Below are 102,971 nucleotides of genomic sequence, written 5' to 3'. Positions count from 1 at the left end.
GCGGTGATCTGCACGACGGATGGCTCGACTGCGGCGGCGGCCGCGTCTGCGGGAGCGGCTGTCGCCGGCGATACCGGCGCGACCAGGGCGAAGACTGCGGCGAGAGCGGCCAGCATTGTCGCCAGTGGGCGACCGAGGCGGGGTTTACCCATGAGCCCATAGTGCCCGAACTCAGGATTGTTAACCCTCCACCGGGGCTGTCTAGGCCTTGCGGACGAGCAGCGTGGCCCGGTAGTCCTCGAACGGGATCGGGTCTTCCGGGCTTTGTGGATACGGGTCGAGAGACTGCAGTTCAATGTTGTATCCACCGATTGCGACGACGTTGACGGTCTGACCGGGCGCGGGATTGGTATTGAACGTCACCGTCTCGGGGCCGCCGCCGTTTGGCTGCACGTCAACCGCAATCCGGGCCTGTCCTGTCCAAAAACAGGCAACCCGCGCGGGACAGCGCGAGTCCTCTAGGACCTGGTCGAAACGAAGTCGCAGGTTCTCGTTCGCGTTCACCGCTTCTTGGCCGCCGCCAAGCGTGAATGCCTCATTCAGATTGAATCCGGGCGTATCTGCCCGCGCCTCTCGGCCCGTGTGGCAGCCCATCAACGCGAGGCCGAATAGCGCTACGAAAGCCCACATCCACTGCTTGTTCAAGATTGGCTCTCTTCGCTATCGGCGGCAGGTGATATCGCATGTGATATCAGGTTTTGGAAGAGAGTTGTCCCACTTGGCGATGCTGATGTGGCAGCTGTGGTGGCCAGGCGGGAACTATTTGCCCTCGACGGCGACGCCACCTCGCAAGCGCCTGCGCCGACGGGGGGTTTCCTTGCCGGACGGCCTGCGGTTGCGCAGCTTGCCGTTGGCTGACTCGCCTTCTGCCGTCGTCGTCACCTCTTCGGCGGTCGACTCAGGCTCCTCAGCGGTGACCTCGGCCGGCTTGTCCTCGTCCTCGGATTCCGTCTCCTCGGGTTCCGCCGTCTCTTCGGATTCCGTCTCCTGGCCCGCGGCCTGCTCTTCCTCGTCGGCCTTGCGGCCGCGTCGGCGCTGCCTCTTCTCCTTGGGCTTCAACGGTTTCGGCGGAGGCGGCGGAAGCTCGGCCACGAACGCAAGGTGAAAAGCGAGAATGCCGAGCAGGGCGATCGCCGCGGCTGCGCCGTAAATGGCGAACAACCATTGGCCAGCGTTGTCCAGCGAAAGCCAGATCTCGCTGATCGCGGTGCCGACTATCAGTACTCCGGCGAGTACGTGCAGCCCGATCGACGACGTCCGAAGCGTCAGGGCCAGCTGCGGGGTGCGAAACTCTGGCCGGCGAGTGCGCAGCAGCGTGAACACCACCGGAAGCGCGGCCAGGCCGATCAGAGCACCGGTGACGATGCGCAGAGCCGTGCCCAGCGTGTGGGAGGTGTCTCCGATCAGCTCGGGCCAGCGCGGCAACACGAAGAAGAAGTACAAGACACCGGCGGCGATACAAGACGACGCGTGCCAAACCACCGCAACGGTGCGGCCCATACCCCTCCTATTGCTTTTGGCCGGAGTACGACCAGGCCGTTGGGTCAACTGGTCGCACCCCGGACCGAGTGCGGAGGATGCGGGATTTGAACCCGCGAGGGCTGTTAACCCAACCCGCGTTCCAGGCGAGCGCCATAGGCCACTAGGCGAATCCTCCGCGGGCCATGGTAGCCGACCTTGCTGATGCGCCCGTCGAGATGCTCGCGGGCCGGGTATTAGACTCGCCGTGGACCCCGCGCGGCGTCTATCCTGTGAACTCCCCCAGGGCCGGAAGGCAGCAAGGGTCAATGGGCTCTGGCGGGTGCGCGGGGTCCCCTTCTTTTTCTTATATCCGGTCTGAAGTGAAAGGCGCGCGGTGTCGTTTCAGTCGCTCGGCCGTGACGAGCTCCAAGCCGAACACGAGCAGCAGCGGCGAAATTACGCCGACCTGAAAGCCAAGGGGCTGAACCTCGACCTGACCCGCGGCAAGCCCTCACCCGCCCAGCTGGACCTGTCCAACGAGCTGCTGCGTCTGCCGGGAGATGACTTCCGAGACGGTGAAGGCACCGACACCCGCAACTACGGCGGCCTTCACGGGCTGCCTGAACTGCGCGCGATTTTCGGCGAGCTGCTCGGCATCCCGGTGCCCAACCTGATTGCCGGCAATAACGCCAGCCTGGAACTGATGCACGACGCCGTGGCGTTCTCGATGCTGCATGGCGGGGTGGATTCCACGCGGCCATGGATCCGCGAGCCCGCCGTCAAATTCCTCTGCCCGTCACCCGGCTACGACCGTCACTTCGCGATCACCGAAACCCTGGACATCGAGATGATCACCATCCCGATGCGCGAAGACGGTCCCGACATCGACCTGATCGAAGAACTGGTTGCCGTCGACCCGGCCATCAAGGGCATGTGGTGCGTCCCGGTGTATTCGAACCCGACCGGCATCACCTATTCGTGGGAAATCGCGCGTCGACTGGTCCAAATGGAAACAGCCGCAAAAGATTTCCGGTTGATGTGGGACAACGCCTACGCGGTGCACACGCTGACCCACGATTTCGACCGCCAGATCGACGTGCTCGGGCTGGCCGAGGCGGCGGGCAACCCGAACCGGCCGCTGGTGTTCGCGTCGACATCGAAGATCACCTTCGCCGGTGCCGGCGTCAGCTTCCTCGGCGGCTCGTTGGGCAACATTGCCTGGTATCTGCAATACGCGGGCAAGAAGTCCATCGGCCCGGACAAGGTGAACCAGCTCAGGCATCTGCGATTCTTCGGCGACGCCGACGGGGTGCGTCTGCAGATGCAGCGTCACCAGCAGATCCTGGCGCCAAAGTTCTCGCTGGCCTTGGAGATCCTCGACGATCGGCTCGGCGAATCCAAGATCGCGTCATGGAACGAGCCGAAGGGCGGCTACTTCATCAGCCTCGACGTGTTGTCCGGCACCGCCCGGCGCACCATCGCGCTGGCCAAGGACGCCGGTATCGCTCTCACAGAGGCGGGGTCGGCGTTCCCGTACCGAAATGACCCCGAGGACAAGAACATTCGCATCGCGCCGAGCTTCCCGGCGCTGCCGGAGCTGCGTGAGGCGGTCGACGGGCTGGCCACCTGCGCGCTGCTGTCGGCGACCGAGGCCCTGTTGGGGACCGAATGACCACTCGGCTCCGGCTAGTCGGACCGCGTCGGTAGCCTGCTGAGCGTGGCGCTCTACCGCAAGTACCGGCCGGCAACCTTCGCCGAAGTCATCGGGCAGGAGCACGTCACCGAACCGCTGTCCACGGCGCTCTCGGCGGGCCGCATCAACCACGCCTACCTGTTCTCCGGGCCGCGGGGGTGTGGAAAGACGTCGTCGGCGCGCATCCTGGCGCGCTCGCTGAACTGTGAACAAGGCCCGACGGCCACGCCGTGCGGCGTGTGCGACTCCTGCGTGGCGCTGGCGCCGAACGGACCCGGCAGCGTCGACGTCGTCGAACTCGACGCCGCGAGCCATGGTGGCGTGGATGACACCCGCGAACTGCGTGACCGCGCGTTCTACGCACCCGCCCAGTCCCGATACCGCATCTTCATCATCGACGAAGCACACATGGTCACCACGGCCGGTTTCAACGCGCTGCTGAAGATCGTCGAGGAGCCGCCGGAGCACCTGATCTTCGTGTTCGCGACGACGGAGCCCGAGAAGGTCCTCCCGACGATCCGGTCACGCACCCATCACTATCCGTTCCGGCTGCTGGCACCGCGGACCATGCGGTCGCTGCTGGAGCGCATCTGCACCTCCGAAGACGTGGCCGTCGACGACGCGGTGTATCCGCTGGTCATCCGCGCTGGCGGTGGCTCGCCCCGCGACACGCTGTCGGTCCTCGACCAGCTGCTGGCCGGTGCGCAGAGCAGCCGCGTCGAGTACCGGCGCGCGCTGGCGCTGCTGGGAGCGACCGATCTGGCGTTGATCGACGATGCGGTCGACGCGCTGACGGCCGGGGACGCGTCGGCACTGTTCGGCGCCGTCGAGGCGGTGATCGACGCCGGTCATGACCCGCGGCGGTTCGCCACCGATCTGCTGGAGCGCTTCCGCGATCTGATCGTGCTGCAGTCGGTGCCTGACGCGATCGCGCGTGGTGTGGTCGATGGGCCGGAGGACGTGCTGGAGCGGATGCGGGAGCAGGCGACGCGCATCGGCACCGCGACGTTGACCCGCTACGCCGAAGTCGTGCACGCGGGGCTGGGAGAGATGCGCGGTGCGACCGCGCCGCGGCTGCTGCTGGAGGTGGTGTGCGCGCGGCTGCTGCTGCCATCGGCCAGCGACACCGAGGCGGCACTGCTGCAGCGGGTTGAACGGATCGAGACGCGGCTGGATCTGTCGATTCCGGCGTCCGACGAAGTGCGTTCGGCAGAGCCGGCCGCGCCATCGAAGCAGTACGCCCGCAGGAGCAAGGTGGAGGCACCGGCCTCTGAACCAGCGCCGGAACCCGTCCCCGCGCCGGAGCCCGTCGCCGCGCCCAAGCCGGAGCCCGTCGCCGCGCCCAAGCCGGAACCCATCGCCGCGCCCAAGCCCGAACCCAAGCCCGAACCCGCACCGGAGCCGAAAGTCGTTGAAGTACAACCCGAATCGCAGCCGTGGGCGGAGTCAGCGGCGGGCCAACCTAACGCCGCCGCCGTGCGTAGCATGTGGACGACGGTGCGGGAGAAGGTTCGTCAGCGCAGCCGCACCACCGAGGTGATGCTCGCCGGTGCGATTGTGCGGGCCGTCGAAGGCGACACGCTGGTCCTCAGCCATGAATCTGCCCCGCTGGCGAAACGGCTTGCAGAGCAACGCAATTCCGACGTCATCCGGGAAGCGCTCAAGGACGCACTGGGTGTGGACTGGAAGCTTCGATGCGAGGCGGGCGGTGCGGCACCGGCGGCCGCGCCCAAACCGGAAAGCGTCGCCCCGTCGCGGCCGCCGCGCGACGAGGAAGAGGAGAGCATGCTGGCCGAGGCCGGCAGCGACACCTCCGAGGTGACGCGCCGCGACCCCGAGGAAGCCGCGCTGGAACTACTGCAGAACGAGCTCGGCGCCCGCCGCATCGACGGCTAGGGAAATTCGGCCTCGATTCCGATGGGGGGTCGAGAGTACCGTGCATAAACATGGCAGCGCGTCTGTCAGCGATCGGCGCGGTTTGGTCAGTGATCGTGCTGGTGGCGGCCTGCGGAGGTAACCCCGCCCCTGCGCCGAACCCCGGCGCCTCTTCCGCGCCTTCTAGCAGCGCGCCGATGAAGATCACCGATCCGTATTCGCCGACAATCGACCCTGCGGCATTCTCGACCACGATCGACAATCCTTATCTCCCAATGACTCCGGGTACCCGCACCGTCTATGAGGTGCGTACGCCCGAGGGTCTGCAACGCACGACGACCGAGGTCACCCGCGATACCAAGACGATCATGGGCGTCAAGACCGTCGTTGTTCACGACACGGTCACCGTCGACGACAAGGCGGTGGAAGACACATTTGACTGGTATGCCCAGGATCACGACGGCAATGTCTGGTATTTCGGCGAAGGCACGAAAGCGATTCACGAGGACGGCACCGTAGACACGACCGGGTCGTTCGAGGGCGGCGTCAACGGCGCTTTGCCAGGGATCGCAATGCTGAGCCGTCCTCACGTCGGCGATCAGTATCGACAGGAGTACGCAAAGGGTGTGGCTGAGGATACCGGCGATGTGGTCAGCCTCACCGGTAGCGAAACCACCCCGGCGACGGGACGCGTCAGTGAGCTACTGGTCACGAAGGACGCCGATCGTCTCGACCCCACGGCACCGCCGGAGAACAAGTACTACGCGCGCGGGATCGGGCTCATCCTCACTGTCGAACCCACTGGGCGAGACGAAGCCGTCAAAGTTGAAAAGTCCTGAGCTCGCGTATCCCGTGGTCGCGGATGGGAAACCCGCGGGTACCCCTCCCCGCGGGCGCTGGTTTGGAACCAGTTGGATCGGCGCGGCCGCCGTCGTGGCGTTCGGGGTTATCGCGGTGGCGGTCGTCATATCGGCGATAACCGTCGTGTCCCGCGCGCCGTTCGGCGACACCGGTGTCGTGCTCCCGACGGCCTCGATCACCACCACGACCGTTGCGCCGCCCCCGACCAGCGCGGCCCCCGTTCCTCCTCCCGCCACGCGGGCCCCGTCTGTAGTGACCCCGAGCGGACCGCCATCACTCGCGCCGACGACCATTGCGCCGAGCGCACCGCCTCCACGGCCGAGCACTACGCATTCGTCGAGCATTCGTTCCGAGCCCAGCAGCGTCCGCCCGACGAGCCATCAACCCTTCCCGCAGGAGACGACCGATTTTCTCGGCCCTCCGGGGACGAACAACTGACGCTAGGGCGTCCACCACGGCCGAAGCGGCAGGCCGCCGTCATGGCCATGTGAGTCCAGCTTGACCGCCAGAACCTGGTGCAGCTGAACGACATTGGTCTCGAAGCCCAGCCGCGAGCCCGCCATGTAGAGGCCCACACTTCGATCACTCGATAGGGCGTAACCCTCGAATAAGTTGAACTGGGAAATGAACGGTATCTACGGCCTCGGTGAATTACGGCTTAGTTCTTGAGCTCAGCCAAAGCTCGCTTGCCTTCGTCGCCGAGTCCGTTAAGCAAGCGTTCCGCGTCACCATGGTACCGGCCGCTGCCTTGGTAATACTTGATTATGTCCTTAATAAGCTCAGTTCTTGTGCGGTCATCTTCAATGTAGCGACGAATAAATAGAGCACCCGACTTCCTGAACTCGCTTGATTCACCTCGGGCATTGAATTCCTTCTTCGCGAGATCAGAGAGCTGTAATCTCCTCTGATCCGTGAGTTCCCATTCGCCCACCAATGAAGTTGATGTAAGGGCCCACGCCGCCTGACGGGAGAGATGAGTTTTGCGCGAGCCTGCCCATATTTCGACGATCCTGAGCTGCAACGCATTCTCTTTTGACGGAATAACTTCACGGCCATTCAACGGAAGCCCCCATACCAATGCCCACATCATTGCGTACGTAAGGGCGTTCCGCCGTATCGGATTGGTAAGTAACTGGTCGACAATAGCATCTACTAGCGGCAGCAATGGCGCCGCAGCATCGTTTGACTCCTCGGAATGTTCTTCCGCCGCTGCGTTGTAGGCCAATGCCATCAACGTTAGTGAACCAGTTATCTGTCGCGCTGAATCTCCGCTATGGATGTTCTCTGACACCCAATTCACAGTGTCACTAATCCGCTGACGTGATTCGGAATCAGCCAGCGCTATGTTTGCGATCGCGCTGCCGAATCCGGGTATCTCTTCGTCGTCAAGCGTGAAATATGCATAGCTGATCTTTCTGAGTAGCGAATCGTATCGCCCACCGTGAAGGCTTTTGCATAAGACAGATTCGGCAACGGCGAGGGGTTGAGTCGCTCGAATGCATAACTCGATCGCCTCCTCTGCTAGCTCTGGTGTTATTGCTGCCTCATCTCGCAAGCAGCCGACAAGATTCGCGTGTAGTTGCTCGAATGGCACGCTGTCGCTAGCGGTCCCTCGCTGGCCGCCGTTTCCTGCGACAGCCGGGCGAAGGCGTGAGATCAGCGTCTCGACTACGGTACCGGCGCGGGAACCGCTGAGCACCGTGGTTAGACCCACGACCTCTTGCCACGTCTCAGAACCAAACCTTTCCTCCAGTATGTTCACTATGTCGAGGCCGCGCGATTCAGAGTCAATCCAGCCGTTAGCTATCCCCAACGCAGCCAGGTACTCCTGGAAGGTCAAATGTTTGAACTCGTAGGTGGCCTCCAACTTGCCGTTAACTACCTGATGGCCGCTTAAAGTCATGAGGCTGCTTCGCTCCTCTACGCGGTCCACAAACTCCCGGGTGGACATCTGCGCATAGCTCAGCACTTCGGGGAGATCGCGACGGGCCGCCATTAGCAAGTTGGCAAGCTCCTCGGAAGTGACGCTTGTTACGCCACGAGACATCATCGAGTATGCGGTGTAAGCCAATTGTGGAAGTGCTTCGTCAGGATCCAGAGGTTGATGACCCTCGGCGTTCCAAGTCATGAGAAGGACTTCAATCGCCTTCTGATATAGGACGGTCCGTCGGCGGGGGAGTTGCCCGATCCACCGCTGAACAAGCAGCAGCGTTGTCAATAAGAGCGGATTCGTAGCTAGGCTGCGCAAGCGGTCATTCGCAATGATGTCGTCGGCCAGGCTTTCCGCTTGGCTCTGGATATAATCGGACGGACCGATCACCTCTTTGCGCCATGATGTAACCAAGGACCTTATCGCGTCATCGCTCAGTCCCGAAACCATCGTCCGATGGCATATGGAGTTAACTGCAGCGGCAACCGATCGGAAGCCAGCTTCACGCGAAGTTACGACAAGTCTGCACGTCGGGTATACCCCGATGAACGTACGCAATTGTGATACAAAAGCTAAACGATCGCTTGCCGACGGTATCTCATCTAACCCGTCGATGAGAAGTAAGAGATCGCCGTCTTGGAGCTTCCTGGCCACGATGTTCGCGAAGGATTCTCGGAGCTCTGGCATCTCGGCGCGTTCAACTTGATCGACAATAACTTGAAGAATCGGATCTCGGGACCGGTTGGCCAGATGTCTGCATCGGATTACGACCGGAAACCATGACTCATCGGGAAGGCCGTCATCACTGTCATGTAATCTCTGTTTGTCGGCGTACGCGACTGCGAGTCGTTTCAGTGCTGTCGATTTTCCCGATCCCGGTAGGCCAAGAATTGCAACATGGGCATGCTGACTGATGACCTCGCCTAAAGTCTGACTGGACGTTTCACTAGTGCCTGTGTTCGGTGTGGTGACTTCAGTTTCCAGTTCGCTGGGCAGGACCTCGTCGGCGGTGGCGGTTACATTGCGTGTTTTTGAACTCCCCTCCTTTAACCGCAAAGGCACGTATAGATCCTCCAGCTTAAATTGCCGCGAACCTACCGATTGATCAGCCGGAAGCCCCTCTAGGGTAATGCCGCCGAACTCCTGGAGGATAAAGCTTTGATACCGCCGCGCTACTAGGGCAGCGTCTTTCGGCTTTGTGTTTTTGTTTAGGAGCCTTAACGTGGCGATTGGATCATCACTAGTTCTCGCCGTCGCTATAACTTGATTCGCCGCTGACAGGCTTAGGGGACTGCCGTCGGCGTGTATGAAGCAAATGCGAGTGCGTTCACGCTGCTCGGTAACGTAGACTGCCCATATCCAGCCGATGCTGTGGCCGACGAGGTCGGGATCGGGGTCTACTTCAAATTGGCTATCCGGCGGGATGAGGTCCTTAGCCGCTAAGGCAGCTTCCGCAGCCGTTACAACCAGCTTGCAGTTGATCAATTCTTCTTTCACGCGTTGGCCGTCTAGCAGCGTGACCCGACTGCCCCCTAATTCACGTTCCTGCTCTATCGCGGTCTCACGATAACCGGCAAGTGAAATGTAGTAGCCGTGCACCTCCTTTCCGCTCGATTTCCGTCGATGCCCGTCCAATACGCCCACAAATTTGTTTATGTCTGCACCGCCAATTGGTGCTATGCCGCTCTTCATTTCGGCAATGACTTCGCGAGACTCGTACCTGTGGACGGCCATGAGGTCTATTTCGCGTCCCGTTTTGTGGACGTTGACTCGGCAATTTTCGTAACCCAGTGCCAGGAACAAGTCTCGAGCTAGTCGCGAAAGAAGATCGCCCTGGTCGTTGGTATCGCGGGCAACGATGCGAATTGGCATTTCCACAGTTGTCCCCTGCGTGTCATCTGCGAAGAGCTCCGGCGATTTTGCTCACGTAGGACCCTACAGCCAGATCTCAGCTCGACGTATTGGTTCGCCGGCGCATCGTTGAGTCTCGAAGCCAGTGTTGCCAAACGCACACTGACCTACCCCTTCAATGGCGGAAGAGTCGGGGACGAACAACTGACGCTAGGGCGTCCACCACGGCCGAAGCGGCAGGCCGCCGTCATGGCCGTGTGAGTCCAGCTTGACCGCCAGAACCTGGTGCAGCTGAACGACATTGGTCTCGAAGCCCAACCGCGAGCCCGCCATGTAGAGGCCCCACACCTTCGCGGTGGGCAGCCCGACTTCCTCGACCGCCTCGTCCCAATGCTCGACGAGATTGCGGCACCAATCGCGAAGCGTCAGAGCGTAGTGGTGTCGCAGATTCTCTTCGTGGACCACCTCGAGCCCGATGTCCTGGGCCTCCGTGATGATGCGGCCCGACCCGGTGAGCTCCCCGTCGGGGAACACGTAGCGGTCGATAAAGCCGCCAGCAGCCGCCCCCGTTCTGTTGTCCGGCCGGGTGATGCAGTGGTTGAGAAGCAGAGCGCCCGTGCGCATCTTGGACTTCAGGAAGCGGAAGTACGACGGGTAGTTGTGCACGCCGATGTGTTCTGTGAGCCCGATCGACGACACCGCGTCGAACTGGGTCTCGCGGATGTCGCGGTAGTCGCCGTGGCGGACCTCGGCCAGATCGGACAACCCCTGCTCGGCGATTGCCTTCTGCGCCCAGGTGGCCTGCTCGCGCGAGAGCGTGACACCGACGGCCTTCACACCGTGACGGGCCGCGTAGCGCACCATGCCGCCCCAACCGCAGCCGACGTCGAGCAGTCGATCGCCCGGCTTCAGCCGCAGCTTCTCGAACACCAGCCGGTACTTGTACTCCTGCGCCTCTTCCAGCGTCGCATCCGGATGCGGATAGCAGGCGCACGTATAAGTCATCGACGGGCCAAGCACCCACTCGTAGAACGTGTTTGACACGTCATAGTGGTGATGGATCGCTTCCGCATCACGGATCCGGCTGTGCCGCAGCCCTTCTGCGATACGCCGCCAGCGGGGCAGTACCTCCTGCGGGGGCGGCGCGATCGGCTTGAGATGCTCGAAGCCGATGGAGCGAACGATGTTGGCCAGCACCCGCGCCGGCGGGCGCTTGAAGTCCATCTTGTCGGCGAGCGCCTTGAGCAGCTCGTAAGGATCGCCAGGGTGCACCCCGTGCGGTTCCAGGTCGCCCGACACGTAGGCGCGGGCCAGGCCGAGATCGCCGGGCGCAGTGGCCAAGTATGTCGTGCCACGCGGCGTCAGCAGATCGAGGCCGAGCTCGGCGTCGTCGGGTCCGGCCGTGCTGCCGTCGTATGCAGTGAACTTCAGCGGCAGTTGACCGGCCGCGAAAATCTCCAGAATCTCGGCGAGAGTCAACTTGTGGGTGGGAGCGTGAGCGGGTTGTTCTCGGAATGTCGTCATCGTCGTTGCACCGCCTTCGCATACAGGTCGAGGAGCCGTGAGTCGGGGTCGTAGGTCTTTTTTACGGTCTTGTAGGTTTCCCCGCCATAGAGTTCGTCGAACTCGTCGGGGGAGTAATACGCATCGGAATACAGCGACTTGTGGCCTTCGAGGTCGCTGACCTTACGCTCGATCAACTTGTTGGTATGGCCTTCCTCGGGACCGATCGGCACCGACGACCAAAAGCCGATGTTGACGTAGGTGTGGTTCGGGCGGATCGGGTACAACGGCCAGGCCCCACCTGTCCTTGGGTCATCGCGTAGCCGCAGAGGACACAGCCAGATCGGCTCGATCGGGACGTTGTCGAGGAACCAGGTGAGGAAGTCTGCCGTCCGTCCGATCGGCACTTCGACGTCTTGTACGACGCGCTCGCGGGGTGGGCGGCCGTTGCGCTTCTCGATGCGATCGGCGATGTTGAACCGCTGGTCGTAGGCGATCAGCTTCCAGTAGAAGCTGCTGCGACGGTAGCGCCGCGGCCAGAACCGGCGGATTCGCGGCTCCTGCGCGCCGAACGCCCGCGAGCACCAGAACCAGTCGGTGTCCCAGCGCCACAGATAGTCGTGGATGGTGAGCCGGTCGTGTTTCTCGCCGTCCGGGTGCTGGATCGAGCGGTAGTAGATCTGCTGGCCGGTGTAGTCGCTGACCGGCCCTGGCGTCGTGGTTTGGAAGCCCAGAGTCAGGTAGCTCTCGTCGGCGCTGAACACCACGCCGTCGAGGTAGTCGACCCGGGTGCCGTCATGACCGCCCGTTTCGATGATGCGATCCATCGCGGCGACGAGGTCGTCGAGCGAGTGAAACCTCAGATGCTTGAGCGCGACAAACGGCTTGACGGATTCCAGCTCGATCTTGAGACGGACGGAATAGCCAAGGGTTCCATAGGAATTCGGAAACGCGCGATATAGATCGGCGTGTTCGTCTGGCGATGCGGTCAGCACCTCGCCGGTGCCGGTCAGGATGTCCATCTCCAGGACCGACTCGTGCGGCAACCCGTTGCGGAATGACGTGGACTCGATGCCGAGACCGGTGACCGCGCCGCCGAGGGTGATCGTCTTCAGCTGCGGCACCACCAGCGGCGCCAGCCCGTAGGGCAGGGTGGCGGCGACGAGATCCTCGTACGTGCACATACCGGCGACATCGGCGGTGCGGTGCTCGGGGTCGACGGCGATGACTCCCGTCAGGCCCGAAACGTCCAGACCCTTGCTCTTTGTCTTGGCACGCGCCCGGAACAGGTTGGACGTGGGTTTGGCAAGCCGGACCGTCGCGCTCGGAGGAATCGCCCGGTAGCTGGCGAGAAGCCGCTGCACGCCCACAGCGTGAGCAGCACGTGCGTCGCTCCCCTCAACAGACACAGATATACGCTAGTCCGCGGCCGCAGCCGATGCGACCGCACCAACAGGACAGGAGAGCTATCTCATGGCACAGGTCAGCGCGTCCAGCACCGTCTTGATAGACGCCGCGCCGGAGACCGTGTTGGCGGCGATCACGGATTACGAGACCGTTCGCCCGAAGATCCTGTCCTCGCACTACAGCGGCTACCAGGTGCTCGAAGGCGGTAAGGGCGCCGGTACCGTCGCCACCTGGAAGCTGCAGGCCACCAAGTCGCGTGTGCGCGACGTCAAGGCCAACGTCGACGTCGCCGGCCACACCGTCATCGAAAAGGACGCGAACTCGTCGATGATCACCAACTGGACCGTCGCACCGGCAGGGCCGGGGTCGTCGGTCACGGTGAAGACGTCGTGGCAGGGTGCGGGTGGCATCGGCGGCTTCTTCGAGAAGACGTTCGCGCCGCTGGGTCTGCGCAAGATTCAGGACGAGGTGCTCGCGAACCTGAAGAGCGAAGTCGAGAAGGGCTAGTTGGTCCGCGGCGGTTGGGTGGCCAGGAAGCCCGCGATACCGCGGACGACGGCGTCGGCGTACTTCTGACGGCCTTCGGGCGTCTTCATCAGCCCCGAGTCGACGGGGTTCTTCATGTTGCCGCACTCGACGAGGATCGACGGGAATTGCGCCAGGTTGAGGCCCGCGATGTCTGAACGAGGGTCGAGGCCGTTCGAGCCGGTGTAGGTCGACGGCACGAAGCCTGACGCGGTCAGCTGGTCGCGCATGGTCTGCGCGAATTGCACGGACGGCCCGGCCTGGACGTCGTTGAGCGGCGGTGCGGAGTAGAGGACGTGGAAGCCGCGCCCGGTGGGCGGGCCGCCGTCGCCGTGGATGCTGACGATGGCGTTGGGTTTCAGGGAGTTGGCCATCGCGGCGCGTTCGTCGACGCAGGGGCCGAGGCCCGTGTCGTTGCCACGCGACATCGCTGTTCGCACGCCGAGCGCGGTGAGTTCTTGGCGGATGCGCAGCGTGGTGTCCCAAGTGAAGGTGTGTTCGGGATAGCCGTCGTCGGTCGTGGTGCCGCTGGCCTGGCAGTCCTTGGTGCCGCCGCGGCCGGTTGGCACCTGGCGGCCGATCGACGAGTCATTCGAGCCGTTGTGGCCGGGGTCGAGGAACACGATCATGCCGGCGATGTTGGCCGGCGCGGCCGAGGCCGGGGTTACGGCCGTCGATGCGGCGATGAGCAGTCCGGCGGCTATCGCGGCGCCGACACGCAGGCTGGCAGGCACGGGCGCCACCGTAGCCGTCTTGACGACTAGGCTGAAAGTCCAAACCGCCGCATGTGGATGAGCGCAACCAAGTCGATACCAAGACGCAAGGGGACTGTCATGCAACCCGGAGGCACGCCCGACATGTCGGCACTCCTCGCGCAGGCGCAGCAGGTACAGCAGCAGTTGATGGAAGCGCAGGAAGCGCTGGCCAATTCCGAGGTGCATGGGCAGGCCGGCGGCGGGCTGGTGCAGGTCACCATGAAGGGCAGCGGCGAGGTGGTAGCCGTATCGATCGACCCGAAGGTCGTCGATCCCTCCGATGTGGAGACGCTGCAGGATCTCATCGTCGGTGCCATCGCCGACGCCTCCAAACAGGTCACCATCCTGGCCCACGACCGGCTCGGGCCGCTCGCCGGCGGGATGGGTGGGCTGGGTCTGCCGGGGATGTGACTTGTTCGAAGGCCCCGTCCAGGATCTGATCGACGAGCTCGGCAAGCTGCCCGGCATCGGGCCGAAGAGCGCGCAGCGGATCGCTTTTCATCTGTTGTCAGTCGAGCCTCCGCAGATCGACCGGCTCACTGGTGTGTTGGAACGGATTCGCGACGGGGTGAAGTTCTGCGCGGTGTGCGGCAACGTCTCCGATGAGGATCGCTGCCGCATCTGCTCAGACTCGCGCCGAGATGCTTCGTTGGTATGTGTGGTGGAGGAGCCGAAGGACGTGCAGGCCGTCGAGCGCACGCGCGAATTCCGCGGCCGCTACCACGTATTGGGTGGAGCGTTGGATCCGCTGTCCGGTGTGGGGCCCGAGCAACTGCGAATTCGTGAGCTCCTCAACAGGATTGGCGAGCGGGTCGATGGCGTCGACGTGACCGAGGTGATCATCGCGACGGATCCGAACACCGAGGGCGAGGCGACAGCGACGTATCTCGTGCGGATGCTGCGCGACATCCCGGGGCTGACGGTGACGCGCATCGCGTCGGGTCTGCCGATGGGCGGCGACCTGGAGTTCGCCGATGAGCTGACGCTGGGCCGCGCTCTGGCGGGCCGCCGCGCGATGGTCTAGCCCTTTTACGCGAGACTGCACTTGTTGCGCGCCTCACTCGAACTTGGTCGCGATAACTGCAGTTTCGCGGAGGTGTCGGCCCTCGCTGCGAGCATCCCTACATGCGGAAGGTGTTTCTCGGCAGCGAGGCGGTGGAACAGGGGGCGCTGACTGCGTACGAGTTGCGTCGTTGGCATCAGCGACTCTTCCGCGACGTCTATATGCCGATGCCGCACGACGTATCACTTCGCGATCGGATCGAGGGCGCCTGGTTGCGATCTGGCCGCCAAGGCGTCATCGCGGGCCTGGCGGCCTCGGCACTGCATGGAGCCCAATGGGTTGACGATGACATCCCGATCGAGTTGATCTGGAACTACGGCCGCTCGCCCAGCGGATTGCTGGTTCGCAATGAGACGTTGGCCGACGACGAGATCGCAAGAGTGGCAGGGCTCCCCGTGACAACGCGGGCACGCACGGCGTTCGACCTCGGCCGCTACCTACCGCGCGAAGAAGCCGTCGCACGGCTCGACTCCCTCATGCGGGCGCAGATCTTCTCGGTTGAAGACGTGCTGTTGCTCGCCAAGCGCCACCGCGGGGCCAGGGGGCTGAAGGCACTACGAGCTGCCCTTCCACTTGTCGACGGCGGCGCCGCGTCTCCGATGGAGACCTGGTTGCGATTGCTGTATATCGACGCGGGATTGCCAAGACCCACGATCCAAATCCCGATCTGCGAGGACCGTGGACGACTCGTTCGGATGGCGGACATGGGGTGGGAGGAGTTCATGGTCGTGTCCGAGTACGACGGGAGCCAGCACCAAACCGACCGCAGTCAGTACGTCAAGGACATCAAATCGCTGCGCAAGGCCAGAAGTCTCGGGTGGATCGTCGATCAGGTAGTCAAGGAAGACCGGCGAACCGACATCGTCGAACGTGCGCGGACGGCACTGATAAGTCGAGGCTGGAAGCCCTAAGCGCGCCGCGGCGCCGCCAAGCGTTCCCGCCGCAGCTGCGTGACCTCGTCGATCCCCAGCGGCGCCAAATCGCCGACCACCCGGCTCAGGAGATGATCAGCGAGTTCGGGATTGCGCGCCAAGCATGGGCCGTGCAGATAGGTCGCGATGACGCTGCCCTGCACCGCGCCGTCGACGCCGTCACCCGCGCGGTTCCCCGCCCCACTGACGACTCGCGCCAACGGCTTCGCTGACGGCCCGAGAACTGTTCCGCCGCGATGGTTTTCGAATCCCGTCAATCGCTCGGACAGACCCGGCAGCAATGGCTGGGACACCACCTCCCCGATCGTCCGCTCGGGCTGCGGCGATGTGGTCACGTCCAAGAGCCCGACTCCGTCGACTCGTTCACCCGACGATGTCTCGTACCAGTGCCCCAGCACTTGGATCGCCGCGCAGATCGCCAGCACCGGACCCCCACGCGCGGCCGCCTGCTGTAAACCGGGGTAGCGGATCAAGTGCCTGGTCGCCAGACGTTGCGCGTAGTCCTCGGCCCCACCCAGCGTGTAGAGGTCGAGTTCGGCGGGCACCGGATCCGACAGCGTGATCTCGACGATCTCGGCGTCAAAACCGCGAAGCCGCAACCGTTGCCGCAATACGACCGAATTACCGCCGTCGCCGTACGTGCCCATCACATCGGGCAACACGAGCCCGATCCGCACCGTCGACTCACGCATGTCGTGCCATCGCCCGCTGAAGGTTGAGGAACGCGGTGTAGTTGGCGACCACCTCGACGTGGCCGGGCGGGCACGACGTGATCGCCTCGACGGCGTTGTGCACCAGCGTGTGCTCGACACCCGCGTATCCCAGGCGCACGGCCAGGTCCGTCCCGCGCTCGCCCGCCGCCACGACCGGCTTGTCGACGAAATGCTCGAAGTTGACATCCCACAACCACGACAGGTCTTCGCCGTCGGGCACCTGACCGTTCACCGAGATCACCACCGAGCCGGCGTCGGTGTCCACCATCGACAGCGCTTCCTGCCAGCCGGCGGGATTCTTGGCCAGCAGCATCCGAACGGTATGGGCGCCGAGTTGCACTGTGCTGTACCGGCCCGCCACCTCGTCGACACCGGACACCGCCGCCACGGCCGCAGCCGGATCGGCACCCAGCGTGACCGCCGCTGCCACCGCCTGCGTGGCATTGCCTCGGTTGACGGCCCCCGGTAGCGCCAATGCCATGGGTAGCGAAAGCCCGTCGGGTCCATAGATATTCGTGTCGTCGAACCACCAATTCGGGCTGGGCCGCTTGAAATCCGTTCCAGTCGAATACCAGTCGGATCCCTCCCGGACGATGATCTCGCCGGACCGCGGACAGCTCACGGAGTCGTTCGCCCAGCCGCCGCCCGCCGCGACCCATACGACGTGTGGACTGTCATAGGCCGCCGACGTCATCAGCACGTCGTCGCAATTGGCCACCACCACCGACGACGGATGCCGTGTCAGGCCACCCCTCAAAGTCCGTTCGATGTGGTTGATCTCACCGACCCGGTCGAGCTGATCGCGGGACAGGTTCAACAACACGATCACCGCGGGGTCGAGAGCATCCGCCACATGCGGCACATGCATCTCGTCGACCTCCAGTGCCGCAAGCGACGCGTCACGCGCACCTGCCAGCGCCGCCACCAGACCCGCGTCCATGTTCGCGCCCTCGGCGTTGGTAGCGACGGTCTGATGTCGCCGCCCCTGCGGCTGCGAAGGCCCCAGCGTGCCCAGCGCCGCCGCGGTCATCCGGGTGGTCGTCGACTTGCCGTTCGTCCCGGTGACGACGACCGTGCGACGGCCCTTGCCAAGCTGGCGGAGCACGGACTTGTCCAACGCCAGAGCGACCAGCCCGCCGATCATCGCGCCGGCGCCGCGCCCGGTGACGCGCGACGCCCAGCGCGCGCCGGCTCCGGCCGCGAGAGCCGCACGTCCGCGAGTGGTGACCATCCCCGGCATTTTAGGTAGCCGACACGCTGTCGAGCGATCCGGTGATGTCGGGGCACCGTGCCATCCTCGAATCGTGAGCCAAACCTGGGGCCGGCCGGCAACCGAACCCGGCGCGGGCTGGGCCGTCGTCGACGTCGAGACCTCGGGCTTTCGCCCCGGACAGGCCCGGGTCGTCAGCGTCGCCGCTTTGGCCCTCGGCGACGACGGCAACGTCGAACAAAGCCTCTACACGCTGCTCAACCCCGGCGTGGATCCCGGCCCGACCCATGTTCACGGCCTGACCTCCGACATGCTCGAGGGCCAGCCCTGTTTTGCCGACATCGTCGACGAGCTCGTCAAGGTGCTCAAGGGCCGCACCCTGGTGGCCCACAACGTCGGCTTCGATTACTCCTTCCTGGCTGCAGAGGCCGAGCTCGTGGGCGAGGAGCTGCCCATCGAGACGGTGATGTGCACGGTCGAGCTGACGCGTCGGCTTGACCTGGGCACCGAGAACCTGCAGCTGGGCACGCTGGCGCGGCACTGGGGCATCACGCAGATGAAGCCGCACGACGCGCTCGACGACGCGATGGTGCTTGCGCAGATCCTCAAGCCGGTGCTGGTCCGCGCTCGCGAGCGCAAGGTCTGGCTGCCCACGCGGCCGGTGTCGCGGCGCCGCTGGCCCAGTGGCCAGGTGACGCACGACGAGCTGCGACCGCTGAAGATGCTGGCCTCGCGGATGCCGTGTCCGTATCTCAACCCCGGCCGCTTCGTCGCTGGGCGTCCGCTGGTGCAGGGTATGCGGGCCGCACTATCGGCGGAGGTCAACCGCACTCATGAGGAACTCGTCGAGCGAATCGTGCACGCCGGCCTGGCCTACACCGACGCCGTAGACCCAGAGACGTCGCTCGTCATCTGCAACGAGACCCAACCGGAACACGGCAAGGGGTATCAGGCCAATGAGCTCGGCGTGCCCTTGGTCCGCGATACCGACTTCATGCGTCTGCTTGATTTCGTCGTCGGTGGCACCGGGATCGAAGAGTTCGCGGACAGTGCGCTCGCGGGCGAGCAGTTCGCACTCTTCTGAGGGATCGAACTGCTTCCGGATACCTGGCTAGCCGCTCTGCCGCCTCGTCCGTAGCGCCTATTGCGCTCACTACGAGCGTAGTGGTAGCGTCGGCACCATGACGACCACTACGAACGTAGTGCAAAGCGAGCGGTCCCTGTGGGAGACCTACCGCTGCCACGGCTACTTCTTCCGCGAGGCCGCAATGCTCACCATCGCCATGGGCGTGTGCCTGCACCTCTATCGGGTCATCTTCGGCGACGAGCTCGCCCTCAGGTACGTCGTGACGGTGGCGACGGACAGGGTTCTTCTCATCCCGATGACCTATGCGGCCATCACGGGCATCGTGGTCTGGCACCGTGTGCGGTTCGCGAACAAGCGGCAGCGGGCGTTCTTCACGGCCTCGCTGGTTTACATCGCCGGCAGCGTGCCGCTGCATGTCTACTGCTCCTACGTCATCAAGGACGTATCGCTGGCGATGTGGTTCCCGACGTGGTTCAGCTACGTCCTGCTGCTCCTCGTGTATCCGGCGTTCCTGACGATGTTCTGGCGGCTGCGGTATAAGAGCTGATGCCGCCCAACCCGGAACGACGGACCCAGATCCTCGACGCCGCGATCGACATTCTGTGCGACGACGGCGTCGGGGGTCTGACGCATCGGCAGGTCGACAACCGCACCGGCCTGCCCGCGGGCACGACGTCGAACTACTTCCGCACCCGCCAGGCGCTGATCGAGGCGACCGCCGCACGGACGGTTGATCTGCATTGGCAGCGCGTCGAGGCGCTGCAGAAGGCGATTGGGCCTCTGACACGAGATGCCTTGAAGGCGTTGATGATTCGCATGCTCGAACCCGACGAGCAGTTTCGCCGATGGACGCTGGCACGGTTCGAGCTGTTCATGGAAAGTACCCGGCGCGAAGAGCTCAAGCCGCTGATGAAGGAGCTCCAGGCGGCCGCGGTGAAGTCGGCGACACTCATCATCGAGGCCGCCGGCTTCACCACGACACCGGATCGGATGGACCAACTCAGCAGGCTGCTCAACGGCTTTGTGTTCAGCAACCTCACCATCGCGCCCGAGCCGGGCTCTCAAGATGCCGCCGGTCTTGTGGACCGACTGCTGAGCGCCTTCCTCGATTAGCGGCGCGCGCTGGTCTAACGCACGGCTCGTCGTGCCGAAGCGCGGTTGACCGCCGACACGACTGCCCGCAGCGATGCGGTGGTGATCGATGTCGCGATGCCCACGCCCCAAATCGTCTGGCCGTCGACCGAGGCCTCCACGTACGCCGCCGCCTGCGCCTCTTCGCCCGACGACATCGCGTGCTCGGAGTAGTCCAGGACATGAACCTGAATGCCCACGCTGCACAGCGCGTCGACGAACGCGGCGAGCGGGCCGTTGCCCGAACCGCGGATGTCGGTCTCGACACCATCGATCTTGACGGTCGCCTCGATGCTGTCGGTGCCGCCGTCGGTCTCAGATGCGCTGACCTTCTGGCGGATCCGCTCCAGCGGCCGCACGGGCGCCAGATACTCCTCGAAGAAGACGTCCCACATCTCCTTCGGCGACACCTCGCCACCCTCGCCGTCGGTGATCTTCTGGATCGCCTGGCTGAACTCGATCTGCAGCCGCCGCGGCAGCACCAGGCCGTGGTCGGCCTTCATGATGTAGGCCACGCCGCCCTTGCCGGACTGCGAATTCACCCGGATGACGGCCTCGTACGTGCGGCCGACATCGCGTGGATCGATCGGCAGATACGGCACCTGCCACAGGATGTCGTCGACATCCGCGTCCTGCTCGTCGGCGGACACCTTCATCGCGTCCAGACCCTTGTTGATCGCGTCCTGGTGACTGCCCGAGAACGCGGTGTACACCAGATCGCCGCCGTACGGGTGGCGTTCGTGTACCGGCAGCTGGTTGCAGTACTCGACCGTGCGACGGATCTCGTCGATGTTGGAGAAGTCGATCTGCGGATCGACGCCACGGGAGAACAGGTTCAGGCCCAGCGTCACCAGGCAGACGTTGCCAGTGCGCTCGCCGTTGCCGAACAGGCAGCCCTCGATGCGGTCGGCACCGGCCTGATAGCCCAATTCCGCTGCGGCTACTGCGGTTCCGCGATCGTTGTGTGGGTGCAGGCTGAGGATGATGCTGTCCCGGCGGCTCAGGTTGCGGCTCATCCACTCGATCGAGTCGGCATAGACGTTGGGCGTAGCCATCTCCACCGTTGCGGGCAGGTTGACGATCAGCGGCCACTCGGGTGTGGGCGCAATGACGTCGGAGACGGCGTCGCACACCTGGATGGCGTACTCCAGTTCGGTGCCGGTGTAGGACTCCGGCGAGTACTCGTAGCGCCACCGCGTGCCCGGGTACTTCTTGGCTTCCTCCAAGCACTTTCTCGCGCCCTCGACGGCGATCGCCTTGACCTCTTCACGGCCGGCGCGGAATACCACGCGGCGCTGAAGGATCGACGTCGAGTTGTAGAAGTGCACGATCGCGCGCGGAGCGCCCTGGCACGCCTCGAATGTCCGCTCGATCAACTCGGGGCGGCATTGGGTCAGCACCTGGATCGTGACGTCGTCGGGGACTGCGCCGTTTTCGATGATTTCGCGGACGAAGTCGAAGTCGGTCTGGCTGGCCGACGGGAAACCGACCTCGATCTCCTTGTAGCCCATGCGCACCAGCAGGTCGAACATGCGGCGCTTGCGGGCTGGGCTCATCGGGTCGATCAGTGCCTGGTTGCCGTCGCGAAGGTCGACGGCACACCACATGGGTGCCTTGTCGACGACGCGGTCGGGCCAGCTTCGGTCAAAAGGAACGGGCGCTGGGCTCCCGCCCGGCACCTCCGCGGCGAAGGTGCGATACCGGCTGACCGGCATCGACGTGGTCCGCTGGGTGTTCCAGACGGGCTGGCCGGAGTTCGGCGGGCCTTGGGGCTTGTTGATCGTGCGCGCCGACGTGAAGGCGTCAGACGAATCGGGTTTCGAGAAGGTGGTCATGTGAGGTTGCTCCGGGAGTTAGACGGGACTCGACCGGCGCATCGCGAACACCCGCGACGGGAAGCCGGTCTGGTCAGACCCCGTCGCGGCTGCCGAGAAGGAGCACCCGCTGCACGTCGACCACTGTAGCAAGCGCAGCTGGACGGCCGAAACCCGAGGTCTCGCGTCACTCTGAGCGCACAGCGCAGAGTGAACGGACAATAGAGCGATGAGGCAGCTGGCCAGCCTGGTCGTGATACTGCTGGCCGCCGTGCTGGCGCCCACCGGATGCAGCCGCGAGGTTCAAGGTGCCGCAGCGATGACATCACGCGACGTCGATCCCTCGTACTTCTTCGCCGGCGATGTCCCGACCTACGGACAGTCCCTCAGCGCGGATGACGTCACATCGCTGGTCTACCTGCGCGCGATGCGCCGCATCGATCCCTGCGGGCTGGTGACCCGCGAGTCGCTGGCCAAGATCGGTGAAATCGGTTCAGTCGGGACGCTTTTCGCACTCGACGAGTGCGACATCGACATCAAGGTGCCGGGTGAGGCCGGCCGGCGTTACGCGAGCATCGAGGTGATACTCAACCGGATCGCGGGCCAGCCGGCCGCGTTCCTGCTCGGCGACCTGCCCGTGTATGAGACGTATCGCGGTTCGTGTGATTACCTGTTGCCGCTGAACCTGTCGCAGCTCCCGGGAGCTCGGCCGTTGCGCACGCCTGACCAGCCGTTCGTCAGGGTTGGACTGATCACCGAGGACAACTGCAACTTCGCCCAAGGACTCGTGCGCGCCATAGCGCCGCGGGTGGAATCGCTGCAACTACCCGTCCGTGACGCCGTCGGCACATTTCCGGTGCGACTGGCCGAGCGTGACCCGTGTCAGGTGATGTCGGTCATCGGCGCCGACGTCGAGAACTGGGACGTTGGCCGATCCCGGCCCTACGAATGCGACTTCCGTATTTCCCGCGGCGGCGACACCGTACCGATGCGGGTGGCGCTGAAACCCCAGACGTTCGACATGACCACCGAGACGCGGCTGCACCGTACACAGGATGGCATCGAACTGCTCGTCGATCAGACCTACTGCTCGGCGTTGGGGTTCGTCGGCGACAGGATGCAGCGCAAGCTGTTCGGTGGTGATTTTGTCGACACCGGTGACGTCGTCATCCGGCCCGCGGTGGTCGTCGACAGCGGTGGCGAACATTGCGACGCCGTGACGGATGTGGCGGCGGCCGCCGCGAAGCTCTACACCTGAGAGTCGGGGAAAGCGATCACCGACAGAAACCTGATCGGCAGTTCGACGAGGTCCACTGGCCCATGCGCGCCCTCGCCGTCGATTTGCAGCGAGTCTCCCGGGTGTAGCCGGTACACCGAGCGGCTGTGGCTGTAATCCATGACGCCCTCGAGCATGTAGATGAACTCCGTTCCGGGGTGCTGGAACAGCGGATAGGTCTGGCTCTTCTCCGACAGTGTGACGTGGAGGCACTCCAGCCGCTTGTGCTCGCCTCGCAGCGAGCCGAGCAATTCGTATTCGTGCCCCTCCTTGGTGCCGTTGCGGACGATGTGCGCGCCGGTCCCGGCCTTGACGAATGCCGCGGGCCGTTCGACGTCGGCGCCGCGGAACAGGCTGGTGACGGGGACATCGAAGCCCTTGGCGAGAAGTGCCAGGGTGCTCAGGCTGCACGACGTCTGGGCGTTTTCGATCTTGGACATCATCGCCTTGGAGATACCTACTCGATCCGCCATCTGCGCGACCGTGAGCTGTTGCTGTTGACGTAGTTTGCGCACGTTGCGCCCTATGGCAGCCTCGAATTCGAGCTCCTCGACGGGCTCGTGCGGGTCGCGGTCGCGGGCGGTGCCGGACTTGTTGCGTAGAAGCGGGACGTCACTCATGTTTCCTGACAGGAATCATCGCATCTCCCCGGCGCCGACATAGGGATACGGGCTCTTCAGCAAGTCGCCCTCGGCGAACCGCGACAGCAGGAAGTCGGTGTGCGGTATGCGCGGGTCGCTGCTGCGCCCGTCGACCACGAGGTCGGCGACCAGGCGGCCGACCGCGGGCGCGATCTTGAACCCGTGCCCGCTGAAACCCGCTGCGACGATCAGTCCGTCCAGTCCGGTCGTGGAGATGACGGGGTTCCAGTCCGGCGTGACGTCGTAGCAGCCTGCGTAGCTGCTGCTGATCGCCGCGTCGGTGAAGCCGGGGAATCTCGTGCTGACCTTGTCCACGGTCAGGTCGACGAATGCGTCGCTGGCGCGGTTGAGGTAGTTGTCCGGGTCGGCGTCCTCGGCGTCGGCCAGGTCGCTGTTGCCGAACAAGATCTCGCCGCCGATTTCAGGCCTGACGTATTGCAGCGAGACCAGATCGGAAAACACGGGAACACGGCCGGTTTCGACACCCGGCTTGATCGTGACGATCTGCTCGCGCACAACGCGGATCGGAACGTCGACGCCATATGGCGCCAAGAACGGTCTGGTCCACACGCCGGTGGCAACGACGACGGTGCCTGCCGAGACTTCACTGCCGTCCGCCAGCCTGACCCCGGTGACCCTGTCACCATCGAGCAGGAGCCCGGTTACCGTGGTGCCCTGGCGGATTCGCACGCCCGCGGCGCGCGCCGCGACCGCGAATGCCTGCGCCGTCTGGTACGCGTCGCCGTAGCCACCGCGGGCCTCCCAGCCGAACGCCCCGAATGGCGATAGGTCCGCGAACGGCCACATCCGGGCCACCTCGGAGGCGTCGATCTCCTCGGTCTGCACGCCCACCGCCCGCTGCGCGGCAAGGCTCTTGCGCAGTGATTCGACGTTGGGTTCGCCGACCCCGACGACGTAGCCGGTCTGACGGAAGCCGATGTCGGTGCCGAAGATTTCGTCGGCCTGCTCGAACACCTCCAGCCCGACGGTGGCCATTGCCGCCAGCGAGCTGACGCCATAGTGGCAGCGCACGATGCCGCTCGACTTGCCCGTCATGCCGGACGCGACGGTATTGCGTTCGGCCACAAAGACATCGGTGATGCCACGCTGGCTCAAGGCCCATGCCGCGGCGGCGCCCTCGATGCCGCCGCCGACGATGACGACGTCCGCGGTGGTCATGAGCCGGGAATCCATGACGTGCCGGCCAGTGGCACCCGCGCCATCGCGGCCGCCTCGATGGTGACGGCGACGAGGTCCTCCGGTTCCAGGTGCAGCACATGCGCCTTGCCGCAGGCACGCGCGATGGTCTGTGCTTCCATCGTCAGCACTCTCAAGTAGTTGGCCAGCCTGTGACCGCCCTCAACGGGATCGAAGCGGGCGGCCAGCTCTGGGTCCTGGGTGCTGATGCCGGCCGGGTCGGCCCCGTCCTGGAAATCGTCGAAGAAACCGGCTGCGCTGCCGAGCTTTTCGTAGTCGGCGGCATACCGCGGGTGGTTGTCGCCCAGCGCGATCAATGCGGCCGTGCCGATCGCGACCGCGTCCGCTCCGAGCGCAATCGCCTTGGCAACGTCGGCGCCGGTCCGGATCCCGCCCGACACGATCAGCTGCACCTTGCGGTGCACTCCGAGCTCCGCGAGTGCCTGCACGGCCTGCGGGACAGCGGCCAGCGTCGGGATGCCGACGTGCTCGATGAAGACCTCCTGTGTGGCCGCTGTGCCGCCCTGCATGCCGTCGACCACGACGACGTCGGCGCACGCGTGGACTGCGAGCTTGACGTCGTAGTAGGTGCGGGTGGCGCCGACCTTCACGTAGATCGGTTTTTCCCAGTCGGTGATCTCACGGAGTTCGTTGATTTTGATCGTGAGGTCGTCGGGGCCCGTCCAGTCGGGATGGCGGCAGGCCGAACGCTGGTCGATACCTTCTGGCAGCGTCCGCATTCCGGCGACCCGTTCCGAGATCTTCTGGCCGAGCAGCATGCCGCCGCCACCGGGTTTGGCGCCCTGCCCAAGCACGACCTCGATAGCGTCGGCCTTGCGCAGGTCGTCGGGGTTCATGCCGTACCGGGACGGAAGATATTGGTACACAAGGTACTTACTCTGGCCGCGTTCCTCCGGGGTCATGCCGCCGTCGCCGGTGGTGGTCGACGTGCCGACCTCGCTGGCGCCCCGGCCTAACGCCTCCTTGGCGGGGCCGGACAGGGCGCCGAACGACATGCCCGCGATCGTGACCGGGATATCAAGGTGCAGAGGGTGTTTGGCGGAGCGGCCGCCGAGGACGACGTCGGTGCCACACTTCTCGCGGTAGCCCTCCAGCGGATACCGCGACACGGACGCCCCGAGGAACAGCAGATCGTCGAAATGGGGTAGCGGGCGCTTGGCGCCCCAGCCGCGGATGTCGTAGATGCCCGTGTCGGCGGCGCGTTGGATTGCGGCGATGGTCTGCCGGTCGAAGGTGGCGGATTCGCGTAGGCCCAACCGGGCGCGGTCGTCTTGGTTCATGTCAGTAACTCATCGTGTTGTCGACGTGGAAGTGGTAGAGGTTTCGAGCTGACCCGTAGCGGGTGTAGGCCGATGTATCGTCGCCGTCGAAACCCGCTGCCTTCAAGAGGAGTGCGAGCTCTTGATGGTGCTCGTCGCGCATCTCCTTGGCGATGCAGTCGGCACCCAGCGACGCGACGTCGCCGCGGACGTAGAGGCGCGCTTCGTAGATGGAGTCACCGAGCGCCTCGCCCGCGTCGCCGCGGATCACCAGCCGGCCCGCCTGCGCCATGAACGCACTCATGTGGCCGACGTCGCCGCCCACCACGATATCGACGCCCTTCATCGAAATGCCGCATCGCGCAGCGGCGTTGCCCTCGACAACCAGCAGGCCGCCGTGTGCGGTGGCGCCGGCGGACTGCGAGGCATCGCCCTTCACCCACACGGTGCCGCTCATCATGTTCTCGGCCACGCCGGTGCCTGCATTGCCGTTGATGGTGATCTCGGCCCGCTGGTTCATGCCCGCGGCGTAGTAGCCGACATGGCCCTCGATCGTCAGGTTCACCGGGGAGTTGATGCCGACCGCGACGTTGTGCGCACCCGCGGGGTGTTCGATCACGAATTCGCCCGACAGGTCCTGGGCGTGGAGCGCCGCGTTGACCTCGCGCAGCGCAGTCGACCGGAGATCAAATGAGGACACTGTGGCTGTCACCTTTTCCATGCGTAGATCACCTCCGGCTCGGGCTCCCAGATCTTGGCGGTCTCGACGCCGGGAAGGCCTGCCAACGCGCGGTATTCGCTGCCCATCGCGACCCAGTCGTCGGTTTCGGCGATGACGGCCGGCTTGCACGCGATGGCGTCGCGCACAACGGCGAATGAGTCGCGGTTCGACACAAGCAGCGTGTAGAAGCCGTCAAACGTCGCGCACAGTTCCTTCAGCGCAGCTTCCACGTCGCGCCCCGCGGCCAGTTGCTGGGCGATGAAGCGGGCACCGACCTCGGTGTCGTTTTCACTGTCGAATTCAACGCCGGCGGCGCGCAATTCGCGGCGTATGGTGGCGTGGTTGGCGAACGAGCCGTTGTGCACCATGCACTGCTCAGGCCCGACTGCATAGGGATGGCAGCCTGCGGGCGTCACCGCCGACTCCGTCGCCATCCTGGTGTGCCCGACGCCCTGCCAGCCCTGCGCCTTGGCCAGACCCCAGGCATCGGTCAAGGCACGAGGATGTCCAACGCCCTTGAGCACGGCCATATCCGAGCCGAACCCCGCGATCAGGGCGTTGGGGTAGGCCTCCTTGACCGCGTCGAGAAGTTCTTCCGACGATGCTTCTGCCGTAAGGAGGTAGGTCGCGTCAACCCGAGTGATCGTGACGTCGAGGCCCAGGTCGGCGGCCGTCGGTTCCACTTCGAGCACTGACACGCAGCCCCGACCGGGTGGCGACCATGCTGAATCGCCGTACACCGCAACTCCGGCGGAGTCGCTGCCGCGATCGCCCATTTCGCACAACATCCCCGTCAGCAACTCCCCAAGTCGGGGATAGAGCTCCGGAGTGCGCAGGTGAAGACCCACGATGCCGCACATGTCTTTTCGTTCCTTTCGTCAGAATGCGGTGAGGTAGTGGTCGATCTCCCACGGCGTGACGGCGCTGTGGTAGGCGAAGAACTCCTCGCGCTTGATGTTCGCGAAGTAGCTCGCTACTCCGTCGCCCGCGGCGTCGAGCACACTCGTCACCAGCGGGTCAGCCTCGAGCTCATCGACCGCGTGCAGCAGCGTCGGCGGCAACGGCCGCGCCGTGCCCGTGCCGACGGCTCCCGGATCCGCGCTGCGTTTGACCCCGTCGATACCCGCGCCCAGGGCGGCCGCGATGGCCAGGTACGGGTTGGCCGAGCCGTCGCCGCTCCGCAGCTCGATACGCGCCGAATCGGGCACGCGGATGTAGTGCGTGCGGTCGTTGCCGCCATACGTCGGCGTCTTCGGCGCCCACGATGCACCGGACGACGTCGTCGTCGCGCCAGTTCGCTTGTAGGAGTTGACTGTTGGCGCCACCACCGCCTGCAGCGCGCACGCGTGCTCGAGGATTCCGCCGATGAACGAGTACGCCGTCTCGGACAGGCCCAGGCCACGCGAGTCGTCGTCGGCCGGGAAGACCGGCGTGCCACCGCTGGTCAGCGATAGGTGCAAATGCAGGCCGCTGCCGGTCTTGTCGGCGAACGGCTTGGGCATGAAGGTGGCCACCATGCCGCGTTCTGCCGCGATCATCGACAGCAGGTAGCGCAGCGTCACCACGCGGTCGGCGGTCGTGAGCGCGTCGGCGTATTCGAAGTTCTGCTCGAACTGGCCGTTGCCGTCCTCGTGGTCGTTGGCGTAGTTCGACCACCCCAACGTGTTCATCGCCGACGAGATCGCCGTCAGGTGGTCGTACATCCGGGTGACGCCGCGGGCGTCGTAACAGGGCTGCGCGGCGGTGTCGGCGGCATCGGCGACCGCCAGGCTGCCGTCGGGGTTGCGCTGCAGCAGGAAGTACTCCACCTCCGCCCCAACCCACGGCTCGAAACCGGCGTCGGCCGCGCGCTGGATCAGCGCCTTGAGGATCACGCGCGGGGCGTACGGCCACGGTGCACCGTTGACGCGCGGGTCGCAGTGAACGATCGCCAGGCCGTCCTTGATGAAGGGGATCGGCGTAAACGAGGCCGGGTCCGGGATGGCCATCAGGTCGGGGTCCTTGGGCTCCTGGCCCATGGCGCCGACGGCGTATCCGGCGAAACCGACGCCCTCCGTGGCCAGCTGGTCGACCGCCTCGACCGGCACCAGCTTCGCGCATGGCTTTCCCCGTAGATCGACGAACAGCGCGAGGATGAACTTCGTTCCTGACTGTTCGGCCAGGGTGGCGAGGTCGGTCATGTTCACTAACCTTGTCTCTTGAGATGAATCACCGTATCACGATATGAAACTCGATGCCGACCGGCCGGCCGGCGCGGGTGAGTGGTTCCGCGCCGGCCGGGGTCCGGGATTAGGCGGGCTGTAGTTCGTACGCCGCGTCCCGGTGGAACTTGGCGTCGATGCCCTTTTCTTCTTCGTCGGTCGAGATGCGAATGCCCATCGTCTTCTTGATGACAAAGGCGATGATGTACGCGACCACAAACGAGTACGCCATCACGGCGCCGGCTGCGATCGCCTGCTTCCACAGCTGATCGAGGCCGCCGCCGTAGAACAGGCCGTCGGTCTTGTTCGGCATGCTTGCGCTGGCGAACAGCCCGATCAGCAGGGTGCCGATGACGCCACCGACCAGGTGCACGCCGACCACGTCGAGCGAGTCGTCGTAGCCGAACCGCGACTTGAGGCCCACCGCCAGTGGGCAGATCGCGCCGGCGATCAAGCCGAGGAAGATCGAACCGATCGGGGTGACCGCGCCGCAGGCAGGGGTGATCGCGACGAGTCCGGCCACCGCGCCGGACGCCGCGCCGACACCCGTGACGTGCCCGTCCTTGATCTTCTCGACGCCGAGCCAGGCCAGCGTCGCCGCGCAGGTGGCGGTGAACGTGGTGACCATCACGATGGCTGCAGAGGTACCCGCGGCCAGCGCCGAGCCGCCGTTGAACGCGTACCAACCGGCCCACAGCAGGCCCGCGCCGAGCAGCGTCAGCGGCACATTGTGCGGCTTGCGGAACTTGCCGAAGCCGAGCGACTTGCCCAACACGATCGCGACCGCGAGTGCGGCGGCGCCCGAGTTGATGTGCACCGCGGTGCCGCCTGCGAAGTCGATGGCCTTCAGCTTGTTGGCGATCCAGCCGCCCGTTGAGTCCGGCGTCACCACGCCGTCGAACGCGAACACCCAGTGCGCGACGGGGAAGTAGACCAGGATCGCCCACGCGGTCGCGAACGTCATCCAGGCGCCGAACTTCATTCGATCGGCGGCAGCACCCGATATCAGCGCCACGGTGATGGCCGCGAATAGTGCTTGGAATAAGGAGAATAGGCTCACTGGCAGGCCGTTGATGGTGGTCATCGGTTCGGTGAGGTTCTTCATGCCTGCGAACTCGGTGAAGCTGCCGACGAAGCCGCCGTAGGACGTGCCGAACGTCATCGAGAAGCCGAACAACACCCACAGCACGCCGACGACGGCTACGGCGCCGAACGTCATCATCATCATGTTGGTCGAGCTCTTGACCGACACCATGCCGCCGTAGAAGAGCGCGAGCCCGGGGATCATCATCGTCAGGCCGATGATGCAACACAGCATGAATGCTGTGGTTCCTGTATCCATATACATCTCCTGGAGTGGTGCGGCTCCGGTGAGAGCCGTTCACTGCCAGTAACCGATGTTTCTGTTACGTGGACAGGCTCGCGGTGTTGCGCGCACGTTAAGAGTCGGCCGTCCGTACAGTTCGTGCGGTGAAGCTTGATCGGCGATGGTGGGTCGCCATCGCAGTCGCGGTGGTCGCGGTCGGGGCGCTTGCCTTGCGCTACACCGTCTTTGCCGGTCCGTCAGAGGAATGCCGTCCGGTCAAGGACCTGCTGGACTTCAACCGCGCCCAAGGCGAGCACATCGCCGCGAAGTCCGGCGACGAGCAGGGCATTCCGACTGCCGCCGACGACGTTGTTTATCACGCGTGGGCCGACGGGCTGGCCGAACGGGCCCAGAAGGTGTACTCGCCAGACCTGGCCCGCACGGCTACCACGGTCGCCACGCTCGCCAACGAGTTCGTGGGCAAACTTCCGCAGGTGCGCGCCCAAGCAGAGTCACGGGCTCCCGGAGCGCCGGCACCGCCTGCCGCTTACGAGATGATGGCGCTCAACGCCCGGATCACCCAGAACCTCGACGAATTGGCGAAGGCGTGTTCGTGACAGCGGTCACCAGGGCAGCGGTTGCCCCCACCGGCTGACAAAGGCCACTTCGTCCAGCGGTAGCCGCTGCCGGCCCTTGGCGTCGCGCTCGACGGTCTCCGGAGGCGCGTTGTCGTAGTCGCCCAGCGATCCGACCGCGACCACGGCGATGGGACGCACCCCATTGGGGATGCCGAACGCCTCGCTGGCGGCGTCGGCGTTGAATCCGGCCATCGGATGGGCGATCAAACCGCGCGACACCGCCTCGACGGTCAATTGGGCGATCGCTGCCCCGGCGTCGACCGCGGCATAGCGCGCTGTCCGCTCGTCTTCGCCCTCGTCGACGCAGACCACGACCAACGCCCCGGCGGCCTTGGCGTAGCTGTTGCCACGCTTGAGCAACCCGGCGATCGTGGTGTTGGTCTCGTCACCACGCAGCCCGACCAGGAAGCGCACCGGCTGGCGATGCCCCCAGGTGGCGGCCCAGCGCGCGGCCTCGAGGATGGCCACCAGATCGTCTGCCCCGAGCGCTGCGTCCCCGTCGAACATCCGCGGACTCCAGCGGGCGGCGAGGTCGGAGTGGATCGGTACTCGGGTCTGTGCGGTCGCTGTCTGCTCTCCCCCTGCCCTTCGGGCGGGTGGTACCCCCACGTGCGGGCGCTCGTCGGTCCTCTTGACCACCTCTTGACGCTACCGGCGGAGTAAATGGAGTGCGCAGACCCCTTATTCTTAGGTGAACCCCGCCCAAGAAAGGTTTGACAGTGGCGCTCGTCGTGCAGAAATACGGCGGATCCTCGGTATCTGATGCCGAGCGGATCCGCCGGGTCGCCGAGCGCATCGTCGAAACCAAGAAGAAGGGAAACGACGTGGTCGTCGTGGTGTCGGCGATGGGCGACACCACCGACGACCTGCTCGATCTCGCCAAGCAGGTGTGTCCGGCCCCGCCGGCGCGGGAACTGGACATGCTGCTGACCGCAGGCGAGCGGATCTCCAACGCGCTGGTCGCGATGGCCATCGAATCGCTGGGCGCGAAGGCCCGCTCGTTTACCGGATCGCAGGCCGGGGTCATCACAACGGGCGCCCACGGTAAAGCGAAGATCATCGACGTCACTCCGAGCAGGCTGTGTGAGGCGCTCGACGAAGACGTGATCGTGCTCGTCGCCGGATTCCAGGGCGTAAGCCAGGACAGCAAGGACGTCACCACGCTGGGCCGCGGCGGCTCCGACACCACCGCCGTGGCACTGGCCGCCGCCCTGAACGCCGACGTCTGCGAGATCTACACCGACGTCGACGGCATCTTCACCGCAGACCCGCGCATCGTGCCCAACGCGCGGCGCATGGACACCGTGTCGTTCGAGGAGATGCTCGAGCTCGCCGCGTGCGGCGCCAAGGTGCTGATGCTGCGCTGCGTGGAATATGCCCGCCGATACAACGTTCCGGTTCACGTCCGGTCGTCGTATTCAGATAAGCCCGGCACGATCGTGACCGGATCGATAGAGGACATCCCCATGGAAGACGCCATCATCACCGGAGTCGCCCACGATCGCAGTGAAGCGAAGGTGACGATCGTCGGCATCCCCGACGTACCGGGCTACGCCGCCAAGGTGTTCCGCGCGGTCGCCGACGCCGACGTGAACATCGACATGGTGCTGCAGAACATCTCCAAGATCGAGGACGGCAAGACCGACATCACGTTCACCTGCTCCCGGGAAAGCGGTCCGGGCGCGGTGGAGAAGCTGACGTCGCTTCAGGAGGACATCGGGTTTTCCAAGGTGCTCTACGACGATCACATCGGCAAGGTGTCTCTGGTCGGCGCCGGCATGCGCAGCCATCCCGGCGTCACGGCGAAATTCTGCGAGGCGCTGGCGGGAGTTGGCGTCAACATCGACTTGATCTCCACCTCGGAGATCCGAATCTCGGTGTTGATCAAGGACACTGAACTGGACAAGGCGGTTGTCGCCCTGCACGAGGCGTTCGCGCTCGGCGGCGACGAGGACGCCGTCGTCTACGCGGGAACGGGACGGTAGATGGTAAGCGTTGGTTTGCAAATAGGGATAGTGGGGGCGACCGGGCAGGTCGGCCAGGTGATGCGCACGCTGCTGGAGGAACGCGACTTTCCGGCCACCAGCGTGCGGTTCTTCGCCTCCGCGCGGTCGCAGGGAAAGAAGCTGCCGTTCCGCGGCCAGGAAATCGAGGTCGAGGACGCCGAGACTGCCGACCCGAGTGGCCTTGACATTGCATTGTTTTCGGCAGGCGCCACGATGTCGCGGGTGCAGGCGCCGCGGTTCGCCGCGGCGGGCGCGGTTGTCATCGACAACTCGTCGGCGTGGCGCAAGGACCCCGACGTGCCGTTGGTGGTGAGCGAGGTCAACTTCGCCGACGCGCGGAATAGGTCGAAAGGCATTATCGCCAACCCGAATTGCACGACGATGGCCGCGATGCCGGTACTCAAGGTGCTGCACGACGAGGCCCAGCTGGTCCGGATGATCGCGTCGACGTATCAGGCGGTGTCCGGCAGCGGGTTGGCCGGCGTACAGGAGCTGTTCAGTCAGGCGCGCGCGGTGGTCGACGACAGTGAGCAACTGGTGCACGACGGCTCGGCGCTGGAATTCCCGGCGCCCAACAAGTACGTCGCGCCGATCGCGTTCAATGTGGTGCCGCTTGCCGGTTCGTATGTCGAGGACGATTCGGGCGAGACCGACGAAGATCAGAAGCTGCGCAACGAAAGCCGCAAGATCCTCGGCATTCCCGACCTGTTGGTGAGCGGGACGTGTGTCCGGGTGCCGGTGTACACCGGGCACTCCCTGTCGATCAACGCCGAGTTTGCCCGGCCGTTGTCAGCCGAACGCGCACGCCATCTTCTTGCCGCGGCGCCCGGGGTGAAGGTGGTCGATGTGCCCACCCCGCTGGCCGCAGCCGGTGTTGACGAATCGCTCGTCGGCCGTATCCGGCAGGATCCCGGTGTGCCCGACGGCCGTGGCCTCGCCTTGTTCGTGTCCGGCGACAATCTGCGAAAAGGTGCGGCGCTGAACACAATTCAAATCGCCGAGCTGCTGGCCGCCGAGCTGTAACCCGCGGGTGAGATCAGCCCGGCTGGCCGCCGTCGTGGCCGCGTGGATACTGACCTCCCCGCTGGCGCGTGCCGATCCTCCTGCGCCGATCCCTGAGCCGGTTCTGCCGCCGTTGGCACAGGGCCAGGTGATCCGACTCGGACCCGTAGCCGGAACAGGCACGCCAACAAGGGATTACGGTATCGGCGCCACGGACCTGTGCGAATTCATGGAGTTCCCCAGCGGCATCCTGCAAATCTGCGGAGACAGCTTCGCCGGTCAGGGCGTCGGTTTCGGTGGCTGGTACTCGCCGATCGCGCTGCACGTCGACACCGACTCCATCGACGACCCGGAAGGTGTCCGCTACGACGGCGTGACAGGCACCGACAAGCCGCTGTTGGCCGAACCGACCGCCGCCGGAACGTCGCAGTTGCCTGCGGGTGTGGTCCAGATCAATCGCGAGAACTACATGATGGTCACGACGGTGAAGGACCTAGTGCCGCAGACCTCCCGCCTCGTGAAAGCCAATCCCGCACACGGTAATTGGCCCACGGTGCCCAATTCGCAGCGCGACGCCGGCTACGAGGGTGGCAGGCAGACGCAGATCACCGGCTACTACGACCCGATCCCAACCGCTGAGTCGCCGACTGGCTGGGTCTACATCGCCGCCAACAACTTCGACCGCAGCAGCCCGGTGGTGTTGTACCGCTCCAAGCCGGAAAGCTTCACCGACCGCGCGAGCTGGCAGGGATGGTCGGCAGGACAAGGCTGGAACCATCCGCCGACGCCGTTGTGGTCGGATCGGGTCGGCGAGATGAGTGTGCGCCAGATCGACGGAAAGACCGTGTTGTCGTACTTCAACGCGACGACGGGCAACATGGAGGTGCGCGTCGCCGACAGCCCAACGGGCCTTGGGGCGGCACCGGTGACGACGGTCGCCGTCGCTTCCGAGTGGCCGGATCCGGCTGAGGATCTGCCACCCCCGGAGGACAACCGGCTGGCCCAGCCCTACGGCGGATTCATCTCGCCTGGTTCGACGCTCGACGAAGTGCGGGTGTTCATCAGCCAGTGGAACACCGGCCCACGGGCTCAAGCGCCATACCGCGTCGTCCAATTCGCGGTCAACCCATTCAAACCCGGCTCGCAGGAAAACTAGGATTCACAGCTGTTTCATAGCTAATTCATTCCACACACATGAGCACCGCTCGCATCATCGGATCATGAGCGAAACACCGACGTCTTCCGAACCAGCGACCAGCCCCGTGGCGACCACGCCGCCGCCTATCACCTATGTCGAGCGCGAGCCCAACCGCGAACCGCGTCGCAGCCGGGTCACCATCGCGGCCGCGTGGGTCGGCATCGCGGCGGGTGTGGTCTTCATCGTCGCGGTGATCTTCTTCTCTGGCTTCATTCTCGGTGCGCACTCCGGCGGCCATCGCGGTGGACATCACGGCGACGGCGGAGTCGCGGTCTTCCACAGGGGCGGCCCACCGCCGATGTTCCCGATGGGTCCTGGCGGCGAATTCCAGCGCCCCGCACCACCATTCGGCCCTGGCGGCCCTGGATTCCAGATATCGCCTCCGCAGTCACCCAGCGCACCGGCCACGACGGTGCCGTCTCGTCCGTAGCACGGAGAGATCGCCCCGGTTGCACCCGCACCGGGGCATCTTGCCGTCTGAGGTCAGGCTGGCATGATCAACGCCATGAGCATCGAAGTCGTTTTCACCGCAGAGTCAACGGCAACGGGAGGTGGTCGCGACGGCCACGTGAAATCTTTTGACGGCAGGATCGATCTGGACACCCGCCCGCCGAAGGAAGCCGGTGGAAGCGGCGAGGGCACCAACCCCGAACAGCTGTTCTCCGCGGGCTACGCCGCATGTTTTCTCGGCGCGCTGCGCCTGGTCGCCCGCAACAGCGACGTCAAGCTCGACGATGCGACCGGCATCACCGCGCAGGTCGGTTTCGGTAAGGACCCCGAAGGCGGCTTCGCCATCAACGCTCACCTGATCGGCTACCTGCCCGGTCTGGAGCAGAGCGCCGCCGACGACCTGATGAACAAGGCGCACCAGGTGTGCCCGTACTCCAAGGCCACCCGCGGCAATATCGACGTGTCGCTGTCGGCGAACGTCTAACCGTGATGCGGATCGCCGCCGCACTCGGCGTAGGTCTGGCCGTTGCTCTGTCGTTGGCTGCGCCGGCCGACGCGCGTCCGTCGGACCCTGGCGTGGTGAACTACGCCGTGCTGGGCAAAGGTTCGGTCGGCAACATCATCGGCGCGCCAATGCGATTCGAGTGGACCTTCACCGATCCGGTCCAGTCGTATTACGTCGACGATCCGGTCTGCAACAACTGGGCCGACATCGGCCTGCCCGAGGTGTATGCCGACCCGGACCTGGCGTCGTTCAACGGCGCGGTCACGCAGGAGTCACCGAGCGACATGACTCATCTCGTCAAGCAGGCGGTCGGCGTCTTCGCGACGACCGACGCCGCGGACAGAGCTTTCCACCGCGTCGTCGACCGCAGCGTCGGCTGCAATGGCCAGACCACCGCGATGCATCTGGACAACTTCACCACCGAGGTGTGGACGTTCACCGGCGGCCCGGCTTCAGCGACCGACGCCGACTGGGTCAAGCAGGAAGCTGGCACCGACCGGCGCTGCTTCACCACGACACGCAAGCGGGAGAACGTTCTGCTGCAGGCGAAAGTCTGTCAATCCGGCAACGGCGGTCCCGCGGTGAACGTGCTGGTCGGCGCAATGCAGAACACGCTCGGCCAGTAACCGGCAACCTTTCGGGGTACACGTCACGAACGCGTTAGCCAAAAACCGCGGGACTTTGTCGGTGCGCTCTGGAAGATAGAGAGAAGGCCGCGATCGTTCCCTACCCGGAAGGGGCCGGAAGATATGACCTTCGCCATCCAGTCCGAGGTGGACGCCGCCCATCCAGCGCATGCCGATCCGGCGGTGCTGACCAGCGCATATAGCGCCGCTCAGCACATCGGCGAGAGCTGTCTTGCCGACGGTCCGGTGGGGCGGGTCGGTCTAGAAGTCGAGGCGCATTGCTTCGACCTCGCCGATCCGACGCGCCGCCCTGACTGGGCCGAGCTGACGGAAACCATCGCGGGCGTGCCGCCACTGCCCGGTCGCAGCGCGATCACCGTGGAACCCGGCGGAGCGGTCGAGTTGTCCGGCCCGCCGATGGACGATCCGGTGACGGCCATCGCCGTGATGACCGCCGACCGCACCGTGCTGCGATCCGCGTTCGCACAAGCCGGCCTCGGCCTGGTGCTGCTGGGCGCCGATCCGCTGCGTCCGGCCAAGCGGGTGAACCCGGGCGACCGGTACCGCGCGATGGAGCGATTCTTCATTGCCAGCCAGACCGGCGACGCCGGCGCGGCGATGATGACGTCGACGGCGTCGGTGCAGGTCAACCTGGACGCCGGACCGCTGGACGGCTGGGCAGACAGGGTGCGGCTCGCGCACGCGTTGGGCCCGACGATGATCGCGATCTCCGCCAACTCCCCAATGCTCGGCGGACAGTTCACCGGCTGGCAATCGACACGGCAGCGGGTGTGGAGTCAGTTGGACTCGGCGCGCTGCGGCCCGATCCTGGGCGTCAACGGCGACGACCCGGCCAGCGACTGGGCACGCTACGCAATGAAGGCGCCGGTGATGCTCGTGCACCCGACGCCGGAGATGGATGCGGTTCCGATTACGGATTGGGTGCCGTTCGCGGACTGGGCCGATGGCCGGGCACTGCTGGGGGGCCGCAGGCCGACGCAGGCCGATCTCGACTACCACCTGACCACGCTGTTCCCGCCCGTTCGGCCGCGGCGCTGGCTGGAGATCCGCTACCTCGACAGCCTGCCTGATGCGGTGTGGCCCGCCGTCGTGTTCACCCTCGTCACCCTGCTCGACGATCCGACCGCCGCCGACATCGCCGCCGAGGCCACCGAATCCGTGGCCACCGCGTGGGACCGCGCCGCGCAGGTCGGCCTCGGTGACCGGCGGCTGCGGGCAGCGGCCATCCGGTGTGTACAGACCGCGGCCGAACGGGCGCCGGCCGAACTCGAGGAATCGATGCAGCGGCTGGCGCGTTCGGTCGAACAAGGACGATGTCCGGCCGACGATTTCTCGGACCGGGCCGTGAAATACGGGATCGCCACCGCGGTCACCCGACTGGCGCAAGGGGAGCTGTGACGGCACGCGAAAAGCTTGCGCGTGAGCTGACGACGGCCAGGGACCGCACATTGCGGCTCGTCGATTTCGACGACGCCGAACTGCGCCGCCAATATGACCCGTTGATGAGCCCGCTGGTATGGGACCTGGCGCACATCGGCCAGCAGGAAGAACTGTGGCTGCTTCGCGACGGCAACCCGGCCCGGCCCGGCATGCTGCCACCGGCTGTCGAGCGTCTCTACGACGCGTTCGAGAATTCACGCGCCAGCCGCGGCGACCTGCCCCTGCTGCCGCCGGCTGACGCGCGAACCTACTGCGCCACTGTGCGGAACAATGCGCTCGACACTCTCGACGCCCTACCCGACGACGCCGAGGACGCCGCGTTTCGGTTCGGGCTGGTGATCAGCCACGAGAACCAACACGACGAGACCATGCTGCAGGCATTGAATCTGCGGTCCGGGCCGCCGCTGCTGGACGCTGGGTCGCCGTTGCCGCCGGGCCGGTCCGGCGTGGCGGGGACATCTGTCCTGGTTGCAGGCGGTGAGTTCGTCCTGGGTGTCGACGCGGTCAGTGAACCGCATTCGCTCGACAACGAGCGCCCCGCACATGTCGTCGACGTGCCGGCGTTCCGCATCGGCCGCGTCCCCGTCACCAACGGCGAGTGGCGGCAGTTCATCGACGATGGTGGATACGAACAGCAGCGGTGGTGGTCGGAGCGCGGTTGGGCGCACCGGCAGGAGGCCGGGCTCGCCGCGCCGCAGTTCTGGAATCCGGACGGCACCCGCATCCGCTTCGGGCACGTCGAAGACATCCCCGCTGACGAACCCGTGCAGCACGTGACATTCTTCGAGGCTGAGGCATACGCGAAGTGGGCGGGTGCCAGGCTGCCAACCGAGGTCGAGTGGGAAAAGGCATGTGCGTGGGATCCGGCGGCTGGAAATCGTCGTCGATTCCCTTGGGGCGCAACCGAACCCACGCAGCATCTGGTCAACCTCGGCGGTGACGCGCTGCGACCTGCGCCGGTCGGCGCCTACCCGGCGGGCGCGTCGGCCTACGGTGCCGAACAGATGCTGGGCGACGTGTGGGAGTGGACGACCTCCCCGCTGCGGCCGTGGCCCGGCTTCACCCCGATGATCTACGAGCGATATTCGCAGCCGTTCTTCGAAGGTTCTGGGGCTGGCGACTACAAGGTGCTTCGCGGCGGCTCGTGGGCGGTCGCGCCGAGCATTGTGCGGCCCAGCTTCCGCAACTGGGACCATCCGATCCGGCGGCAGATCTTCTCGGGCATCCGACTGGCGTGGTCCGCGGACGGAGATGAGGCCTGATGTGCCGGCACCTCGGCTGGCTCGGTGAACCGCGGTCAATCGCGTCGCTGGTCCTAGAGCCGCCATCGGGATTGCTCGTGCAGTCGTACGCTCCACGCAGGCAGAAGCACGGCGTGATGAACGCCGACGGTTGGGGCGTCGGCTTTTTCGACAACGGCATTGTGCGGCGGTGGCGCAGCGCGGCGCCGCTATGGGGCGACGCATCGTTCGCGTCGATCTCGCCGGCGTTGAGTAGCGGCTGCATCGTCGCGGCGGTGCGTTCTGCGAGCATCGGCATGCCGATCGAACCGTCGGCGTCGGCTCCCTTCTCCGATGGGCAGTGGTTGTTGTCCCACAACGGCCTGGTCGACCGGGCCGTGCTGCCGTTGTCCGCTGAGGTTTCTCGGCTGGCGGAGTCCACCGTCGACAGCGCACTGCTGGCGGCGCTGATCTTCGACCGTGGGCTCGACAGGCTCGGCGACACGGTCATGGAGGTCGCCGCGGCCGATCCCAACGCGCGGCTGAATATCTTGGCGGCCAACGGATCTCGACTGCTTGCCACCACATGGGGCGACACTCTGTCGGTGCTGCGTCAAGACGATGGCGTTGTGCTGGTCAGCGAACCCTACGATGACAACCCCGACTGGCAGGAAATACCCGACCGGCATCTCGTCGAGGTTGTGGGCTCGGGCGTCGAGCTCACCGCACTGAAAGGATCGTGATGACCCTCTCTCTGTCGAACTTCCTGGCCGCCGACTCGGCAGCGCAGGCGTTGCGCCGCGACGTGCGCGACGGTTTGACCCAGACGCCGAAGTCTTTGCCGCCCAAGTGGTTCTACGATTCCGTCGGCAGCGATCTGTTCGATCAGATCACTCGCCTTCCGGAGTACTACCCCACCCGCGCCGAGGCGCAGATTTTGCGGGCGCGAGCCGTCGAGATCGCCGCGGCGTCGGGCGCTGACACACTCGTCGAGCTCGGCAGCGGCACGTCCGAAAAGACACGGATGCTGCTCGACGCGTTGCGCGACCGCGGATCGCTGCGCCGCTTCATCCCGTTCGACGTGGACGCCAGCGTGCTCAACGCGGCCGGCTCGGCGATCCAGCACGAGTACCCCGGCGTCGAGATCGACGCCGTCTGTGGGGATTTCGAGGAACACCTCGGCAAGATTCCGCGTGTCGGGCGTCGGCTCGTGGCATTCCTGGGCTCCACGATCGGCAACCTGACGCTGGGGCCACGCGCAGATTTTTTGTCGGCGCTCTCGGAGATGCTGCAACCCGGCGACAGCCTGCTTCTGGGCACCGACCTGGTGAAGGACACGGGCCGGCTGGTGCGTGCCTACGACGACGACGCCGGGGTGACGGCGCAGTTCAACCGCAACGTGCTCGCAGTGGTGAACCGCGAACTCGGCGCCGACTTCGACCTCGACGCCTTCGAACACGTCGCGCGATGGAACGCCGACGAAGAGCGCATCGAAATGTGGCTGCGTGCCTCGAATACGCAACGAGTACAGGTCACCGCACTGGACCTGACCGTCGATTTCACGGCGGGCGAGGAGATGCTCACCGAGGTGTCCTGCAAGTTCCGGCCTGATGGCGTCGAAGGCGAGCTCGCCGAGGCCGGCCTGCGTCGCACACATTGGTGGACCGACCCCGCCGGTGACTTCGGTCTGTCGCTGTCGACGAAATGACCGACGCCCTTGCCGAGAGCTGGCGATCCGCGCGTCCGAAGGTCGCCGGCCTGCATCTCGACAGCGCCGCGTGCTCACGGCAGAGCTTTGCGGTCATCGATGCGACGACTCAGCACGCCAGGCATGAAGCCGAAGTGGGTGGATACGTCGCCGCGGACGCCGCCGAGCCCGCGCTCGACGCCGGACGAGCCGCGATCGGCGCCTTGACGGGGATGACGAGCCGAGACGTCGTATTCACCTGTGGCTCCAACGACGCGCTCGACCTGTTGCTCAGCAGCTGGCCCGGTGAGCGCACGCTCGCCTGCCTGCCCGGCGAGTACGGCCCGAACCTGGCGGTGATGGCCGCCAACGGATTCGACGTGCGCGCGTTGCCCGCCGACGGCGATGGCAGGCTCTCCGTTGACGACGCCGCCCGCCAACTGGCCGCCGATCCTCCCGCCCTCGTGCATTTCACCCCACTGGCGAGCCACCGCGGTGTGGCGCAGCCACTGGCGGCGCTCGCCGACGTGTGCCGCAATCTCGGTCTGCCGCTCGTGATCGACGCCGCGCAGGCACTGGGACATCTCGACTGCGCGGTGGGCGCCGCCGCGACCTACAGCTCGTCACGCAAGTGGATGGCCGGACCGCGGGGCGTCGGCGCACTGGCGATTCATCCGGAGCTCGCGCAACGACTGCGGCCGCGGCTGCCGCCGCCGGAATGGGGCCTGCCGTTGACCGTCATGCAGCGGTTAGAACTCGGTGAAGCCAATATCGCTGCGCGCGTGGGCTATTCGGTCGCGCTCGGAGAGCACTTGGCGGCGGGACCTGAGCAGATCCGCGACCGGCTGGCCCAGCTGGGCCGGATGACAAGGACTGCGCTCGCCGACGTCGAGGGCTGGCGGGTGGTCGAACCGCTCGACGAGCCGACCGCGATCACGACCCTGGAGCCCGTCGGTGGTGCGGACCCGGAGAAGGTGCGAGCGTGGCTGATCGCCGAACGCGGGATCGTCACCACCTATGCCGAGGTGCAGCGAGCGCCGTTCGAGATGACGACGCCGGTGCTGCGGGCATCACCGCACGTCGACAGCACCGCCGAGGATCTCGAGCAGTTCGCCGAGGCGCTGGCCGCGGCCGGCCGCTAGCCGGCTTTGTGGGCGGTCAGTAGGTAGGCCGGCATCTTCACCCGGCCCTTCTCATCGCTCGCAAATGGCGGCATTTCGAACGGGGCGTCAGGGATCTCAATGGCGTTGGCGTGTATGAACGCCGGCAGGATCTCGTCGATGTCCCAGTATTTCGACACAGCATCGCGCAGCTCGTCCTCGTCGACTTCGTTGGGTTTGGTTTCCAGCTCGGCGGGAAACGCCCCCTTGGCGAACACCAGGATGTAGAAGCCGGCGCCCGGCGCGGCCGCTCGGTGCACCGACCGCAGATAGCCGTCGCGGCCCTCGACCGGCAACGAGTGAAACAGTGTGCTGTCGATGACGGTGTTGAAGCGGTCGTCGTATCCGGTGAACGCAGTGATGTCGGCCTGAACGAACGATGCGTTCGTCAGACCGCGCTCCAGCGCCGCGCCAGTGGCGGCGGCGATCGCGGTCGGGCTGAGGTCGATGCCGACCACGGTGTAGCCGTCGGCCGCCAGCGCGAGTGACAGCTCGGCGTGCCCGCAGCCGGCGTCGAGCACCTCACTGCGGAACTTCCCGGCGCGCTGCAGTGCAGCCAGCTCGGGCTGCGGCTCACCGATGTTCCACGGTGGCGGACCCCCGAAGAATCCCTCCCCCCGGTACGCCTCGTCCCAATTCGCCACGTCGTCAGATGTCATGGCACCCAACGTACGCAACTCAATCCCAGGTGTGGACGGGCTCGTTGCTGTGCATGCGTTGGCAGTACAACCGCAGCATCTCCGCCAGCGCCCGCGGCCTGGTCATCCCGCTGGACTGCAGCGCCTGGACGGTCGACACCTGCCACGCCGCGCCGTTGCGGCCGGTCTTCGCGCGGCCCTCGATCACGCCGAGGTATCGGTCGCGCACCTCGCCAGCCACTCCCCAGCGGCGAAGGCCTTCGTCAGCCATCGGCAGCAGCTGGCGCAACACCAACTCGTCGGGCGTCACTTCTCCAAGGCCAGGCCAGTACAGCCGCGCGTCCATCCCGCGCTGAGCTGACGCGGTGAAATTATGCTGAGCCGCAGGGAAACTCATCTTCGTCCACAGTGGCCGGTCCTCTTCGGACAGCGTTCGCAGCATGCCGTAGTAGAACGCAGAGTTGGCCAACATGTCGACGACGGTCGGTCCGGCGGGCAGCACCCGGTTCTCCACCCGCAGATGCGGTCGGCCCCCAACCACGTCATAGACCGGGCGGTTCCACCGGTAAATGGTGCCGTTGTGCAACCGTAGTTCGGCGAGCCGAGGGGTGCGGCCCTGCGCCAGTTCCGCGACGGGATCTTCGTCGGACAGTTCGGGAAGCAGCGACGGGAAATAGCGGACGTTCTCCTCGAACAGGTCGAAGATCGAGGTGATCCAGCGTTCGCCGAACCACACCCGCGGTCGCACCCCTTGCGTCTTGAGCTCGTCGGGCCGAGTGTCTGTGGCCTGGGCGAACAGCTCGATGCGAGTTTCGGACCACAGTTGGTGGCCAAAGAAATACGGTGAGTTCGCGCCGAGCGCAAGTTGCGGACCGGCCAGCACCTGCGCAGCGTTCCAGTTGCGCGCGAATTCGGCAGGGGAGACCTGCAGATGAAGCTGCATGCTTGTGCACGCCGACTCCGGCGCAATCGACGCGGCCTGCAGGCTCAGCCGCTCGGGCCCGGCGATATCGATAAGGATGTCCTCGCCGCGAGTGACGAAGATGGCATCGTTGAGCGCCTGATAACGCGTCGACTCACTCATCCAGTGGCCCGAAAGGTGTTCGGGCATCAGCGTCGGCAGGATGCCGATCATCACGATGTGTGCGCCGTCCTCGCTGGCTTTTGCCTCGGCGGCGTTCAGGCTGGCGCGCACGTCGGCCTCGAGCTCAAGCGCCGCCGTTCCGGGCAATGGCCTTGGGGGAACATTGAATTCGATGTTGTAGGCGCCCAGTTCGGTTTGATATGCCGGGTCGGCGATCGAGTCCAATACTTCCCGGTTGCTCATCGCGGGCTGGTAGTCGGCGTCGACGAGATTACATTCGATCTCCATGCCGGTCAGCGGTCGCTCGAACTCGAAACTGGACTGGGCGAGCATGGTTTCGAAGACGTCGAGGCACAGTTGCACCTTGCGCCGGTATTCGCGGCGGTGTTCGCGGGAGAACTCGGTCCGCTTCACTTCTTCGCCCACAACGCCGATGGTTCAGCGTTGCTGCCCGTCGCGCAAGGAAATCGCAGCAATGTCGCCCATACTGTCGGCATGAGGCCGACATCGGGCGATGTCGACCAGGGTGGACTCGAACAGGTATCGACCGTCGACCGCGTCGCATCGCTCACCGGTGTGCGCGCCGTCGCGGCGCTGCTTGTGTTGGGCACCCACGCGGCCTACGGCACCGGCAAGATCACGCATGGCTACGTCGGGCTCCTGTACGCGCGCATGGACATCGGCGTCGCGGTGTTCTTTGTGCTGTCGGGTTTCCTGCTATTCGGCCCGTGGGTGCGGGCCGCCGCCACGGGTGGCCCGGCGCCATCGGTGTGGCGCTATGCCCGCAACCGGGTCCGGCGACTCATGCCCGCCTACATCGTTACGGTGCTGGCGGCCTACGCCATATACGAGTTTCGCGAGCCGGGGCCGAATCCCGGTCACACGTGGGCAGGGTTGATACGCCATTTGACGCTGACCCAGATCTACAGCGGCGACTACCTGAGCACCTATCTGCATCAGGGCCTGACACAGATGTGGAGCCTCGCGGTCGAGATCGCGTTCTATGCGGCGCTGCCGCCGATGGCCTATCTGGTGCTGGTGGTGCTGTGCCGGCGACGCTGGCGGCCCGGGTTGTTGATCGCCGGCCTGGCGGCGTTGGGTGCGCTCACTCCGCTGTGGCTGATCGTGTTGCACACAACTGACTGGCTGCCAAAGGGGGCGGGGTTCTGGTTGCCGCACTATCTGGTGTGGTTTGTCGGCGGGATGATGTTGGCGGTGCTGCGGGCGATCGAATTGCGTTGTTACGCAGCGGCGGTCATCCCGCTCGCGGTGGTGGCTTATCTCGTGGTGTCCACACCGATCGCCGGCGACGCCACGTCACCATCACCCGATCTGGCCCAGGATCTGACACGGTCGATGTTCTACGCGGCGATCGCGACGCTGGTGGTGGCGCCGCCGGCGCTGGGGGATCGCGGTTGGTACACCCGCCTGCTGGGGAGCACCCCGATGGTGTGGCTCGGCGAGATCTCCTACGAGATATTTCTCGTCCACGTCATCGTCATGGAGATCACGATGGCCTCGGTGCTGCGCTGGCGGGTATACACCGGCTCGGTGCTGGGCCTGTTCGTCGTGTCCTTGGCGCTGACTATTCCTGTGGCCTGGGTCTTGCACCGGCTGACGCGACCACGACTTGCGGGCCCATCAGCCCGCCGCGCAGCTCCACATTGATCGCCGGATCGGCGTGCGCGGCCAGGGCTCGCAGCGCCGACGGGCTGTAGGTGCGTAGTGAGCTGATCACGCCGTCGTGCACAAATGGCACCACCGTTGCGAGCGGAAGCATCGCCGCCAGCCGCAGGACGTGCAGCGGTGACGGCGGCCGGGGCAGATCGATGATCAGCAGCTTGGCCGCCGCACGCGTGCCCTCCGCGAACACCTTGGACGCCAGCGCCGGTGGCAGGTGGTGAAACGAAAACGCGAACACGGCGAGATCGAAGTCCCCGTCGGCTGCGTCAATCGCGGTGGCATCCATCTCGCGCACAGCGGCTCGCGGGTGCTCGCCGAGATCGCTTGCCGCCATAGCTTTGACCGACGCCGGTTCGACGTCGGTGACGGTGAGTTCGGCGGTGGGATGCCATTCGAGCAACTTGCGAGACAGCCCGCCGTGGCCCGCGCCGAGCTCGAGGATCTTGGGATCGGGCACGTCGGCCACCTCGTCGAGGGCAATGCGCGCGAACCTCTCGGTGTTGCCGAAGAACTCGCCCGTCCACTCGAGCGCGCGAATCACGCTGCGCTTGACAGACTGGTCGACGTCGTCGCGGTCGAGGTATTCCGGCCGATCGGTCTGCAACAGCCGGTCGAGACACGAAGCGTCCGGTCCACCTCTGGGCATGCGGTCAATGTCGCGGGTCGGCAATGACATGTGATCCATCATGCGCTCGGTGTCATCCGGCGGGGTTATCGGGAACTTGAATCTGTCACCGGGATTCTTGTCGGACTTGATTCGTACGCTAGCGATGATGACTGCAATCATTGGCCCTGTTCAGATGTAAGGCATGTGGGCACACCGCGAACGCTGACGAACAAGCCGCGCGGAACATTCTCCGGGCTGGGCTGGCCCTTCACGCGCGCGCTGCGTGAGAAGAAGCTGACAGGGCGTCTATCAGCGAGTCACGATGGTCGATTGGAACGACGCCGTGAGGAGGGAGCAAGAGTTGGCCGAGTTCGTCGCAGCGATCGACCAGGGCACTACCAGCACCCGGTGCATGATCTTCGACCACGACGGCGCCGAAGTCGGCCGTCACCAGCTCGAACACGAGCAGATCCTGCCGAAGGCCGGCTGGGTGGAGCACAACCCCGTCGAGATCTGGGAGCGCACGGCGTCGGTCGTCATGTCCGCGCTGAACAGGACCAAACTGTCGGCGACGGATCTGGCCGCGCTGGGCATCACCAATCAGCGGGAGACCGCGCTGGTGTGGAACCGCAAGACCGGCAGGCCGTATTACAACGCGATCGTCTGGCAGGACACCCGCACGGATCGCATCGCCTCGGCGCTGGACCGCGACGGTCGCGGCGATGTCATCCGCCGCAAGGCCGGTCTGCCGCCGGCCACATATTTTTCGGCAGGCAAGGTGCAATGGATCCTCGAGAACGTCGACGGTGTGCGCCGTGACGCCGAGAACGGCGATGCGATCTTCGGTACACCGGACAGCTGGGTGCTGTGGAATCTGACCGGCGGCCCGCGCGGCGGTGTGCACGCCATCGACGTCACCAACGCCAGCCGCACGATGCTGATGAATCTGGAGACGCTGGACTGGGACGACGAGCTGTTGTCGTTCTTCGACATTCCGCGTCGGATGCTGCCGCAGATCAAGCCGTCGTCATTCCCGGAGTCTTTTGGCATCACACGTGACGACGGTCCCGTCGGCGGGCAGGTGCCGTTGACCGGGATCCTCGGCGACCAGCAGGCCGCGATGGTCGGGCAGGTGTGCCTGGATGCCGGCGAGGCCAAAAATACCTACGGCACAGGGAATTTCCTGCTGCTCAACACCGGCGAGAAGATAGTGCGATCCGAAAACGGTCTGCTGACCACGGTGTGCTACCAGTTCGCTGACGCCAAACCCGTTTACGCACTGGAGGGTTCGATCGCGGTCACTGGTTCGGCGGTGCAATGGCTGCGCGATCAACTGGGCATCATCAGCGGCGCCGCACAAAGCGAAGCGCTGGCGCGTCAAGTCGACGACAACGGCGGGGTCTACTTCGTGCCGGCGTTCTCCGGGTTGTTCGCACCGTACTGGCGTTCGGATGCCCGCGGCGCGATCGTCGGCCTGTCTCGGTACAACACCAACGCGCACTTGGCCCGCGCGACGCTGGAAGCGATTTGCTATCAGAGCCGCGACGTAGTCGACGCGATGGAGGCCGATTCGGGTGTGCACTTGGAGGTGCTCAAGGTCGACGGGGGCATCACCGCGAATGATCTGTGCATGCAGATCCAGGCGGACGTGCTCGGCGTCGACGTTGTGAAACCCGTTGTCGCAGAGACGACTGCACTGGGTGCGGCCTACGCCGCGGGCCTTGCCGTCGGGTTCTGGGAGGATCCCGACGATCTTCGCGCCAATTGGCAAGAGGGCCAGCGCTGGACGCCTCAGTGGTCAGATGAGCAGCGCGCCGAAGGTTATGCGGGTTGGCAGAAGGCGGTGCAGCGCACGCTGGACTGGGTCGACGTCAGTTAGGCCGCGGCGTCGAGCTGACGCTTGGTGTCCTCGTCGAGTTCGATGTCGGCGACGGCCGTGTTCTCCTCGAGGTGTGCCACCGACGATGTGCCCGGAATCAGCAATACGTTCGGCGCGAGCGACAGCGTCCATGCCAGTGCGATTTGGGCTGGCGTGCGGCCGAGTTTCGACGCCTCGCTCTGAACCGCAGGATGACCGAGCACAGGATTGTCGGCAGTGAATCCCGAGCCGAGCGGGAAGAACGGGACGAACGCGATATCGCGTTCGATGCAGGCGTCGAGCACCGGCTGTGAGATCCGATCGACCAGGTTGTAGGCGTTCTGCACACACACGATTTCGGTGCGGTCCAGCGCGATCTGCAGATGTTCGAGGCTGATACTGCTCAGGCCGATGCCGGCGATCAGACCTTCGTCGCGGGCCTTGATCATCGCGGTCAGCTGCCGGTCGAACAGCTCGAGGTCCACCGGGCCGACAGAACTCGGATCACCGGCATGGATGCGCAGATTGACCGCGGCGAGGCGGTCGATGTCCAGCGTGCGCAGGTTCTCCTCGATGTCGGCCCGCAACTCGTCGGGCTCCTGTGCGGGCAGCCACGTCCCGGCGTCGTCGCGGCGCGCACCCACCTTGCTGACCAGAGCGAGGTCTTTCGGGTAGGGGTGCAGGGCTTCGCGGATCAGCTCGTTGGAGACATTGGGTCCGTAGAACTGCGCGGTGTCGATGTGGTTGATGCCCATCTCAATTGCGCGTCGCAGCACGGCCAGCGCCTGTTCGTGATCGCGTGGTGGTCCGAACACACCCGGACCGGGGAGTTGCATCGCGCCGAATCCGACGCGGCCGACGTGGAATGAGCCCAGCGGGAAGGTTTGCATATAGATTCCGTACACCAGTCCCGCTGGGCTTATTCCGTCTTAGTCGGATTCGCCGAGGATGCCGTAGATCTCGCGGCGGGCGTTGTTGACGATGTCGACGATCCGCTGCTGTTGCTCTTCATCGGTGGCGTATGCCGATTGAGCGACGGCGCCCATCAGCTGGCCCACCGCCGCGCGCAGGTTCACGTGCCCGGGCGCTTCATCTTTCCAACCCTCGGCGATCTCCTCCCACGGCGGGGTCTCGATCTTGTCAGCGGCCGCGCGGCCCTCTTCGGTCAGCTCGAAAAGCTTCTTGCTGCCTTCACTTTCGCGTGCCACCAGCAGACCCTCGTCGACCAGCAGCTGCAGCGTCGGGTAGACCGAGCCGGGGCTGGGCCGCCAGAGGTTCTGGCTGCGCTCAGCGATCTCCTGGATCATCTCGTAGCCGTGCATCGGCCGCTCGGCCAGCAGCTTGAGGATCCCGGCACGCACGTCTCCGCGCTTACCGCGACCGCGTCCGCCGCGTCCACGGCCGCGTGGACCGTGGCCAAAGCCGAAACCGAAACCGCCGCGGGGGTCGAAGCCAAACTCGAAGCCGCCTCGGCCAGGGCCGAAGCCGCGGCCCGGTCCAAATCCGGGGCCAGGGCCGAAGGGACCGTCGTGGGCGGCGTCCTGCTCGCGCAGGTGGTCAAGCAAATGGTCGCGGAACTCGCGGCGGGCCTGCCGACGCTGCTGATGGAAGGCGCGACGGTCGCCGGGTCCGAAGCCGAAACCGAATCCGCCGGGAGGTGGTGTGAATGGGTTGCTCATGTGTGTTGGTTCCTTAACGTTTGGGACGGAACCGCCGTATGCGTTTCCGATACGTTGACGATATATCGGAAACTATCGCGATGCAACGATTATTTCCCGGCACCCTTGTCGACGGACGCGATCACCCAGCGCGCCCAGTCCGCTTCCATCGCATTCACCCGCAGTCCGTACTCCAGCGCGGCACGCCCATAGAACAGGCACTCGTCCTCGCCCCAATCGATGGAGTCGCGAAGCGCTTCGAGTCGTGTGACCTCGGCATCTGCGTGCTCGGCCATCGCGACCATGTGCTTGCGCGCATCCTCCCGGGGAATCTCGCCAAGCAGGAACACCCGCAGCAATGGGGTGCTGCGAAACGGCGGGTCGTCCTGGGGATTGGCCACCCAGCGGCGAAGTTCGGCGCGGCCGGCGTCGGTGATGCGGTACTCCTTGCGACCGCGCGGGCCGATCGCGGACACCTCGATCAGGCCCCCGTCGGCGAGCTTGTTGAGCTCGCCGTAGAGCTGACTCTGGGTCGCCGGCCAGACGTTGGCCATCGAGTTCTCGAACTGTTTGAGCAGGTCATACCCGCTGCCGGGCTGGTGCGCCAGCAGCCCCAGGGCCGCAATCCGAAGACTCACAAAGTGATCATACTTCACTATTGACATGTCACTATGGACATGTCATGTTTGACCTATGACAGAAACCACCTCAACGCTCTTCGGCACCGGCGAGTTCTTCCAGCGAGACAATTTCGCGCCCGTCGCCGATGAACTGACCGAATTCGACCTGCCCGTCGAAGGCGCGATCCCCCCCGAACTCGACGGCTGGTACCTGCGTAACGGACCGAACCCGCGACAGGCCACCGCGCACTGGTTCACCGGCGAAGGCATGATCCACGGCGTGCGCATCGAGGGCGGACGGGCCGCCTGGTACCGCAACCGCTGGGTGCGCACGGATAGCTTCAAGGAGCCTTTCCCGCTGTACAACGCCGACGGCACTCGCAACCTGCGAGCTGCCGCGGCCAATACCCACGTCGTCAACCACGCCGGCAAGACGCTGGCGCTGGTCGAGTCGTCACTGCCGTACGAGATCACCAACGATCTGGAGACGGTGGGCGCATACGACTTCGGCGGCAAGCTTGTCGATTCGATGACCGCGCATCCGAAGATCTGCCCAACGACCGGCGAGCTCCACTTCTTCGGCTACGGCAACATTTTCCAGCCACATGTGACCTACCACCGCGCCGACGCCAATGGCGAGCTGACCATCAACCGGCCGCTGGATGTTCCAGCGTTGACGATGATGCACGACTTCGCCCTGACCGCCGAGCACGTCATCTTCATGGATCTGCCGATCGTGTTCAATCTCGATATCGCTCTGAAGGGCGAATCGGACATGCCCTACCGCTGGAGCGACGAGTACGGTGCGCGGTTGGGTGTGATGCGGCGCGACGACCCGTTCGGCGAAGTTCGGTGGTTCGAGATCGACCCGTGCTACGTCTTCCACGTCGCCAATGCGTACGACCACGACAATTCGATTGTGCTGCAAGCGGTCCGCTATCCGGAATTGTGGCGGCACAGCGGTGGATTCGATGCTGACGGCGTGTTGTGGAGCTGGACCATCGACCTTGACAGGGGAGTCGTCACCGAACGTCAGCTGGACGACCTCGCGGTCGAGTTCCCCCGCATCGACGACCGGCTGGCCACGCTGCCCGCGCGCTACGCGGTCTCGGTCGGCGACCACAGCCTGGTCCGATACGACCTGAACACCGGCGAAGCGGTGGAGCACGCATTCGGCACGGCCGCGGCACCAGGCGTCCCAGGTGAAGCGGTGTTCGTGCCGGGTTCAGGCGCCGCCGACGAGAGCAGTGGCTGGTACATCGGCTACGTCTATGACCCCGCGCGCGACGGCAGTGATCTGGTGATCATCGACGCGTCCGACTTCACCGCACAGCCCGTTGCCAGAATCAAGCTGCCGCAGCGTGTCCCGTTCGGATTCCACGGAAACTGGATCAGCAGCTGAGTAACGTGACCGGCCATGGCGGTTAAGTGGCTGGACCAACCTGAGGCTCACGACTACGACGCGGCGGCGGCCTACCTGAGCATGCTCGCCGAGAAGGACTCGGTGGACAAGACCGTCGCCGCGCTCAAGGCGGCGAAGCCGGTATATCAAAAGGCCAAGGACATCTTGCGTGCTGCCAGTCTGAAGCTGTTGGCCGAGACCAACGCTCACGTGCGATCGGATCTATCCAAGATCAGTGACGGCAAGAAACTCTCGCCGATCCTGCTCGTGCGCGGCAGCGCGACTGGTGGATACGCGCTACAGATCGCCGACGGCTATCACCGCGTTTGTGCCAGCTATCTCACCGACGAAAATACCGATATTCCTTGCCATTTGGCGTCCTGGCAATAGTGCGCTGACATGTTCGGTCTCGACACGCTGGCGCTGCTCGCCGTCATCGGGATGGCGGGACCACTGCTCGCATCGATGCCGCGGTTTGCGATTCCCGTCGTCATCGGCGAGTTGATCGCGGGCCTGGTGGTCGGCAGGACGGGGTTCGGCATCGTCGACCACACCAATCCGACGTTCACGCTGCTGGCGAACATCGGCTTCGCGCTGGTGATGTTCGTGGTCGGCACCCACGTGCCCGTGCGCGACACGACGCTGCGAACGGCGATCCCGAGGGCGTTGGTCCGTGCGGTCGCCGTCGGAGCTGCCGCGGCTGTCCTCGGTGTGGTGCTGGCACAGGCATTCGATACCGGGCACGCAGCGCTGTATGCAGTGCTGATGGCGTCATCCTCGGCGGCCCTTGCGCTTCCGGTGATCGACTCGCTGGGCCTCGGCGGTGCGCCAGTGCTATCGGTGACGGCGCAGATCGCCATCGCCGACGCCACGTCAATCGTGTTGCTGCCGTTGGTGATCAACCCTGGACAAGCGCCCCGCGCGGCCCTCGGGGCGCTGGCCATCGCCGGTTGCGCGGTCGCCCTGTACTTCGGGCTGTGGACGGCCCACCGCCGTGGATGGCGAAGGCGATTACACTACTTCTCGCAGAAGCGCCGCTTCGCGCTCGAACTGCGGCTCAGCATGATCGTGCTGTTCACGTTGTGCGCCTTGGCGATCGGCACGCACGTATCGATCATGTTGGCGGGCTTCGCGTTGGGCCTGGTGGTGTCGGCGGTCGGCGAACCGCGCCGGCTCGCGCGCCAGCTGTTCGGCATCACCGAGGGCTTCTTCGGGCCACTGTTCTTCGTCTGGCTGGGCGCCTCGCTGCAGGTACGCGAGCTTGGGGAACATCCCTGGCTGATCCTGCTCGGCGTCGGCCTGGGGCTGGGCGCGGTGCTCGCGCATTGTGTGGGCCGGTTGTTCGGGCAGCCGCTGACGTTGGCGGTGCTGGCCGCCGCGCAGCTCGGGGTTCCGGTCGCCGCTGCGACGCTGGGCACCGAGCAGCACCTGCTGGGGCCGGGTGAGCCGTCGGCATTGATGCTCGGCGCACTGGTCACCGTTGCGACGACGTCGCTTGCCGGAGTGCTCGCGGCCCGGCATCAGAGCGCTCCCGTCGCATCGGCCGAATAGGCCGAGGTCGCGCGGTGCGTGTTTGGGCTGACGCCGTAAGCGCGTTTGAACGCACTACTCAATGCAAACGGTGTGCTGTAGCCGACCTGGCGCGCCACGGCGGCGATGGTGGCCTGACTGGTCCGCAGCAGGTCGGCCGCTAGTGCCAGCCGCCAACTGGTCAGGAAAGCGATCGGCGGCTCTGTGACCTGTTCGGTGAAGCGGCGGGCGAATACCGCACGCGAACAGCCAACGGCAGCAGCGAGATTGGCGACCGTCCACGGATGGGCAGGATTGTTGTAGATCAGTTTCAGCGCCGGGCCGACAATGGGGTCGTGCTCGGCGTGCCACCATGTCGGCGCGTTTGCGTCGCGGTCGAACCACGTCCGCAGCACCGCGATCAGCAGTAGGTCGAGCAATCGGTCCAGGTATGCCTCCTGGCCTGAGCCGTCGCAACCGGCCTCGGTGGCCAACAGATTCACCAGTGGCGTGTCCCATTCGTCGGCGCGCAGCACCAACACGGTCGGCAACGAGTCGAGAAGTCGCGCACTCACCTCGCTGCGGCCCTCGTAGGCGCAGATGACCGACCGGTTCGCCCCCGACGGGCTGTTGCCCCATGTGCGCACCCCGATCGACATTTCGAACCGCAGATCCTCACCGGACAGCGTCGTGCAGCGCTGCCCCGGATGAATGACGACCATCGGGGTGGTGGCCGGGTCGTCGGCGAAGATGTAGTGCTCGGTGCCGCGGGTCAGCGCGACGTCACCGGGTCGGAGCCAGATCGTTTCGCTGCTCTGGCGGACGATCGCGGCGTTGCCGTGGATCTGGCAGATCAACGTCAGCGGTGCCTCGTCGCGAATGCTCATCGACCACGGCGGATCCATCATCATCCGCAACACGAATGCGCCTCGCGCTCTCACACCGTCGAGCAGGCCGACCACGGCGTCCACGCCGGGAGCCTATCCCGTGCGTGGTTGATAGGCGGCCAGAAAGACGCGTACGCCGGCGCTGACGTAGCCGTCGACGTCCACACTCGAAAGCACCTGCGGCCCTCCGCAAAACAACCCCTGGTCGATGCACCGCCCGACGATGAGAAAAGCGAAATGCTCTGCGGCCAAAGTGGGTTGGGGCACATCTAGCAGTCCGCGGTCGTGTAACGCAGAGAAGCACTCGGCGAGCGCAGCGAGCGTGCGGGCCGGCGCCTGTTCGTAGTACTGCTGGGCCAGTGCCGGCACCCGGTTCGCCTCACCGACGACCAGTCGGCGCAACTGCACGACGGGTTCCTGCAGCACCGCGCGGAGGTAGTCGGCCGCGAGATCCGTCAGATCTGCCTGCAGGTCGGTGGTCTTCGCCAGCGCGGCGATCCGCCCGAGGAACGGTGTCACGGTGGTCTCTAGCGCGCCGTTCACGATCGCCAGCAGAAGTTCCTGTTTGTCGCCGAAGTGTTTGTAGACCGTCTGCTTGGACACCTCGGCCGACGCGGCGATCTGGTCGACGCTGGTGCCCTGATAGCCGTTGCTCAAGAACAGGTCGCGGCCCGCCGACAGGATTGTCTGTCGCTTGAGCGCCGAACGTCCGAGCACCGGTTCGGTCATGCCGCCTCCTCTATGCAGTACTAGACAGTCTAGTTCTCGGTACTGTACCGTCTAGTTCCAGTTTGACATGGAGGACGTCATGACCACCACCGATTGCCCGCCACTACCGGTGCGGATCACCAAGTCCCTGCTCGGCTACGGCGTCATCGTCGGCCCTATCTATGTCGTGGTGGTCGCGGTCCAGGCCGCGACTCGCGATGGGTTCGACCCGACGCGGCACGCGGCCAGTCAGCTCGCCAACGGGGACCTGGGCTGGATCCAGATCGCCAACTTCCTCATCACCGGCGCGATGACGATCGCCGCGGCGGTTGGCGTCCGGCGTGCGCTCGGACCAGGTCGCTTGTCGGCATGGGCGTCGGGTCTGGTCGGGGGATACGGCGCTGCGCTCGTCGTCGCGGGTTTCTTCCGGCCCGACCCGTCGGACGGCTTCCCGCCGGGCACGCCGCCAGGCATAGGCGAAGTCAGCTGGCACGGCATGGTCCATTTCGCAGTGGCGGGCCTAGGTTTCGCCTGCCTGATCGCTGCATGTTTCGTGCTGGCGGCGTGGTTCGGCCGCGCAGGGCAAGCCTCGTGGGCATGGTTCTCACGAATCACGGGCGTCGCGTTCGGCGGCAGCTTCATCGCACTGTCTTCCGGATCCGGAGGCGCCGCAACGATTCTGGTGTTCACGGCTGCCGTCATCCTGGTCTGGGCGTGGCTGACCGCCGTGTCGGTCAAGCTCTATCGCACCGTGGGACAGGCGTAGACGCACGCGTATGCGGTTCGGACGGCAAACGATGGATCATCGCGATACGGCCCGGTTGACTTCAGCCCATGAATACGAGCCCCTTCGTCATCCTGACCTCCATCGCCGCGATCCTGTCTGCTGTCGCAAGCGGAATGATGTATGTGTTCTCCACATTCGTGATGCGCGGCCTTGACCGCACCGGCCCGCTGGACGCCCTCACTGCGATGCGCGGCATCAACACCGAGGCGAACTCCAACGCCGCGTTTCTACTCACCTACTTCGGGGCGACGATTCTGGCCCTGGTGGTCGGTGTCATCGCCGTGATCCAGCTGCGACAGCCCGGCAGCGCCTGGCTTCTGGCGGGTGCCGTCTTCGCCATCCTCGGCGCGATCATCACGATGGCGTTCAACGTGCCGCTCAACAACCACCTAGACACCCTGAACCCCGTCGGCTTGTCGCCCGCCGATGCGGCACGCGAATGGCAGGCGTACTTCTCGACGTGGACGGCATGGAATCACGCCCGCAGCGCCACCGGCGTGATCGGAGCCGCGCTGATGCTGCTCGGCCTGCGCTACCGCTGATGCGGTGGCTAGCGTTGGATCACCGAGATCGAATTGTCCGTTTCGTTGACGACCCAGGCGATGTGCGTGGTCGGATCCACAGCGACGTATTGCGGACCGTTGCCAACCTCGACGGTATCGGTGACAGCCCGTTGGTTGGTATCGATCACCGATACAGAGGCGCTGCCGAAGTTGGTGACGACAACGCTGTGCGCGTCGGAATCTACTGTCGCCGCAACGGGTTGACTCCCGACCTCGATCGTGGCGATGACTGCCAGATTGTCGAGATCGAGGACCGACACCGAATCGTCGTGCGCGTTGGGGACGAACGCGGTATGGGTGGGCGGGTCCACCGCGACGTCGCTCGGACCTCGCCCGACGGGGATTGTCTGGATGACCGCCGATTTCGCGGGATCGACGACCGACACTGTGCCGTCGCCCCGGTTGGACACGTAGAGGAGGTGGCTCAGCGGATCGGCGCCCATCTTGGCCGGCGAGTTGCCGACCTTGATCGTCGCGGTCACCGCCCGGGATACCGCGTCGATCACCGAGACCGTGCCGTCAGCCACATTCGCGACATAGACAGTGTGGGTCGACGGATCCACCTCGACACCTTGCGGATCGTTGCCGACCGCGATCGTCCCCGCAACGGCGCGTGACGCGAGGTCGACGACGGACACAGTGTTTTCGCTCGTGATGTACGCGGTCTGCGTGGTCGGATCCACGGCTGCCCCAGAGGGCGCCTCACCCACCTTGATTGTCGCGGTGCGCGATTGGGCGTCGACGGCGTACAGGGAGCCGTCGCCGCTGCTCGTCACGTATGCGAGGTGAGTGGAAGGGTCTGTCGCCACGTCGAGCATCGGACCGGCGCCGACGGTGAACGTCGCTGTGACGCTTGGCTGTCCAACCGACTCGTCGGCGGAAGCGGTTCCAGACCCTGTGAGGCTCAGGACGAGCGCACCGACCGCAAAGCCGCGCATGTACACGTTCCTGTTCACGACGTCTGTCCCTTAGCTCGGCGGAATGAACCCGCCGCCGTCCGGCGAGGCGGGTGGCGGACTCCATGGCGGAGGTGGTGCGGCGGGCGGGCTCAGGTGCGGCGGTGCTGCCGGAGGTGCTTGCAGCCGCGCCAATTCCCGCCGATGCCGCTCGGCGAGCACAGCAGCGAGGACGAGCTGCGGCGGCGCGCCAGGCGGAGGTGGAGGCGATATCTGCGCGACGACTTCACCCGCGATCCGGTAGGCCATCTGGTCGCGTACGCCGGGATCCAATTGCGATGCGCGCGAAAGGAATTGACGGGCCAGCTCGGCCTGCTCGGGACGAAGGCCGGACAGCTGGAGCGAGGACGCCCACCACGCCAACTGCGGTGGCATCGGTGGCGGCGGTGCGAGCCGGGGCGCTCGCTCGCTGATCACCACCGTGCCGGCGAATATGTCGCCGATCCGCTTTCCCTTGGGCGACAACAGGCTGCAGATCACCGCAGGGCCGCCGGCGAAGGTCCAGATTTCGATCACGCCGGCCAGCGCGCGAAACAAGGCCTGCCGGAACCGTTCCGGGCCACCGTCGTCGGATACCACGCGAAGGCCGAGTGCCATCTTGCCGAGTGACCGCCCGCGCGTTGCGGTCTCGAATGCGATCGGATAGCCTACGAAGGCCAACACGGTGAAGATGATCAGCACCGCGGCCGACAGCGCATCGTCGAGGTCCAGCAGTGTGGCCGCCCACAGCAGCACGCCGATGATGTAGAGGACGAATATCACGGCGATGTCGATCATCGCCGACAGCGCCCGCACCGGTAACTGCGCGATCGCCACGTCCAGCACCACCGCGTCCCCGGTCACCACGGGTTCTTGCTGGCGGACCATAACCGCCCACGCTACTAGGATTTGCCAGGTGGATGTCGACGCGTTCGTACTCGCGCATCGCCCGACGTGGGACCGGCTCGAGGCGCTGGTGAAGCTGCGTCGGCGGTTGACGGGTGCCGAGGTGGACGAACTGGTCGACCTCTACCAGCGGGTATCGACCCACTTGTCGATGGTGCGGTCGGCGTCGTCCGACTCAGTGCTGATCGGCCGGCTGTCCGGCTTGGTGGCGCGGGCACGTTCGGCGGTGACGGGTGCGCATGCGCCGCTGTGGAGCGAGTTCATCAGATTCTGGACGGTGTCGTTCCCGGTCGTCGCGTACCGGGCCTGGCGGTGGTGGCTGGGCACCGCGGTGGTGTTCTTCTTCGTCACCGCGCTGATCGCCATGTGGGTGTCGGGTAATCACGAAGTGCAGTCAGCCATCGGAACGCCAAGCGAGATAGACGAATTGGTGAACAAGGACTTCGCCTCCTACTACAGCGAGAATCCGGCCGGGTCGTTCGCGTTACAGGTGTGGGTGAACAATTCGTGGGTTGCCGCTCAATGCATCGGGTTCGCGGTCCTGCTCGGGCTACCCATCCCGTATGTGCTGTTCCAGAACGCGGCGAATCTCGGAGTGATCGCCGGTTTGATGTTCGACGCCGGGAAGGCCGACATCTTGCTGGGCCTACTGACTCCGCACGGACTGCTCGAGCTGACGGCGGTGTTCTTGGCTGGTGCGGCAGGAATGCGGCTGGGCTGGTCGGTGGTGTCGCCCGGCAACCGGGCGCGCGGGCAGGTGCTGGCCGAACAGGGCAGGGCCGTCGTCGCGGTCGCGGTCGGCCTCGTGGGTGTGCTGCTGGTATCGGGGTTGATCGAGGCGATGGTGACGCCGTCGCCGCTGCCGACGTTTGTCCGCATCGGTATCGGCGTGGCGGCCGAAATCGCGTTCCTGTCTTACATATTCCACTTCGGACGCAAAGCCGCCAGAGCGGGCGAATCAGGCGACGTCGAGGACGCGCCTGACGTGGTGCCCACGGGTTAGAGCCGGCCGCTGGCCTTCATCGCGAGGTAGTGGTCGGCCAGTGCCGGGGCCAATTCTTCCGGCGGGGCGTCAACCACGTCGACGCCGGAGCGACGTAGCCGTGACGCGATGTCTCGCCGATCGTTGCGGGCCCGTTCTGCGGCGGCCGCGTCGTACACCTGGGCCGCGTCCGCGCGGCCTGCGGCGAGTAGCTCGACGCGCGGATCGGAGACCGCAGCCAACAGCACCTGATGCTTGGCGGATAGCTGCGGCAGCACGCCCATCAAGCCTTCGTCAAGCGCCGACGCGTTCAGGTCCGTCAGGAGCACCACCAGGGCGCGTCGCCGGATACGGCGCTGCACCGCGGCCACCATGGCGCGCGAATCGGATTCGACCAAGGCCGGCTGCAGCGGGGCCATCGCCTCGACGAGCTGTGCCAGCAGCTCCGTACGCGAGGCGTTGTACACGCCGGCCCGGGGTAGGCGGTCGTGGGCGATGAAGTCGACGTGGTCTCCCGCGCGCGCGGCGAGCGCGGCCAGCAGCAGCGCGGCGTCCATCGACCAGTCCAGCCGGGGCCAGCCGCCGGGATCGCTGGCGGTCGGGTCGACGCCGACGCGGCCTGCCGACGTGCGGCCGGTGTCGAGCACGATGACCACACGGCGGTCACGTTCGGGCCGCCACGTGCGCACCACGACGTCGGCGCGCCGTGCGGTGGCACGCCAGTCGATGGAGCGGACGTCGTCGCCGATGACATATTCACGCAGAGAATCGAATTCGGTGCCCTGGCCGCGGATCAACACCGGCGTCATGCCTTCGAGCTCTCGTAATTTGGCCAGTCGCGACGGGAGATGCTTGCGCGACAGGAACGGCGGCAGAATCCGGATCTGCCAGGGCGCTCGGTGCGAGCTCTGCCGTCCAGCCAACCCCAGTGGCCCGATTGATCGGGCGGTGACCAGCGCGGAGCGCTGATCGCCGCGGCGAACGGGACGCAGTTGCGTGACCAGTCGAACGCGCTGGCCCGGCCCGAGATCGACCGGGTGCGTGCGCGGTTCGGCGCGTGCACTCGGCGCCCACGCGTCGCGGATCTGCCCCCGAAAGCGACGGCCGCCGGGATTTTCGACGACAAGCACGGCATCGACGGGTTGCCCCAGCCGCGCCGCGGTTTCCCCGTGCCTGCTGCACACCAATCGGCGGGTGCTCGCCGCGAGCGCAACATCGACGATCACCGCCACCGTCAAGACTGCCAGCAGAACGACGAAAGTCGTTGCAGGCCAGGGTGAGAAAGCGATCGGCAGAACGCAGATCAGCGCGACCAGGCCGGTGCGGCCGGTGAGAACCACTAGCGTGGTACCGGCACGGCCGCGAGGATGCCCTCGAGCACGCCGTCGGGATTGGCGCCTTCCAGTTCGGCCTCGGGGCGCAGCTGGATGCGGTGCCGCAGAGTGGGACGGGCCATTGCCTTGATGTCGTCGGGTGTCACGTAGTTGCGGCCGGACAGCCACGCCCACGACCGTGCGGTCGCCAGCAGAGCCGTCGCTCCACGCGGCGACACACCGAGCTGCAGCGACGGCGAATGCCGTGTTGCGCCAACGATGTCTACGATGTAACCGAGCACCTCGTCGGCGACAAGCACCTGGCGCACGGCTTCACGTCCGGCGCTCAGTTCGGCGGCCCCCGCGACGGGCTGCACCGAGGACAGGTCGCGAGGGTCGAAGCCGCGGGCGTGCCGGTCCAGGATCGCGATCTCCTGTTCCCGCGGCGGCAGTGGCACATTGAGCTTCAGCAGAAACCGGTCCAGTTGTGCCTCGGGGAGCTGGTAGGTGCCCTCGTATTCGATCGGGTTCTGCGTCGCGGCGACGATGAACGGATCGGGCAGTGGCCGCGCCTCGCCTTCGACGCTGACCTGGCGTTCCTCCATCGCTTCCAGCAGCGCGGCCTGGGTCTTGGGTGGGGTGCGGTTGATCTCGTCGGCCAGCAACAGGTTCGTGAACACCGGTCCGGTGCGGAACTCGAATTCGGCCGTGCGGGCGTCATATACCAGCGAACCGGTGACGTCGCCGGGCATCAGGTCGGGGGTGAACTGCACCCGCTTGAACTCGAGCTGCAGCGCAGCCGCGAGTGTGCGTACGAGCAGTGTCTTCGCCACGCCGGGAACACCTTCGAGCAGGACGTGACCGCGGCACAACAGTGCGATCACCAGACCGCTCACCACCGCTTCTTGTCCGACGACGGCTTTGGCGATCTCAGCACGCAACGCCAGCAAGGCGTTTCGCGCGGATTCTGATGTCGCAGCGTCCTGTGTTGTTGGCTGAGTCACGACTGTGCGACCTGCCTTTCGATGGTGTCGAGTTCGTGAGCGAGGTTGACCAAGACGGGGTCGCTTGGTGGCGGCGGGCCGAATAGTGTGTGCGCCACCGCATGTGGGTTCAGCCCGCTCCGCTCGGCGACGGCCTGCACGACCGCCGGCGGCTGCGCTCCGTGCCCGAGCCCGAGGCGGGGCAGTAGCCGCTGAAGGGTTGCCGTGCGCAACGCTTCTGCGGCCCGGTCACGTGCTCGCCGCGACCGATACAGCCGGCCGCGCCCCTCGACGGTCTCCGATGCACGCACGACCACAGGCAACTGCTCGGCAACCAGCGGACCGACGCGCCGGCCCTTCCACACCGCCAGCAGCGCGACGGCCAGGCACAGCTGCCAGACAATCCAGGTGACCTGATCGGGGATGAAATCGGAAATGGATGCGCCGCCGCCTGATTCACCGCCACCTTCACTGTGCTGCGGGGCGTACCAGATCACCCTGGGACGCGTCCCCGCGAGGTTCATCGCGAGGGCGGCGTTGCCTTCCTTCAGCAGTCCCTCGTTGGTCATGAAGTCGGCGGTGCCGACGACAGTCACGTCGCGTCCGCCGTGGGAGTACCGGACCAGCGCGCCGTCGTAGCAGCGCGTCACGGGCACCTCGCCGGAAGCCTTGTAGGCGTCGCTCAGTCCGAATTGGACCCCACCGGCGCGCTTGGCCTCCCGCAGGTCGCAGTCCGGCTTTGCGCCGCCGAACGTAGTTGCGCCGTCGAGCCGGATCTCCGACGCGAGCGCCTCGCGGGTGCGCGAGACCGGTTCGACCACTAACCGGTCGCCGGGCAGGTCGGCCAACCGCCGCAGCAGGTCGTCATCGATCAAATGGAAGGTCTGCACAACCACCAGCAGCGTGCCGGGACGCGCGGCGCTCTCCACCGCGCCGATGTCGTCGGCTGCGATCACGTCTACTCCGTGGTCACGCAGCAACGTGACCAGCGCGTGTGCCCCTTCTGGCGACGTCGAGGCGGGATCCATCCGGCCGCCCGGCCGCGGGGCGGTCAGATAGGTGCTCAACGCGGCGACGCCGACGATGACGGCCACTGCCAGCAACACCCAACGCGCACTGCGCCACCGCTGGACGACGGTGGGGCCGACGGCGGTATCGACGTCGGTCATCGCACTTCGGCCCAGCTATCGGGCGGTGCAGTAGTTGCGGGAGTGGTGGCTGCCTGGGTGTGGAGCCGCAGATGGTCGTCGAGGTCGGCGATCATCCGGTAGGCCGATTCGGTCCCGGGTCGTTCGCCGTAGGTGACGTCGTTGAAAGCCTCTGCCGCGCGGAGCAATTCGGTGGCAAGATTCGGCAGCGCGCGCCCGGCGTCGCGCGCGAGTTCGGTTGCCGTTCGGCCGGGGACGGGGTCGAGCACCGCGGTCTCTTCCAATTGCCGCGCCACCGCTCTGAGCCGATGACGGATGGCCGCAGCCCAATTACCCGATGCGGCGAACTGTTCGGCCGTCGCCCGGTGCTCGGCGGCGCTGAGTTCGTGTTCGCCGAACAAACCGTAGCCGCCACCGCGATTCGTGCGCATCGTGCGCCGCGCAATCTGCACAGCGACGACGACGGCGATCACGACCAGGATCAGCAGAACAGTGAGCGTGAACCAGCCACCCGGCAGGGAGGAGCCCTTCACTAACAGCTTGTAGAGCAGTTCGCCGATCCAGTCGTAGATGCGGTCGATCAGTGATGCCTTGGGGTAGATCGGTTTTCCGAGCTCATGTCGCGCGGCTTCGTGAGCGGCATCACGGTCGATGTCGATGGTCGGCACGTCAGCCCTGGCGGGTCAGCCACAGATGGTCTGTGGAATCAGGCGGAGCACCGGACCCCCACGCGGCGCCAGTCTGCAGCACGAGGTCGAACGCTTCCGCGCGAATGCGGCGGTCGGTGTAGAGCAGGACGACGACACCTGCGGTAAACGGCGCGGTGATGATCTGGGCGATCGCGCCGCCGATCGCGAGCAAGACAAGCGCAATGAGTGCTGCGACCGTGGAAGATGCGGAGATCAAGAGGATTTGACCGCCGAAGCTGAAGGGCACCGCGACGGCGGTGGCGACAACCTCGGCGACGATAACGGCGAGTAGCCGGATGCCGAACACCCGCCAGAAGTCTCCCCTGACCAACTTGAAGGACCGCGCAATCGCAGGAAAGATCTCAAGGCGTTCCAACACGATCAGCGACGGCGTGAATGCCAGCATCGTGGCGAGATAGATCAGCGCCGCAAGCAATCCCAATACCAACGGCACCCCCACGACGGCGGCCGCGGCGCCGTTGGCGGCCAGCGCGACCCCGACGATGATGCCCACCACGACTGCGCACAAGACAACCGCGCCGATCGCTTCGAGCGCTGTGAAGCCGATGAGCGCCCACAGCCGCGGCCGAAGTCGTTGCCACGCTTCGCCGATGGTGATATTCGCCCCGAAGACGGCCCGGCCGACCACGACAGTGAGCATGCCGCTCAACAGGATCGACGACAGCCCGGTCGCGAGCGCGCCGGCGAGGCTCGATGCCGACGAGCCGAGCAGCATGCCCGTTGACACCTCGCCGCCGGCCAGTGTCGGCTCGAGCTGGCCGGTAAAGGCGAAGGGGCCCACCGACAACAGCAGCGCCGCGAGTTGGGCGATGACCACCACGATGGTGGTCAGTCCCAGCGTCGCCTTGGGATTGGCCCGGATGTACGCGACGGCGCCGTTGAAGATGTCGGACAGGCTCAACGGCCGCAGCGGAATGACGCCGGGCTTGAGCGCCAGCGGCATCACCGGAGGTCCATAGCGCGGCGCATACCCGGGCGGCGGATAACCCGGTGGCGGGTAACCGGGCGGCGGATAGCCAGGCGGCGGATAACCGGGCGGCGGGTAACCCGGAGGCGGATAGCCGGGCTGGGGTGCATAACCCGGCGGCGGGCCGTAACCGGGCGGCGGGTATCCGGGCGGCGGCGCATACCCGGGAGGTGGGTATCCGGGAGGCGAATGGGCACCGGGTGGCGGATAGCTCTGGTACGCCGGATCGCCCTGGTAGGCCGGCGGCGGATAGCCCGGCGGCGGCGGGCCGGCCGTAGATGACCCGTCGGCGTCGTTGCTCATGGCCACCATCCTGTCGATCACCGTCCAAATTGACAACGTGATGCGTGTGGGGCGTGGCGTAGCGTTTGCCTCATGGCGGAACTTAAGGATCGCTTGCGCTCAGACCTGACGACCGCAATGAAGTCGCAGGACAAGTTGCGCACCGCGACGCTGCGGATGCTGTTGGCCGCGATCCAGACAGAGGAGGTCGCGGGGAAGGAGTCGTGGGAGCTGACCGACGCCGAGGTGCTCAAGGTGCTGGCCAAGGAGGCAAAGAAGCGCTCCGAATCGGCTGAGATATACACCCAGAACGGACGCGGGGAGCTCGCCGCCAACGAACACGCCGAGGCCCGCGTCATCGACGAGTACCTGCCAACGCCGCTCACCGAGGCGGAGCTGGCCGACGTCGCCGACACCGCGATCGCGCAAGTCGCCGAAGACATCGGCGAGCGGCCCAGCATGCGGCAGATGGGGCAGGTGATGAAGGCCGCGACGGCGATCGCCGCGGGCAAGGCCGATGGCGCCCGGCTGTCAGCGGCGGTCAAGGCCCGGCTGTAGTCGTTTTCAGGGCTGAGCGTCCGGGTATCCGGGACGCATGACGCGTTTTGGCTACACCCTGATGACAGAACAGAGTGGACCTAAAGAGCTTGTCCACTATGCCGTTTCGGCGGAGCGCGCGGGATTCGACTTCGAAGTGTCTTCCGACCATTACTTCCCGTGGCTCTCATCGCAAGGCCACGCGCCCTACGCGTGGTCTGTGCTCGGCGCGGTGGCTCACGCCACCGACCACGTCGAGCTGTTTACCTACGTGACATGCCCGACGATGCGCTATCACCCCGCCGTCGTCGCGCAAAAAGCCGCCACCTTGCAGATACTCGCCGACGGACGGTTCACCCTCGGTCTGGGCAGCGGCGAAAACCTCAACGAGCACGTGGTCGGTGGCCGCTGGCCGACGGTGTCGCGGCGCCAGCAGATGCTCAAGGAGGCCATTCAGATCATCCGTGAGCTGTTCACCGGCGAGCTCGTCGACTGGAAAGGCGAGTACTTCGAAGTCGATTCGGCGCGACTCTGGGACGTCCCCGAGACGCCGGTCGCCATCGCCACCGCGGTGTCGGGAGAGCGGTCCGTGGAGATGTTCGCGCCGCTGTCGGACCATCTGATCGCCGTCGAGCCGAACAAGATGATCGTCGATGCGTGGCACGATGCGCGACGCGCTACGGGGCTGCCTCACGATGTCCGGGTGATCGGGCAGATACCGATCTGCTGGGATCCGGACCGCGATGCCGCTGTGCGACGTGCCCACGACCAGTTCCGCTGGTTCGCCGGCGGCTGGCATGTCAACTCCGATTTGCCGACGACGGCCGGTTTCCACGGTGCTACGCAGTTCGTGCGGCCGGAGGATGTGGCCGAATCCATCCCGTGCGGACCGGATCTCGACGCGATCGTCGACGCGGTCCGCAAGTACTGGGAGGCCGGCTTCACCGACATCGCACTGGTTCAGGTCGGCGACGACTCCCAAGAACTGTTCCTCAAGGAGGCGGCCGGCTCACTGCTGGAGAAGCTACACACCGAATCTCACTGAAACGAACGGCCGGGCCCGACCAGGAGCTCACCGCGTAGGTCAGGCGGCGGTGCGGCCTTCGCGGCTGCGCCGATAAGCCGCGCGACGGAAATGGCTGAGCCAGCGGGGTTCCAGACTTACTTCCGAATCGCTGTGCAATATCGGATCGACGCCGATGTCGTCGCAGCTGGGATCGAGGTTCCGAAGCGTCAATCGGGCCATCGGCGAGAAGGCGCCGCGAATTCCTGCAGCCTGTTCGATGTCGAAATCGATTCCGCTGGAACTGATTAGCTCGCGGATTGGGTCGAGCGACAAACCCGCTGCGTCGACATCGGACGCAAGCCGGGCACGCACCCACCACAGTCGGCCTTCATAGCGCAACGGCATCAGGCTTGAAAACGTCGCGCCCGACCATGACGTCATCGGAGCGAGCATCAGCCTGCTGTTGGCGACGGTCGAGGCCAGCAGCACATCCCATGGTGAGCACGACCGCAGATCCTGCGGCGGATGGCTGCGCCCAGCCGAACTGGCAACGCGGCGATCTCGGATGCGTGCACGGATCCGGTGTGCCCGCCAGGCACCGAATCAAAACCTGTAGCAGCGGTTTAACAACCGCGATACGGGGCATTAATCACGGCAGTGCTGTGACACGCAGCGAAGAACTGTCGAAAGGCCGATGTTGACAACCGCATACACCGACCTGGATATCCCAGCCATCGCAGAAGACGTCTATACCCCGCGAGAAGACTCGCAATTGCTCATCGACGTGATGGAGAAGACGGGACTGGCACGTCGAAACCGGGTTGCCGACCTGTGTACCGGCACCGGGGTGGTGGCAGTCGCCGCGTACGCGCAGGGCGCTGCAGAGGTCACCGCCTTCGACATCTGTCCCCGGGCCGTGCATTGCGCGAGGCGAAACGCTGTGGCCGCCGGCGTCGACGTCGCGGTGCACCTCGGATCATGGGCGCGTGCCGTCGAATTCGGCCCCTACGACCTCGTCGTCTGCAATCCGCCGTACGTACCGCATGATCCAAGCGTCGAGGGCGCGCAGCCTCCACCGCATATCGGGCCCGCGCGGGCGTGGGATGCGGGATACGACGGGCGGCTCGTCCTCGACCCGCTCTGCGCGGCCGCACCTCACTTGCTCGCAGACGGCGGAAGCCTGCTGCTGGTGCAGTCCGAGTTCGCGGCCCCGCGTCAAACGCTTGCGACGCTGGCGAGCGCCGGATTGGATGCCGAAGTCATTGCATGGCAGTGGATTCCGTTCGGCCCGGTGCTGTCGTCGCGCGCGCAGTGGCTGGAAGACACGGGTCGCCTCGAGCCCGGCCGCCGAGAGGAAGAACTGTTGGTCATCCGAGCGGACAAGCCATGAGTGACAACGAATCCCGCATCGTGCGAGTCGTTCCGTCCGGACCGGTGATGGTCGAGGGACCGGTGCGCATCGAGATGCCCGACGGCAGCGTCGTGGAATCCGACCGGTTCATGGTTGCGATCTGCACATGCCGCCGCAGCAAGAGCTATCCGCTGTGCGACACCAGCCACCGCTGCCGCGGGCGAGCCGAGCAGTCAGCCAAGCGGTCGGCGTAGCGACGAGCGGCCCGCGGTCCAGCAGTCCATCAGATGTGCCGCGAGGCGGTCCTCGACGACGTCACGGGCCCTGATGCCGAAGACGACGTCACGCTCCAGCCGCGGTTCCCGTGCGATCAGATCGCCGACGACGTCGGTGCGGACCACTTGTTCGTGAACCGCATCGGCTTCGACGTGTTCGAGGTAGAAGCCAACGCACGGCTGCGGTGCGCCCATCCGTTCGAGCGCTTCGGCCAGTCGCCGCGCCCCGGGCGACGAGGTGATCTCCGTCGACGCGAAATGCCCGATCGCGGCGCCGCGCAGGTCGCGATGCAGTCCGAACAGTGACATCAGATTGACTGACGCCAGCGCATCGGCGGGTACTTCGCCGATGAATGCGAGATACGTCGAGTCGAGCCCGGCGGCGTCCATCAGGTCGGCGAAGAGCTGCTGGTGAATCTGGGCTCCGCGGCCACCGCCGTACTCGTCGAATTCCACCGCCACGAACGACGCCTTGGCCTGCCCGATCAACCGCGGGATGGTGAACGCGTGGGGGTCGGCCTCCTTGAGGTGATACAGCGAGCGGTGCACGAAGTACTCCCGCATCTGCTCCCAGGAGCCCTTGTCCCTCAAGTAGTACGACGGGCCCTCGCCGTCGATCGGCTCGACCGACAGCCGGTCCATCTCGTCGGCGGCGGTTTGGCCCGAGCCGATCTCGTCGACGTCCTGACGAACCGCGCTCAGGAACGCCTCTTCGAGCCGTCCGCGCGCATGCAGCAGACCCGGATTCCACTCCCACTTCGGGTTGACCCCGGCGAATCCGCGGTAGTGCAATTCGTAGCAAACGTAAAGCGCCAGCTGTAGATCCAGGCCGTACGGGTCGGCCTCACACACCGGAACGTCGATCGGCCAGGCGTGCAAGGCGGGCCGGCCGCGTTGAAGCGTGTCGATGACTGCCGATGAAAGAGGCCCGACAGCCCGCGGGAGTTTGGGTTCGACAGACGTGGATGGCAAAGTCACGGGCCATGTAATTCCCCACTTCGGCGTGGGTCAAACTACTTTCGAGCGCACATCTCGACGGCCGCATCAGGATTGGTGATGCTGGCGTAGAACGCAATTCCGCTGCGGAATCCCCAACCGGATCCCATACGGAGGCTGTCTTTTTTCGGCTCGATACGGCAATGTTTGGGTCCGAGGCCGAAAAGTACTGGAGAAGGGCGGGAACCACCGCTTGTAGCGCAAGTCCACCTGCAAGGTCGCGAGCCTAGCGTCGTGCGGGTTGGTTTCGTTCTACAGTTGGTGGGGAAGTCGGCTCCCAGCGTTGTCGGGTCGAGGGGGTTTTACGCGTGGTCGACACATTGGTGTTGATCTACCTGTGTGGCTGGTTGCCTGTCACTTTCGTGGCGTATGCCGCGAGCAAGCGGCTGGCTGACAAGCGCTCACCCGCACCACGTCCGCTTTTCATCAGCTTGATCGCCGGTGGCCTGTGGCCGGTGCTGGTGGTCGGCATGGTTGAGCTGAGTTCGGTGATGGTCTACATGAAGCTGCAGCCCAAGCCCGGTCCTGGCGTCGGTATCTTCGCCTAACCAGTTGTTGAGCTGACGCCGAGCTCGTCCAAAAGGCCCCGAACGCGCCGTTCGATCTCGTCGCGTATCGGTCGCACCGCATCCAGCGACTGTCCCGCCGGATCAGGCAGAGTCCATTCCTCGTAACGGCGTCCCGGGATCACCGGGCAGGTGTCTCCGCATCCCATCGACACCACCACGTCGGCCGCTTCGACCATTTCGTTGGTCCAGCGGTTGGGTTGTTTGTGAGCGATGTCGATGCCCTTTTCGGCCATCGCGGCGATGGCGGCCGGGTTGACGTGGTCGGCCGGTTCGGAACCCCCGGAGTAGACCGCGGCTTGGTCTGAGGCGAACCGCTCGAAGAACCCCATCGCCATCTGCGACCGGCCTGCGTTGTGCGTGCAGAGGAATAGGACTGTCGGTTTGGACACGGTCACTCCAAAGGTTCGATGTGGGGCACGACGACGTCGTCGGCGGTTTGGCCGACGTCGGGATACAGCGCGAGAACCAAAGCGGCGCCGGCGAATCCGCCGACGAGCTGGGCGGCAATGAACGCAGGAACCGAACTGGGCGCGATGCCAGCGAATGTATCTGAGAAGATACGGCCAACGGTCACAGCGGGATTGGCGAACGAGGTCGAACTGGTGAACCAATAGGCGGCCCCGATATAGGCGCCGACGGCGGCGGCTGACAATGCCGCCCGTTCTGTTCGCGCCAACGTGAAGATCAGCGCGATCAGGCCTGCCGTTGCGACTACTTCGCCGACGAGATGGCCAGCGCTGACGCGGTCCTTCGTGGCCAGCTCGAACACGCGGCGGTCGAACATCACGTTGGCCAGCACTGCGCCGGCGATGCCACCGACGACTTGAACAACGCTGTAGGCCAACAGATCTGCGCCGCCGATTCCTGAACCCGAACGGCGGCCCAACAACCAGTCGACGAGCGATACGACCGGATTGAAGTGAGCACCGGACACCGGACCGAATAGCAGGATCAGCACCGCGAGGCCCATCGCGGTCGCCGTCGAGTTCTCGAGCAGCTGCAAACCAATGTCGTTGGGCGACAACTGCGCAGCGGCGATACCCGATCCGACGACGACGGTGACGAGCAGAGCCGTGCCGGCGAATTCGGCTAGCAGTCGCCGGCGCAACACGCGGTCTGTCGTGCGTCGGCTGGCTCCGGGGTGGCGCCGAACGTCTCGGAGTCGGCGAGCACCGTGTAGACCTCCCACTTCTCGCCGGCGGGTCCGGTGACCCAGACCTTGTCCTGGGTGGCGAAGCAACACGTGGTGTCCATCTCTTCCTCGGTGAACAGTCCTTCGCCGGCGAGGCGGGCAATCTCGGTGTGAACCGTGTCGCTGGATTCGACCTCGACCCCGAGGTGGTTGAGCGTGCCGCCCGTGCCTGGGTTCTCGAACAGAACCAGCTTGAGAGGCGGTTCGGCTACGGCGAAGTTGGCGTAGCCGTCCTTGAGTTTGGCTGGCGCAGTGTTGAACAGCTTGGAGTAGAACTGGACGGCTTCATCGAGGTTGTCGACGTTGAGAGCGAGCTGGACCCGTGACATGGTGACCTCCGCACCTGTGTGACTTATATCGAACTAGTGCCGATAATGCACACCTCTTCGATATATGTCAAGAGCCTATGGCATCCTGTTTACATGCCCAAGACGCTGCCGATGGTCGACATCTCTGCCCCGGTGTGTTGCTCGCCGGTCGCCGCCGGCCCACTCGAGGACGATGCGGCTCTGGAGATCGCGCTGCGACTGAAGGCGCTGGCCGACCCGGTGCGAGTCAAGCTGGTCTCGTTGCTGTTCAGCAGTGAAGCCGGCGAAGAGTGCAGCTCGGATCTCGCTGCAACGGTGGGGCTGACGGAATCGACGGTCAGCCACCACCTGACTCAGCTGCGGCGGGCGGGACTTGTCGAATCGGAACGGCGCGGCATGAACGTCTACCACCGACCGCGACGTGAGTCGCTGGTGGCGCTGTGCACGGTGCTGGATCCAAACTGCTGCCGCTGAGCATCTCGGCGAGACGCAAAGTCGCGGTTTCGCGCTGAAATATGCGCTTCGCGCCTTGGCTACGGAAGCCGTTGCGCTCACTGGTCGTCCTTCTGGCCGCCGTCCTTCTGGCCGTCGTGTTCCTCGCGGTCCTGCTGCCGCGTCTGTTGTCGCTCGGTACGGCTGTCATCGCGCTCAGATAGACGGTCCGCGCGGCGCTTGTCGTTGAGCGTCGCGGTAGTCCGCTGCGCTGGTTCGGGTTGAGGTTTGGAAGCGCCGCGTTGGGGTTCCTGTGTCTTGTCGGCTGGCGCCTCCGGTTCAGGATCGGGCGTCGTAGCCACTGACTGGATGGCTGGGTCTGCCGCTGGTTTGTTGATACGGATCTCGCCGTGAGACACATACGGCCGTTGCGCGACGGCAGCGTCGTCGTTGCGGGAGTACCCGGCATTCACGATGGGCCGAAGGAATTTGTCGACGTTGTCCACGATCCGCTCATTCACACCGAGATTGCGCAGCGGTTGAGTCAACGGCAGATGCTCTGTCGGTACCAGGTAGGTGGTTGTTGTCGCCCCCTTTGAATTCGTTGTGACAGTGACGTTCTCAGGGGGCACGGTCGTGGGGTCAACCAGCGCTACTGTGCCATGAACGGTGGCCGCCCCCATCAGCGCGTTGGCGACAGAGACGAGATTCCATGGTCGATCAGGGAAATCAGCCCAACCGTCGTACTCCGCGACCACCAAGATCGTGTCGTACTGGCTCTCCAGCGGCGCACGGGTCTGAAAGTCCACGATGGGGATGTAGGTGCCTTCCGGAAGCAGTGTCGAGAAGACGCCGCGTTGCGGATCGCTGAACACGATGAACTTCAACTGATCCGGTGGTGGCGCATCGGGATCATTTGCCAGGCGGTCCTGTTCGCGGTTGATCACCATCGCGCCCTGTGATGCGCCGGTCACGAGGACCGGCCCGTCTGCGGCTTTGATGGCGGTGTCGAGGTTGGCTGCGCCGGTCACGACGGAGGCGCCGACGGTTGGCGTGTTCAACCCAGACAATGGCCAACTGGATGCGGGGTAGTCGATGACGGTGACATCGGCGTCAGGGTAGAACCCGCTGCCGACGCTGGCCGGGTATCCGGGGATGGCGACACCTGGGAGTGGGAACACCCCGAATAGCTCGGAACGCGTGCCTGGCACGATGAGCATCGTCTCGGCGCGCACGGTTGGGCAGATAGCGAGAGCTATCGCGGTGGATGTCGCTAGCGACGCGAGGTATCGGTTCATGTCGTTTGTCCAAATCTCTGAATTGAGATTGAATTCCGTTGGACAGCAATGTGTCTCGGGATCTGTCGTCGAATGAGACGCCGGAATGGTTGCCAAGTCAGATGCAGAAAATTCATTCGACGACTCGAAGCCAGCTGCCTGTGGTCCACGGCAGGCAGCTGTCGTCGATACCGAGATCTCTGACGTACTTGCCTGTGCCGCCGACGGGGAACTCAGCAAGCCGACCGTGCGCGCGCGGAGTGCAGCGATACCTGCGCGCCACAGCGAAGATGTCGAGGCGGGTGGAGTCGCGGTCGCGGCCTGCAGTGACGTCAATGGTGTCGACACAGGTACCCCCTGCCACCTCGATGTGGTGTGAGCAGCTACAGGATCACTACGGCTATGCTTGTCGAGATAGCTCTATCGCACATCGTCGTAGCTTTCCCACCGCGATGCGGGTGACGTTAACAAGTAGCTGGCAGTAGAACAAGCAAACCCAATAATGTCATTGAACAGGCAACAGAAGCTCGCCGCTGACCAACACCGAAGCAAACAAAAATGCCACACATCTGCGAGGTCGACGCCGTATTCATCAGCGGTCAGGTTGTCGTACGTTCGGAGCGCAGCTCGCGTCGACGCGGCCCGCTGTTAGTAGTCCTAGCAATGGTCTGTGACTTGCCCAGCGACGTACCAATCACCCTCGGCGGCTGCGTTACGCCGAACGTGAACCTGCGACAATTCGTGTTGGCTATCGCGGATTACAGCAAACATAGGAACTATTTACGGACCAGACAAATTCGACTTACTCGCCGCGGCTTGTGTTGATCGATCCAGCGGTTCTACTGCGTGCCAGAACGCAAGAAAGCCGCGACCGGATCGACCGGCCACGGCCTGAAATCAGTACATACGCAGTCGGGGTGGCGGGATTCGAACCCACGACCTCTTCGTCCCGAACGAAGCGCGCTACCAAGCTGCGCCACACCCCGCGTGAAGCCACGACAGCGTATCGCACCGGCGGCCGGTGAAGCCAAACGCATATCGTCGCGCTCGTCCACGCGGGGTGAGCGCATCAACTAGCGGCGGGTTTCCTTCAGCACAGCCAGGCGCTCGCGGTACTCGGCCTCGTTGACCTCGCCCTTGGCGTAGGCGTCGCGCAGCGTACGGATGCCGTGGAGGCCACGTCGGGCTCGCACGATCAGCCAGATGGCGGTGATCACCAGCGCCAGGAACACCAGGCGCGCGACGAAGAACCAGGGGTGCCAGCCGTAGTGGCCCCATCGCTCGTTCTCGTCGGCCAGGAACATAGTTGCGGATGGGGAGATTTCGTAGATGCTCATGCCATCGAGCTTGCGCCTCGGGCGCCGTCATGGCATCCGTCTGCAGTCGCCAATCTCGATACGCCCGCACGCGTATCAGCTCCGCCAGCCCGGCCGGACAAGTCCGCTCTCGTACGCCATCACCACCAACTGTGTGCGGTCCCGTGCGCGCAGTTTGGTCAAGATCCGGCTCACATGGGTGCGAGCCGTCGCCGGGCTCATGAACAGACGCTCGCCGATCTCCGCGTTCGTCAAACCCTCCGCCACCAGCGCCATCACCTCACGCTCCCGCGCGGTCAGTTCTGCCAGCGCGGTCTGCGGACCGCCCGATTGTTTAGCGCGCGCCGCGAACTCTGAGACCAACCTGCGCGTCACCGAAGGGGACAGCAGCGCGTCGCCGTCCGCGACCACCCGGACCGCCCGCACCAGCTCCGTCGGCTCGGTGTGCTTGACCAGAAACCCGCTCGCCCCGGCCCGCATCGCTTCGAAGACGTACTCGTCGAGTTCGAACGTCGTCAGCACCACCACGCGGACACCCGACAGCGCCGGATCGGCGGCGATCTCCCGCGTCGCAGCCAGGCCGTCCATGTCCGGCATCCGGATATCCATCAGCACCACATCGGGCCGCAGGTCACGCGCGGCCGCCAATGCGGCTGACCCCGTCTCGGCCTGTGCGATCACCTCGATGCCGTCCTGGGCGTCGAGCAGCGCGACGAAACCTGCCCGTACAAGCGCCTGATCGTCGGCGACGAGAACGCGAATTGTCATGAGCCGCTAATGCTTTCGATGGGCAATGTGGCACGCACGCTGAATCCGCCGCCGGGTTGCCGACGCACCGACAAGTCGCCACCCAGTGCGCGGGCACGCTCCGTCATCCCCGTGATCCCGCTGCCGCCCGACGACGGGCTCGCGTTCAGTGGCCGCCCGTCGTTGTCGACCGCGACGTCCAGCTGGTCAGTCCCGTAAGTCACTGTCACGTCGGCATTTTCGGCGGTCGAATGACGCACCACATTGGTCAGCGACTCTTGCACGATACGGGCTGCCGCGACGTCGATCACCGCCGGCAGCGGCCGCGGCTCACCACGCACGGCCGTCGTCACGGTCAGTCCGGTCGTGCGTGCCGTACCCACCAGCCCGTCCAGGTCCGCGATCCCCGGCGTCGGCGCAGTGGGCTGGCCGTTCTCCGCCCGCAGTGCCGTAACCAACGAGTGCACATCCGAAATCGCTTGTCTGCTCGCCTCTTTGATCGCTGCCAGCGCCGGGCCCGCCCGCTCGGGATGCTCGCCGAGCAGTTCCAGCGCCACCGAGGATTGCACGTTGATCATCGACAGGCTGTGGGCGAGCACATCGTGCAGCTCCCGCGCGATCGACAACCGCGCCTGGCTGGCCCGTCGCTCCTGCTCTGCTCGGGCCTCCCGTGCCATCGCCGCCTTGCGTTGCCGGCGCGCGTCGAGCACGGCGCGGCGCTGCCGGATGCCTTCGGCGGCGGCCAGCAGCACCAACAGCCACGCCGCGATGCCGGTGCTGACCACCGCAGGCGGCATAGCCTCGCCACGAAGAAGCGGGATCAGCCACACCACGGCCACCCAGCCCACGAGCGGCAGCGGATACGTGCGCCATCGCGGCCCGACCGCGGCCGCGGTCAGGAACGCCACGATCAACGACACGAAGATCGGTCCGTAGCCGAACCCGGCCGACTTGTACACCACGGTGATCGCCAAGACGGCGAGCAGCACCGCATACGGGTACAGGGTGCGCAGCAGAAGCGTCAGCGGACCGGCGATCAGCAGCAGGTAGCCGAACCAGTTCAGCGGCAGCCAGTGCGGGTCGACGAATCGACGATGACGAGGTCCGGCGGTGCCCGCAAGCTGGATGCCCGCGACCACCAGCGGGACCAGCCAGACCGCCGGGCGGCGCAACTCGTCACGCACCCGCTCCATACCCGCACCGTAGTAGGGCAGCGGTCACTGCCGCGTCCGCGTAGAGGCGTACGTCACGACACGCCGCGGGATGGATGTGACTTGTCGGTGGCGTTATGCACACTGACGGTATTAACCGATGAATTGAGGCACGAGATGACCGGGCTGGGAGCTTCGATCTATCTGGGATTCTTCGCCCTTGCCGCGTTGTGGCTGTTCTTGACCTCCGACGGGCCCCTTACCGGTGATTCCGACGATCAGGGCCAGCGCCCCGATCGCTCGAATTCGACCAGCACCTCTGAGAATGCCGAGGGGTCGAGCCCGTGGCTGGTCAGCCACTCGTCGCTGAAGTAGGTGTCCGCATAGCGGTCGCCACTGTCGGCAAGCAGGGTCACAACTGATCCGCTGCGCCGTTCGGCGACCATTTCGGCCAGCAGTTCGAACGCACCCCACAGATTCGTTCCTGTCGAAGGCCCGACCCGCCTGCCGAGTACAGCGCTGACGTGCCGCGCGGCGGCAATTGACGCCGCGTCGGGCACCGCGATCATCCGGTCCACCACATCCGGCAGGAACGACGGCTCGACCCGGGGTCTGCCGATGCCTTCGATCCGAGACGACGTCCCCGTCACCACGTCGCGACGACCCTGCGCGTAGGCCGGGAAGAAGGCCGAGTTCTCCGGATCGACGACACAGAGCCGGGTGGCGTAGCGGCGGTAGCGGATGTAGCGGCCGATCGTCGCACTTGTGCCGCCCGTGCCCGCCCCGACGATGATCCATTCCGGAATCGGATGAGCTTCTTCGCCCAACTGCTCGAAGATCGACTCGGCGATGTTGTTGTTGCCACGCCAGTCGGTGGCCCGCTCGGCATTCGTGAACTGATCCAGATAATGCCCGCCCGTTTCGGCGGCCAGCCGCTCCGCCTCGGCGTACACCTGTGACGCCTCGGCCACGAAATGGCAACGGCCACCTTGGGATTCGATCAACGCGATCTTGGCTGCGCTGGTCGATGACGGCATCACCGCGATGAACGGCACACCCAGCAGCGCCGCGAAATACGCCTCGGACACGGCCGTCGACCCCGACGACGCCTCGATGACGGTGGTGTTCTCACTGATCCAGCCGTTGCACAGTCCATAGAGGAACAACGACCGCGCCAGTCGGTGCTTGAGGCTACCCGTTATGTGGGTGGACTCGTCCTTGAGATAGAGCTGCACGTCGACGCCGTCGCACCAGGCTGCAGGCAGGGGATACCGCAGCAGATGTGTGTCGGCGCTACGCCGGGCGTCGGCCTCAATCAACCGGACCGCGTTGTCCACCCACGAACGTGGCTGGGCGCGACTGGCTATTGAGGCCTTCTCAGTCACCGAACGGAAACGCTCGGGTGGGACTGGCCCGCCCGCGTGCTGGCGTCGTGGCCGCCGATCGGCGCAGCCACCAGGGTCAGCAGCGTGGCTTCGGGCCGGCAGCAGAACCGCAGCGGCGCGAACGGCGAGGTACCGATACCCGCCGAGACGTGCAGCTGTGTATGCGCGCCCCACCGCGACGCACCCTTGGCACGTGAGCGGTCCAGATCGCAGTTGGTGACGATCGCGCCATAGAACGGCAGGCACAGCTGCCCGCCATGGGTGTGACCGGCCATCACCAGCTGGTAGCCGTCGGCTGCGAACCGATCCAGCACTCGCGGCTCAGGCGAGTGGGTCAGGCCCAGCGTGAGGTCCGCGGCCGGGCTGGCCGGGCCCGCGATGGTGTCGTAGCGGTCGCGGGACAGGTGCGGGTCGTCCACGCCGGCCACGGCAAGCCGCAGTCCACCGACCTCGAGCTCGCGCTTCGTGTGCGTCATGTCCAACCAGCCGCGCTCGGTGAACGCCGCCCGCAGGTCCTGCCACGGCAGCGGCTCGCCGTGAATGCGATGCCCAGGATTGGTCAGATAGTTCGCCGGGTTCTTCATCCGCGGCCCGAAGTAGTCGTTGCTGCCGAACACGAATACACCGGGCACCGAGAGCAGGTCACCCAGGGACTGCACCACGGCGGGCACCGCTTTCGGGTGGGCCAGGTTATCGCCGGTGTTGACCACCAAGTCCGGCTCCAGGCGGGCCAGCTCCCGCAGCCACGCCTGCTTGCGCCGCTGCTTGGGCCGCATATGGATGTCGCTGATATGCAGCACCTTCAGCGGCGACGACCCCGGCGCCAGCACCGGCATGGTGACCTCGCGCAGCACGAACGCATTGCGTTCGATCATCGACGCATAACCGATCCCGGCGACGACTGAGCCAACGGTCACGGCGGCAGTGTTCTTCAGCACCGTAGAAGGGGCAGGCATGGAAAGAGCGTACTGCCAGTCACTCGGTCACACCGACTCTCACCGGCCTGCGTGGTCAACTCCACAGCTCACCCACAGCCTCGATCACGGCGGCGGTGCAGGCGCCGGCGGACCGAGCACCGGCACGGTGATCGGCGGCAGGCCGGGAATCTCCACGACGGTCTGGCCGATCTCAGGTGGCATCCCAGGTATCGGCGGTAAACCAGCGGGCGGCGGAGGCGGTGGCGGCGGGATGCCGTTGGAGATCTGGATCGTGATGATCGAGCCCGGCACCGTCTGTCCGCTCGGGGAGGTCCCGACCACGGTGCCGTACGGCGCGGTGCTGTTTACCGGGTTGGCCTGATCGGCGACCTGGAAACCGGCCTCCTTCAGCCGCTGACGCGCGGTGTCCTGGTTCAGGCCTGCAATGCTGGGCACCTTCGAACCGGGGGCACCGTCGACGTAGCGCGGATCCGTCGGTGGCAGCTTGACATCGCCGTAGCTGGTGGCGATCGGCTTCATCGCGGTGAACCACGTGCGGGCGGGCTCGTTGCCGCCGAACAGATTTCCCGACCCGCACTGTCGCAGCGGGAACGAGCACAGGTCCGACGGCGTCGTCGAGTCGTCGTAGATGTAGTTGGCCGCGGCGTAGTAGGGCGTGAACCCGACGAAGGCCGATGAGCGGTGCGCTTCGGTCGTGCCCGTCTTACCCGACATCGGCAGGTCCCAGCCAACCGAGCCGGCCGAGCCGGCAGCGGTGCCAGGGCTTTGGTCGTCCTTGCTCATCGCGTTTGCGAGGGTGTTGGCCAAACCCTCGGGAACCACCTGCTCACACGTTTCGGTGGTGACGGAGACGTCCTTGCCGTTGCGATCGATCACTTTGTCGATCGGGTTGGGCGGGCACCACACGCCGCCCGACGCCAGCGTCGCCGCGACGTTGGACAACTCGAGGGCGTTGACCTCGATCGGCCCCAAGGTGAACGAGCCGAGGTTCTGCCGCTTGACGAAGTCGGCCAGGCTTTCGTTGCTTTGCGGGTCATAGTCGCGTGCTGTCCCCGGCAGGGCGTAGGACCGCAGGCCGAGTTTGACCGCCATGTCGACGGTCCGCTGCACACCCACCTGCGAGATCAGCTTGGCGAACGCGGTATTCGGCGAAGTGGCCAGCGCGTCGGTGACGCTCATCTGGCCGCGGTAGTTGCCGGCGTTCAGCACACACCAGGTGGCGGGCGGACAGCCCTTGGCGCCGCCGCTGCCCAGCCCTTTGGCCTCGAACCGGGCCGGCGCATCCAGCTGCGCGTTGATCCCCATGCCCATGTCGAGCGCGGCGGCCGTGGTGAAGATCTTGAATACCGAACCTGCACCGTCGCCGACCAGTGAGAACGGCTGCGGCTGCATGGTTTCGCCGGCCTCGGTGTTAAGGCCGTAGGTGCGGTTACTGGCCATCGCCAGAACCCGATGGCCGTCCTTGCCCGGCTTGATCACGCTCATCACGCTGGCGACGCCGGTCAGACCGGGGCTTGCGATGCCGTCGATCGCCGACTTCACCGGGATCTGCACGTCGGGGTCCAGCGTGGTCTTGATCATGTAGCCGCCCTTGGCGACCTGTTCCTTGCTGATCCCTGCGCGGGCCAGATAGTCGAGCGCGTAATCGCAGAAGAACGCGCGGTCGCCCGCGGCGATGCAACCTCGGGGCAGCTCGTTGGGCTGCGGCAAGATGCCGAGCGGCTGTTGTTTGGCTGCGCCCAGTTCCTGCGCGTGCTCCGGCAGATTGTCGATCATGGTGTCTAGCACCAGGTTTCGCCGTGCCAGCGCGCCGTCGGGGTTGGTGTACGGGTTCAGCGTGCTCGTCGACTGCACCATGCCCGCCAGCAGAGCCGCCTGCTGCCAGTTCAGATCGGAGGCGTTGACACCGAAATACGTCTGGGCGGCATCCTGAATGCCATACGCACCGTTGCCGAACGAAACCAGGTTGAGGTAGCGGGTCAGGATCTCCGGCTTGGTGAATGTCTTGTCCAGCGTCAGCGCCATGCGGATCTCACGCAGCTTGCGCGCCGGAGTCGTTTCGATGGCCGCGCGCTTCTCGGCATCGGTCTGCGCGATAACCAGCAGCTGGTAGTTCTTCACGTACTGCTGCTCGATGGTGGAGCCGCCGCGGGTGTCGAGGTTGCCCGACACGTAACCCGACAAGCCCGTCAGGGTGCCCTGCCAGTCGACGCCGTTGTGCTCGGCAAACCGTTTGTCCTCGATCGAGACGATGGCCAGCTTCATCGTGTTGGCGATCTGATCGCTCGGCACCTCGAACCGGCGCTGTGAATACAGCCATGCGATGACATTGCCCTTGGCGTCGACCATCGTCGACACCTGCGGCACCTCACCCTCGACCAGTTGGGCCGATCCGTTTGCGACAACGTCGGAGGCCCGGTTCGACATCAGGCCGAAGCCGCCGACCACGGGAAACATCAGCCCGGCGACGACCACACTGGCCAACAGGCAGCACCATGCGAGCTTGATGACCGTGACTGTCGTCGGCGGTCGGGTCGGCGGCTGCTCCGGCATGGTGTACAGAGTAACGACGTCGCAAAATGGCAGATTCTGTCGGCCGATTGCCGGGCTGCGAAGATACAGCGACCTGCGCGAGCGTCAATTTCGCTGGCTGACGGCACGGTCGTCCCAAAAAAGTAGGGTTTTCCCTGTTGCCAAGAACGCCCCTGACCACCTAAGTTGAGCACACAGTGCGATGCAGGTCACACTCGGCCCGCATACTGTGGCGTAGATCGCATCAGCGTTCTACACCGGAGGACTACGCCGTCGCCGTCTTACTCGGCGGGCGGCTTGGAACGAAGGGATCGCTGGTGTCAGGTATCAAGCCCGCCCCGCGTAGGACCACGGCGAACGCAACGGCTCACAGCATTGTCCAAGGCGCGGAGGCCGAGGCTCGTATCGCTTGGGTATCCCAAGCCCGATGCCGCCAAGCAGACCCTGACGAGTTGTTCGTGCGCGGCGCGGCCCAGCGCAAGGCCGCAGTGATCTGTAGGCACTGTCCGGTGATCCTGGAGTGCGGCGCCGATGCGCTGGACAACCGTGTCGAGTTCGGTGTGTGGGGCGGAATGACCGAACGCCAGCGCCGCGCTCTGCTCAAGCAGCACCCCGAAGTAATTTCCTGGGCCGAGTTCTTCAGCGCCCAGCGCAAACATCGCAGCGCGGTCTGATCCGCTTCTAGGCCGCCTCGCCGGTGATTTGATCGGCGATTGCCCGCAGCGCCTCCAGGTCCGACACGTCGAATGGCAGCGACGGCACACCCACGATGGCGACATGCGGGTTGGCGCCGGTGAACCGCGACAGCAACCGCACCTCACGTTTGGCCGTCATTGCCCGATCAGCATGTATCCGTAGCACCGCGGCCGCCAACGAGTCCGGATCGGACTTTTCGAGGTCCTCGGCGGCCTCTTCGGCCTTCTCGGCGTGCAGATCGCACAACGTCGGATGGGTGCGGTTGAGGATCAGCCCGGCCAGGGGCATGTGCTCCTCAGAGAGTCGGTCGACAAAGAACGACGCTTCCCGCAATGCGTCCGGCTCGGCGGCCGACACCACCACGAACTGGGTGCCGCGCCGCTTGAGCAACTCATAGGTGCGATCCGCCTTTTCGCGGAACCCGCCGAACGTCGCATCGAGCATCTGAACGAAAGCAGCTGCATCGGAAAGCATTTGCGAACCAAGCACGGTGGATAGCGCTTTCATCGCCAATCCCACAGCACCGGTCACCAGTCGGCCGATGCCGCGACCCGGCGCCAGCAGCAGCCGCCAGAGGCGGCTGTCCATGAAGCTGCCCAGCCGTTGTGGCGCGTCCAGGAAGTCCAGTGCGTTGCGTGACGGCGGGGTGTCGACGACGATCAGGTCCCATTTGTCTTGTGCGAGAAGCTGTCCCAGCTTCTCCATCGCCATGTACTCCTGTGTGCCGGCCAGCGAGGTAGCCACCGTCTGATAGAACTGGTTGTCCAGAATCGCTTCGCCCCGTTCGGGGCCGGAGTATTGGAGCACCATTTCGTCGAACGTCCGGCGCATGTCGAGCATCATCGCGTGCAACTCGCCGGGCACCTCGGGTGCAAGCGGAACTCGTTGCGGTGTGTTGCCGAGGTCCTTGATGCCGAGCGCTTGGGCCAGCCGCTTGGCCGGGTCGATGGTGAGAACCACGACGGTGCGGCCGTATTCGGCTGCGCGCAACGCCATCGCCGCCGCGGTGGTGGTCTTGCCGACGCCGCCGGCGCCGCAGCAGACGACCACGCGGTTGGAGGTGTCGGTGAGGATCGAGCCCATGTCGAGGGCCGGCGGGGTGGTACTCATCGACTTCCTTTCAATGTCCGCTCAGCGGACGCCTTGGTGGGCAAGTGCTTCGGCGAGTTCGTAGAGGCTGCCAAGATCGACGCCGTCGGGAATCTGCGGAAGCTCCAGGCGCGCCACGTCGAGTTCATCGAGCTGTTCGGCACTCTCGGCGCGCGCCTTGATGCGCGTCGCATGCTGGATCGTCTCGGTAAGTAGCCCGGCAAAGTCGCTGTCGGACAAGGTGATTCCTGTGCTTTGCAGGCCCGCGCGTACCGCGTCGGCATCGATGTCACCTTCAGCGGCCTTGGCGAGATCATCGGCGGAGAGGTAGGCAGGGATGTTGCGGTTGACGATGACGCTGCCGATCGGCAAGTCAAGTTCCTGCAGTTCCTCGATGGCTTCGAGCGTCTCTTGGATCGGCAGCGCCTCCAGCAGCGTGACGAGATGGATGGCGGTGAGGTCGGAATGCAACACCTTGACCACGCTTTCGGCCTGCGAATGCACTGGGCCGCCCTTGGCGAGGTCGGACACCGCCTTGGTGACGTCGAGGAAGCGGGCGATGCGACCGGTCGGTGGGGAGTCCACCACGATCGCGTCGTAGGCGGGTTGTTTGCCCTTCTCGGCGCGGGTCACGATCTCGCGGATCTTGCCGGTCAGCAGCACGTCACGCAGGCCGGGGGCGATCGTCGTCGCGAACTCGACCGCGCCGATCCGGCGCATGGCCCGGCCCGCCAGGCCCAGGTTGTAGAACATGTCGAGGTATTCAAGGAATGCGGCTTCGGTGTCGACGGCCAGTGCGTTGACGTGACCACCGCCGTCCGCGGTGGCGATCTTGACCTCTGCGTAGGGCAGCGGCGGAACATCGAACAGCTGCGCAATGCCTTGGCGCCCTTCGACTTCCACCAGCAGCACCTGGCGGCCACCGGCGGCCAGCGCCAAGGCGAGCGAGGCCGCGATCGTAGATTTCCCGGTACCGCCCTTGCCGGTGACGAAATGCAGACGCGCCTTGGTCAGGCGCGACGGCCAGCCGACCGGATTACCCCCGTTGGTAGTACCCACCACTGCATGCTAACCAAGCGGTGAAGGCCGCCCGATAGGCTCAGCCCCATGAGCGAACCGACCCGTTGGGAATACGCCACCGTCCCGCTGTTGACCCACGCGACGAAACAGATCCTCGACCAGTGGGGCGACGACGGCTGGGAGCTCGTGTCGGTACTGCCCGGCCCGACCGGGGAGCAGCACGTCGCCTATCTGAAGCGACCCAAGTGACGGCCTCGCAAAAGCTGGCCGAACTCGGCATCGAGCTGCCCGACGTCGTCCCACCGTTGGCCGCGTACGTGCCTGCGGTGCGGACCGGCAATCTCGTCTATACCGCGGGCCAACTGCCGATGAGCTCAGGCAAGCTGATCGGCACCGGCAAGGTGGGCGCCGAGATCACCCCCGAGGACGGCAAGGCTCTGGCGCGGGTGTGTGCCTTGAACGCGTTGGCCGCGGTGCACTCGCTTGTCGGCATCGATGCCGTCACCCGTGTCGTCAAGGTCGTCGGATTCGTCGCGTCAACAGCCGGATTTCACGGTCAGCCGGGCGTCATCAACGGCGCATCGGAATTGCTCGGGGAGGTGTTCGGCGAGGCGGGCGCGCACGCCCGCTCGGCCGTCGGCGTCTCGGAGTTGCCGCTGGACGCACCCGTGGAAGTCGAGATCATCGTCGAGGTCGCGTGAGCGACGATCGGGCAGAGGTGACGTGACCCTCGAGCACCCGGCGTACGGCCTATTGCGCCCCGTCACCGAGACCGCGTCGGTGCTGCTGTGCAACAACCCCGGGCTGCTGACGCTCGACGGCACCAACACCTGGGTGTTGCGGGGGCCCGGCAGTGACGAGATGGTGATCGTCGACCCCGGACCCGAGGACGACGAGCACATCGCGAACATCGCCGAGCTCGGGCCGATCCCGCTGGTGCTGATCAGCCATAAGCACGAGGACCACACCGGCGGCATCGACAAGATCGTCGAGCGTACCGGCGCGGTGGTGCGTTCCGTCGGCAGTGGATTTTTGCGTGGCTTGGGCGGTCCGCTGACCGACGGTGAAGTCATCGATGCCGCGGGGCTGCGCATTACGGTAATGGCCACGCCGGGGCACACCGCCGATTCGCTGTCGTTCCTGGTCGACGACGCGGTGCTGACCGCCGACACCGTGCTGGGCCGCGGGACCACCGTCATCGACAAGGAAGACGGGAGCCTCGGCGACTACATGGAGTCGCTGCGCCGCCTGCACGGCCTGGGACACCGCACCGTGCTACCCGGCCACGGACCCGACCTTGCGGATCTCGAGGCCGTCAGCGCCATGTATCTGGCGCACCGCGCCGAGCGGCTCGATCAGGTGCGCGGTGCGTTGCGTGCCCTCGGCGACGACGCGAGCGCGCGACAGATCGTCGAGCATGTGTACACCGATGTCGACGAAAAGCTATGGGACGCAGCGGAGTGGAGCGTCCAAGCCCAACTCGACTACTTGCGTTCCTAGCGGGCGCGGTGCTGGCTAGCCGGGCGCGATTTATCGCGCTCGGCGTGCCAGTCGCTCGGAGTCGGAGATCAAAACGCTCTTGCCCTCCAAGCGAATCCAGCCGCGGTGGGCGAAATCGGCGAGCGCCTTGTTCACCGTCTCACGCGAGGCGCCGACCAACTGCGCGATCTCTTCCTGCGTCAGGTCGTGCGTCACGCGCAGCGCGCCGCCCTCCTGCGTGCCGAACCGCTGCGCCAGCTGCAGCAGCTGCTTGGCCACGCGGCCGGGCACGTCGGTGAAGATCAAGTCGGCCAGGTTGTTGTTGGTGCGACGCAGCCGGCGCGCCAGCACGCGCAGCAGTTGCTCGGCGATTTCGGGGCGGTCGGCGATCCACGCGCGCAACGCGTCGCGGTCCATCGACACGGCGCGCACCTCGGTGATCGTGGTAGCGCTCGACGTGCGCGGGCCGGGGTCGAAGATCGACAGTTCACCGAACATGTCCGACGGGCCCATGATGGTAAGCAAATTCTCGCGACCATCCGGCGACCGGCGGCCGATCTTGACCTTCCCGGAAATGATGATGAACAGGCGATCGCCGGGCTCTCCCTCGGCGAAGACCGTGTGCCCGCGCGGAAAGTCGACCGGCTGCAACTGTTTGGTCAGCGCGGATACGGCGCTGGGTTCAACCCCCTGGAAGATTCCGGCCCTCGCCAGGATCTCGTCCACGTTGCCCCTCTTAAGCTGTTGGGTGATATGACATGCGCAAAGCTGACCTCTTACTGGTTAGCGAGATCAGTCTAGAGGTACGCCAATTCGCGACTAGCCACGCTACACACGATTGGCATGTCGAGTCGGCTGAAATTCAGGATTAGACCGGTGATGCACGTACAGACGTGTTGGCAAACTTGCCATATCACGCACACCGGTCCGGGCGTCAAACGGCCATTCCCGTTCGTGCAGCCGATGCTGCAGGCTGTCCAGCGCGCGGCCCATGCCGTCTCGCGCCAGTGTGTTGACATCATCAGGTTCGGCTTGCTCGAGAAACTTGACCACGTCGGTGGCAGAGACGGTGTCGTCGTGCAGGCCCTGTTCGAGTCGCTGCAGCCCGAATGTTGCCAGCATCAGCAACCCCGGAATAAGCGCGACGAGCAACCACGACACAAGGGTGAAGTAAACACGGCCAAGGTCTCAGCGGGATCACGAATTGTCACCGGTCCGCGCGTGGGTGAGTCGCGGGCGAGTCGGACCCCGTAAGTACGCTGGCTTGCGTGACTGTGGGTGAGAGTTCAGCCGAAAAGCAGGCGGCCGCCAAGCCGGCGCGGCGTGCCGATTCCCGGAAGTGGGACGGCGAGACTCGCATCGGTCTGGTGCGACGGGCGCGGCGGATGAATCGCACACTGGCGCAAGCATTTCCGCACGTCTACTGCGAGCTGGACTTCACCAATCCGCTGGAATTGACGGTCGCGACCATCCTGTCGGCACAAAGCACCGACAAACGGGTCAACCTGACGACGCCCGCATTGTTCAAGCGCTACCGCACGGCCTTGGATTATGCGCAGGCCGACCGAACCGAACTCGAAGAACTCATCCGGCCCACCGGGTTCTACCGCAACAAGACCAACTCGCTGATCCGGCTCGGCCAGGAACTCGTGGAGCGGTTCGACGGCCAGGTACCCAACACCATGGATGATCTGGTGACGTTGCCAGGTGTCGGGCGCAAGACGGCCAACGTGATCCTCGGCAATGCCTTCGACGTTCCGGGCATCACCGTCGACACCCATTTCGGCCGGCTGGTGCGGCGGTGGCGCTGGACCGCCGAAGAGGATCCGGTCAAGGTCGAGCACGCCGTCGGTGAGCTCATCGAGCGCAGCGAGTGGACGTTATTGAGTCATCGCGTCATTTTTCATGGCCGCCGTGTGTGCCACGCGCGCAAACCCGCGTGCGGCGTGTGTGCCCTGGCCAAGGACTGCCCGTCGTTCGGCACCGGCCCGACCGACCCGCTGGTGGCCGCTCCGCTCGTCAAGGGCCCGGAGACCGAGCACCTGCTGGCGCTGGCCGGGCTGTAGACCCTGCGCAGATGAGCACGTCGACCCGCTGGACCATCGCGGTGATGGTTGTCGTGGTCGCGCTCGGTGCGGGGTTGTGGACGCAACTGAGTGACGACGGTGCACCGAGCGGGCCGACCGGGCAGTCCGCCGCCCGCGACCGCCGCGACGCCGACACCTCCGCGGCGCTGGCCGGGCCGCGTGCCCGTGCCGATCTCGAACCGTGTCCGTCCGCCGGAGCCGGCCCTGGTCCAGAGCATCTGCATGGCATCACCCTTGAATGCGCTGGTGACGGGTCGAGCGTGGACGTCGCCAAGGCCGTCGCGGGTCGGACCGTGGTGCTCAACCTGTGGGCGTACTGGTGTGCACCGTGCGCCGAGGAACTGCCCGCGATGGCCGAGTACCAGCGGCGCGTCGGCCCCGACGTGACCGTGTTGACCGTTCATCAGGACGAGAACGAGACGGCGGCGTTGCTGCGGCTGGCCGAGCTCGGCGTGCGGCTGCCGACGCTGCAGGACGGTCGCCGGTTGATCGCCGCGGCGCTGCGGGTGCCCAATGTCATGCCTGCCACCGTGGTTCTTCGCCAGGACGGTAGCGTGGCCGAAGTCCTGCCGCGGTCGTTCGCCAGCGCCGACGAGATCGCCGCAGCGGTGAACCCGAAGATTGGAGCGGCGGGGTGAGCTGGGACAGCGAATCGGGGGAGCTGATTCCCGACGCCGCCCCACCCTGGCTCAAGCCGCTGGTCGAGAACTCTCACCACGTCAAGCGCGCCTATCGGCGCCGCGTGCCGCCGGAGGTGCTCGCTATGGTGACGGCGGCCAACGCGAATTCCGCGCTGGCCGGCGCCAAGCGAGATGCCGCCGTGCTCGTGCTCTTTTCGGGGCCGCAGGACGCCGCTGCAGACGGGCTGCCCGACAACGCCGACTTGCTGGTGACCGTGCGGGCATCGACGCTGCGCCATCACGCGGGCCAGGCCGCGTTCCCCGGCGGGGCGGTCGACCGCGGCGACACCGGGCCGGTGCACACCGCGTTGCGCGAAGCCAATGAAGAGACGGGTATCGATCCCAGCCGCCTGCACCCGCTGACCACCTTGGAGCGGATGTTCATTCCGCCGTCGGGTTTCCACGTCGTTCCGGTGCTCGCCTATTCGCCCGATCCCGGCCCGGTAGCCGTCGTCAACGAGGCCGAAACCGCGATCGTCGCACGTGTCCCGGTTCGCGCGTTCATCAACCCTGAGAACCGAATCATGGTGTACCGCAAGGAAAACACCCGCCGGTTCGCCGGTCCGGCATTTCTGCTCAATGAGATGCTGGTGTGGGGCTTCACCGGTCAGGTGATCTCCGCGATGCTCGACGTTGCGGGCTGGGCCAAGCCGTGGCACACCGACGACGTTCGAGAACTCGACGAGGCAATGGCGCTCGTCGGGCATGAGGACAGCTACGGTGAAGCCCAACAATGACATCGTCACAGTGGCTTGACCTCGCCGTCCTCGCGATTGGGTTCGTGGCGGCCATCTCCGGCTGGCGCTCCGGCGCGCTCGGCTCCTTGCTGTCATTTGTCGGGGTGGTTCTCGGCGTGGTGGCCGGCGTGCTGTTGGCGCCCCACGTGGTCAACCACATCAGCGGTGCCCGCACAAAGCTATTCGTGGCGTTGTTCCTGATCCTCGCCCTGGTGGTGATCGGTGAAATCGCCGGCGTCGTGCTGGGCCGCGCGGTGCGTGGCGCCATCCGCAACCGCGCGCTGCGGACCTTCGATTCGGTGATCGGGGTCGGCCTGCAGCTGATTGCGGTGGTGGTGGCGGCCTGGATGTTGGCCTCGCCGCTGCAGAATTCGGATCAGCCGAACCTGGCTGCCGCCGTCCGGGGCTCCAAGGTGCTGGCTCAGGTCGACGAGGTGGCACCGAGCTGGCTGAAATCGGTGCCGGCGCGGTTGAAGGCGGGACTGATCGACTCCTCCGGCCTACCTGATGTGCTGCAGCCGTTCAGCCGCACGCCGATCGTCCCGGTCGCCCCGCCGGACGCGGCGCTGGCCAACGACTCCGTCGTCGCCGCCACCCGGCCGAGCGTGGTGAAGATCCGCGGTGTCGCTTCGAGCTGCCAAAAGGTATTGGAGGGCAGCGGTTTCGTCGTCGCGCCCAATCGGGTGATGTCGAATGCGCACGTGGTCGCGGGGTCGGACACCGTGACGGTCGAGGTCGACGGGCAGACGTACGACGCGGGCGTGGTGTCCTACGACTCGGGGGCCGACATCTCGATTCTCGATGTGCCCGGCTTGCCGTCGGCACCCCTCCAGTTCACTGACGCGCCTGCGCCGACGGGCACCGATGGCATCGTGATGGGCTACCCCGGCGGCGGTGACTTCGTCGCAACGCCAGCCCGCGTCATGGAGATCATCGAGCTCAACGGGCCCGATATCTACCGCAGCACCACCGTCACCCGCGAGGTGTATACCATCAGAGGGACTGTGCGCCAAGGCAACTCGGGCGGTCCAATGATCGACCGCAATGGCAGGGTGCTGGGCGTGGTGTTTGGCGCCGCGGTGGACAATGCTGATACGGGCTTCGTGCTGACCGCCAATGAAGTCTCGCGTCAGCTCACCAAGATCGGCAACACGCAACGCGTCGCGACCGGCGCGTGCGTCGGCTAGCCGCACACCTGCGCAAGGAATCGTGACAGCTGGTCGTTGACTATCTCCGGTGCTTCCTCGTGAGCGAAATGTCCTGCGCCGGAGACGGATACGTAGCGGCCGTGCGGGGCGTAGTGCTGTGTGCGATAGACCGCGTCGGCCAGAACATACCGGTCCGCGTCGCCACGCAGGTGCAGCACCGGAACGCCAAGAGGCCGTTTCATCGAACGCATGAACCGGCGGCCCTCCCCGCGCAGCTGGCTGCGCACCGCCCAGCGCTGGTATTCAAGCGCCGAATGCGCCGCCGACGGGATCTGGATGGCCTGCCGCATGTGCCGGATGGTTTCGGAAAAATCCTCTGACGCAAGCCATTTCTCGCTGGCACGACTGCGGACGAGCCGCTCCAATTCGTCCGCGTTGTGCCGCGTGAGTGACCGCTCCGGCAACATCGGCATCTGATAGCGCAACATCGACGGCAGCAGTGCCAGCCCCTGGTCGCGCCTCGTCAGCGCCGAAGCGCGCAGCGCGACCGGATGCGGGGAGCTGACTACCGCGATGGCCCGCACCATTCGCGGGTGCAATACCGACGTCGCCCAGCAGACCAGGCCTCCGTCGGCGTGACCCACCAGTGTGGCCGCCTTGTGGCCGAGCGCGCGCACCAAGCCTGCCGTATCACCCGCCAGTGTCCAGCCGTCGTAACCGCGCGGTGGTTTGTCGCTACCGCCGTAGCCGCGCAGGTCGACCGCAACCACCCGCGCGCCGGCCAAGCCCCGCAATTGGTGGCGCCACGACCACCAGAACGACCCGAAACCGTGCAGCAGGATGACCAGCGGCCGGTCGGTCGCCGGAGCCGCGTAGGCCGCGCCGGTGGACCCAGTTGTTCGGTCCTTGAATTCGGCCTCCACGACGTGGAAGCGAATTCCGTTGGCGTGCACCTCCAGATGGCGCCACGGACCGTCGATGCGCACCACCGACGGATCGGGCGGCGGGGGCATCTACCAGCCCGACGGGTCGGCCGTCGACGCCGAGGAGCCCTGGCCGTTCGGTGACGTGAGCGCCTTGTCCGCCTTGTCGTGGCCCGGCGTCAGGGCTTCGCGGGTCTCTCTGACCGATTCGATCGTCTGCTGCGGACCCCTGATTCGTCTGACCTTGAGATAGCCGAACAGTGCGAGCACCGCGGTTACCACGAGCATGAGCGCAAACACGATGAGGAACGCGATCCAGCGCCACAGCCAGGTGTCGAGCAGCTCGGCGAGGAAGAAGAAGAAAAAGAACGTCGAGTAGAACAGCACCACCAGCGCGAGGATGAAAAAAACGCTGCCCGTCAGGCCCTTCTTGACGTCGCGGGTGATCTCGGCCTTGGCCAGCTCGACCTCGGCCCGCACCAGCGTCGACACCTGCGCCGTCGCATCCTTGACGAGGTCGCCGATGGACGGGTCGGCCTTGGCGGCGTGCGGATCCACCAGGGGAATCGATGTAACGGTGGTCGGCACGCCATTGGTGCGATCGCTCACGGAACACGCCCTCCCCGAGTCTGCTGTTAGTCGCGGTTCATGTTGCCATGTGGCGTCCCGCGAAACGATCCCGGCCGACGATAGACTGACCCGGTTTGAATGGTTGGGCGGTCGGGCGTCGATAGGGGTAGGCATTGAAGACCAGCGGCCGCAGCCTGACGATTCTTGCGGCGATCATCGCCTTGGCTGCGCTGTATCTGCCCACCACCCCGATCGCCGCCGCCGACGGCCTCGTCCCGCTTGGGGGCGGTTCGGGCATCGTGGTGGAGGGCGACACGCTGTGCACACTCACTGCGATCGGTAATGACAACCGCGGCAACTTGATCGGCTTCACCTCGGCACACTGCGGCGGCCCCGGCGCACGGGTCGAGGCCGAAGGCGTGACCAATGCCGGTGTGATCGGCACGATGGTCGCCGGCAACGACACCCTCGACTATGCGGTCATCCAATTCGACCCGGCCAAGGTTCAGCCGGTCAACAACGTCAAAGGTTTTGAAATCGACGGCCTCGGCCCCGACCCGGTGTTCGGCGATATCGCCTGCAAGCTGGGCCGCACCACCGGCTATTCGTGCGGTGTGACGTGGGGACCGGGCGAGCAGCCCGGCACGATCGTGAACCAGGTGTGCGGTCAGCCCGGCGACTCTGGCGCGCCGGTTACGGTCAACAATCGCCTCGTCGGCATGATCCACGGCGCGTTCAGCCAGGAGTTGCCGACGTGTGTGGTCAAGTACATCCCGCTGCACACGCCCGCGGTGACCATGTCGTTCAACACCCAGCTGGCCGACATCACCGCGAAGAACCGGCCGGGTTCGGGTTTCGTCCCGGTCGGCGCGCCGGCTGCCTAGTCCTCGGCCTTGCTGGCCCGAATCGCCTCGAATACGCCGGGGTCGACAAGCGTTGAGGTGTCACCGAGTTCGCGGCCCTCGGCGACGTCGCGCAGCAGCCGTCGCATGATCTTGCCGCTGCGGGTTTTCGGAAGCTCGGGCACGACGTGGATCTCCCGCGGCTTGGCGATCGGCGAAATCTCCTTGGCCACTTCGGCGCGCAGTTCGTCGACCATGTGCTCGTGTGTCTTGTCCGCGGCACTGGCTTCCAGGATGACGAATGCGATGATCGCCTGGCCGGTTTGATCGTCGGTGGCGCCAACGACAGCCGCTTCGGCTACGTGTGAATGCCCGACGAGCGCGGACTCGACCTCGGCGGTCGAAATCCGGTGTCCTGACACGTTCATCACGTCGTCGATGCGGCCAAGGACCCAGAACGCGCCGTCGCTGTCGTACCGGGCGCCGTCGCCGGCGAAGTACCAACCCTGCTTGGCATATCTTTCCCAGTAGGTTTCCTTGAACCGCTCCGGATCGCCCCAGATGCCGCGCAGCATCGACGGCCACGGCTCGTCTAGCACCAGATATCCGGTGACGTGCTCGCCTTCGTCAGCACCGGGCACCAGGTCCTTGCCGTCGTCGTCGACCACCTTTGCCGATATCCCCGGCAGCGGTTTCATCGCCGAGCCGGGCTTGCAGTCGGTGACGCCGGGAAGCGGTGAGATCATCGCGGCGCCTGTCTCGGTCTGCCACCAGGTATCGACGATCGGAGTCTTGTTGCCGCCGAAGGCGTCCCGATACCAGCGCCACGCTTCCGGGTTTATCGGTTCGCCGACGGTGCCCAGCAGTCGCAGGCTCGACAGGTCATGCGCGTCGGGAATCTGGCGGCCCCACTTCATGAACGTGCGAATCAGCGTGGGCGCGGTGTAATAGATTGTCACACCATACTTTTCGATGACCTGGAAGTGCCGGTGCTCATCCGGAGACGCGGGAGTGCCCTCGTACACCACCTGTGTCGCGCCGTTCGACAGCGGCCCGTACGCGATGTAGGTGTGGCCGGTGACCCAACCGATATCGGCTGTGCACCAAAAGACGTCGGTGTCCGGCTGGATGTCGAACACGTTGTAGTGCGTGTACGACGCCTGCGTCAGGTAGCCGCCAGAGGTGTGCATGATGCCCTTTGGCTTACCGGTAGTGCCCGACGTGTAGAGCAAGAACAGCGGATGCTCCGAGTCGAACGCTTCGGGTGTGTGTACCGGTGACGCCGACTCGACGGTCTCGTGCCACCACAAGTCGCGGCCAGCGGTCCAGGGCGCGTCGATACCGGTGCGCCGAACCACCAGCACATGCTGGACCGAAGCTTGGTCGCCGACCGCCTCGTCGACAGCTTCCTTGAGCGACACCGCCTTTCCGCGCCGGTACTGCCCATCGGTGGTGATCACCAGTTTGGCTTCGGCGTCCTCCACGCGCGCCTTGAGCGCCGTCGCCGAGAACCCGGCGAACACGACGCTGTGCAGCGCTCCGAGGCGCGCACACGCGAGCATCGCCACGATCGCCTCCGGCACCATCGGCATGTAGATCGCGACGCGATCACCCGCCGTGATTCCGAGGTCGGTGAGCGTGTTGGCCGCCTTGCACACCTCCGCGAGTAGGTCGGAGTACGTCAGCGTCCGGGCGTCACCGACGGGCTCACCTTCCCAGTGGATTGCGACCCGATCGCCATTGCCGGCTTCGACGTGGCGGTCGACGCAGTTGTAGGCGACGTTGAGCTTGCCGCCGATGAACCACTTCGCGAACGGCGCCTCCGACCAGTCGAGCACCTCGGAAAACGGTGTTTGCCACGACAGCCTGTTGGCCTGTTTGGCCCAAAACGCCAACCGGTCCTGTTCGGCCTCGCGATACAGCTCCTCGGTCGCGTTGGAGCTGGCCGCGAACTCCGGCGGCGGCGGGAAAGACGACTGGACTTCGGCGCGCGTGTCGGTCATGCCTGTGAGCGTAGTCACCCAACGTTGCGTCGACGTTGGCATGTCACAGGGCCCGCGCGACGAGAATGGCGGACGTGGAGGTGATGTCGAAGGTTGCGAGGGCCTTCGGGATGTCCGACGAGGCCTGGAAGCGTCACGCCAATCCGTGGAGCGTGTGGACCAGATTTGCGGCGATCCCTCTGGCGATCATGGCGATCTGGAGTCGGGTGTGGCTCGGCTGGTGGTGTTTGATACCCATCGCGGTGGTGCTCCTGTGGCTGTGGCTCAACCCGCGCGTATTCGCCCCCGTCGAGACGCCCGAGAGCTGGGCGGCCAAAGGCATCTACGGCGAGAAGCTGTGGTTGCAAGAGCGCCACCACGTGCCGGCCGATCACCGGGTCGTGCTGCGGCTGCTAATCGGAATCGGCAGTGCGGGTATGGCTTTGTTGGCGTTCGGGCTGGTGACGCTTGAGGTCTGGCCGACGGTTTTCGGCGCCAGCCTGATCGTGCTTGGCCAGCTGTGGCGGATCGACAGATTCGTAACGTTTTATGAGGACCGGATCCGGGCGAATGCGCAGGACCGCGGTGCGGCGGGCTAGCGTAGCCGCCGTGAATTCCGATCCGTTAGCTCCGCTGGCCGAGCTGCCCGGCGTGGCGGTGGCCAGCGAGGAGGCCCGGGAGGCACTGGGTCGCGCTCATCGGCACCGCACGAATCTGCGCGGCTGGCCCGCGACGGCCGCCGAGGCGTCTCTGCGCGCGGCCCGGGCGTCCTCTGTGCTCGACGGTGGCTCACTGCAGCTGTCGGACGGCGGTGACCCCGACCCGGTGCTGGCCGGCGCGCTGCGGGTGTCGGAGGCGTTGGAGGGCGGCGCGACCTCGTTGATCGGGGTTTGGCAGCGGGCTCCGCTTCAAGCCATCGCGCGGCTGCACGCGTTGGCCGCCGCCGATCTGGCCGACGATGATCGCCTCGGACGTCCCCGCGGGGACGCCGACATCGGCAGGCGCCTCGAGCTGCTCGCCGACATCGTCACCGGCGGCACCAAAGTGCCCGCACCTGTTCTGGCCGCGGTCGTCCACGGCGAGCTGCTGACACTGGAGCCGTTCGGCACGGCCGACGGTGTGGTGGCCCGTGCGGTTTCGCGGTTGGTGACGATCGCCAGTGGTCTGGATCCGCACGGCCTTGGCGTGCCGGAGATCTACTGGATGCGCCATTCGGGCGACTACCGTGCCGCGGCGCGCGGCTTCTCGTCGGGTACTCCTGACGGCCTGACAGCGTGGCTGCTGTTGAACTGTAGGGCGTTGCATGCCGGTGCGCGAGAAGCGCTTTCCATCGCCGCGGCTGCGTCGTCGTAGATTGGCCCAGCAACGTGAAGCGGGCGACGCTCCGAACTGATTCGGCTCGCCGCCCGCTAGCACGGACTCCGGTTACCAAGCGTGCTTTGTGGGTTACGTGGGTTGGCCTCGGCGTCCTTACGATGCGCTTCGACTAACAATCCCTACCCAAAGGGTCGTCATTTGTCGTCCGCTTTTCGCAATTGCGCAGGCCCGCAACACTTTTGCCTATTCCGCGGCATGTGCTCCGCGTGGGTGCCGGGATCCGTGCTGGGTAGCCCGCCTTCGGGAGATCGAACCTTCTCTTCCGGTTCGGCCTTGGCCTCGTCGGGCTTCCGTGCTTCCTTTGTACTCCGTGACCCCGGTCACATCAAGGGCGAAATTCTGTGCGATCCCTGATCGTTACGACGCGCGGCCAGCTACTACGCGCAGTAGCTCGTCTAGAGGGCGAACCGTCGCAACAGCGAGTAGGTCAGCGCGCCGGCCGCCAGAGCGCTGACGCCGACCGCCGCAGTGGTCGCGACCGCGGCGCCCGACGGCGCGGGAATTCGGTCGCGAAGCGATACCGGTTTGGAGAAAGTCAACATCGGCCAGCCACGCCCCGCGGCCTCTTTGCGCAGTGCGCGGTCGGGGTTTACCGCCGTCGGATGGCCGACGGTTTCGAGCATCGGCAGGTCGGTGATCGAGTCGGAGTAGGCGTAGCAGTGCTCGAGTGCGTAGCCCTCACGAGCCGCGAGCTGGCGGATCGCTTCGACCTTGCCTTCGCCGTAGCAGTAGAACGCGATCTCGCCGGTGTAGCGGCCCTCATCGACAACCATCCGCGTGGCCATCGCATGCGTGGCGCCAAGCGCACGCGCGATGGGCGCGACAATCTCCTCGCCGGAGGCCGAGACGACGACCACATCGCGGCCGCACAGTTTGTGGTCGGCGATCAGCTCTGCGGCTTCGGCGAACACCAGTGGGTCGACGATGTCGTGAAGCGTCTCGCCGACGATCGACTTCACCTGCTCGACGTCCCATCCGGCGCACATGTTGGTGACGTACGAGCGCATCCGGTCCATCTGGTCGTGGTCGGCGCCGGACATCAAGAACAAAAACTGCGCGTAGGTGGACTTCAGAACGGCCCGCCGATTGATTAGCCCTTGGTCGAAGAAAGGTTTGCTGAAAGCCAGGGTGCTGGATTTGGCGATTACCGTCTTGTCAAGATCGAAGAAGGCCGCCGTACGGACACGCCGGTCGTTTGCTGGGCTTATTTGCGGCGTCGTCAACCCCCGGGCCACCGGATCGGATGCGGTCACAACGCCCAGCATAGGGGCCTTCGTGTGACAGGAGACGACAGAGTGTATAACTTGGCAGTTCGCGACACCTGCCGGTGACTGCAATCTTTCCTGCTACGCGGTGCTTTTCTGGGATCCGGTACTTGCGCTGTTCCGTACTGCCGTGTGTATAGTGAGCATTACTCGGCTTATGCCGGGTGTGCATCAGCCCGACCCCCCGGGGCTGATACACGACGACCTCCGCCTCCTCCCCCCCTGGCGGGGGTCGTCCCTTTTATGGACCTCTTTTCGCAAAGCGGATAACCCTTCACGGTCGCCGATAGTTGCGGAATACCATTTTCATGACCTACATACCGCTCCGTATGTCATGCCTGTCCACAACTCCTGATTCATCCACAGACGCCGTTGATGGTGATGGCGGCTGTCGTCGCCTGCCCGCAGGCTGGGGGTCATGACCGAAGTCAATGCGATCCTGGCGCTGGTGGCAGACCCGCTATTGCGCGACGATGTGGACCGCGTCGCCGCGGCCGCCGGTGTGCAGGTGATCCACGCCGCGGAACCGTCGAGCCGCAAGGTCTGGACGGCCGCGGCGGCCGTGTTGGTTGACGTGCAAGCCGCTCTACGGTGTGCCGAGCGCGGGTTGCCCAGGCGTGGTCGTGTCGTGCTCACCGGCCGCGTCCAACCCGCCGCCGCCGACTGGCAGGCAGCCATCGCCGTCGGCGCCCAACACGTCATCACACTGCCCGAGCAGGACGGCGTCCTGATGGCCGAACTCTCCGAAGCTGCAGATTCTTCGCGCAACGACGCGCGCCGCGGCGCGGTCGTCGCCGTAATCGGCGGGCGCGGCGGGGCGGGTGCCTCGGTCTTCGCGACGGCGGTGGCGAAGACCGCTGTCGACGCGCTACTCATCGACGCCGACCCCTGGAGCGGCGGCATCGACCTGCTGCTCGGTAGCGAAAACGAAGTGGGTCTGCGCTGGCCAGACCTCACCCTGCAGGGTGGCCGGTTGAACCTCGCCGCCCTTCGGGACGCGCTGCCGCGACGCGATGGAGTCAGTGTGTTGTCGGGAAGCCGCTGCGGCGGCGATATCGACGCCGCGCCGCTGGGCGCGGTCATCGAAGCAGGCAGTCGCGGAGGCGCGACGGTGATTTGCGATGTCCCCAGGAGATCCACCGCCGCGGTGGAGACGGCGCTCGAGGCAGCCGACCTCGTGGCCGTCGTGTGCCCAGCCGATGTGCGGGCGTGCGCCGCGGCCGCGGCGATCGGTCGGTGGGTGGCGACGATCAATCCGAACGCCGGTGTCGTGGTGCGTGGGCCGTCGCCGGGCGGATTGCGGTCGGCCGATGTCGCGGCCGGCGTCGGACTACCGCTGCTCGCGGCGATGCGGGCACAGGCCGGGGTCGCCGACGCGCTGGAGCGCGGCGGGGTGAAGGTCGGCCCCCGGTCTCCGCTCGCGGTGGCGGCGCGCCGGGTCCTGGCGGTCCTCCAACAGCACCCGACGGTGACCGCCGCATGAGCGCTTCACTGATCGACCGGGTGCGCGAGCGACTGGCGGCCGAGGCCGCGCCGTTGCGGCCGACCGTCGTGGCCGATGCGATCCGCGCGGAATCGGGTGGCGTTCTCGGCGACACCGAGGTGCTGAACAGCCTGCGGGTGCTGCAGACCGAACTGACCGGCGCGGGCATCCTCGAGCCACTGCTCCGGGCGGACGACACCACAGACGTCCTGGTCACCGGGCCCGACGCGGTGTGGGTGGACGACGGAAAAGGATTGCGCCGCAGCACTATCCGGTTCGCCGATGAGGCGGCGGTGCGAAGGCTCGCGCAACGGCTGGCATTGGCGTGCGGGCGGCGCCTGGATGAGGCACAACCGTGGGTAGACGGGCAACTGACCGGTTTGGGCGCCGGCCAGTTCACCGTCCGGCTGCATGCGGTGCTGCCACCGATTGCCGCCGATGGAACTTGTCTGTCACTGCGCGTGCTGCGACCGGTCACCCAGGACCTCGCGGCGCTGACGCAGACAGGCACGATCGCGCCGGCCGCTGCCGAGCTGCTCGGCGAGATCATCGGAGCGAGGCTTGCGTTTCTGATCTCCGGCGGCACGGGCGCCGGAAAGACGACGATGTTGGCCGCGATGTTGGGCGCGGTTTCCGCTGACGAACGCATCGTCTGCGTGGAGGACGCTGCCGAGCTGGCGCCGCGGCATCCGCATCTGGTGAAGCTCGTCGCGCGCTGCGCCAACGTGGAAGGCATCGGCGAGGTGACAGTGCGCGATCTGGTCCGGCAGGCATTGCGGATGAGGCCCGATCGGATTGTGGTCGGCGAGGTTCGCGGTGCGGAGGTGGTTGATCTGCTCGGCGCACTCAACACCGGCCACGACGGCGGTGCCGGCACCGTGCACGCCAACAATCCCGCCGAGGTGCCCGCGCGGCTCGAGGCGTTGGCAGCGCTCGGCGGGCTGGATCGCGCGGCTCTGCACAGTCAACTCGCCGCCGCGGTGCAGGTGCTGCTGCACATCATCCGCGACCGCAGCGGACACCGCCGGCTCACCGAGATCGCAGTCCTGCGGTGTGGCGACGACGGCCGTGTCCACGTCCTGACGGCATGGGATGCCGACGATGGATGGGGTTGCGGCGCAAAGTATCTGCGCCAGCTGCTGTATGGACGGGGCCGGTCATGAGCGGAGCGGCGCTCGCCCTGGCACTGGCCGTGCTGGCCGCGCCGACCGCGTCACGGCACCGGCTCCAGGCCCTGCGGCTCGTCGCACCGGTGCGACGACGGTTCCCGGTGCTGCCCAGTGCGGGGATTCTCGTGGTGACGTCGGTCGTCGTGCTTCCGGCGAGTGTCGTCGTGGCGGTTGGCATCGTCGGCGCCACGTTGGCAATGCGTCACCGACAACACGTCCGGCAGCGGCGACGTGCGGCCGAATCGGCCGCCCTTCAGGGCGCATTGGATGCCCTCGTCTCCGAACTGCGCGTGGGCGCGCATCCGGTCGCAGCCTTCGAGAGCGCCGCCAACGAGTCCGACGGTGCGGTCGCGATGTCGTTGCGCGCGGTCGCGGCCAGAGCCCGGCTCGGCGCCGACGTGGTGGGCGGGTTGCACAGCGTGGCACTGCGCTCACCGACGCCTGCGTATTGGGATCGTCTCGCCGTGTGTTGGCAACTCGCCCAGTCGTATGGCTTGGGCATCGCGGCGCTGATGCACACCGCGCAACGTGACATCGTTGCGCACGAACGCTTCTCGGCCAGCGTGCACTCTGGCATGGCCGGCGCCCGCGCGACGGCCGCGGTACTGACCGGGCTGCCGGTGTTGGGCCTGTGTCTCGGTCAGCTGATCGGTGCCGACCCGCTGACCTTTCTGCTGGCGGGTGGGGCGGGCGGATGGATGTTGATCATCGGTGTCGCGTTGGTGTGCTGCGGGCTGCTGTGGTCGGATCGCATCACCGGGCGGATGATGACATGACGTGGGCCGCTGTGCTTTTGGCAGCCGCCGTGCTGGCGAGCGGCGATTCGTCGCGCGTACGCATCCGAGCCGGTTTGAGCGGTGCGGCCCGGCAGCGGCCGGCACCGTCGGCCTCGAATGACCCGCTGGCCGCCGCCTCCAGTTTCGACGTGTTCGCGGCATGTCTGCGCTCCGGGATGGCGGTGTCGACCGCCGCGGCGGCGACCGCATCGTCGGCTCCACCGCCGTTGGCGCGGCTACTCAACCGGGCCGCCGACTTGTTGGCATTGGGGGCCGATCCCGCGACGGCGTGGTCGAACTCCGGTCTACCGCACGACAAACACACCGAGGCGCTGATGAGGTTCGCGCGGCGATCGGCGACGTCTGGTGCGGCGCTGGCTGATGGCGTCGCGGAATTGGCCGAGCAGTCGCGGCGTGAGGCGGCCGACGTGGCGGGCGCTGCCGCCGAGCGCGCCTCGGTGTTGATCGCCGGTCCGCTGGGCTTGTGTTATCTGCCGGCGTTCGTGTGTCTGGGCATCATCCCTGTGGTCGCCGGGCTGGCCGGCGACGTCCTGCAATCTGGTGTCATCTGATGGCAATCGAGCGATGAGGAGGAAACATGTTGGTGCAGAGAAAGATTCGGGCATTGTGGACGCGGCTGACGTTGCTCGCGGTCGACGACGCCGGAATGTCGACGGTGGAGTATGCGATCGGGACCATCGCGGCGGCGGCGTTCGGCGCGATCCTGTACACGGTCGTCACCGGCGATTCGATCGTCAGCGCGTTGACCAACATCATCACCCGAGCGCTCAACACCAACGTATAGCCGATGAGTCGGGGGGTGTCACCGTCGAGGCGGCGTTCGCGATCGCGGCTCTTGTCGTCGTGCTCACGCTGTGCGTGTCGGGGCTCACAGCGGTTTCGATGCAGGTGCGCTGTGTGGACGCCGCCCGCGAAGCCGCCCGCCTTGCCGCGCGAGGCGACGACGCTTTGGCGGCCGAGGTCGCACGAAACACCGCGCCCGACGGTGCCGCCGTGCAGCTACGGCGCAACGGCGACCTCGTCGTCGCGTCAGTCACGGCACGATCGGCGCTGTTGCCGGGTGTCACCGTCGCGGCGGAAGCGGTGGCCGCGGTCGAGCGCGGATGATCGTGGCTCGGCCAGTTTGGTGGCCGTCGCGATGATGGCGGTGCTGTTGTCGATCACGATGGGCGCGGTATGTGTCGGCTCGGCGGTGATCGCCCGCCACCGTGCCCAGGCGTCGGCTGACTTGGCCGCACTCGCCGCGGCGGGCCGACTGGCAGGTGGCGCGGAGCAGGCGTGCGCGCGGGCATCGGCACTGGCGCGGGCAATGCGCACGGCGATTTCGCAATGCACGGTGGACGAACTCGATGTGATCGTGACCGTCGACGCGCCGGTGTCGTTCGGCAGGATCGGTGTGGGTTCGGCGGGCGCCGCAGCCAGGGCTGGCCCAGCCAGTACGGGAGGCTAGGATTTAGTCGCTTTACCCTTGTGTTGCTTGGGTTTTCGCTCCGCCCCGACGCTGCTGCCAGCATCCTCTAGTCCGGCCGCAGCCAGCTCCTGCGCGGCGGGGATCCGCAATGCCAGCAGTCCTGCGAATGTGTCCTTGTCGATTTCAACGCGGTTGATGGTCATGTGCACCGGTGTCCATCCGCCGTCGTTGGCTCTCAACCTCAGGATGCCGGAGGTCGCACCGGTGCCGAATTCGATTGTCATTCTCGCCATCTGGGGCGCATCGTCGGGGTGCACGACGGAGTCGCTGGCTTCGCGGGCCCGCCAGTCGAAAAACGGCGCCGGCTCGTCCAGCCACTTCAACAACTTCCAGTGATGTAGGTCGACGAGGGCACGATGGACGCCGGGTTGCCTTAAGCCGTTGAGAATTCGCTCTGCGAGGTTGTCGTGAGGGTCGGTCGAGTAATCGCGCTCACTGCGCCAGTTCATCGCCCGGCAGATCAGCAGTTCACTGCCGTCGTCTTCGCTCTCTATCCGCGTCCGCGCAACCCAACCAATATTGACGTGTTCGCCCTTGTAGTCGGTGATATCCCACGAGTTGCAGAATGTCATGCCAGGCTCGGGTCGCATCAACATGGCCAGCACGGTGGCTTCACTCGGATTGAGGTCTCGCATGGGCAGGTCTTCGGCGAACGCCCGACCCTCCGTGGCCTCGGCGTCGGGGTCGTGGCCGCTGTTGAACAACGACTCCCGGGTATCGGTCGCGACGCCGTTGGTGAGGTCCCACTTCAAAGGTCCCGGCACGGGGCGCTCGGGCGGTTCCATGTCCGGCGGACCGATCCACACGTGTACACCGTGCGTTAACCCATCGGACATCTGTACAACTTCTGTGCGGATCACGCGGTCATTCTTTGGCGTGATGCTGCTCAGGCCGACACCGGCGCGCACTGTTTCGCCGATGGCCGTCTGGATCGCCATCAGGTTGGGGTTGCGCCGCAAAAACGCGCTGATTGGAACGAGGTTCTTGGTTTGACGGCCTTGTGCGACCACGGCGGGCTCGCTGCCCAATGTTTCCACGAGCAGCCAGTCGTGGGTCATGCCCGGCATTTTACCCATGCGCTAATTGCCGCCTCGCGGCGAACGTTCACTTCGAAATTAGTCGATCTTCGCTGGTGGTGAGCTTCCGACTTGGTTCGGTAAAGCATTCCTTAGTTGCAATAACCCCTGCCACAAGGTACTTTTCGACTGCACCCGACTTCCGGGATTGGGAACGGATCGCGTTGTCCGGCCGTTCGCCGCAACTGTCTGTGTGCTCGGTGTGCGCGATCTCGGCGCCCCGGCCGCAGAGCCGTGGGGGCGACCGTCGAGGGGTCGGTCGCCACCATCGGCGGCTCACGACCCATCATCGGCCAGCTGGCGAAGCACCAGACGTAGCACCTTCACCGCGCCGTCCTTATCGAGCGGGTCGTTGCCGCTGCCGCACTTGGGCGACTGGACGCATGACGGGCAGCCGAGCGGGCATTCGCAGGCCTCGATCGCCGCGGCCGTCGCTGCCCACCAGGTGTCGA

The 102,971-nt window shown here is 65.6% G+C and carries 112 protein-coding genes, 2 tRNA genes and 1 other RNA gene; 57 read left to right on the top strand and 58 right to left on the bottom strand.

Going from position 1 to position 102,971, the window contains the following annotated elements; all coding sequences use genetic code 11:
• Window positions 1-201 precede the first annotated feature (201 nt).
• From VJV41_RS02175 to VJV41_RS02165, 3 genes are all read right to left on the bottom strand, one after another.
• Complete coding sequence (locus VJV41_RS02175) at window positions 202-645, bottom strand: hypothetical protein (RefSeq protein ID WP_325330619.1); 444 nt, start codon at window positions 643-645, stop codon at window positions 202-204.
• A gap of 114 nt (window positions 646-759) precedes the next feature.
• Window positions 760-1,500: a hypothetical protein gene (locus VJV41_RS02170; RefSeq protein WP_325330617.1), complete on the bottom strand. Its 741-nt coding sequence runs from the start codon at window positions 1,498-1,500 to the stop codon at window positions 760-762.
• Window positions 1,501-1,571: 71 nt separating this feature from the next.
• Window positions 1,572-1,657: transfer RNA gene (locus VJV41_RS02165), tRNA-Ser, on the bottom strand.
• 68 nt (window positions 1,658-1,725) lie between these two features.
• Here VJV41_RS02165 and ffs point away from each other — a divergent pair.
• The 4 genes from ffs (at window position 1,726) to VJV41_RS02145 (ending at window position 5,868) form a co-directional block, all read left to right on the top strand.
• Window positions 1,726-1,820: signal recognition particle sRNA small type (ffs, locus tag VJV41_RS02160), an RNA gene on the top strand.
• A 35-nt stretch (window positions 1,821-1,855) separates the two neighbouring features.
• Window positions 1,856-3,133, top strand: coding sequence for an aminotransferase class I/II-fold pyridoxal phosphate-dependent enzyme (locus VJV41_RS02155; RefSeq protein WP_325330615.1), 1,278 nt, complete (start codon window positions 1,856-1,858; stop codon window positions 3,131-3,133).
• A 45-nt stretch (window positions 3,134-3,178) separates the two neighbouring features.
• Window positions 3,179-5,050, top strand: coding sequence for a DNA polymerase III subunits gamma/tau (locus tag VJV41_RS02150; RefSeq protein WP_325330613.1), 1,872 nt, complete (start codon window positions 3,179-3,181; stop codon window positions 5,048-5,050).
• A gap of 50 nt (window positions 5,051-5,100) precedes the next feature.
• Entirely contained in the window at window positions 5,101-5,868 is a 768-nt protein-coding gene (locus VJV41_RS02145; RefSeq protein ID WP_325330611.1) for a hypothetical protein, read from the top strand.
• Between the two features lie 462 nt (window positions 5,869-6,330).
• On the opposite strand, the gene VJV41_RS02140 is transcribed toward VJV41_RS02145, so the two are convergent.
• The 4 genes from VJV41_RS02140 to VJV41_RS02125 all read right to left on the bottom strand — a co-directional run bounded on the left by VJV41_RS02140 (window position 6,331) and on the right by VJV41_RS02125 (window position 12,583).
• Entirely contained in the window at window positions 6,331-6,465 is a 135-nt protein-coding gene (locus VJV41_RS02140) for a hypothetical protein (RefSeq protein ID WP_325330609.1), read from the bottom strand.
• Window positions 6,466-6,548: 83 nt separating this feature from the next.
• A complete protein-coding gene (locus tag VJV41_RS02135) occupies window positions 6,549-9,692 on the bottom strand; it encodes an NACHT domain-containing protein (RefSeq protein ID WP_325330607.1) in 3,144 nt (1,047 codons plus the stop codon).
• A 189-nt stretch (window positions 9,693-9,881) separates the two neighbouring features.
• Complete coding sequence (locus tag VJV41_RS02130) at window positions 9,882-11,195, bottom strand: class I SAM-dependent methyltransferase (RefSeq protein ID WP_325330605.1); 1,314 nt, start codon at window positions 11,193-11,195, stop codon at window positions 9,882-9,884.
• Window positions 11,192-12,583 (bottom strand): FAD-binding oxidoreductase, encoded by a 1,392-nt coding sequence (locus tag VJV41_RS02125; RefSeq protein ID WP_325330603.1) that lies wholly within the window; start codon window positions 12,581-12,583, stop codon window positions 11,192-11,194. Before VJV41_RS02125 ends, VJV41_RS02130 begins: the two co-directional genes overlap by 4 nt.
• Before the next feature lie 64 nt (window positions 12,584-12,647).
• Between VJV41_RS02125 and VJV41_RS02120 the strand changes: the two genes are divergently transcribed.
• Complete coding sequence (locus tag VJV41_RS02120; RefSeq protein ID WP_325330601.1) at window positions 12,648-13,088, top strand: SRPBCC family protein; 441 nt, start codon at window positions 12,648-12,650, stop codon at window positions 13,086-13,088.
• Here VJV41_RS02120 and VJV41_RS02115 read toward each other — a convergent pair.
• Entirely contained in the window at window positions 13,085-13,840 is a 756-nt protein-coding gene (locus VJV41_RS02115) for an Rv3717 family N-acetylmuramoyl-L-alanine amidase (RefSeq protein WP_325330599.1), read from the bottom strand. The genes VJV41_RS02120 and VJV41_RS02115 overlap by 4 nt on opposite strands.
• A 99-nt stretch (window positions 13,841-13,939) precedes the next feature.
• Between VJV41_RS02115 and VJV41_RS02110 the strand changes: the two genes are divergently transcribed.
• The 3 genes from VJV41_RS02110 (at window position 13,940) to VJV41_RS02100 (ending at window position 15,835) form a co-directional block, all read left to right on the top strand.
• Window positions 13,940-14,272: a YbaB/EbfC family nucleoid-associated protein gene (locus tag VJV41_RS02110; protein ID WP_414684854.1), complete on the top strand. Its 333-nt coding sequence runs from the start codon at window positions 13,940-13,942 to the stop codon at window positions 14,270-14,272.
• Window position 14,273: 1 nt separating this feature from the next.
• Complete coding sequence (gene recR / locus VJV41_RS02105; protein WP_325330597.1) at window positions 14,274-14,885, top strand: recombination mediator RecR; 612 nt, start codon at window positions 14,274-14,276, stop codon at window positions 14,883-14,885.
• 101 nt (window positions 14,886-14,986) lie between these two features.
• Window positions 14,987-15,835, top strand: a complete 849-nt coding sequence (locus tag VJV41_RS02100) for a hypothetical protein (protein ID WP_325330595.1) — start codon at window positions 14,987-14,989, stop codon at window positions 15,833-15,835.
• On the opposite strand, the gene VJV41_RS02095 is transcribed toward VJV41_RS02100, so the two are convergent.
• A complete protein-coding gene (locus VJV41_RS02095; RefSeq protein ID WP_325330593.1) occupies window positions 15,832-16,548 on the bottom strand; it encodes a type 1 glutamine amidotransferase in 717 nt (238 codons plus the stop codon). The genes VJV41_RS02100 and VJV41_RS02095 overlap by 4 nt on opposite strands.
• Window positions 16,541-17,800, bottom strand: a complete 1,260-nt coding sequence (locus VJV41_RS02090) for a Mur ligase family protein (protein WP_325330591.1) — start codon at window positions 17,798-17,800, stop codon at window positions 16,541-16,543. Before VJV41_RS02090 ends, VJV41_RS02095 begins: the two co-directional genes overlap by 8 nt.
• A 70-nt stretch (window positions 17,801-17,870) precedes the next feature.
• Here VJV41_RS02090 and VJV41_RS02085 point away from each other — a divergent pair, with 70 nt between their 5' ends.
• From VJV41_RS02085 to VJV41_RS02075, 3 genes are all read left to right on the top strand, one after another.
• On the top strand, window positions 17,871-18,863 hold the full coding sequence (locus tag VJV41_RS02085; RefSeq protein WP_325330634.1) for a DEDDh family exonuclease: 993 nt from the start codon (window positions 17,871-17,873) through the stop codon (window positions 18,861-18,863).
• A 97-nt stretch (window positions 18,864-18,960) separates the two neighbouring features.
• Window positions 18,961-19,413 carry a hypothetical protein gene (locus VJV41_RS02080; protein WP_325330589.1) on the top strand — a complete coding sequence of 151 codons (453 nt, stop codon included), beginning with the start codon at window positions 18,961-18,963 and terminating at the stop codon, window positions 19,411-19,413.
• Window positions 19,413-19,979, top strand: coding sequence for a hypothetical protein (locus tag VJV41_RS02075; protein WP_325330587.1), 567 nt, complete (start codon window positions 19,413-19,415; stop codon window positions 19,977-19,979). Before VJV41_RS02080 ends, VJV41_RS02075 begins: the two co-directional genes overlap by 1 nt.
• 14 nt (window positions 19,980-19,993) lie before the next feature.
• Here the strand turns inward: VJV41_RS02075 and leuA are convergent, their stop codons facing one another.
• Window positions 19,994-21,832, bottom strand: coding sequence for a 2-isopropylmalate synthase (gene leuA, locus VJV41_RS02070; protein ID WP_325330585.1), 1,839 nt, complete (start codon window positions 21,830-21,832; stop codon window positions 19,994-19,996).
• 208 nt (window positions 21,833-22,040) lie between these two features.
• Between leuA and VJV41_RS02065 the strand changes: the two genes are divergently transcribed.
• A complete protein-coding gene (locus VJV41_RS02065; RefSeq protein ID WP_325330583.1) occupies window positions 22,041-23,069 on the top strand; it encodes a hypothetical protein in 1,029 nt (342 codons plus the stop codon).
• Here the strand turns inward: VJV41_RS02065 and VJV41_RS02060 are convergent.
• From VJV41_RS02060 to VJV41_RS02030, 7 genes are all read right to left on the bottom strand, one after another.
• Window positions 23,060-23,707, bottom strand: coding sequence for an XRE family transcriptional regulator (locus VJV41_RS02060; protein ID WP_325330581.1), 648 nt, complete (start codon window positions 23,705-23,707; stop codon window positions 23,060-23,062). The two genes, VJV41_RS02065 and VJV41_RS02060, sit on opposite strands and share 10 nt — an antisense overlap.
• A gap of 15 nt (window positions 23,708-23,722) precedes the next feature.
• Window positions 23,723-24,907, bottom strand: coding sequence for an FAD-binding oxidoreductase (locus tag VJV41_RS02055; protein ID WP_325330579.1), 1,185 nt, complete (start codon window positions 24,905-24,907; stop codon window positions 23,723-23,725).
• Entirely contained in the window at window positions 24,904-26,226 is a 1,323-nt protein-coding gene (locus VJV41_RS02050) for an FMN-binding glutamate synthase family protein (RefSeq protein ID WP_325330577.1), read from the bottom strand. The genes VJV41_RS02055 and VJV41_RS02050 overlap by 4 nt, the downstream gene beginning before the upstream one ends.
• A gap of 1 nt (window position 26,227) precedes the next feature.
• On the bottom strand, window positions 26,228-26,926 hold the full coding sequence (locus VJV41_RS02045) for a protein glxC (protein ID WP_325330575.1): 699 nt from the start codon (window positions 26,924-26,926) through the stop codon (window positions 26,228-26,230).
• Window positions 26,914-27,786, bottom strand: coding sequence for a glutamine amidotransferase (locus VJV41_RS02040; RefSeq protein ID WP_325330573.1), 873 nt, complete (start codon window positions 27,784-27,786; stop codon window positions 26,914-26,916). Before VJV41_RS02040 ends, VJV41_RS02045 begins: the two co-directional genes overlap by 13 nt.
• 18 nt (window positions 27,787-27,804) lie before the next feature.
• Window positions 27,805-29,106 (bottom strand): type III glutamate--ammonia ligase, encoded by a 1,302-nt coding sequence (glnT, locus tag VJV41_RS02035; RefSeq protein ID WP_325330571.1) that lies wholly within the window; start codon window positions 29,104-29,106, stop codon window positions 27,805-27,807.
• A 109-nt stretch (window positions 29,107-29,215) separates the two neighbouring features.
• Window positions 29,216-30,469 carry an ammonium transporter gene (locus tag VJV41_RS02030; protein WP_325330569.1) on the bottom strand — a complete coding sequence of 418 codons (1,254 nt, stop codon included), beginning with the start codon at window positions 30,467-30,469 and terminating at the stop codon, window positions 29,216-29,218.
• Between the two features lie 128 nt (window positions 30,470-30,597).
• Between VJV41_RS02030 and VJV41_RS02025 the strand changes: the two genes are divergently transcribed.
• Window positions 30,598-31,050 (top strand): hypothetical protein, encoded by a 453-nt coding sequence (locus tag VJV41_RS02025; protein WP_325330567.1) that lies wholly within the window; start codon window positions 30,598-30,600, stop codon window positions 31,048-31,050.
• A gap of 6 nt (window positions 31,051-31,056) precedes the next feature.
• Here VJV41_RS02025 and VJV41_RS02020 read toward each other — a convergent pair whose 3' ends face one another.
• The gene (locus VJV41_RS02020; protein WP_325330632.1) at window positions 31,057-31,680 is read right to left on the bottom strand and encodes a nitroreductase family protein; all 624 of its coding nucleotides are present in this window, start codon (window positions 31,678-31,680) and stop codon (window positions 31,057-31,059) included.
• A gap of 110 nt (window positions 31,681-31,790) precedes the next feature.
• Here VJV41_RS02020 and VJV41_RS02015 point away from each other — a divergent pair, with 110 nt between their 5' ends.
• From VJV41_RS02015 to egtE, 11 genes are all read left to right on the top strand, one after another.
• On the top strand, window positions 31,791-33,056 hold the full coding sequence (locus VJV41_RS02015; RefSeq protein ID WP_325330565.1) for an aspartate kinase: 1,266 nt from the start codon (window positions 31,791-31,793) through the stop codon (window positions 33,054-33,056).
• Window positions 33,057-34,100, top strand: coding sequence for an aspartate-semialdehyde dehydrogenase (locus VJV41_RS02010; protein ID WP_325330563.1), 1,044 nt, complete (start codon window positions 33,057-33,059; stop codon window positions 34,098-34,100).
• A gap of 7 nt (window positions 34,101-34,107) precedes the next feature.
• A complete protein-coding gene (locus tag VJV41_RS02005; RefSeq protein WP_325330561.1) occupies window positions 34,108-35,235 on the top strand; it encodes a DUF4185 domain-containing protein in 1,128 nt (375 codons plus the stop codon).
• Between the two features lie 64 nt (window positions 35,236-35,299).
• Window positions 35,300-35,707: a hypothetical protein gene (locus VJV41_RS02000; protein ID WP_325330559.1), complete on the top strand. Its 408-nt coding sequence runs from the start codon at window positions 35,300-35,302 to the stop codon at window positions 35,705-35,707.
• A gap of 75 nt (window positions 35,708-35,782) precedes the next feature.
• Window positions 35,783-36,211, top strand: coding sequence for an organic hydroperoxide resistance protein (locus VJV41_RS01995; protein WP_325330557.1), 429 nt, complete (start codon window positions 35,783-35,785; stop codon window positions 36,209-36,211).
• A 5-nt stretch (window positions 36,212-36,216) separates the two neighbouring features.
• Entirely contained in the window at window positions 36,217-36,858 is a 642-nt protein-coding gene (locus VJV41_RS01990; protein ID WP_325330631.1) for a sensor domain-containing protein, read from the top strand.
• Window positions 36,859-36,981: 123 nt separating this feature from the next.
• Entirely contained in the window at window positions 36,982-38,277 is a 1,296-nt protein-coding gene (egtA, locus tag VJV41_RS01985; RefSeq protein ID WP_325330555.1) for an ergothioneine biosynthesis glutamate--cysteine ligase EgtA, read from the top strand.
• Window positions 38,274-39,581: an ergothioneine biosynthesis protein EgtB gene (gene egtB / locus VJV41_RS01980; protein WP_325330553.1), complete on the top strand. Its 1,308-nt coding sequence runs from the start codon at window positions 38,274-38,276 to the stop codon at window positions 39,579-39,581. Before egtA ends, egtB begins: the two co-directional genes overlap by 4 nt.
• Complete coding sequence (egtC, locus tag VJV41_RS01975) at window positions 39,581-40,282, top strand: ergothioneine biosynthesis protein EgtC (protein WP_325330551.1); 702 nt, start codon at window positions 39,581-39,583, stop codon at window positions 40,280-40,282. Before egtB ends, egtC begins: the two co-directional genes overlap by 1 nt.
• On the top strand, window positions 40,282-41,247 hold the full coding sequence (gene egtD / locus VJV41_RS01970) for an L-histidine N(alpha)-methyltransferase (RefSeq protein ID WP_325330549.1): 966 nt from the start codon (window positions 40,282-40,284) through the stop codon (window positions 41,245-41,247). Before egtC ends, egtD begins: the two co-directional genes overlap by 1 nt.
• A complete protein-coding gene (gene egtE / locus VJV41_RS01965) occupies window positions 41,244-42,368 on the top strand; it encodes an ergothioneine biosynthesis PLP-dependent enzyme EgtE (RefSeq protein WP_325330547.1) in 1,125 nt (374 codons plus the stop codon). Before egtD ends, egtE begins: the two co-directional genes overlap by 4 nt.
• Here the strand turns inward: egtE and VJV41_RS01960 are convergent.
• Window positions 42,365-43,045, bottom strand: a complete 681-nt coding sequence (locus tag VJV41_RS01960; RefSeq protein ID WP_325330545.1) for a class I SAM-dependent methyltransferase — start codon at window positions 43,043-43,045, stop codon at window positions 42,365-42,367. The two genes, egtE and VJV41_RS01960, sit on opposite strands and share 4 nt — an antisense overlap.
• Window positions 43,046-43,064: 19 nt before the next feature.
• A complete protein-coding gene (locus tag VJV41_RS01955; RefSeq protein ID WP_325330543.1) occupies window positions 43,065-44,534 on the bottom strand; it encodes a glutamate--cysteine ligase in 1,470 nt (489 codons plus the stop codon).
• Window positions 44,535-44,603: 69 nt separating this feature from the next.
• On the opposite strand from VJV41_RS01955, the gene VJV41_RS01950 reads away from it, so the two are divergent.
• Window positions 44,604-45,776: an acyltransferase gene (locus VJV41_RS01950; RefSeq protein ID WP_325330541.1), complete on the top strand. Its 1,173-nt coding sequence runs from the start codon at window positions 44,604-44,606 to the stop codon at window positions 45,774-45,776.
• Here the strand turns inward: VJV41_RS01950 and VJV41_RS01945 are convergent.
• On the bottom strand, window positions 45,694-46,476 hold the full coding sequence (locus VJV41_RS01945; protein ID WP_325330629.1) for a class I SAM-dependent methyltransferase: 783 nt from the start codon (window positions 46,474-46,476) through the stop codon (window positions 45,694-45,696). The two genes, VJV41_RS01950 and VJV41_RS01945, sit on opposite strands and share 83 nt — an antisense overlap.
• Window positions 46,477-46,577: 101 nt before the next feature.
• Here VJV41_RS01945 and VJV41_RS01940 point away from each other — a divergent pair, with 101 nt between their 5' ends.
• Entirely contained in the window at window positions 46,578-46,685 is a 108-nt protein-coding gene (locus VJV41_RS01940; RefSeq protein WP_325330539.1) for a zinc ribbon domain-containing protein, read from the top strand.
• Window positions 46,686-46,720: 35 nt separating this feature from the next.
• Complete coding sequence (gene glpK / locus VJV41_RS01935) at window positions 46,721-48,277, top strand: glycerol kinase GlpK (protein WP_325330537.1); 1,557 nt, start codon at window positions 46,721-46,723, stop codon at window positions 48,275-48,277.
• Here the strand turns inward: glpK and VJV41_RS01930 are convergent.
• From VJV41_RS01930 to VJV41_RS01920, 3 genes are all read right to left on the bottom strand, one after another.
• Window positions 48,274-49,146, bottom strand: a complete 873-nt coding sequence (locus VJV41_RS01930; protein ID WP_325330535.1) for an oxidoreductase — start codon at window positions 49,144-49,146, stop codon at window positions 48,274-48,276. The genes glpK and VJV41_RS01930 overlap by 4 nt on opposite strands.
• A 39-nt stretch (window positions 49,147-49,185) precedes the next feature.
• The gene (locus VJV41_RS01925; protein ID WP_325330533.1) at window positions 49,186-49,935 is read right to left on the bottom strand and encodes a PadR family transcriptional regulator; all 750 of its coding nucleotides are present in this window, start codon (window positions 49,933-49,935) and stop codon (window positions 49,186-49,188) included.
• 89 nt (window positions 49,936-50,024) lie between these two features.
• Entirely contained in the window at window positions 50,025-50,552 is a 528-nt protein-coding gene (locus tag VJV41_RS01920) for a PadR family transcriptional regulator (RefSeq protein ID WP_325330531.1), read from the bottom strand.
• 55 nt (window positions 50,553-50,607) lie between these two features.
• Between VJV41_RS01920 and VJV41_RS01915 the strand changes: the two genes are divergently transcribed.
• The 3 genes from VJV41_RS01915 to VJV41_RS01905 are packed head-to-tail and all read left to right on the top strand — an operon-like array spanning window position 50,608 to window position 53,487.
• Window positions 50,608-51,936, top strand: a complete 1,329-nt coding sequence (locus VJV41_RS01915; protein WP_325330529.1) for a carotenoid oxygenase family protein — start codon at window positions 50,608-50,610, stop codon at window positions 51,934-51,936.
• A 15-nt stretch (window positions 51,937-51,951) separates the two neighbouring features.
• Window positions 51,952-52,326 (top strand): hypothetical protein, encoded by a 375-nt coding sequence (locus VJV41_RS01910; RefSeq protein ID WP_325330527.1) that lies wholly within the window; start codon window positions 51,952-51,954, stop codon window positions 52,324-52,326.
• A 9-nt stretch (window positions 52,327-52,335) separates the two neighbouring features.
• Entirely contained in the window at window positions 52,336-53,487 is a 1,152-nt protein-coding gene (locus VJV41_RS01905; RefSeq protein WP_325330525.1) for a cation:proton antiporter, read from the top strand.
• Here the strand turns inward: VJV41_RS01905 and VJV41_RS01900 are convergent.
• A complete protein-coding gene (locus VJV41_RS01900; RefSeq protein ID WP_325330523.1) occupies window positions 53,457-54,416 on the bottom strand; it encodes an AraC family transcriptional regulator in 960 nt (319 codons plus the stop codon). The two genes, VJV41_RS01905 and VJV41_RS01900, sit on opposite strands and share 31 nt — an antisense overlap.
• A gap of 9 nt (window positions 54,417-54,425) precedes the next feature.
• On the bottom strand, window positions 54,426-55,061 hold the full coding sequence (locus VJV41_RS01895) for a TetR/AcrR family transcriptional regulator (RefSeq protein ID WP_325330521.1): 636 nt from the start codon (window positions 55,059-55,061) through the stop codon (window positions 54,426-54,428).
• Between the two features lie 79 nt (window positions 55,062-55,140).
• Between VJV41_RS01895 and VJV41_RS01890 the strand changes: the two genes are divergently transcribed.
• Together VJV41_RS01890 and VJV41_RS01885 are read left to right on the top strand one after the other, a co-directional pair.
• On the top strand, window positions 55,141-55,806 hold the full coding sequence (locus VJV41_RS01890; protein WP_325330519.1) for a DUF998 domain-containing protein: 666 nt from the start codon (window positions 55,141-55,143) through the stop codon (window positions 55,804-55,806).
• Between the two features lie 68 nt (window positions 55,807-55,874).
• Window positions 55,875-56,369 (top strand): DUF1772 domain-containing protein, encoded by a 495-nt coding sequence (locus VJV41_RS01885; protein WP_325330517.1) that lies wholly within the window; start codon window positions 55,875-55,877, stop codon window positions 56,367-56,369.
• 8 nt (window positions 56,370-56,377) lie between these two features.
• Here VJV41_RS01885 and VJV41_RS01880 read toward each other — a convergent pair whose 3' ends face one another.
• Complete coding sequence (locus VJV41_RS01880) at window positions 56,378-57,346, bottom strand: YncE family protein (protein ID WP_325330515.1); 969 nt, start codon at window positions 57,344-57,346, stop codon at window positions 56,378-56,380.
• Window positions 57,347-57,358: 12 nt separating this feature from the next.
• Window positions 57,359-58,213, bottom strand: coding sequence for an RDD family protein (locus VJV41_RS01875; protein ID WP_325330513.1), 855 nt, complete (start codon window positions 58,211-58,213; stop codon window positions 57,359-57,361).
• Between the two features lie 28 nt (window positions 58,214-58,241).
• Between VJV41_RS01875 and VJV41_RS01870 the strand changes: the two genes are divergently transcribed.
• Window positions 58,242-59,234: a stage II sporulation protein M gene (locus VJV41_RS01870; RefSeq protein ID WP_325330511.1), complete on the top strand. Its 993-nt coding sequence runs from the start codon at window positions 58,242-58,244 to the stop codon at window positions 59,232-59,234.
• On the opposite strand, the gene VJV41_RS01865 is transcribed toward VJV41_RS01870, so the two are convergent.
• The 5 genes from VJV41_RS01865 to VJV41_RS01845 are packed head-to-tail and all read right to left on the bottom strand — an operon-like array spanning window position 59,231 to window position 64,646.
• Window positions 59,231-60,553 carry a DUF58 domain-containing protein gene (locus VJV41_RS01865; RefSeq protein ID WP_325330509.1) on the bottom strand — a complete coding sequence of 441 codons (1,323 nt, stop codon included), beginning with the start codon at window positions 60,551-60,553 and terminating at the stop codon, window positions 59,231-59,233. The two genes, VJV41_RS01870 and VJV41_RS01865, sit on opposite strands and share 4 nt — an antisense overlap.
• A complete protein-coding gene (locus VJV41_RS01860) occupies window positions 60,553-61,530 on the bottom strand; it encodes a MoxR family ATPase (RefSeq protein WP_325330507.1) in 978 nt (325 codons plus the stop codon). The genes VJV41_RS01865 and VJV41_RS01860 overlap by 1 nt, the downstream gene beginning before the upstream one ends.
• A complete protein-coding gene (locus VJV41_RS01855; RefSeq protein ID WP_325330505.1) occupies window positions 61,527-62,678 on the bottom strand; it encodes a DUF4350 domain-containing protein in 1,152 nt (383 codons plus the stop codon). Before VJV41_RS01855 ends, VJV41_RS01860 begins: the two co-directional genes overlap by 4 nt.
• On the bottom strand, window positions 62,675-63,325 hold the full coding sequence (locus VJV41_RS01850; RefSeq protein ID WP_325330503.1) for a DUF4129 domain-containing protein: 651 nt from the start codon (window positions 63,323-63,325) through the stop codon (window positions 62,675-62,677). The genes VJV41_RS01855 and VJV41_RS01850 overlap by 4 nt, the downstream gene beginning before the upstream one ends.
• A 1-nt stretch (window position 63,326) precedes the next feature.
• A complete protein-coding gene (locus VJV41_RS01845) occupies window positions 63,327-64,646 on the bottom strand; it encodes a hypothetical protein (protein ID WP_414684857.1) in 1,320 nt (439 codons plus the stop codon).
• A gap of 63 nt (window positions 64,647-64,709) precedes the next feature.
• Between VJV41_RS01845 and VJV41_RS01840 the strand changes: the two genes are divergently transcribed.
• Window positions 64,710-65,174: a GatB/YqeY domain-containing protein gene (locus tag VJV41_RS01840; RefSeq protein WP_325330499.1), complete on the top strand. Its 465-nt coding sequence runs from the start codon at window positions 64,710-64,712 to the stop codon at window positions 65,172-65,174.
• Window positions 65,175-65,211: 37 nt separating this feature from the next.
• Window positions 65,212-66,198 (top strand): LLM class F420-dependent oxidoreductase, encoded by a 987-nt coding sequence (locus VJV41_RS01835; RefSeq protein WP_325330497.1) that lies wholly within the window; start codon window positions 65,212-65,214, stop codon window positions 66,196-66,198.
• 39 nt (window positions 66,199-66,237) lie between these two features.
• On the opposite strand, the gene VJV41_RS01830 is transcribed toward VJV41_RS01835, so the two are convergent.
• Window positions 66,238-66,648 carry a hypothetical protein gene (locus VJV41_RS01830; protein ID WP_325330495.1) on the bottom strand — a complete coding sequence of 137 codons (411 nt, stop codon included), beginning with the start codon at window positions 66,646-66,648 and terminating at the stop codon, window positions 66,238-66,240.
• Between the two features lie 208 nt (window positions 66,649-66,856).
• Between VJV41_RS01830 and VJV41_RS01825 the strand changes: the two genes are divergently transcribed.
• Both VJV41_RS01825 and VJV41_RS01820 read left to right on the top strand, forming a co-directional pair.
• Entirely contained in the window at window positions 66,857-67,549 is a 693-nt protein-coding gene (locus VJV41_RS01825; protein ID WP_414684856.1) for a HemK2/MTQ2 family protein methyltransferase, read from the top strand.
• On the top strand, window positions 67,546-67,764 hold the full coding sequence (locus tag VJV41_RS01820) for a CDGSH iron-sulfur domain-containing protein (protein WP_325330491.1): 219 nt from the start codon (window positions 67,546-67,548) through the stop codon (window positions 67,762-67,764). Before VJV41_RS01825 ends, VJV41_RS01820 begins: the two co-directional genes overlap by 4 nt.
• On the opposite strand, the gene VJV41_RS01815 is transcribed toward VJV41_RS01820, so the two are convergent.
• Window positions 67,744-68,763, bottom strand: a complete 1,020-nt coding sequence (locus VJV41_RS01815) for an iron-containing redox enzyme family protein (protein ID WP_325330489.1) — start codon at window positions 68,761-68,763, stop codon at window positions 67,744-67,746. The genes VJV41_RS01820 and VJV41_RS01815 overlap by 21 nt on opposite strands.
• Before the next feature lie 326 nt (window positions 68,764-69,089).
• Between VJV41_RS01815 and VJV41_RS01810 the strand changes: the two genes are divergently transcribed.
• Complete coding sequence (locus VJV41_RS01810) at window positions 69,090-69,329, top strand: hypothetical protein (protein WP_325330487.1); 240 nt, start codon at window positions 69,090-69,092, stop codon at window positions 69,327-69,329.
• On the opposite strand, the gene VJV41_RS01805 is transcribed toward VJV41_RS01810, so the two are convergent.
• From VJV41_RS01805 to VJV41_RS01795, 3 genes are read right to left on the bottom strand one after another with little or no spacing between them, the layout of a single operon-like run.
• On the bottom strand, window positions 69,326-69,739 hold the full coding sequence (locus tag VJV41_RS01805) for an arsenate reductase ArsC (protein ID WP_325330485.1): 414 nt from the start codon (window positions 69,737-69,739) through the stop codon (window positions 69,326-69,328). The two genes, VJV41_RS01810 and VJV41_RS01805, sit on opposite strands and share 4 nt — an antisense overlap.
• A 2-nt stretch (window positions 69,740-69,741) precedes the next feature.
• Window positions 69,742-70,461, bottom strand: a complete 720-nt coding sequence (locus VJV41_RS01800; RefSeq protein ID WP_325330483.1) for an MIP/aquaporin family protein — start codon at window positions 70,459-70,461, stop codon at window positions 69,742-69,744.
• Window positions 70,440-70,871: an ArsI/CadI family heavy metal resistance metalloenzyme gene (locus VJV41_RS01795; protein WP_325330481.1), complete on the bottom strand. Its 432-nt coding sequence runs from the start codon at window positions 70,869-70,871 to the stop codon at window positions 70,440-70,442. The genes VJV41_RS01800 and VJV41_RS01795 overlap by 22 nt, the downstream gene beginning before the upstream one ends.
• Window positions 70,872-70,964: 93 nt before the next feature.
• On the opposite strand from VJV41_RS01795, the gene VJV41_RS01790 reads away from it, so the two are divergent.
• Window positions 70,965-71,324, top strand: a complete 360-nt coding sequence (locus tag VJV41_RS01790) for an Rv2640c family ArsR-like transcriptional regulator (RefSeq protein ID WP_325330479.1) — start codon at window positions 70,965-70,967, stop codon at window positions 71,322-71,324.
• Window positions 71,325-71,401: 77 nt separating this feature from the next.
• Here VJV41_RS01790 and VJV41_RS01785 read toward each other — a convergent pair whose 3' ends face one another.
• From VJV41_RS01785 to ponA2, 9 genes are all read right to left on the bottom strand, one after another.
• Complete coding sequence (locus VJV41_RS01785) at window positions 71,402-72,493, bottom strand: PE-PPE domain-containing protein (protein WP_325330477.1); 1,092 nt, start codon at window positions 72,491-72,493, stop codon at window positions 71,402-71,404.
• Between the two features lie 199 nt (window positions 72,494-72,692).
• On the bottom strand, window positions 72,693-72,923 hold the full coding sequence (locus tag VJV41_RS01780; protein WP_325330475.1) for a hypothetical protein: 231 nt from the start codon (window positions 72,921-72,923) through the stop codon (window positions 72,693-72,695).
• A gap of 548 nt (window positions 72,924-73,471) precedes the next feature.
• Window positions 73,472-73,545: transfer RNA gene (locus tag VJV41_RS01775), tRNA-Pro, on the bottom strand.
• Window positions 73,546-73,632: 87 nt separating this feature from the next.
• Window positions 73,633-73,896 (bottom strand): SHOCT domain-containing protein, encoded by a 264-nt coding sequence (locus VJV41_RS01770; protein WP_325330473.1) that lies wholly within the window; start codon window positions 73,894-73,896, stop codon window positions 73,633-73,635.
• A 75-nt stretch (window positions 73,897-73,971) separates the two neighbouring features.
• Entirely contained in the window at window positions 73,972-74,643 is a 672-nt protein-coding gene (locus VJV41_RS01765; protein WP_325330471.1) for a response regulator transcription factor, read from the bottom strand.
• Window positions 74,640-75,815, bottom strand: a complete 1,176-nt coding sequence (locus VJV41_RS01760; RefSeq protein WP_325330469.1) for a sensor histidine kinase — start codon at window positions 75,813-75,815, stop codon at window positions 74,640-74,642. The genes VJV41_RS01765 and VJV41_RS01760 overlap by 4 nt, the downstream gene beginning before the upstream one ends.
• A 236-nt stretch (window positions 75,816-76,051) precedes the next feature.
• Window positions 76,052-77,158, bottom strand: coding sequence for a PLP-dependent cysteine synthase family protein (locus VJV41_RS01755; RefSeq protein ID WP_325330467.1), 1,107 nt, complete (start codon window positions 77,156-77,158; stop codon window positions 76,052-76,054).
• On the bottom strand, window positions 77,155-78,114 hold the full coding sequence (locus tag VJV41_RS01750) for a metallophosphoesterase (protein ID WP_325330465.1): 960 nt from the start codon (window positions 78,112-78,114) through the stop codon (window positions 77,155-77,157). The genes VJV41_RS01755 and VJV41_RS01750 overlap by 4 nt, the downstream gene beginning before the upstream one ends.
• An 84-nt stretch (window positions 78,115-78,198) precedes the next feature.
• A complete protein-coding gene (gene ponA2, locus VJV41_RS01745; RefSeq protein ID WP_325330463.1) occupies window positions 78,199-80,649 on the bottom strand; it encodes a transglycosylase/D,D-transpeptidase PonA2 in 2,451 nt (816 codons plus the stop codon).
• Window positions 80,650-80,945: 296 nt separating this feature from the next.
• Between ponA2 and VJV41_RS01740 the strand changes: the two genes are divergently transcribed.
• Window positions 80,946-81,302: a WhiB family transcriptional regulator gene (locus VJV41_RS01740; protein WP_325330461.1), complete on the top strand. Its 357-nt coding sequence runs from the start codon at window positions 80,946-80,948 to the stop codon at window positions 81,300-81,302.
• 7 nt (window positions 81,303-81,309) lie between these two features.
• Here VJV41_RS01740 and VJV41_RS01735 read toward each other — a convergent pair whose 3' ends face one another.
• Entirely contained in the window at window positions 81,310-82,434 is a 1,125-nt protein-coding gene (locus tag VJV41_RS01735) for an ArsA family ATPase (protein WP_325330459.1), read from the bottom strand.
• A 21-nt stretch (window positions 82,435-82,455) separates the two neighbouring features.
• Window positions 82,456-83,475: an ArsA family ATPase gene (locus VJV41_RS01730; protein ID WP_325330458.1), complete on the bottom strand. Its 1,020-nt coding sequence runs from the start codon at window positions 83,473-83,475 to the stop codon at window positions 82,456-82,458.
• Window positions 83,476-83,520: 45 nt separating this feature from the next.
• On the opposite strand from VJV41_RS01730, the gene VJV41_RS01725 reads away from it, so the two are divergent.
• Genes VJV41_RS01725 through VJV41_RS01715 form a run of 3 tightly spaced genes read left to right on the top strand, consistent with a single transcriptional unit; the run spans window position 83,521 to window position 84,933 of the window.
• Window positions 83,521-83,682, top strand: coding sequence for a hypothetical protein (locus tag VJV41_RS01725; protein ID WP_325330456.1), 162 nt, complete (start codon window positions 83,521-83,523; stop codon window positions 83,680-83,682).
• The gene (locus VJV41_RS01720; protein WP_325330454.1) at window positions 83,679-84,134 is read left to right on the top strand and encodes a RidA family protein; all 456 of its coding nucleotides are present in this window, start codon (window positions 83,679-83,681) and stop codon (window positions 84,132-84,134) included. The genes VJV41_RS01725 and VJV41_RS01720 overlap by 4 nt, the downstream gene beginning before the upstream one ends.
• Before the next feature lie 22 nt (window positions 84,135-84,156).
• Window positions 84,157-84,933, top strand: coding sequence for an MBL fold metallo-hydrolase (locus VJV41_RS01715; protein WP_325330452.1), 777 nt, complete (start codon window positions 84,157-84,159; stop codon window positions 84,931-84,933).
• Window positions 84,934-84,963: 30 nt separating this feature from the next.
• Here VJV41_RS01715 and crp read toward each other — a convergent pair whose 3' ends face one another.
• Window positions 84,964-85,638: a cAMP-activated global transcriptional regulator CRP gene (gene crp, locus VJV41_RS01710; protein ID WP_041312815.1), complete on the bottom strand. Its 675-nt coding sequence runs from the start codon at window positions 85,636-85,638 to the stop codon at window positions 84,964-84,966.
• 102 nt (window positions 85,639-85,740) lie between these two features.
• Entirely contained in the window at window positions 85,741-86,034 is a 294-nt protein-coding gene (locus VJV41_RS01705) for a hypothetical protein (RefSeq protein WP_325330627.1), read from the bottom strand.
• Window positions 86,035-86,297: 263 nt separating this feature from the next.
• Here VJV41_RS01705 and nth point away from each other — a divergent pair, with 263 nt between their 5' ends.
• Genes nth through marP form a run of 4 tightly spaced genes read left to right on the top strand, consistent with a single transcriptional unit; the run spans window position 86,298 to window position 89,603 of the window.
• Window positions 86,298-86,978, top strand: coding sequence for an endonuclease III (gene nth / locus VJV41_RS01700; RefSeq protein WP_325330625.1), 681 nt, complete (start codon window positions 86,298-86,300; stop codon window positions 86,976-86,978).
• Between the two features lie 11 nt (window positions 86,979-86,989).
• Window positions 86,990-87,637 (top strand): TlpA disulfide reductase family protein, encoded by a 648-nt coding sequence (locus VJV41_RS01695; RefSeq protein ID WP_325330448.1) that lies wholly within the window; start codon window positions 86,990-86,992, stop codon window positions 87,635-87,637.
• Window positions 87,634-88,416 carry a CoA pyrophosphatase gene (locus VJV41_RS01690; protein WP_325330446.1) on the top strand — a complete coding sequence of 261 codons (783 nt, stop codon included), beginning with the start codon at window positions 87,634-87,636 and terminating at the stop codon, window positions 88,414-88,416. Before VJV41_RS01695 ends, VJV41_RS01690 begins: the two co-directional genes overlap by 4 nt.
• The gene (marP, locus tag VJV41_RS01685; RefSeq protein ID WP_325330444.1) at window positions 88,413-89,603 is read left to right on the top strand and encodes an acid resistance serine protease MarP; all 1,191 of its coding nucleotides are present in this window, start codon (window positions 88,413-88,415) and stop codon (window positions 89,601-89,603) included. The genes VJV41_RS01690 and marP overlap by 4 nt, the downstream gene beginning before the upstream one ends.
• On the opposite strand, the gene VJV41_RS01680 is transcribed toward marP, so the two are convergent.
• Together VJV41_RS01680 and VJV41_RS01675 are read right to left on the bottom strand one after the other, a co-directional pair.
• Window positions 89,600-90,577 carry an alpha/beta hydrolase gene (locus VJV41_RS01680; RefSeq protein WP_325330442.1) on the bottom strand — a complete coding sequence of 326 codons (978 nt, stop codon included), beginning with the start codon at window positions 90,575-90,577 and terminating at the stop codon, window positions 89,600-89,602. The genes marP and VJV41_RS01680 overlap by 4 nt on opposite strands.
• Window positions 90,578-91,096 (bottom strand): phage holin family protein, encoded by a 519-nt coding sequence (locus VJV41_RS01675; RefSeq protein WP_325330440.1) that lies wholly within the window; start codon window positions 91,094-91,096, stop codon window positions 90,578-90,580.
• A 155-nt stretch (window positions 91,097-91,251) separates the two neighbouring features.
• Here VJV41_RS01675 and VJV41_RS01670 point away from each other — a divergent pair, with 155 nt between their 5' ends.
• The gene (locus VJV41_RS01670; protein WP_414684855.1) at window positions 91,252-91,941 is read left to right on the top strand and encodes a S1 family peptidase; all 690 of its coding nucleotides are present in this window, start codon (window positions 91,252-91,254) and stop codon (window positions 91,939-91,941) included.
• On the opposite strand, the gene acs is transcribed toward VJV41_RS01670, so the two are convergent.
• Window positions 91,938-93,902, bottom strand: coding sequence for an acetate--CoA ligase (acs, locus tag VJV41_RS01665; protein WP_325330436.1), 1,965 nt, complete (start codon window positions 93,900-93,902; stop codon window positions 91,938-91,940). The genes VJV41_RS01670 and acs overlap by 4 nt on opposite strands.
• Window positions 93,903-93,985: 83 nt before the next feature.
• Here acs and VJV41_RS01660 point away from each other — a divergent pair, with 83 nt between their 5' ends.
• Window positions 93,986-94,480, top strand: a complete 495-nt coding sequence (locus VJV41_RS01660; RefSeq protein WP_325330434.1) for a DUF6653 family protein — start codon at window positions 93,986-93,988, stop codon at window positions 94,478-94,480.
• A complete protein-coding gene (locus tag VJV41_RS01655) occupies window positions 94,452-95,234 on the top strand; it encodes an oxidoreductase (protein ID WP_325330432.1) in 783 nt (260 codons plus the stop codon). Before VJV41_RS01660 ends, VJV41_RS01655 begins: the two co-directional genes overlap by 29 nt.
• Window positions 95,235-95,653: 419 nt before the next feature.
• Here the strand turns inward: VJV41_RS01655 and VJV41_RS01650 are convergent, their stop codons facing one another.
• Entirely contained in the window at window positions 95,654-96,511 is an 858-nt protein-coding gene (locus tag VJV41_RS01650; RefSeq protein WP_325330430.1) for an HAD-IB family hydrolase, read from the bottom strand.
• A 430-nt stretch (window positions 96,512-96,941) separates the two neighbouring features.
• Here VJV41_RS01650 and ssd point away from each other — a divergent pair, with 430 nt between their 5' ends.
• The 7 genes from ssd to VJV41_RS01615 all read left to right on the top strand — a co-directional run bounded on the left by ssd (window position 96,942) and on the right by VJV41_RS01615 (window position 101,422).
• Window positions 96,942-98,006, top strand: a complete 1,065-nt coding sequence (gene ssd / locus VJV41_RS01645; RefSeq protein WP_325330428.1) for a septum site-determining protein Ssd — start codon at window positions 96,942-96,944, stop codon at window positions 98,004-98,006.
• On the top strand, window positions 98,003-99,169 hold the full coding sequence (locus VJV41_RS01640; protein ID WP_325330426.1) for a TadA family conjugal transfer-associated ATPase: 1,167 nt from the start codon (window positions 98,003-98,005) through the stop codon (window positions 99,167-99,169). The genes ssd and VJV41_RS01640 overlap by 4 nt, the downstream gene beginning before the upstream one ends.
• On the top strand, window positions 99,166-99,951 hold the full coding sequence (locus tag VJV41_RS01635) for a type II secretion system F family protein (protein ID WP_325330424.1): 786 nt from the start codon (window positions 99,166-99,168) through the stop codon (window positions 99,949-99,951). The genes VJV41_RS01640 and VJV41_RS01635 overlap by 4 nt, the downstream gene beginning before the upstream one ends.
• Window positions 99,948-100,523, top strand: a complete 576-nt coding sequence (locus VJV41_RS01630; RefSeq protein WP_325330422.1) for a type II secretion system F family protein — start codon at window positions 99,948-99,950, stop codon at window positions 100,521-100,523. Before VJV41_RS01635 ends, VJV41_RS01630 begins: the two co-directional genes overlap by 4 nt.
• A 26-nt stretch (window positions 100,524-100,549) precedes the next feature.
• Window positions 100,550-100,756, top strand: a complete 207-nt coding sequence (locus VJV41_RS01625; RefSeq protein WP_325330420.1) for a DUF4244 domain-containing protein — start codon at window positions 100,550-100,552, stop codon at window positions 100,754-100,756.
• A 74-nt stretch (window positions 100,757-100,830) separates the two neighbouring features.
• Window positions 100,831-101,079, top strand: coding sequence for a TadE family type IV pilus minor pilin (locus VJV41_RS01620; RefSeq protein WP_414684853.1), 249 nt, complete (start codon window positions 100,831-100,833; stop codon window positions 101,077-101,079).
• A 19-nt stretch (window positions 101,080-101,098) separates the two neighbouring features.
• On the top strand, window positions 101,099-101,422 hold the full coding sequence (locus tag VJV41_RS01615) for an Rv3654c family TadE-like protein (RefSeq protein WP_414684852.1): 324 nt from the start codon (window positions 101,099-101,101) through the stop codon (window positions 101,420-101,422).
• Here the strand turns inward: VJV41_RS01615 and VJV41_RS01610 are convergent.
• Together VJV41_RS01610 and VJV41_RS01605 are read right to left on the bottom strand one after the other, a co-directional pair.
• On the bottom strand, window positions 101,419-102,501 hold the full coding sequence (locus VJV41_RS01610) for a PAS domain-containing protein (protein ID WP_325330416.1): 1,083 nt from the start codon (window positions 102,499-102,501) through the stop codon (window positions 101,419-101,421). The genes VJV41_RS01615 and VJV41_RS01610 overlap by 4 nt on opposite strands.
• A gap of 294 nt (window positions 102,502-102,795) precedes the next feature.
• Window positions 102,796-102,971, bottom strand: a 176-nt coding sequence (locus tag VJV41_RS01605; protein ID WP_325330621.1) for a hypothetical protein, incomplete at its 5' end; no start/stop codon positions are given.

The sequence above is a fragment of the Mycobacterium sp. genome (assembly GCF_035274705.1).
Classification (GTDB): Bacteria; Actinomycetota; Actinomycetes; order Mycobacteriales; family Mycobacteriaceae; genus Mycobacterium.
The sequence above is the reverse complement of the archived record's forward strand: the minus strand, read 5'-3'. Positions and strand labels throughout refer to the sequence as shown.

Excerpts from the sequence above, each read along its gene's own strand:
- VJV41_RS01910 (WP_325330527.1), top strand. The coding sequence starts at position 51,952 with ATGGCGGTTAAGTGGCTGGACCAACCTGAGGCTCACGACTACGACGCG.
- egtA (WP_325330555.1), top strand. The coding sequence starts at position 36,982 with ATGACCTTCGCCATCCAGTCCGAGGTGGACGCCGCCCATCCAGCGCAT.
- VJV41_RS02030 (WP_325330569.1), bottom strand. The coding sequence starts at position 30,469 with ATGGATACAGGAACCACAGCATTCATGCTGTGTTGCATCATCGGCCTG.
- VJV41_RS02065 (WP_325330583.1), top strand. The coding sequence starts at position 22,041 with ATGAGGCAGCTGGCCAGCCTGGTCGTGATACTGCTGGCCGCCGTGCTG.
- VJV41_RS01655 (WP_325330432.1), top strand. The coding sequence starts at position 94,452 with ATGCGCAGGACCGCGGTGCGGCGGGCTAGCGTAGCCGCCGTGAATTCC.
- VJV41_RS01855 (WP_325330505.1), bottom strand. The coding sequence starts at position 62,678 with ATGACCGACGTCGATACCGCCGTCGGCCCCACCGTCGTCCAGCGGTGG.
- VJV41_RS02060 (WP_325330581.1), bottom strand. The coding sequence starts at position 23,707 with ATGAGTGACGTCCCGCTTCTACGCAACAAGTCCGGCACCGCCCGCGAC.
- VJV41_RS01950 (WP_325330541.1), top strand. The coding sequence starts at position 44,604 with ATGAGGCCGACATCGGGCGATGTCGACCAGGGTGGACTCGAACAGGTA.
- VJV41_RS01930 (WP_325330535.1), bottom strand. The coding sequence starts at position 49,146 with ATGCAAACCTTCCCGCTGGGCTCATTCCACGTCGGCCGCGTCGGATTC.
- VJV41_RS02050 (WP_325330577.1), bottom strand. The coding sequence starts at position 26,226 with ATGAACCAAGACGACCGCGCCCGGTTGGGCCTACGCGAATCCGCCACC.
- VJV41_RS01795 (WP_325330481.1), bottom strand. The coding sequence starts at position 70,871 with ATGTCACGGGTCCAGCTCGCTCTCAACGTCGACAACCTCGATGAAGCC.
- VJV41_RS01960 (WP_325330545.1), bottom strand. The coding sequence starts at position 43,045 with ATGACATCTGACGACGTGGCGAATTGGGACGAGGCGTACCGGGGGGAG.
- VJV41_RS01840 (WP_325330499.1), top strand. The coding sequence starts at position 64,710 with ATGGCGGAACTTAAGGATCGCTTGCGCTCAGACCTGACGACCGCAATG.
- VJV41_RS01890 (WP_325330519.1), top strand. The coding sequence starts at position 55,141 with ATGACCACCACCGATTGCCCGCCACTACCGGTGCGGATCACCAAGTCC.
- VJV41_RS01885 (WP_325330517.1), top strand. The coding sequence starts at position 55,875 with ATGAATACGAGCCCCTTCGTCATCCTGACCTCCATCGCCGCGATCCTG.
- VJV41_RS01925 (WP_325330533.1), bottom strand. The coding sequence starts at position 49,935 with ATGAGCAACCCATTCACACCACCTCCCGGCGGATTCGGTTTCGGCTTC.
- VJV41_RS01770 (WP_325330473.1), bottom strand. The coding sequence starts at position 73,896 with ATGAGCATCTACGAAATCTCCCCATCCGCAACTATGTTCCTGGCCGAC.
- VJV41_RS02130 (WP_325330605.1), bottom strand. The coding sequence starts at position 11,195 with ATGACGACATTCCGAGAACAACCCGCTCACGCTCCCACCCACAAGTTG.
- VJV41_RS02055 (WP_325330579.1), bottom strand. The coding sequence starts at position 24,907 with ATGACCACCGCGGACGTCGTCATCGTCGGCGGCGGCATCGAGGGCGCC.
- VJV41_RS02095 (WP_325330593.1), bottom strand. The coding sequence starts at position 16,548 with ATGCGTGAGTCGACGGTGCGGATCGGGCTCGTGTTGCCCGATGTGATG.
- VJV41_RS01635 (WP_325330424.1), top strand. The coding sequence starts at position 99,166 with ATGAGCGGAGCGGCGCTCGCCCTGGCACTGGCCGTGCTGGCCGCGCCG.
- VJV41_RS01695 (WP_325330448.1), top strand. The coding sequence starts at position 86,990 with ATGAGCACGTCGACCCGCTGGACCATCGCGGTGATGGTTGTCGTGGTC.
- VJV41_RS01725 (WP_325330456.1), top strand. The coding sequence starts at position 83,521 with ATGAGCGAACCGACCCGTTGGGAATACGCCACCGTCCCGCTGTTGACC.
- egtD (WP_325330549.1), top strand. The coding sequence starts at position 40,282 with ATGACCCTCTCTCTGTCGAACTTCCTGGCCGCCGACTCGGCAGCGCAG.
- glnT (WP_325330571.1), bottom strand. The coding sequence starts at position 29,106 with ATGACCGACCTCGCCACCCTGGCCGAACAGTCAGGAACGAAGTTCATC.
- VJV41_RS02080 (WP_325330589.1), top strand. The coding sequence starts at position 18,961 with ATGACGACCACTACGAACGTAGTGCAAAGCGAGCGGTCCCTGTGGGAG.
- VJV41_RS02135 (WP_325330607.1), bottom strand. The coding sequence starts at position 9,692 with ATGCCAATTCGCATCGTTGCCCGCGATACCAACGACCAGGGCGATCTT.
- egtC (WP_325330551.1), top strand. The coding sequence starts at position 39,581 with ATGTGCCGGCACCTCGGCTGGCTCGGTGAACCGCGGTCAATCGCGTCG.
- VJV41_RS01845 (WP_414684857.1), bottom strand. The coding sequence starts at position 64,646 with ATGGTGGCCATGAGCAACGACGCCGACGGGTCATCTACGGCCGGCCCG.
- VJV41_RS01610 (WP_325330416.1), bottom strand. The coding sequence starts at position 102,501 with ATGACCCACGACTGGCTGCTCGTGGAAACATTGGGCAGCGAGCCCGCC.
- ssd (WP_325330428.1), top strand. The coding sequence starts at position 96,942 with ATGACCGAAGTCAATGCGATCCTGGCGCTGGTGGCAGACCCGCTATTG.
- VJV41_RS02000 (WP_325330559.1), top strand. The coding sequence starts at position 35,300 with ATGAGCGAAACACCGACGTCTTCCGAACCAGCGACCAGCCCCGTGGCG.
- VJV41_RS01835 (WP_325330497.1), top strand. The coding sequence starts at position 65,212 with ATGACGCGTTTTGGCTACACCCTGATGACAGAACAGAGTGGACCTAAA.
- VJV41_RS01895 (WP_325330521.1), bottom strand. The coding sequence starts at position 55,061 with ATGACCGAACCGGTGCTCGGACGTTCGGCGCTCAAGCGACAGACAATC.
- leuA (WP_325330585.1), bottom strand. The coding sequence starts at position 21,832 with ATGACCACCTTCTCGAAACCCGATTCGTCTGACGCCTTCACGTCGGCG.
- VJV41_RS01915 (WP_325330529.1), top strand. The coding sequence starts at position 50,608 with ATGACAGAAACCACCTCAACGCTCTTCGGCACCGGCGAGTTCTTCCAG.
- VJV41_RS02045 (WP_325330575.1), bottom strand. The coding sequence starts at position 26,926 with ATGGAAAAGGTGACAGCCACAGTGTCCTCATTTGATCTCCGGTCGACT.
- VJV41_RS01680 (WP_325330442.1), bottom strand. The coding sequence starts at position 90,577 with ATGCCCCCGCCGCCCGATCCGTCGGTGGTGCGCATCGACGGTCCGTGG.
- marP (WP_325330444.1), top strand. The coding sequence starts at position 88,413 with ATGACATCGTCACAGTGGCTTGACCTCGCCGTCCTCGCGATTGGGTTC.
- VJV41_RS01875 (WP_325330513.1), bottom strand. The coding sequence starts at position 58,213 with ATGGTCCGCCAGCAAGAACCCGTGGTGACCGGGGACGCGGTGGTGCTG.
- VJV41_RS02110 (WP_414684854.1), top strand. The coding sequence starts at position 13,940 with ATGCAACCCGGAGGCACGCCCGACATGTCGGCACTCCTCGCGCAGGCG.
- VJV41_RS02170 (WP_325330617.1), bottom strand. The coding sequence starts at position 1,500 with ATGGGCCGCACCGTTGCGGTGGTTTGGCACGCGTCGTCTTGTATCGCC.
- VJV41_RS01790 (WP_325330479.1), top strand. The coding sequence starts at position 70,965 with ATGCCCAAGACGCTGCCGATGGTCGACATCTCTGCCCCGGTGTGTTGC.
- VJV41_RS01660 (WP_325330434.1), top strand. The coding sequence starts at position 93,986 with ATGTCGAAGGTTGCGAGGGCCTTCGGGATGTCCGACGAGGCCTGGAAG.
- VJV41_RS01750 (WP_325330465.1), bottom strand. The coding sequence starts at position 78,114 with ATGCCTGCCCCTTCTACGGTGCTGAAGAACACTGCCGCCGTGACCGTT.
- nth (WP_325330625.1), top strand. The coding sequence starts at position 86,298 with ATGAATCGCACACTGGCGCAAGCATTTCCGCACGTCTACTGCGAGCTG.
- glpK (WP_325330537.1), top strand. The coding sequence starts at position 46,721 with ATGGTCGATTGGAACGACGCCGTGAGGAGGGAGCAAGAGTTGGCCGAG.
- VJV41_RS02120 (WP_325330601.1), top strand. The coding sequence starts at position 12,648 with ATGGCACAGGTCAGCGCGTCCAGCACCGTCTTGATAGACGCCGCGCCG.
- VJV41_RS01760 (WP_325330469.1), bottom strand. The coding sequence starts at position 75,815 with ATGGAGCGGGTGCGTGACGAGTTGCGCCGCCCGGCGGTCTGGCTGGTC.
- VJV41_RS01995 (WP_325330557.1), top strand. The coding sequence starts at position 35,783 with ATGAGCATCGAAGTCGTTTTCACCGCAGAGTCAACGGCAACGGGAGGT.
- VJV41_RS01735 (WP_325330459.1), bottom strand. The coding sequence starts at position 82,434 with ATGAGTACCACCCCGCCGGCCCTCGACATGGGCTCGATCCTCACCGAC.
- ponA2 (WP_325330463.1), bottom strand. The coding sequence starts at position 80,649 with ATGCCGGAGCAGCCGCCGACCCGACCGCCGACGACAGTCACGGTCATC.
- VJV41_RS02075 (WP_325330587.1), top strand. The coding sequence starts at position 19,413 with ATGCCGCCCAACCCGGAACGACGGACCCAGATCCTCGACGCCGCGATC.
- VJV41_RS01990 (WP_325330631.1), top strand. The coding sequence starts at position 36,217 with ATGCGGATCGCCGCCGCACTCGGCGTAGGTCTGGCCGTTGCTCTGTCG.
- VJV41_RS01625 (WP_325330420.1), top strand. The coding sequence starts at position 100,550 with ATGTTGGTGCAGAGAAAGATTCGGGCATTGTGGACGCGGCTGACGTTG.
- VJV41_RS01765 (WP_325330471.1), bottom strand. The coding sequence starts at position 74,643 with ATGACAATTCGCGTTCTCGTCGCCGACGATCAGGCGCTTGTACGGGCA.
- VJV41_RS02145 (WP_325330611.1), top strand. The coding sequence starts at position 5,101 with ATGGCAGCGCGTCTGTCAGCGATCGGCGCGGTTTGGTCAGTGATCGTG.
- VJV41_RS01630 (WP_325330422.1), top strand. The coding sequence starts at position 99,948 with ATGACGTGGGCCGCTGTGCTTTTGGCAGCCGCCGTGCTGGCGAGCGGC.
- VJV41_RS01640 (WP_325330426.1), top strand. The coding sequence starts at position 98,003 with ATGAGCGCTTCACTGATCGACCGGGTGCGCGAGCGACTGGCGGCCGAG.
- acs (WP_325330436.1), bottom strand. The coding sequence starts at position 93,902 with ATGACCGACACGCGCGCCGAAGTCCAGTCGTCTTTCCCGCCGCCGCCG.
- VJV41_RS01945 (WP_325330629.1), bottom strand. The coding sequence starts at position 46,476 with ATGGATCACATGTCATTGCCGACCCGCGACATTGACCGCATGCCCAGA.
- VJV41_RS01905 (WP_325330525.1), top strand. The coding sequence starts at position 52,336 with ATGTTCGGTCTCGACACGCTGGCGCTGCTCGCCGTCATCGGGATGGCG.
- VJV41_RS02040 (WP_325330573.1), bottom strand. The coding sequence starts at position 27,786 with ATGTGCGGCATCGTGGGTCTTCACCTGCGCACTCCGGAGCTCTATCCC.
- VJV41_RS02100 (WP_325330595.1), top strand. The coding sequence starts at position 14,987 with ATGCGGAAGGTGTTTCTCGGCAGCGAGGCGGTGGAACAGGGGGCGCTG.
- VJV41_RS02010 (WP_325330563.1), top strand. The coding sequence starts at position 33,057 with ATGGTAAGCGTTGGTTTGCAAATAGGGATAGTGGGGGCGACCGGGCAG.
- VJV41_RS02090 (WP_325330591.1), bottom strand. The coding sequence starts at position 17,800 with ATGGTCACCACTCGCGGACGTGCGGCTCTCGCGGCCGGAGCCGGCGCG.
- VJV41_RS01820 (WP_325330491.1), top strand. The coding sequence starts at position 67,546 with ATGAGTGACAACGAATCCCGCATCGTGCGAGTCGTTCCGTCCGGACCG.
- egtE (WP_325330547.1), top strand. The coding sequence starts at position 41,244 with ATGACCGACGCCCTTGCCGAGAGCTGGCGATCCGCGCGTCCGAAGGTC.
- VJV41_RS01705 (WP_325330627.1), bottom strand. The coding sequence starts at position 86,034 with ATGCTGGCAACATTCGGGCTGCAGCGACTCGAACAGGGCCTGCACGAC.